This is a genomic window from Rhodococcus quanlei (assembly GCF_055231015.1).
The window spans coordinates 1-112661 of record NZ_JBUYWD010000006.1; the positions used below are offsets into that span (position 1 = coordinate 1).

A 112661-nucleotide genomic window follows, 5' to 3' on the forward strand; every position below is an offset into this window, starting at 1 on the left:
CACACCCATTTCTACCCCCTCCCCGGCTAAGTCCACACCGGTTCAGCTCACGCGAACCTGTGTGACATTCGCCGGGGGTCGTGGGAGGTTGTCCACAGGCAGTCGGCTATCCACGGGCCGGTTCTACGGCGAATTTTCGGGTCGGATGTGGCACCGGCAAGGTGGATCCTTGCCCCATGTTGAGGGGAACATGGATACATAATCATCACGAACTGATCGCTGCCAGCCGTGACGGGGTGGTCCGTTCGGCGGCGCTCGAGCAATTCGGGGTAGGTCGAGCGACCGTATCGTCGCGCTGCCGACCGGGTGGTCCGTGGCAGCGGATGCTTCCAGGGGTGATTCTGTTGCACAACGGCCCACCGTCCTGGAATCAGCGCGTGCTGGCGGCGCTGGAATACGGGGGACCGAACGCCCTACTGACCGGCCATGCCGCGCTTGCCGCACTCGGTCATCCGCAGTCGGCGTCCATGAACGACGTGCTGTTGTTGGTGCCGTCGGCGCAGCATCGCCGTGACGTCGCGTACGTGCGGGTCGAGCGGACGTGGCGCCTACCGGAACCGGTGCGCCAGGGTCCGCTGCGGATGGCGCCACCGGTGCGGTGCCTGCTCGACGCGGCTCGTCGGACGTCGAATCCGGATACGTGCCGTGCGCTACTCACCCAGGGCATTCAGCGAGGCGACGTCACGGTCGGAGAATTGGTCCGGGAGCTTGCCGCCGGTAGCGATCGTGGCAGCCGCGTCCCCCGGTCCGTCCTGCGGGAGTTGACGGACGATGCTCACTCCGTCGCGGAGGTGCAGGCGCAGAAGTTGTATGCGACGAGCGGACTGCCTGCGATGGTTCACAATCGCGACATTGCGGTAGACGGCACCTGGATCGCGAGGCCCGACGGATGGCTCGACGAGGTGGCGCTGGCGTGGGAAATCGATTCACTGCGGTATCACCTGTCGGCGCAACAGCACGAGGCGACGTTGGTGCGCCGGGCGCGCATGCAGCGAGCGGGGATCGTGGTGGTGACGCATCTGCCGAAGCAGCTTCGATCGGACCAGGCGACGGTGCTGGCGGATCTGCGTGCGGGCTGCGAGTTGGCGATGTCCCGGCCCCGGCCGCCCGCCGTCCGTCTGCTTCCCACCCGCTGACCCCACCGACCGATGTCACACCCGTTCGCGTGAGCTGAACGCGTGTGACATCGGTCGGGGAAGGGAGAGGTCAGTAGACGCGGAGAGTTCCGGGTTTCCACCAGCCCCAACGGGTTTGCTCTCCGGTCTCGAGCTCCACCGGTGTGGCGCCGGGGTAGTGGCGGTCGTATCGCTCCAGCGATCCCCAGTCACGGCCCCAGTCGTCACGCAGGTAGGTCGGGACGGTGGTGGCGCCGGCGAGCGATTCGGTGAAGCCCAAGGGGCCGCCGTTCTCGCGGGCCTGCCACGTGTCGGTGGAACTGACGGCGAGCGGGCGGTCGGGGAGGATGCGGTAGTTGGGCATCTCGGCGACCCCGTACTCGTGCGAGAACGGTCGCTGGCACGGGAACTGCAGTCCGACAGCCCAGTCCAGCAGCACCGGCTGCTCCCTGCCGATGACCGAGTCGAGGGTCCGCAAATGCGGAACGCGCGGCGGTGTGAACGCGAGCCACTGATCGCCCGTGAGGTTCGGGTCGTTGGCAACGATCCGAACGGTGTCGGTGTCGGGTGCCAGCTCGTCGATCGGGATGCGCAGGTTGCGCCACGACGGGGCGGGACCGATGTCCTTGGGCAGATAGGTTCCCTGCGAGACGACGGTGCCGTCGGGTTGGCGCTTGCCGTACTCGAGCAGCAGCGACTGCCCGTAGGTGGTGGCGCCGGTCATGTCGACGGACCAGATGCGTCCTGCCGCGGACAGCACCACCAGTGGCCGGTCCTCGCTGCGCTCGGGCAACGCGTACCAACTCGACGTCAATTGCGCGGGTTCCTGGACGCCTTCCTGGTAGCTGCCCATGACCGGGGTGGTCGCGGGGTCGAGGCCGAAGGGCAGCTTCGCCCGGCTGCCGTTGATGCCGATGGCTCCGGTGCCGCCGCTGGTTCCCGCGTTGGAGCCGGTTCGGAAGGTGGGGCCGACAGTCTGGGTGTCGGTGTTACCCATGCCCTGGTCGACCGAAATGTAGTCGGCGGTGAGGTCGGTGGGCACTCCGTTGGGCGAGAACCCTCGTGGAGCCGCGCCGCCCAGCGGACCGTTGGCCAGTTCCTGGCCGGGTTCGGTGAACGGGGTGAGATTGCCGCCATTGGTGTCGTACTCGACCAGGACGTCCTTTGCGAGACCGCAGGTTTCGCCCGTCAGGGACTCGATGTTGGAGCGGGCCAACGAGTATGCGGGGTACTGAGACACTGCACCCTTCGCCATGGAGAGCACTTCGAACAGCACCATCGCACCGGCAACAACGGTCAGTGGGGCTGCTGCGAACTTGCGGATGCGCCTGCCCTTTTTGGTATTGGACGTCGGCGGGGACGGCGCATAGCCCTCACGCATGTACTGCCACGCTCCCACGGCTGCGGCGACGGCGAACAGGATCAGGAACAGTGTGTTCGATTCGAATCCGCTCAGTGACACCGACTTGTCGAACCACGGAACCCCATAGCTCGAGACGTACCAGTAGCCGTTGATGCCGGCGAAGGTGAGCGCCAGCATGAGCAGGAGCCCGGCCAAGAACGTTGTGCGGTTGCGCCGCGATCGGAGCGCGGAAGCGGATACCGCGACGGCGGTCAGCGCAGCCAACGAACCCGCGATGCCCGCGTAGGCACCGAAGTGATGGGTCCACTTGGTGGGGTTGAACATCATGAAGAAGATGGTTCCGACGATGACACCGAGCAATCGCCACGACGGGCCGATGCCGGTGCCGGGAATCTTTCTGCGGCGCAACAGCACGAACAGTGCGGTGAAGAGGCACAGGATCATCGTCAGGAACGCGAACCTGCGTGCCACCGATCCGTCCACGGTCTGCACGAACAGGTAGTAGTAGCGCAGGAAATCCTTGTACCACTCGAGGTTCGGTCCGATGAGGGTGCGTACGCGGGTGGCTTCCATGACGGAGGCGAACGTCTGATCCGCGAACACGGCGACGAGAACGATGGTTCCGGCGGCGAGGATCGGTGCGATGAGCGGCCAGGTGCCGACTACGCGGTGCCGTTTGATGATGATGCGCATGAGTGGCCGCGCACCCGCGAGTAGCGCTGCGACACACATCAGACCGGTGGGGGCGGCGGCGAGTGTGAATGCGCCGATGAACACGGCCACGGCTGCCGGAAGCAGTCGACCGGTGGCGATGGCGCGTTCGATGGAGCACCAGGTGAGCAGTGCGCCGAGGGCGACGATCGGTTCCGGGCGCAGTCCGTTGTTGTAAGGCAGCCAGAAGGCGAGGAACACGAGTCCGCCGGTCCACAGGGCGACCTTGTTGTTCCGGACGGCCCGGCCCAGTCGGGGTGCCACCTCGCGGCTGATCACCATCCAGCAGAGGATTCCGGCGAGCAAGGCGGGCAGGCGCATGAACACGCTGGCCGTGGAGATGTTGGTCATCGCGGCCAGTACTTCGTAGTACCAGCCGAACGGGGCTTCGGGGACACCGAACCAGCGGAAGTAGTTGGCCATGTATCCGGCGCCTTCGGAGACGCGGGCCATGGTGAGCAGGTAGCCGTCGTCGGCGGTGTTCGCGCCGATGAAGTGCCAGACGACGAGCGTGCCCACGATGACGGCATCGAGGCCGGTCGGTTTCGCCCAGTGGGCGGGCAGGAACCGGCGGTGCCGGCGGCCGTCGGTGCCGTCGAGTCGGCCGAGGGCGACCACCGAGACGATGGTGGCGAGAACGGCGACGATCATGGCGACCGTCTTGACGAGCGTCGGGCTGGACGAGAATCGTGAGTCGACGTCGATGGTGAGCGAGAGGCCGTCGGTGGACGTGCCCTCGGGGAGATCGGTGAAGACACCCACCACCTGTGGGCGAAGATCACCGGTGAGTTCGCCGGCGACGGGGTTGCCTTCGTCGTCGGTGAGCCCGATGAACTCGGCGGTCGTGCTGTCGATATCGGAGTCGATGACGATGTTCGAGCATTGCCCGGACTCGACGTCCTCGCGGGGCGCGGTGGCGATCGTGACGTTGCGGTCGAGGACGTCGACGGTGTCGGCGGAGACGCGCACGAACATCGCGTTCAGGGCCGCACCTTCGCCTTGCGGCGGTGCCGTGGACAGCAGGATTCCGCCGCGTTCGTCGATATCGGACACCACGGTGCACGGGATGGACGCGTGGAGGTCGACGGGCGCCTGCGACATCAGCGGCGCTTCGATGTCGCCGACCGAACCGTTCTGCGGCCACTGCACTGTTGCGGTGGTCTGTGTGACGGGCAGGAACGGGGTCGCGAGTGCGAGCAGGAACCCGATCAGTCCCGTGACGACTGCAATCAGTCGTACGGTCCGATACTCCGAGCGGAGGTTGGAAGCGGCAGGCGGAGCATGTGAGACGTCGGGCACGGTTGTCGATCGTATGTCAACGCGTTTTCGGGCCGTCACGCGACGAGAATCTGCCGCCTATGGGAGCCGTATCGGTCCCGGCGTCCACGTGCCTGATCTCGTCACTTCCTCCGTGTCGATCCGGGCCGGGGTTGCCGCGGGGTCGAGCGGGGTGTACTGCTCGAGCGATCCCCAGTCACGGTCCCAGTCGTCGGACAGATAGGTCGCCAGGGTGCGGGCCTGGAGAAGTTGACCGGTCCAGCCGAGCGGTCCACCACCGAATCGGTCCTGCCAGGCGTTGGTTGCCTCGGCGCCGCCACGGTCGGGGAGCACCCGGTATTCGGGTACCTCGGCCACCCCGTAGCGGTGGTCGAACGGGCGCTGGCAGGGGAATGCCAGTCCGACGGCCCAGTCGAGCAGCACCGGAGTCCGGGATCCGACGACGCTCTGCAGGGTTGCGGTTTTCGGCACCCGCGGCGGCGTGACCGCGAGCCACCGGGAGGGGTCGAGGTTGTTGTCCGCGGCGATCAGGCGTACGGAATCGGCGTCGTCTGCCAGTTGGTCGAGTGGCACCCGGAGGTTGCGCCACGACGGTGCAGGTCCGATGTCGATCGGCGCAGCCACTCCGAGGACGGTGACGTCGCCGCCCGGTTCGGCCCGTCCGTATTCGACCTGGAGTCGGGCGCCGGGGGTGACCACGCCGTCCGAGTCCACCGAATGGATACGGCCGGCCGCAGCGATGGTGAGCAGTGGTGCGTCGGCGGTGCGTTCGGGGAGCGCGTACCAACCGGTGGTCAGGGCGGCGGCCTCCTGGCGGCCTTGCTGGTAGCTGCCGAGAACGGGAACACGGGCAGGGTCGAGGCCGAAGGGCAGGGCGACGTCGCTGCCGTTGACGCCGGTGATGTCGGCGGAGCCGCCGCCGGTACCGGACCGGGTCTGGCTCGTCGTCTCGTCGGAGTCGTTGTCTCTGTCGTCGGTTTGCACGGTGTTGGCGCCACCGGTGGTCGACGTTTTTTCGGTGTCGGCGGTGAGGTCGGCCGCCACCCCGTTGGGGTCGAATCCGGTCGACTCGGTGGCTCCGAACGCGTTCGCACCCGAGTTGTCGGCGGGCGGTGTGCGCAACGGCAACACGGCGGCGGTGGGGTCGGTTTCGACGAGGACTTCGTCGGCGAGTGCGCAGGTCCCGTCTACCGACTCGAGATTGGCCTTCGCGATCGAGTACGCCGGGTACTGGTCCACGGCTCCCTTGACGAACGAGAGAACCTCGAACGCGACGATGCCCGCGGCCGCCAAGGTGAGCGGTGACGGTGCGAGGAAGCGGGCTCGCTTACCGTTGGGCGGCTTGGCCTTCTCGTACGGTTCGCGGAGGTGGAACCAGGCGGCCAGGAGCAGCGTCAGCACGGTGAGCCCGAGCAACACGGTCGAGAAGCCCTTGCCCGCGATGCTGGGCGGTTTGTCCCACCAGGGGATGCCGTAGCTCGAGACGTACCACCAGCCGTTGGAGCCGGTGAACGCCACGGCGAGGATGAACAGAATGCCTGCGGCGAACAGGGTTCGGTTGCGTTTGGACCGGATGCTCGCGGCGCCCACGCCTACGGCGGCGAGCACGGCCACCGATCCGGCGAGGCCTGCGTACACACCGAAGTGGTGCGTCCACTTGGTGGGGGTGAACATCATGAGCAGCAGGGATGCGAAGACGATTCCCAGGATTCGGCGCGACGGTCCGATCGCCGTGCCGGGCACTTTGCCCTTCTTCAGGATCAGCATCACACACACGACGACGCACAGCAGCATGACGAATACGGCGAACCGTCGTCCCAGCGACCCGTCGGGAGTGATCGAGAGGAGCGCGTCCCAGCGGATCCGTTCCTCGAACCAGGTCTGGTTGGGGCCCAGCGCGGTTCGAACCCGCGTCGATTCGAGCACGCTCGCCAGGGTCTGGTCCGCGAATACGGCTACCAGCACCACGGTGCCTGCGGCGAGGATCGGAGCGATCTGCGAAACGAAACCGACGCGCCGTCCGCGCGCGACGAGGATCTGGAATGCTGGGCGGGCGCCGGCGATCAGGGCGGCGATACAGATGAGCCCGGACGGTCCCGCAGCAAGGGAGAAGGCGGCGATCAATACCGCCATCGCGGCAGGCAGAAGTCGGCCAGTGGCGATGGCGCGCTCGATGGAGCACCAGGTGAGCAGCGCGCCGAGGGCAATGATCGGTTCGGGGCGCAAGCCGTTGTCGTAGGGAAGCCAGAAGGCAAGGAACACGAATCCGCCGGTCCACAGGGCCACCCTGTTGCGGCGCACCGCGACACCGAGCCGGGGGATCACCTCACGGCTGATCACCATCCAGCACAGGATTCCGGCGATCAGCGCCGGCAGCCGCATCCACATGCTCATCGTGCTGACCTTCGCGAAGGCCGCGAGTACTTCGTAATACCAGCCGAACGGGGCTTCGGGGACGCCGAACCACCGGAAGTAGTTGGCCATGTAGCCCGCGTGCTCGGATACGCGGGCCATGCCGAGCAGGTATCCGTCGTCGGACGTGTTGGCGCCGATCACGTGCCACAGCAGCAGCACTCCGACGACGATCCCGTCGACCCCGGTGATCTTCCACCAGCGGGCGGGCAGGAAGCGGCGCGCACGGCGTCCGTCGACGCCGTCGATGCGGTGCAGGGCGTACAGCGAGGTCAGTGTGGCGAGAACGCACACGATCATCGCGAAGAATTTGAGGAGTGTCGGTGTCGACGAGAATCGGGAGTCGAGATCGGCGTGGACGTTCAGTCCTTCGGGTGGCGGCCCCTGCAGGTCGGTGAAGATTCCCACCATCTGCGGACGGAAGTCGCCGGTCAGGGAATCGGTGCCGACGGCTTCGGGTTCGCTGGGTGTACCGACGATCTCGGCGGCGGTTCGCTCGGCTGTGGAGGTGACGTGTACCGAGTCGCAGCCCTGCAGTTCAGCGAGTGTGCCCGAGGCCAGCACGTGGTTGCGGACCCGGACTTCGAAGGTGTCGTCGGTGACGGCGGCCGTAAGCCCCGCTGTGGGGCGGTCTGCACCCTCGGGCAGGGTGGCAACGACCGTGCCGGCGTCCGGGGTCAGCGCGGTGCACGGGATCGTGACGTCGAGTTCGGTCGGCGAGTAGGAGACGAGGGGGGCGGTCACACTTTCGGTCGACTGGTCTTGCGGCCAGCTGACCGATGCCGCCATCTGGTTGACCGGAAGGAAGGGGGTCGCGAGGGCCAGGGCGAACCCGAGCAAGCCCGTGACGATGGCGATCGTCCGGGACAGGCGGACACGGCGGGCTTCCGATTTTCGCTCGGTCGCGGTCACAGGGGCATCAGACGGCACAGACAAAGATGGTAGGCCACGTCCATATGTGGTCGATTCGGCCACAGCCTCGACCTTGCAGGTCTAGCCTGAGGGCGTCACGAACGCTCGGCGTTTTCATCGACACACTCGAAACTGGGGAGACATGGTGGTTGGTGTATCAGGACGGCTCGGCTCGAGAGTTTTCATACGCACCGTCGCTGTGGCTGCTGTTGCGGCACTGTCGATGGTGATGGGGAACGGCACGGCGTCTGCGGGTGTGGACAATGCCAGCGCGATCACCGATGTTCGCGGTAATCGGATCGAGGTTCTGCAAGCGGACACCCACATCCGGACGGTGCCTCCGCTGGACAGTTCACCTCTGACCGTCGAGTTCTTCCATGACGGGGTCGCATCGGTGAACATCACCGGGCCCGACGCCGCCGAGTTCGAGAATACGAGGCTCACGGTCGGCTATCAGATCGGGTATCCGATTGCGCTTGCCGGGGCGCTGGTCGTTCTCAACACGCCCAACCTCGATTGGGAGGTGGGGACGGAGAACGCGATTCTCCTCGGCCTGGTACCGGATTTCGAACTCGGTCTCGAGGCCGGCAATTTCGGGACTCTCGGCGGTTCGATCATTCCCTCGCAGTCACTCGAAACGGAACTCGAGCCGGGAGGTATCACCACGGTGCCGATCCTCGAGAATCAGGAGTTCGACGGCCCCATCGCCAGTGTGCGATTGGCGGGCTTGCATGGACACGTGAGTGGTGCGATCGGTCCGGTGACCATTCGGCCGTACGCGATGGCGACCACCGAGAATGGCGACACCGTGGTGACTTACGGTGTGCCGCAGAGGCTTTAGTTCCGCTCGGCGGTGAAGTAGCGGAAGATCAGACAGCTTGTCCGACGCTGTGATCCGGCGTCGCCGCGAACTCCGGCGGCGCCGACAGCTTCTGCTTGTGTGCTTGCATCCACCGAGTGATGGGCAGGCCGGCAAGCCACAGCACACCCGCCACCGCGGGCAGTGCGAGGGCGAGCCAGTGGCCACCGTAGATGGCGATCACGCCCGCTACTGTCCAGGCGAGACCGATATGGACGAGATTGACCCCGACGGTCGTTCCGACCAGGAACTCGTCGTCGGAAGGTTGTGCATCGTGCATTACCGCTCCTGACGCCGACCAGTCGGTATAGTTTAGCGTCGATAACGAGCGTGTGCTGGGTAATGTCAGAAGATTTCGGTCGCAGCGCGTGCACGAGAACCCGTAGCCGAGAACGCAGGAGCACAGCATGAAGAGCATCATCGTGTGCAAGTCGGTATCCCACGGCAACACCAGGAAGGTTGCCGAGGTCATCGGCGAGGTGTTGGGGGCGCGTGTGGTCGATCCAGCGGAGATCGAAGCGGCAGAGCTCTCCTCCTACGATTGCGTGGGATTCGGCTCGGGAGTGCGCAACATGGACTTCTACCGAGAGCTGCGTGAATTCGCCGGCTCGCTGCCCGAGGGGCAGCGAAGCAAGGCGTTCGTGTTCAACACCAGCGGTTTCCCGGAGCCGCCGTTCCGCCGCTACCAGCGCAATTTCGTGTCGCTGCTCGAGAAGAAGGGTTTCGAGGTGGTCGACACCTTTTCCTGCTACGGGTACGACACCTTCCTGCCGCTCAAAATCGTCGGTGGTGTCCGCAAGGGGCGACCGAACACCACCGATCTGGAGGCGGCACGCATGTTCGCCGAAGGGCTACGAACCCGGATCGTCTCCACCCGTTGACCTAACGGGAGCGATTACTGGTTGCGCGTCACCACTACGTACGGGCCGGTCTCTGCCACCGTGAACCTGGGGTCGTCGAACAGTTCCTTCGGGAAGGTGACCGTGTAGCGGCGAACGTTCGGATCGTTGGGGTAGACGTCCTCGGTGAGTCGGAGGGTGTAGCCGTCCGGTCCCTCTCGGAAGAGGAACACGTCCGGTGCCCGCCACGGCGCTTCGTCCATCGCGGCGATCAACTGGTCCGTCGTCTCGAGTTCGCTCCACTCGGCGATGGCCGCATTCCTGCCCGCGTAGTCGGCCAGGGGGTTGGCGTAATGCGAGGTATGCCCTTGGAAACCGTAGTACGGGTAGAAGCTGAGGAATCCGGTATCGGTGGTGAGGACCACGGTGTCGTGACGTTCGCTCGGGCGCCGCTCCTGGATCAGCTCGTCGACGTTCGCGTAGTGCGAGGCGGCTCCCGGCGGGCGCATATCGGCGCGTTCACCGTTTCCGTCGGTATCCGAGTACGCGACAGCGATGTCCGACGCCAGGACCTGCGGAATGTTCTGAACGAACGAGAGACCGCCGAGCACGCCGATCGCGAGGAGAGAGCCCTTCACCTTGGGGCTGTCGCTGGTGGCGCGGACGATCCACCCCGAGAACTCGATGAAGCCGAAGGTGCCTGCGGCAGCCAGCAGAGTCAACAGCACGGGCTCGAGGCGGAAGGCCAGCAACGTGGTGCCCGCGACGGCTGCGGTCATGGACAGCAGGAACCACAAGTAGATGGTTGCCACGCCGATACCGAGGGCTTGCGCGCGTCTGGAACTGGTCGCCCGGCTGATCAACCACACCGTCCCGAGCAGACACAGTGCACCGACGAGGGAGAAGTCGATCATCGGGAAGGGGAGCCTGGCACTGCTTTCGGGGAGGTAGTGCAAGGCGGTCCCGGACGAGGCGGGCGTTCCGCTCAGGAATTCGAGGAGAAAGGGCAGCCAGACGGTCAGCGCGAGAGCACCGGAGATGACGGCGATGACGACGAGACGCACGAGCGGCGCCGCCGCCGCGCGCCACGTCTTGTGTTCACGCACCGCCAAACCTGCCGTGATCAGGGCCATGACGGTGACGGTGAATGCCGCGAAGCCGAGGTACAGCGTGTAGAACGTGGCAGCGAGTCCGAGGAACAGTCCGGTGCCCACCACAGCTCCCCAGCCGCCCCCACCCTTTACGGCGGTCCACCCGCCCCCGCCCTTCCCGTTGCGATGCAGTGCGCCCCAGGCCATCACGAGGGCGGGCGCCATCAGCAAGACGATCACCGCTCCGTACACCTCTGCGGAGGCGTAGGCGAGGACGGTGGCGGTTGTCGCGAGGGCAACCACGATCGCCCAGTCCTGCCGGATCAGATTGCTCCACAACGCCAGCGCAACCACGGCGGCGACGGCGAGTGATCCGATCGCATACGGCTTGAAGGCTTCCCAGCCGTCCATCCCGAGGATGTTGGCGACGCGTCCGCCGATCCAGAACCAGCCGGCCGGGTAGTAGGGCGGCAGGTCCGCGTACGTCATGTCGTGCAGCGCCGCGGAATCGGTGAGACGCGTGAGGTACGCGGTGCGGAACTCCTGGTCGACGGAGACTCCGTGGAGGTACAGCTTCGTCCCACCGAGCGGCAACCCCAATGTGACCGTGACGAACCCGGACAGGCTTGCCCAGGACAACACCTTCGCGAAGGGGCGTGCAGTCGTCCGTCGGACCAGGATCACCGAGACGGCGATACCGACGATCGCCACCACCTGGCCGACCGTCGTCACCGCCTGGGTGACGTTGGACGAGTTGAACGCCGGCCACTGGACCCGGCCGATGGCGAACAGGCCCACGGCTGCGACCACGGCCGCGACGACCGCCGCCGACAGCATTTCGCCTGCCGCCGACAGCGTCCGCCTGACCGGGGCTACCTCTGCACTCGTCACGAAAGGGAAGCCTAGATGGGCAGTTTCCGGAAGATCGGACGCGGCACGTGCCGCAGGCCCATCATGACGAATCGCCACAGACCGGGAGTCCAGACGATCTCCTTGCCCTTGTCAGCGGCCGCGACGGCGAGCGCGGCCACCTCTTCCTTGTTGACCGTGAGCGGGGCTTCCTTCACGTGCGCGCTGAACTGGGTGCGCACCATGCCCGGACGAACCACCGTCACGCGCGGGCCGAACGGTGCGAGAGCCTCGCCGAGGCCGAGGTAGAAGCCGTCGAGGCCGGCCTTGGTGGAGCCGTAGACGAAGTTGGCGCGCTTGACGCGCTCTCCAGCAACCGACGACATGGCGATGATGCGTCCGGAGCCCTGTGCCTTCATCTTCTCGCCGACGAGCACACCGACGGACACTGCTGCGGTGTAGTTGACCTGTGCTGTGAGAACGGCCTTGCGCTGGTTCTGCCACAACTCCTCGGAGTCGCTGTCGAGAGCGAAGGCGACGATGGCGACGTCGACGTCACCTTGCGCTGCGGTCCACGCTTCGTCGATGACCTTCGGGTGGGAATCGGTGTCCAGGGCATCGAAGTCGACGATCTCGACCCCGGTGGCACCCTTGGCCTTCAGTTGCGCCACCGCGTTGTCACGGCCGGGATCGCCGGGAAGCGCCGCGAGGACGACGCGTGCAGGCGATCGCGACAGGTAGACCTCGGTGATCGCGAGACCGATCTCGCTGGTTCCGCCGAGTACGAGGATCGTCTTGGGGTTACCGACTGCGTCGATCGTCACAACAATTCCAACCTTCTGGCCATATCGGAGGCGAAGACGCCTGTGGGGTCTACGGAGCGGCGAACCTTGATCCATTCGTCGATCCGGGGGTACATCGCGTGGAAGTTCTCCGCGGTGGTGCGCGAATCCTTGGCTGTGTAGAGCCGGCCGCCGAACTCGAGGACGCGCTTGTCGAGTTCGGTGACCATCTCGTTCAGGCCATCCTTGATCGGGAAGTCCATCGCGACGTTCCACCCGGCCATCGGGAAGCTCAGGGGCGCCTCGTTGCCGGGACCGAACAGCTTGAACACGTTGAGAGCGGAGTAGTGCCCGGAGCCCTGGATGAACCGGATGATCTTCTTGAACTCTTCGAGCGCGTCCGTGGGAACCAGGAACTGGTACTGCAAAAAGCCCTTGGAGCCGTACGCGCGATTCCACTCGCCCAGTAGGTCGAGCGGGTGATAGAACTGCGTCAGGTTCTGGACCTTGCCCGTGTAGTCCTTGCCTCTGCGCCAGTACAGCTCGCCGATGGCGCTGGCCGAGAGCTTGTTCATCAGGCCGTTCGGGAAGACGTCCGGCATGGTCATGAGCTGCGGGGCGTCGAACTTGAGCGGGTCCTTCTGCAGCTTCTTCGGGAGCTGGTCGAACGTGGCGAGCGAGCCGCGGGTGATGGCCGCGCGGCCGAGCTTCGGGGGTGCGCTCACGATGTCGAACCAGGCGCTCGAGTACGTGTAGTTGTCCTCGGTACCGTCCTGGTGCGCCGCGACGGTTTCGTCGAGGCTGTCGGTCTGGATGCCGTCGTTGATGAAGTAGGCGGTCTCGGTGGGGATCATCTCGATGACGGCGCGCACGATGATGCCGGTCAGGCCGTTACCGCCGACCGTCGCCCAGAAGATGTCGGAGTTCTCGCCGCCCGGCGTCAGGTGGCGAACCTGGCCGTCCGCGGTGAGCAGGTCCATCGAGCGGACGTGGTTGCCGAAGCTGCCCTCGCTGTGATGGTTCTTGCCGTGAATGTCCGAGGCGATGGCGCCGCCGACGGTGACCTGGCGGGTGCCCGGCAGTACCGGAACCCACAGGCCGAACGGCAGGGCCGCCTTCATCAGCTGGTCGAGGCTGACTCCGCCGTCCACCTCGACGAGGTGGGTGTCGCGGTCGATTCGATGAATGCGATTGAGCGCAGTCATGTCGACGACCAGTCCGCCCGCGTTCTGCGCCGGGTCGCCGTAGGAGCGGCCGAGGCCGCGGGCGATCACCCCGCGCTGCAGGTAGGACGGCTTGGACTCGTTCTGTTCCGCTACCTGGGTGACGGCTTTCGCGATCACTTCCACGTCCGGGGTGGAGAGCACGTGCGCCGTGGTCGGCGCGGTGCGGCCCCATCCTGCGAGGGTGCGGGTCTGTGTGGGGAGCGCCTCGTTCGGCGTCTCGTCTGCTGTCTCGGACATCGTGGAAGAGGTTACCTGGCGGTAGAGACGGTTAGGCTCGTCCGCGTGCCCGCAACACCCGAAAGTCACGAAGACATCGCTCACGAACATGGAGCTCACCACGACGAGCCGCATGTTCCGCTGCCCGTCGAGATCCCGGTCACCGAGAGCATCGCGGACGACGCTCCTGACCTGAAAACGCAGATTGTCCGTTTCGTGCTGACGGGTGGGCTGTCGGCCGTCGCCGACTTCGGGCTGTACGCGATTCTGGTGTTCGGGTTCGGTCTGCCGATCGGAGTGTCGAAGTCCATCAGCTTCGTCGCCGGCACGACCACCGCGTATCTGATCAACCGTCGGTGGACGTTCAAGGCCGAACCCAGCCGTGCTCGCTTCGTGGCCGTCGTGGCGCTGTATGCGCTGACATTCGCGGTCCAGGTCGGTCTCAACGGGTGGCTCAATCACGTCATGCCCGACGACTGGTGGCGTTTCCCGCTGGCCTTCGTGATCGCGCAGGGCACGGCGACGGTGATCAATTTCGTGGTCCAGCGCGTCGTCATCTTCAAGATTCGGTAGCGCATCACTTGTCAATGAATTCGTAACGAATCGGACTACTTCGAGACAAGGTGAATGCCGGACGTCTAGCGTTTGTTAAATCTATGTTTCACAGCCATGGTGACGGGAGCGCTGACATGGCGAAAACTCCACATACGCAGGAGGGCGTCGTCCGGTACCGGACGGGCGCGAACCTTGCCGGACCGAGTATCGAGTCGCAGGTTCTCTACCAGGCGTTTCGGTGGTTCGTTCGGCCTGTTGTGAAGGCAGCGCCGATAAACCGAAACGCTCTGCGGAGGGCGGCGCTGCTCGACGTCGCCGCCGGCGTTCGACACACCAAAGGCGTCTCTCGCACCCCGGTTACGCTGCCGGGATTCGACGCCGAGATCGTCCGTGCACCGGGAGCGTCACCGGATCTCGGGCACGGGGTGATCATGTACATGCACGGCGGGGGGTTCATGTGCTGCGGGCTCAACACGCATCGTCCGGTGGTCGCGGCGCTCGCAAGGCTCACTCGGTTGCCGGTGATGCACGTCGGCTATCGGCAGCTCCCGGACACGAACATCGGTGGGTCGGTCGACGATTGCCTGACCGCATATCGGTGGCTCCTGGACAACGGAGCACGCCCCGATGGGACCGTGTTCGCCGGCGATTCGGCCGGGGGTTTCCTTGTTTTCGCAACCGCGCTGAAGGCGGTGGAGGAGAACCTGCCGGGTCCGGCAGGGCTGGTGGGCTTCTCGCCGTTTCTCGATTTGGACTGCGCTGGCAAGTCGGCGCATGTGAACGCGGAACGGGATGCGTTCGCGACGGTCGACCAGTTGGAGGCGGTTGCGCGGCTCGGAGCACAGAAGGACGGGGAGCTCGATACGGCGTTGTCGCCGGTCAACGGGGATCTGGCTGCGTTGCCGCCGACGCTGCTGTTCGCTGCGGAGTCCGAGGTCCTGCGGTGTGATTCCGAACTGATGGCACGTCGTCTCGATGCGGCCGGGGTGCCGTGTCGCCTGCAGATCTGGGACGGCCAGGTTCATGCGTTTCCGGCGGTGGTCCCCGCGATGCCGGAAAGCCGGGTGGTGTTGCGGACCGTGGCGAGGTTCGTCCTCACACACACCTCGCCGGACGATCGACTCGGGCGCAAGACGGCCTGAGGACAGTTCAGTTTGGTGGTCCCTCCTCCAACATGATTCGACCCTGGTGCATCGCACCTTCCTGGTCGATCCACCCGAGTTCGATCGTGTCCCCGGGGCCGCGGTGCATCATCATCGCTGTGATTTCCTGTGCGGACGAGATCCGTCGACCGTCCATGGTGGTGATCACGTCGCCCACCTCCATGCCCGCGTCCTCGGCGGGACTCCACAGCGACACCCACAGGACCTCGGCGCCGTGTTCGTGATCGGTCACCGTCACGCCGAGGACAGGCGTGGGGCCTACTCGAACGGTGTCCGAACTGGTGCCGGAGAGAACCTGGTCCACGACGCTCATCGCGACGTCGATGGGGACCGCATACGAGCGTGGCGGTCCGATCGTGTCCGCAGGATCTTCTTCGGCGTTGCCTGCCGTGTTGATGCCGATGACGGCACCTGTCTCGTCGACCAGGGGGCCACCCGAATCGCCTGGTCGTACGGCGGCGTTCACCTCGATCATTCCGTCGAGTCGATTGCGGGACCCGTCTGCTGTACTTCGCGCGGTGAGTGTCTGCTCGAGTCCGGTCACGATGCCAGGTGCGGAGACTGCTGCGCCGTCGCCTTCCGCGTTCCCGATTGCGAGGATCGGATCGCCGATACGTATGTCCGTATGGTCGTCGAGCAGTGCGGGGGTCAGGTTCGAGGCGCCGGCGAGGCGCAGGACAGCGATGTCCGTACCTGCGTCGTACCCGAGAATCTCCGCCGCGTAGGAGGTGCCGGTGTCGAACGATCGTGCCGAAACGTCGGCGGCGCCGACGATCACATGATGATTGGTCACGATCAGACCGTCCGTGCTCAAGACGATTCCCGTGCCGGCTGTCGATGTCGTCGCCGATTCCGAGGTGATCGCAACGATTGTGGGGACAACGGTGCGTTCGAGTTGTTCGGGGGTCAGGGCTGGACGCGTCCGTGCCTCGGCGGGTGGTGCGTTCGAACGCTGCGTGTCGACGGTTGCCGGCATCGGGGCGGACGGCTGTTGGGTGGACGGCTGCGGGGCGGAAGGCGGGGGCAGCGATCCGGGTTCGAGGGTGGGCGCGCCGACGAGTAGTGTCGCGGCAGCCATGGCCGCGACTGCCGTCGATCGCAGGGCCCTCGATCCCGTCACCGTTCAGAAGTTACTCGGTTCCTACCCGGCATCGTGTGGGTTCAGCTGCCTGTGATGGTTCACAGTCTTGGGGCAGTCGTTCCGGGAAGTTTCCAGGGTTGGCCGCAGGTTGTGGAAGTCGCAAGACGGTCGACGTACGATCCTCGCGTCGCGTGGATCATTGCAGTCCGCACCGTCCGGCGCATCCCGTGTGTGTGCCGCGGCGAACTGCAGAACGTCGTGCCGACACGACTTCTGTGCCGTGTGGTGGCACAAGGAGGAATTCCTGAAGATGTCGTCCAAGAGCACGGCCGAATTGTCGGCGGATCCGAACGAGTGGCCGGACGCTGCTCCGCCCCATGGTCGGGGTCGACGATTCCGGTGGTGCCCGACGTCGTCGCATCGGTGACGGGCGAAGAGATCACCACGGATGACCTCCCATTTGCCCATTCGATCTCGAGGTAAGGACGCACAACGGTGACTGCTATCGGCGAATCGACTCCGCGGGTCATGATGGCCGGCGCCCCCGCGTCCTCGGCCCTCGAGAATCTCCACTCCATCGCCGCGGATCTGGTCGGGCATTTCCAGGCTGTGGTTCCGTGCGACAGTCTGCCGCGCGAGCAACCCTGCGGTCGCGAGCAATCCTGTGGTGACGTCACGGATGTCACGATGAAATGTCTGCGACTGGCCGCGGAGATGCTCGACACGCGTCGCGTGCCGACGGAGGACGATCTGGCCGCCGTCGCAGAGGCGACGACGCAGTGGGCACGTGACGGTATCGGGTTGCAGGTGATTCTCGAAGTGCTGCACGAGGGGTTTCGTTTGGGCTGGTTGCGTCTGGTCGACGGCGCGGGGGCGGGAGATCTTCCCGGCTTGGCGCAGGGCGGAGAACTGTGGATCGCGATGCTCTCCCGCGCCACCGTCGCAGCCACGCAGTCGTACATCTGCGAGTTGAAATTCATCGCAAGTGAACATCACAACGCTTCGCATACCTTGGTCACCGCCCTGCTTGCCGGACGGGTGACGCCGGCGTCGGTGCGCCAGTCCGGGATCGAGATCGCGTCCGAGTACACGGTGATTGCTCTGCACCTTCCTGCGCATACGGACGAGCACGGTTCGCCGAGCGATACCGCGGTTGTTGCGCGGCGCAAGCTACGACGAGTACAGGCAGAACTCGCGAAGGTATGTGGGCGTACGGCATTGTCGCTGCTCAGTGCGGAGGGGGGCACGGTGCTCGTTCCGGACTCGCTCGGTGACGTGTGGGTGAACTCCCTGATCGAGAAGTTGGCCACGGCGGGGCAGGTCCTGCCGACTGCGGCGGTCGTGCAGGCTCGGACCGAGGACGTTCCATCGGCCGCCGAGCGTGCGCACGAATTGCTGGATCTGGCACGACGGATTCGGCGTGAGCCGGGCGTGTACCGCATGGCGGACCTGGTCTTCGAGTATCAGATGATGCGGCCCGGACCGGGCCGCGAGCATCTGACGGGGTTGCTCGATCCGCTGGAGAAGTCACCGGATCTGATCACGACACTCGATGTTCATGTGCACAACGACTTGAATCGGCAGCGGACCGCGCGGCAGCTTCATGTCCACGCCAATACTGTGGATTACCGGCTCAAACGTATCGCCGAGTTGACGGGACTGGACCCGGCCCGACCAAGCGGGCTGCGTCCGCTTCAAGCCGCGTTGGTTGCCGGGAAGCTCGAGAAGTCGAGGAAGAAGGCCTGAGTCGGCGCAACCGGCCCAGCGGCGCAGCCCGCGAGCAGCTGGTCGCACTGTGACTGTTGAGAGACTTGGCGGCTTGCGCACTGTGAAGCTGCCCAGACATCGAGAACGGTACGGGCTGGGCAGGGCAGCCTGTTCGGTGCGTAATCGGGTGTCGGCCGACCGGTGTGTCGGGGCCTGGCGCGGTATCGCGAATCGGACCCCCGCATCATTTGCGCGGTGCCGTTTTCGTCGAAATATGCAGCGTTGCAAGGGATTTCGTAGGTGACGGCCCATCCGACGGGGCCGGTTCGATCTCCAGGAGTGGTACTTGTCGAACCGTCCCGACGGTGACGCGAACGGCTCCCGGTGGTGTGTGACCGGGGTGTGAAACTTCCCGGAGGGCGTTCATATCGTGGGAAAACGAGGTGACGAACTCGAGGTAGGTTCACCGGCTATGACTTGGACCATATCGTTGCGGAAGAGTTCCGCTGTCTCGGTGGCGACTTCGGCGGTATTGATAGCGGCATCGGCCGCTCTCGCGTCGCCGGCTGCGGCTGCCCCGGCGGCTCCGGCGCCCAACCCGCGCGATACTACGGTCGGGGTCGGTCTGCCGAGCACCAACTATCCCGACGCGATGCTTAAGGCGATGGTCGCCCCGCGCATGGCGCCGGTCGGAGCGAACGACTGGGACTGCACCCCTGGTGACGCGCACCCGCAGCCGGTGGTGCTCGTGCATGGAACCTGGAACAGCGCGTACAACAACTGGTCGGGTGTGTCTCCGATCTTGAAGGAAGAGGGATACTGCGTCTTCGCACTGAACTACGGTGAGGCGGGCATCCTGGACCAGGGAGGCGTCGGCACGCTTCTGCCGGACCTCTACGGAGTCGGTCCGATCGAGGAGTCGGCCAAGGAACTCGCGGTCTTCGTCGACGAAGTGCTCGCCGCAACCGGGGCCGACAAGGTCGATGTGGTCGCCTACTCGCAGGGCGGACTGGTCACCCGTCAATATCTGAAGTTCGAGGGTGGGGCCAACCCGGACGATCCCGCCGAGAACAAGGTGGACGACATAGCCATGCTCGGCGCCACCAATCACGGCACGGGGCTGAGTGGAATCGCCACCCTCGATCGGGGGATCCGCGACCTCACCGGTATCGACCTCGACCCGCTGCTCGACCACGTCGCGGGCAAGGCGCCTATCCAACAGGTGTTCGGTTCACCGCTGCTGGTCAAGCTCAACGAGGGTGGTGACACGGTCCCCGGAATCGACTACACGGTGATCGCCACCCGCTACGACGAGGTCTCCAACCCGTACTGGTGGAGTTTCCTCGAGGCAGGCCCAGGCGCCACGGTGCACAACATCACGTTGCAGGACGGATGCGAGGTCGATGTATCCGATCATCTGAGCTTGAGCTATTCGCCACGAGCGATCGACTGGGTCGAGCACGCACTCGATCCGGAGAACTTCACCGAGGAAGACGTTCGTTGCGTGGGTAATGCGCCGATCGGTGGCAGTTCCGACGGTGGCCCCCTCGGGCCGAGAACGTTCGACACCGGACCCGCGAACGGTGCGTCCGGTTCTTCGGGTTCGTCCGAGGGTTGAGCGTCGAGGATCGGCTCGGCAAGCCCATCGCATGGCAACCCACCGAAAACGGACCGAGCAGGCCCCCGATCGTGAGAGAATCGCCGGACGCGCGCCCACAGCCACACGGGTGGTAGGTGTGCGTCCAGGGTAGGGGGAGGATCGGTATGACGAGTGACGATGCGGGCCAGCGGATCATGGTGGCCGGAATGCCGGCGTCCTTGCATCTCAGCAATATGGAGGCCGTCGCAGGGAATCTGGTCGGTCACTTCGCTGCGAATGTGATTCCGTGCGGCAACTTGCCACGCGAAGAACTCAGTGGCGATGTCACGAATGTGACGATGAGTTGTCTGCAGTTGGCGATGAAGATGCTCGACTGGCGCCGAATGCCCACCGACGAGGACCTGACCGGGTTTCGCGAGGCAACGGCACAGTGGGCACGTGAAGGGATCCCCCTCGAAACCATCCTCGAGGTACTGCACGAGGGCTTTCGTCTGGGATGGTTGCATGTCGTCGACGATGCCGGGAGCGGTGACGTCGGGGACGTCGCACAGGGTGGCGAGCTGTTGATCGCGATGCTGGCGCGAGTCACGGTAGCTGCCACCGAGTCGTATATCTCGGAACTGAAGACGGTGGCGAGCGAGCACCACACGGCAGCGCACACTCTGGTGACCGCGCTGCTGGCGGGAAGAGCCGCCACGGCCATGCAACGCCAGTCCGGTATCGACATCGTCGCGGAGTACGTGGTGCTCGCCCTGTATCTGCCGCCGCACGAAGACGAGAACAATCCCGGCATCAACCCCGCGGTTTCTGCTCGACGGAAGCTGCGAAGGCTGCAAGCCGAACTCGCCACTTCGTGTGGGCGCTCGGCTCTGTCGCTGCTCAGTCCCGAGGGAGGAACGATCCTTCTGCCCGGCCGCCCGTCGAACGAGTGGGTGGATTCACTGGTGGCGCAGTTGAGTGTCGCGGCCGAGGTCGAGATCACTGCCGCCGCCGTGCAGGCGGAGACCGCGGAGGTTCCGCACGCCTCGGAGCGGTCCCATGAACTACTCGATCTGGCGCAGATGCTGCACCGTGCCCCGAGCGTCTACCGGATGGCGGATCTGGTGTTCGAATACCAGATGATGCGTCCCGGCGCGGGCCGCGAGTACCTCGTCGGCTTGCTCGAGCCGCTCGAGCGCACCCCCGACCTCATCAGCACCCTCGAAGTGCACCTGGGCAACGACTTGAATCGTCAACGTACGGCGCGGCAGTTGCACGTGCACGCCAACACGGTCGACTATCGGCTCAAACGGATCGCCGACCTCACCGGCCTCGATCCGGGTCGCCTGTCGGGATTGCGTCCTTTGCAGGCCGCCCTCGTTGCGCGCAGGCTGGCCAAGGCCGATCGCTGAACGGTTCGGGCCCGTCCGGCGTGTGGCCCGCATGCCCTGGTTCAGGACATGCGGTGGCGAAGAAAGAAGTACACCCCGCGACGCAAGAACGACGTGGCCAGGGCTTTCGTGTTGCCGATCCGGACATCGCTCGTGGACGCGAGAGTCGGGTCGGTGTCGTGCAAGGAGCGATGGAACGCCGCGGCCTGACCGGCCTGCTGTTTCGCCAATCGCACACTCCACTGGCCGGCATTGACGCGGAACGTGGCGAGGGGATGCGCAATGGCGACCATGTCTCCCTGCAATACCACACCGACGTACGTGGCCTCGTCGATGAGATACGGGTGGCGATCGTCCCACCAGCCGTTCTCCTTCAGGGCGGAACGCTTCATCATCACGGCGCCCGGCTCGCCGAAGATGTTGGTGCCGGCCCGCACGGTACGCCGAGCGGCCACCCTCCCGGAAACCAGACCGGACAGGCCTGCCAGACCGCGCGCCGCGACGATCGGCTTGCCCTTGGCATCGACGAGTGTGCGCTGCGAGGCGACGAGCACGGCGGACGGGTGCTCGTCGAACGCTCCAACCTGCTCGGCGAGGCAGGTCGGAAAGATCGTGTCGTCGCCGCAGACGAGTTTGAGGAGTTCTCCGTTGGCAGCCTCGCTCACCCGATTCCAGTTCGCCTTGGCGCCGCCGCCTGCAGGTGTGGTCAAGATCTGCACTCGGGGATCTGCGTCGTACCCGCGTAGCACGTCCATGGTCGAGTCGGTCGACGAATGGTCGGCGATGACGAGCTCGAAGTCCTGGAAGGTTTGATTCAGGATCGAATCGACGGTTTCAGCGATGTATTCGGCGTTGTTGTATGCGGGTACGACCACTGATACGCGAGGGGTCATGACGCTCCTGTCCCTGTCATTTATCGAATCGTTCCACGGCGAAACGAGAAGTCGCGGTATCCGAAGAAGCTGGCCGTCGCGGTGGCGGCGGTGATCACGATCTGCGACAGGATCGGGGGGAAACTCAACACGGAAACAGCAAGAGTCATGAGTGCCAGGTTGAGTACGAAAGCTCCGAAGTTGACGACTACGAACCTCCACAGGTCGCGCAAGAAGTGTCCCCGAACCTCGAACACCAGGTAGCGGTACAGGGAGAACGCGCACGCGACATTGCAGACGTAGCCGGCCACGATCGCAAAGTGATACCCCAGCTCGTCGCCGAGTGCGAGTTGCCAGACGATGAACCAGAGCGTGCCGAGCACGGTGTTGAAGCCACCGACGAGTACGAACGCGAGGCCCTGGTTGCCCACGATCCGCAGGAGCGGACCGGGACGCCCGCTCATTCCCGCGGGCGGGGTGACCGAGGGATCCTGCGGTTCGTTCACCGTGGCCATCAGCTCCGGGTCCGACCCGGGTACGCGGGGAGCACACCCGAATGGCGGGCCTGCACCAACGACGGTGCAGCGGCGTCCTTTTCGGAGAGCTGGAAATCGAGGGGCCGGCCGTCGCGGCCGAGTACCGGCCACTCGATGCCGATACGCGAATCGAGGGGGTGAATCCCGTGTTCGCGAGTGGGGTCGTAGCCGGAGGAACACAGATAGACCACGGTCGAGAAGTCCTCGAGGCTCAGGAATCCGTGCCCGAGGCCCTCGGACAGGAACACCGTGCGACGATCCACGTCGTCGAGCAGCACCGAATCCCACTGCCCGAAGGTGGGGGAGCCTTCTCGCAGGTCGACGACCACGTCGAGAATGGCACCGCGCACACACGTCACGTACTTGGCCTGTCCGGGCGGGACGTCGGCGAAGTGAATTCCGCGCAGGACTCCGGCTGCGGATACGGAGCAGTTGGCTTGCGCGAGATCCAAGGTGCGGCCGGTGGTCGCCGAGAAGCCGGTGGTGTCCGATTCACGGAACCATTCGAGAAAGACCCCACGGTCGTCTCCGAACTGCTTCGGTGTGAACTCCCAGGCGCCTTCGACCTTCAGCTCTCGATACTCCATCGACTCCCTCACCATTCCTTGCCGCGTTCGAGCAAACCGAGAAGGTAGCTGCCGTAACCGGATTTGACCAGTCGTTCCGCGCGCTCGCATAGTTCGTCGTCCGAAATGTATCCACATCGCCACGCCACTTCCTCGGGGGCGCCGATCTTCAGGCCCTGACGTTCTTCGATGGTGCGCACGAAGTTCGAGGCGTCGAGTAGCGAGTCGAAGGTTCCGGTGTCGAGCCAGGCGGTACCGCGAGGGAGGACCTCCACCTGCAGTTTCCCGGCTTCGAGGTAGGCGCGGTTGACGTCGGTGATCTCGTACTCACCCCGATCGGACGGTTCGAGGTCTTCGGCGATCGAGACCACGTCGCTGTCGTAGAAGTACAGGCCGGGCACCGCGTAATTGGACCGGGGATTCGCGGGCTTCTCCTCGAGGGAGACGGCCCGTCCGGTGTTGTCGAACTCGATGACCCCGTAGGCGCTCGGGTCCGATACCCAATACGCGAACACTGCGCCACCGTCGATCCCGTCGAACCTGCTCAGTTTCGTGCCGAGACCGGGACCGTAGAAGATGTTGTCGCCGAGCACGAGGGCTGCCGAGTCGTTGCCGATGTGGTCCCGACCGAGAACGAACGCCTGCGCGAGCCCGTTCGGCTCGTGCTGAACCCGGTAGGAAAGAGTGACGCCGTACTGCGACCCGTCGCCCAGTAGCCGCTGAAACTGGGGCGCGTCCGCTGCGGTCGTGATGATCAGAATGTCGCGGATACCGGCCAGCATCAGGGTCGACAGCGGGTAGTAGATCATCGGCTTGTCGAACACCGGCACCAACTGTTTGCTGACCCCGAGCGTGATGGGGTGCAGACGCGACCCGGTCCCGCCCGCCAGAATGATTCCGCGCATGATCTGGAGTGTTCCAGTGTTCGAGGCCAAATCAAATCACCACGGGCCTGTATCGTGCGGTTTCGTAGTCGACAACCGCTGTCTTGGAGGCATCGTGCGAGTTCTGGTCACAGGTGGGGCGGGGTTCATCGGTGCCAACTTCGTGCGTCAAACCGTAAATGATCGGCCAGATGTGCAGGTCACGGTGCTGGATGCGCTCACCTATGCCGGAAATCGGGCGTCGTTGGACCAGGTGGCAGAGCAGATCGAGTTCGTTCACGGCGACATCACCGATGCGGATGTGGTGGACCGGTTGGTGGCGGCGTCCGATGTGGTGGTGCATTTCGCTGCCGAGTCGCACAACGACAACTCGCTCGGCGACCCCTGGCCGTTCGTCCGCACCAATATCGTCGGCACCTACACGCTGCTCGAGTCGGTGCGGCGCCACGACGTGCGGTATCACCACATTTCCACGGACGAGGTGTACGGCGACCTCGAACTCGACGACCCGGGCCGCTTCTCCGAGTCGACGGCGTACAACCCGTCGAGCCCGTATTCGTCGACGAAGGCCTCGAGCGACATGCTGGTGCGGGCGTGGACGCGTTCGTTCGGTGTGCGCGCCACGCTGTCGAACTGCTCCAACAACTACGGCCCCTACCAGCACATCGAGAAGTTCATCCCGCGCCAGATCACCAACGTTCTGTGTGGGATCAGGCCCAAGCTGTACGGCGACGGACTGAACGTGCGCGACTGGATTCACGTGGACGACCACAACAGTGCGGTGTGGGCTGTCATCGACAAGGGGGAGATCGGTCAGACGTACCTGATCGGCGCGGACGGTGAGGTGAACAACCGCACCGTCGTCGAATCGGTACTCGAAGTTCTCGGCAAGAGTCCGCACGACTTCGACTTCGTGACCGATCGTCCGGGTCATGATCGCCGCTACGCCATCGATGCCACACGCTTGCGCACCGAACTCGGCTGGCGTCCCCGCTATCGGGACTTCCGAAGCGGTCTCGAGGCGACGGTTGCCTGGTACCGGGACAACGAATCGTGGTGGCGTGGGCAGAAAGACGCGACGGAGCAAAAGTACGCAGAGGCAGGGGAGAACAAGACCGGCCTCGTGTGACGGTCGCACGGGTGCGTTCTGTCGTTCACCGACCGTGAAATCGGTCACGGTGATGGTCGTGAATCGTTCGTCTCGACACGGACGGTCGGGTCGCCGACGGCGGATTCGAACAGTGGATTCGGTGTGGGGTCTGCGCTGCTGGACGAGGTAGGTGGCGACGATGTTTCCGCAGGACCACCCGGCCGAACAGCACTTTTCGAACACGAAGCCCGACCGGCGGCACGAGAGTGCCACCGTCATCCGGGTATCCGGGTGCGGGCCACCGAGGGGGCAGTCGCCGCCGCGAGTGCACCTGCCCATCGGGCCTGCGAAAATTTGGAGGCCGCTGCCGCGGAAAAGAACCCAGTAAGCTCCCGCGCGTAGTCAGATGTCGTGCCAATTGGGGGAGATATGACCGATCATTCATCGAACGACACTTGGTCGCTCACCGCGTACCAGCGAGATCTGATGGGTGTCGCATCTCGCCACCCCGATCTGCCGCTCGTCCAGCAGTCGGCCTACAGCCACCTCGACACCGCGGTGGACGCCGAGCGGATGGCCGAGTGTGTGCGGATGGTGTTCGTCCGCAACGATGCACCTCGCTTGCGCATCGGTCTGATCGATGGGGAGTTTCGACAGTGGCTCATCGGCGAGTCCGCCGAGCTCGAGGTGCAGGACTTCTCGGCGGATGCCGATCCGACAGCCGCGGCCATGGCCTTCATGGAGGCAGCCAACCGAGATGCCCTGAGCACCGATACGGCGATGTTCCGCTTCGCCGTCCTGATCGACTCTGCCGACTCCTTCTACCTCTACGCACGCGTTCACCACACCGTGGCTGATGCCTGGGCGATCAATCTGATCGTCGGACAGGTCATCACCGATTACGAGAGTCCGGGGCCGGCCGACCGACTGGCCGAATACCAGATGCCGTCATATCTGGAGTTCGTCGAGCGGGACATCGAATATCGTGAGTCGTCACGTTGGGAGTCCGACCGGGACTGGTTGGCGGACTACCTCAGCGATGTGACGCCCGCGTTGTTCACGCGAAAGGCCACCTTGGACAAGGTGGAGCGCCGCGAATACACGCTGCAGGTCGATCCGCAGCTGGTGGACCGTATCCGCGAAACCGGGCTGTCGATCTTCTCGTTCACATCTGCCGCATTGTCGTCCTATCTCTCGTTCGTGCATGCAGCGGACGAGATCGTGCTCGGCGTCCCGATGCTCAACCGCAACACACCCGAAGAGTTGATCACGTGCGGTGACTTCACCAACTTGATTCCACTGCGCGTTCGCATGGACGAGGGTTCGACCACACTCGACGTTGCGACGGGCATCGCCGCGGATATCCGCCAGTTGAAGCGCAGACAAGGCTTCGCCTACGGCGACATCGTCCGGACTCTGCAGGATGGGGGGCGCGCATCGACCGCATTGTTCGATGTCACCTATTCCTACAATCGACTGCCTGACGCCGACCATCTCGAACGACTGCTCGAGAAGTCACACATCTTCTCGGCGGGTTCGTCGATGGATGCCGTCAACATTGTTGCGATCGAACACGAGCGTGACGGTTCGCTCGATGTGCACATCTTCTATTCCGCAGACGTCTTCGACGCGAGCTTTACGATGGAATCGGCGGTACGCGGGTTCGTCGGACTGCTACGCCGCGCTCTGGACGAGCCGGACCGCCGGATACGTGAGATCGGCGGGATTTCCGGGCGGGAGCGGCTGGCCCTCGAATCCTGGGAGCGCGGACCCGATTCCGAATTTCCCGAATCCGGACTGGACCGGATGTTCGAGCGGCAGGTCGCCGACACACCCGAGGCCGTCGCGGTGGTGTTCGGCGAAGAGTCGTTGACGTATCGGCAACTCCACCGTCGTGCATGCCGACTCGCCGCCGAATTGACCCGCCGGGGTGTACGGCCGGACGAACGTGTCCCGGTCGTGTTGCCCCGCTCGGTCGACATGATGATCGCCATCTACGGTGTTCTCCGCGCGGGCGCCGCCTATGTCCCGATCGACCCCGGATACCCGGACGAACGGGTCGCGGCAGTGGTGGGTGAGAGCGGTGCCCGGTTCGCGATCGTCGCTCCGGAAGTGTCCGAGTCGGCTATCGGCGCGCATGTCGAGCGGGTTCCGGTGAACCCGGATGCGGCAGATCCCATCACGCCCGTCCCCTCTGCGGCAGGGCCGAGCGATCTAGCCTACGTCATCTTCACATCGGGTTCGACGGGAAAGCCGAAGGGAGTGATGGTCGAGCACCGCTCGGTCGTCAACCGTCTGACCTGGATGCAACATCGCTATCCGCTCGACGAGACCGACGTGATCCTGCAGAAGACTCCGGTGACGTTCGATGTCTCCGTGTGGGAGCTGCTGTGGTGGTCGGGGGTGGGGGCCCGAGTCAGCCTTCTCACGCCCGGGGCCGAACGGGATCCGCGCCGGATCATCGACACGATCGGCACCGACGCCGTCACCGTGATGCACTTCGTACCGTCCATGCTCGGCCCGTTCCTCGACGAGATCGAACGCGATGACGCTGTGTTGCCGACGATCTCATCGCTGCGGCGCGTGTTCTGCAGTGGCGAAGCGCTCCCGGCAGCGGTGGTTCGACGGTTCCACAACGTGTTCTCGAAAGTTCCGAATCCGCCGCAATTGGTCAATCTCTACGGACCGACCGAAGCCACGGTCGATGTCTCCTACTTCGATTGTCCGGCAGGCGATACCGAACTCGATGTGGTTCCGATCGGTAAACCCATCGACAACATCTCGCTGTTGATTCTCGACCGGGACGGTCGGAGGGTTCCGCGAGGCGTGGCCGGGGAACTCAATATCGCCGGGGTCGGCGTCGCCCGCGGTTATCTCGATCGCCCCGAGCAGACTGCCGAATCGTTCGTGCAGGATGCGAACGTGCCCGGCGGACGTCGTTACCGCACCGGCGATATCGCACGGTGGCTCTCCGACAGCAACATCGAGTACCTCGGCAGGCGTGACGACCAGGTCAAGGTGCGGGGCAACCGCGTCACGCTGGGCGAGATCCAGAACGAGATGCTCACGTGCCCCGGAGTGCGGGGCGCGGCAGTCATCGACTTGCCGTCCGAGACCCACGGAACCTACCTGGTCGGCTACTTCGTCGGCACCGGTGTAGGGGACGACACCATGTCGAGCCATCTCGGTAATCGACTACCGGCTTACATGGTGCCCAGCAGGTTCGTCCCGGTCGACGAGATTCCGTTGACGGCGAACGGCAAGCTGGACCGCCGCGCGCTCGCGCGCATCCAGGTCACCGAGTCGGCGGGGGGCGGAGCACGGAACGCGACGGAGTCCGCGCTGGTGGAAGTGTGCGCGCAGGTGCTCGGTATCGATACGATCGGCGTGCACGACAACTTCTTCACACACGGTGGCGACTCCATCCTGGCGTTGGCGTTACGTACCGCAGCCGAGGCGCGTGGGCTCTATATCGACATCGACGAGCTGTTCATGCGCCCGACCATCGCCGAACTCGCCCAACATGTTTCCGATCATCCCAACGCTGATCCCAATCGGGTGTCGGCACCGTTCGAGTTGCTCCCGCTGGTCGACAAGGCTGCGTTGCACGCCGCGCAGGATGCGTTCCCCATCACCTCGCTGCAACTGGGCATGCTGTTCCACAGCAGCGAACGGTCGGATTCGACTCTGTACAAGGATGTGTTCCGCTATCGAATCGCGATGCCGTGGAACGAGAGCGCGTTTCGTGATGCATTCGCCGATCTGGTTGCCCGACAGCCGGCCCTGCGCACCTCGTTCGACCTCACCAAATATTCGGCGCCACTGCAGATCGTGCACGAGCGCATCGACGAGGCACTGTCGATCGTCGACCTCACCGATAGCGATGTTCCGTCAGCAGAATCGGCTATCGGCCAGTTCATCGAGCAACGCCGTCACCACCCGTATGCGATAACCGACGCGCCCCTGTTCCACCTGCGCGCGTACCTCGTGGGGTCGCGAGTGGATCTGGTGCTGAGCTTCCATCATGCGATCCTCGACGGCTGGAGCGTCGCGAACGTGATGCGGGAGTTGATCCAGAGCTATCTGGTGCGCCTGGGCTTCGCACTTCCCGCGGTCGACGAGCAGCCACGCTCGTCCACCGTGCTGGCCGAGTACGCAAACGCCGAACGAAACGCCGATGCGGATCAGGCTCATTCGCGCTACTGGCAACAGATGCTGGCAGGCGCGAATCCGACCGTACTCGCCTCGCTCGCACCGCACCTACCGCCGGAAGAACCTGAGCGGACGCAGAGCACTCGCCTGTTGCCGCGTGCCTTGCAGGCGCGGGTAACGCAGTTCAGCGCCACATACGATGTCCCGCTCAAAGCGGTGTTCCTCGCAGCGCACTGCCTTGCGTTGCGCACGGTCACCGGTCTGGACGACGTCACCACCGGCGTGATCGGACACGGCCGGCCAGGACGCGGTGACGCGGAGTCGACGGCGGGCCTCTTCCTGAACACTGTGCCGATGCGACTCGACTCCTCGGCGCTGACCTGGGTCGACGCCGTCCGGCAGGTCGCGCTACGGGAGCGGGAGAGCTACCCGCACCGGCGGTACCCGCTCCGGTCGATGCTCAACGACCTCTCAGCTGACGACCGGACATCGGCGCGAGGCGCGACGGCGTTCGGTACCGCGTTCAACTTCGTGAACTATCACGTGTTCGGTCAGCTCATCGACTTGGAGGGGATCGAGTTCCTGGGCCTCGACGTGCGCGAGGAGACGAACTTCTCGGCGTTGGTCACCGCACTGACCGATCCACGTAGCGGGCGAATGTCGATTCGAGTCGACGGTGACGAGACGATCAGCCCTCAGCAGTGTGAATCGCTTGCAGCAGCATGTGTTCGGATGCTGAACTGCATCGTCGACCAGCCGACTGCGGTTGTCGACACGGGGTCGAACAGAGCCAACGCATGTGATGTCGCGCAATTGATCGATGATCAGGCCACCCGCACGCCGGACGCGGTTGCCGTCGTGTCCGACGACGCCAGCTGGACCTACGACGACTTGACCCGCCGGATCGATGTGATCGCCGCCCGGCTCGCCGCGCTGCAGCTTCGGCCGCAAGCACGGGTGGCGGTACTGATGGACCGCCGCGCGGAACTGATTGCCACGGTCGTGGCCATCGCGAAGGTCGGTGCCGTGTGCGTCCCACTCGACACCACCTACCCGGCCCGTCGGATCGCCTTGATGATCGAGCGATCGCGACCCGGCGCGGTGATCGCCGACGTCGAGTACGCGGAAGTGGTTTCCGACCGTTCTCTGCTACTGGATGCGCGCGAGTTCACCGGCGATCTCGACGGGCCCGCGCACGCGGACGATCACGGTGTGATGCATCCCGTGATCTCTCCGTCCGCGCCGGCATACGTCCTGTTCACCTCGGGTTCGACGGGCGAGCCCAAGGGGGTCGCGATGCCACACTCGGCGTTGACGAATCTCGTGCAATGGCAGAACCGCACCGCCTCGGGATCGAACGTGGGAAGCACGATGCAGTTCGCACCGCTGAGCTTCGATGTGTCGTTCCAGGAAATATTCGCAACGCTCGCCTCGGGTGCGACGCTCCGGCTTGCCGGATCCCATCATCGTTCCGACGTTGTGGCGCTGCTACGCACGGTGGTCGACGAAGGGATCGAGCGCCTGTTCCTTCCGTTTGTCGCCCTGCAGTCGTTCGCCGAGGCTGCCGTGTCGACGGGTGTGTATCCCACCTCGATGAAGGTGTTGATCTCCTCGGGTGAGCAGCTACGGATCACTCCGGAGATTCGAGAGCTGTGTGACGCCGTCCCGAATCTGTTGCTCGAAAACCAGTACGGACCGACGGAAACTCATGTGGCACTGAGCTATGCGATGACCGGCGGTGCGCAACATTATCCGGCGCTACCGCCGATCGGACGGCCGATCACCGGCGCTTCGGCACACGTTCTCGACGAGAGGTTGCGCCCGGTTCCGGCAGGTGTGGAGGGCGAGATCTACCTCGGTGGGCAGGCGCTGGCGCTCGGCTACGAGGGACGCGGCTCGCTCACCGCGCAGCGCTTCGTCCCAGCCGGGCCGAAGGGTGGCCTGCTGTATCGCACAGGTGATCTGGGTATCCAGTTGGAGTCCGGTGACATCGTGTGCCGTGGTCGCGCCGACGCTCAGGTGAAGATCCGCGGGTTCCGGGTCGAACCGGCCGAGGTCGAGCTGACGTTGGCAGCGGCGGCTGCACAGTTCCCGGGTGTTCGCGAGTCGGCCGTACTCGCCAGGACGTTCGGCGGCACGGACGGCGTTCTCACGGCCTTCGTGGTCGGCGAAGAGTCGAGCACCGATGTTCGTCGGCTGGTTGACCTGCTCAGGGCGGATCTGCCGGCGCACATGGTGCCGGCGCATTTCGTGTGGCTGGACTCGATGCCGCGTACTCCGAGCGGAAAACGCGATGACAAAGCATTGCGCGAGATACCACTCGGCAACGTGGCCAGCTCGGTGGAGAAGACGCCCCCACGCGATGAGTACGAGAGTGTCATCGCCGCGATCATGGCCGAGTTCGCGGGGGTCGCCGAGATCGGTGTGGACGAGCACTTCTTCGACGTCGGTGGTACGTCGGTCGGCGCGATGCGTGTCGTGTTGAGCCTCAATCGCCGCTGGGATGTGGACGTCCCCCTCGACGCCTTCCTCGGCGCACCTACTGCCGCGGAGCTCGCGGCCCTTGTCCGCGCGGGCGGTGAGCGTCGGGTCTTCGATCCCGTCGTGACCTTGCAGGCGGAGGGGGACGGTGTTCCGTTGTTCCTCGTACACCCGATCGGCGGAAACGTATTGTGCTATCTGCCGTTGGTGCGTTACCTGCCCAAAGACCGGCCGGTGTATGCGTTGCAGGCGGCAGGCGCGGATGCCGGCAGTGAGCCGGAACAGTCCGTTTCGGCGATGGCGAAGTCGTACGTGGAGGCCATCCGGCGGGTTCGGCCGAATGGTCCGTATCACATCGGTGGGTGGTCCTTCGGTGGATACGTAGCGTTCGAAATGGCAAGTCAGCTACCGGAGTCCGATGTCGCGAGTATCACGCTGCTGGACACCATCGCGCTGCGCCCGGGCCCACGCGCATCGATCCCGGAAAAGGACCTGATGCGATGGTTCTTCATGGAATTGCTGTGGTACGCACGCGGTGAAAGTGCTGCGACCTTCGAGTTCGACGACGAAGTGCGTGGCAGCGACGAGTTGTTCGCCAGGATGCTCGGTGAAGCTGTCGAAGCGGGCATCTTACCGGCCGACAGCTCGAGGCAGTCGATCCGCAGACTCTACGACATCTTTCACGCGAATTACGTGGCGACGCTCGAGTATCAACCGTCGCCATTGGCGATGGACGTAACGCTGCTGCGCGCGGAGGAGGGGTTGCCTCCGGGGGTGGATTTCGCGCACGAGGTGATCGGCACGATGTTCGACAGCGAGACCAACGGCTGGGATTCCTACGTTCAGGGTGCACTCGACGTGCAAGCGGTGCCGGGCGATCATCTCCGGATGATGACGGAACCGTTCGTCGAACTTCTCACAGCGAAGCTGGCGGCTGCGTTGTCGCGTTCCGAACTCACTTCCAAGACGACAGGACGGTAGACGAAATGGGAATCAGGAAAGCGATAGTCGTCGGTGCAGGAATAGGTGGGTTGACCACGGCCGCAGCGCTGCGCAAGGTCGGCGTCGAGGTCGAGATCTACGAGGCGGCCGATCAGCGCCGCAACAGTGGGACGGGGCTCGGTATCGCATCCAACGCCACCGCGGTGCTCGATGCGCTCGGTATCGACATACGACCGCGCGGGCAGGAGGTGCACAAGTTCGAACTGCTCACCACCGCAGGAAAGCTGATGCGTGAGTTGCCGATCCCCGAGATCGCCGCCGAACTCGGTGCGCCGGTCGTCAGTATTCACCGCAGTGAACTGGCCGACGCGCTGCACGAGGCCGTGGGCGATACGCCGATCCATTACGGTGCGCAGGCAACGGCTTACACGATCGACGGTGATCGTGTCACCGTGCAGTTCAGTGATGATCGCACGGCCGAGGCCGACCTGCTGATCGGCGCGGACGGTATCCGGTCCGCGGTGCGCGCCCAACTGCAAGGTGCTGCGCCGGTGACCGAGTACGGATACATCTGCTGGCTTGCCACCATCCCGTTCACACATCCGCAGTTGACGACCGGATACGCCAGGCACTATTGGGGTTCCGGGCGACGCTTTGGACTCATCGATATCGGCGGTGGCAACGCCTATTGGTGGGGAACTGCGAACATGCCGCCGCATCAGGCACGTGATTGGCAGGGCGGCAAGGACGACATCCTCGCCGCGTACGCAGGCTGGGCACCCGAGGTCGTGCAGGCGATCGAACAGACCGATGAATCGGATATCGTCGCGGTACCCGCACAGGACCGCCCTTTCTCGGAAACGTGGGGTGAGGGGCCGGTGACTCTGGTCGGCGACGCCGCACACCCGATGCTGACCAGCCTGAGTCAGGGTGCCGGTTCCTCCATCGAGGACGGGTATGTGTTGGCGCATCACCTGGCCACGACCGACGATCACATTGCCGCGCTTCGCAACTACGAGCAGGCGCGGATTCCGCGTACCCGTAAGCTCGTCGAAGGCTCCCGCCGGTTGAGCAAGAGCGAACAGCTCGAGAGTCCGATCGCTCGCGGTATCCGCGACGTGTTCCTGCGGTACGCGCCCGCAGGCGTTGTGAAGAAGGTCAATGCCGAACCGATGCACTTCACGGTGCCGGCGCTCGCGACCACGGAGCCACGAGGGTAGCGGGGCGCGGGCGGCGGTTGTTCGAGGGCGAAGCACCAGCTGACGTGCCTCAGTCGAGTCTGTATCCGATCGTCGTGGCGGCCACGGGCGAGGCGATGTTGTCGGGTGGTGGGAAACACGCACTAATGCGCGACGGTCACACGGTGTCGTATCGACTCCAGAGTGGCGGCGATGCCGGCGGGAAGCGGGCGGTGAGTGCGCTCGTCGATCTGCGGCCACACCACGGAGCGCAGCCGCAGATCCCGCGCCTGGACGGCTGCCAGCGGCGACGACGCCAGCACCACGTTCGGCTTGCGTTTGAACACCGCACTGCAGGCGCTGAGGATCGCGCCGATGGTCACGCTGTGACCGGAGCCGTAGATCTTGGTGGTGACACCGGCGGGCGCGAACCGTGCGTGGTCGAGGCTGTCCGCGACCATTTCTGCGGCGTCCGTGACGTAGAGGTAGTCGCGCAGGGTGTCCATCGACACGTAGATCGACACCGGGGACGACAGGAGATACCCGCGGCACAGATGTGAGATCAGGCCTTGCGGTTTGGCGAGATTCTGGCCCGGACCGTACAGATTCGCGAGCCGTCCCACGATCGCGGTGGATCCGGTGCGCTCGGCGAAGTCGGCAACAAGCCGTTCGGCGGTGAGCTTGGCCGTCCCGTAGTCACCGAGCGGGGCGACCGGGCTCGATTCGGTGAACGGCGGCGCAGACGACCCCGCGTACACGCCACCGGCAGAAGACGCATAGAAGACGGTGCCCGGGCCCGCAGCGGCGGACAGTTCGTCCAGTACCGCACCGAACAGCGCATTCTCCGCGGCGAACATGTCCATGCTGGTGCCGTTGACACCGACACCCGCACACCAGGCGATGCGCCAGGGACCGCCGATCGAGTCGGCAGCGAGTCGGCGTGCATCGGCCAGTAGCACTTCACGCGCCGCATTGTGGTCGTGCCAGTGCACGTTCGACGTCCGAACATCGTCGCCGCGGCGTCGCAGTTCCGCCGTGAGTGTCTTGCCGAGGAGACCTCCGCTACCGACGACCCACGTGGGAACCGACATGGGCTATGCCTCGCGCCTGGTTTCACCACGGCCGAGTGGACCGTCCGCCGGATCGCTCACGATGAGGTACGGCGGTTTGCCCATCGCAGTCTTCACGTTGACACCCACGTATTCGGCGATCACTCCCAGTGAGAACAAGGTCGATCCGAAACCGAGGAGCATCACCACCATGGTCGATGCCCAGCCGCGCACTTCTATTCCGGCGTCGAACCAGACGTACGACACCAACACGTAGATCAGAACTGCGACGCCGCCGACCGCGAACAGGAATCCGATGAAGCTGACGAGGCGAAGCCCTTTCGTGCCGCTCGAGAGCACCATCCGCCAGAAATGCGACAGCAGCGACCTCAGGCGGTACCCGGATCTGCGGTCGCTTTCTTCCCGAAGCCGAACCGGGCTGGTGGTGGACGATCCGGCAACCCAGCCCAGTGCGACGTCGAGGTAGGCCTCGGACCCTGCGTAGGCGGCGACCGACCGACCGACCTCACCGAGGACCAGTCGGAAACTTTGGTAGTTGGACGAATTCTCGCCCGAGAGGAGGTGCATCAGCAACCATTTCGAAGACCGCGACGCCGTATTGCGGAATCCGCCGTGCGGTGCGGCATTGGTCGGCCGGGCGTACACGAGGGTTGCCTGCTCGTCGATTGCCGTGTCGAGGAGTCCGCCGATAGCGGCGGGATCGTGTTGGCCGTCCTCGTCGATCGTCACAACCCACTCGCCGCCGCTGGACGCCATACCGGCGAGGGTTGCGGGATGCTGGCCGAAATTGCGGCTCAGCCAGATGGGGCGGACGAAGTCATAGGTCGCGGCGAGCTTGCGGATGACGGCGGCCGAGTTGTCGGGGCCGTGATCGAAGACGAGGAGAACTTCTTCGACGATCATCGGCCGTCCGGACGGTGTGGAACCCTCGGTGGTCCACGGCAGAATCTCCGTCACCAAAGCCTCGAGGGTCTTCTCGCCCTGGTAAACCGGCACGACGACGGACAGCCGGTGGGGGGCCACCGGCGGTGCAGCAGCTGACGATTCGGTGTCGGTCGTCACAGGGCCGGAGTGTATACCCGTTGCGACCGGTGTCGGCGGAATTTGCTCCGATAGTGCAGTGCCATCAGCACCAGGAGTACGAGCAAGCCGAAGCCCATTCCGGCCTGGCCGAGCCGCCACCCGGGAGGGTCGAAGTGGATTTCGAGATCGGCGCCCAGGGTGCCGGGCGGAATGTCCACGTACAGGAACATGTCGCCGAGTCCCTTGGTCTGCAGCGGATCGCCGTCGAGGGTGGCGGTATAGCCGGGCCAGGCCAGGCGGGCGAACACGACGGAACCGCCGTTCGGTGAGGTCACCTCGAGGCGTTCGTGGTCGGCGCTCGCCTCGATCGGGCGGACCTCGACGCCGACCGTCGCGGACACCCGGCCCGGTGCGGTGGACACGAGACCACCGTCGCGTTCGAGAACGGCGATCTCACCTTTGGTGACGGGCGGTGGTTCGACCCAGTGCCAGCCGGGAGGCGGCGGTGTTTCGTCGATGTGCGGGTACTGCTCGCGTTGCAGAACGACACGGTCGAGTCGCATCAGATCCGCGAACGTGGCCTGCGTGTACGGGTCGACGGTGAACAGGTTGGCGTAGGCCTCGTCGCAGGTGGAGCCTTCGAAGCTCATGCACAGCAGCTTGCTGAAGGCGCGATGACCGACCGGTGTGTACGCATTGACGTAGTCGAGGTCGAGCATTTTCGCGTAGTTCCCGGAAACCAGGGAGTGCCAGGGCAGGCGGGGCGCGTTCTGATCGATCTCCATGAGGCCACGGGTACCCAACTGCAGCGTGGTGCCCTCCCAGTCGGGGAACTCGGCCTTCGCCTCGGACTGGCTGGTCGGCAGGTACAGCTTGTCGAGCGCTTTCGGATACGTCGACACCTGGTACAGCACCACCGGGACGATCGTCACCAGCAACAGCGCCACCAGTGTGTTCGTGCCGTACCTCCGCCCGAGATAGATGGTCAGCGCGCCGAAAGCGGCGATCGCCGCGCCCCACACCACGTGCCGCCCGAAGTACTGGGGCCCCGACGAACTGGCTCGCAGCACCAGCACCACGATCAGCAGCCCTGCCGCGATCAATCGTGGGCGCAGTGGTCTGGTCGTTCCGAATCGGCTGACCAGGACCACCACGAGAATCAGCACGATCACTGCGACGAAAGGCAAGAGGCGGGCCGGCCAGCGGATCTGTCCGATGTCACTGGGGCCGGCGGTGAAGAGCAGTGCCAATACGAGCAGCAGCACCGGCGTCGTCAGTTCGCGCAGAGAGCGCCTGGCGGCGCTCCAGCCGATGAACGCCAGTGCCGGAATCACGAACCACGAGATGTAGGTGATGGGGGCGGTCGTGGTCTCACCGGTCCACGATTCGATGCTCGACACCGACGACGGGATGCTCGCCGTCAGCGTCTCCGACCAGGGTGCGGTCAGGAAATTGTCGTTGAGTGTGCCCGCCTCGCCGGTGCGCCAGGTGACGTCCGACGACAGGATCGCCGGCAGGAAGGTGATGGCGCCCGCGGATGCGGCGGCGATGCCCACGGCTGCCAAGCGGGCGACGTCGCGCCACTTTTTGTGGAACACGTACTCGCCGATCATCAGCGATCCGATGGTCACCCCGGCGAGCAGGGCGGCGTGCGCGTACCCGACGCTGATCGCGAGATACAGGAACACGAAGGTGGGCAGTGGCCCCGACCGCCCCCGCGCATACCGGATACCCGAAGCCCATGCCTGCACCACCCAGGCCATGCCGATCAACGACGTCACCCAGGATGTCTGCTCGAAGTACAGGGTGAAACCGGTGAACGGTGCGCTGGCCGCGGCTACCGCAGCCCACCCGGGCCGCGCCCCGTACTCGAGGGCCACGCGGTACACACCCCAGGCGAGGACGATCGAGAATCCCAGTTTGACGAACATCGCCAGCATCGCCATGTCGTCGATCGAGGGGGCGATGAAATTGATGCCCATCTGGACGGGGTTGAACAGCCCGCCTTGGCCCTCCACCGGATAGTTGCCGGCCATCCACTGATCCAGCACCAGCGTGGGGAACCATTGCCCTTCCCGCATGAGGTGACCGAGCTGTATCCAGTTTCCGACGGCACCGGACTCCGTGTCGTCGACGTAGAAATAGCGCGGGTCGACCGTCCTGATCACCGCGAATCCACAGCTGACGATCAATGCGACGAGCGCACCCCACACCAGACGTTCCGTGTGTCCGGAGCGCGCGGGGCCGATCGTCACGAAACCTCCCGGGTGGCTGAGGATGTGCTCAGACCATAACCGAACGGCAAGCAGATATTCGGCCACCTTCGAGGGTTCGCGCTACGCTTCGGGAGAATGATGTGGGAATCGAACGAGTTGTGGATGGGGTGCGCGTGCCCGAGAAGACGGACGCAGAACTGATGGTGTCGGATCAATCGGAGACCGGTCGCCTTCTGGCTCAGCGTGGGCTGTTCGCCGGTACGTCACCGATCGTCAACGACCGGCTGTACGCGGTCGTGAAGGGCGGCCACGAGCACACCCGTTTCGAGTTGCACCTCGACCGCGATGCCCGCGCCCACACGAACACCTATTTCGGCCGATTCGCTGCCAGCTACTGGCAGCGGTGGACCACGGTCACGGAGGTCGTCGTCGGTGCCCGCGTGAATGCGCAGTCGAAGTGCAAGGTGCGGTTGGTGGCATCCGATATCGCGGGGCACCGCCGAATCGTCTCGTCCGCCGTGGCGCGCGGAGCCGACACCGTGTCCCTGACCGCTGCGCTCGACAAGTTCGTCGACGGTGGCGCGCTGTGGCTCGAGTTCGATGCCGTCGGCGGTGCCGCCGACATCTCCGAGGTCGAGTGGACCGTTGCGGGGCCCTCGACCCCACGCCCCGTCGCCATCGCGATCTGCACGTTCAACCGCGCGGACGACTGCGCGAACACGGTCGCAGCCCTTGCCTCCGACGACCGGGTCCTCGACGCACTCGAGGGTGTCTACGTGGTCGATCAGGGCACGGACCTCGTCGAGGGGCGCGAGGTGTACCGGGAAGTTGCTCCGCGCTTCGGCGACAAGCTGCACTACCTGCGCCAACCGAACCTCGGTGGTGCGGGCGGATTCACCCGCGGACTGTACGAGGTGTCGTCGACGAGCGAGCACACCGATGTCATCTTGATGGACGACGACATTCTGTGCGAACCCGAAACGGTGCTGCGGCTGAGCGCATTCGCGAATGTGACGGTGCAGCCGACGCTCGTCGGCGCTCAGATGATGTATCTGCTCAACCCCGACTACCTCAATGTCGGCGCAGAAGAGGTGCACCTCGATCGTCTGGCGCACGGTCAGAAGGTCGAGAAAGCCCTGTCCAACACCAGCATGCTGAAGAAGAACCAGGAGCGGCGCGTCGACGCCGGATACAACGCCTGGTGGACGTGCCTGATCCCCGCCGAGGTGGTGAAGGAGATCGGCCTGCCCATTCCGATCTTCTTCCAGTGGGACGACGTCGAGTACGGGGTCCGTGCCCGCAAAGCAGGATTCGTCACCGTCACCCTGCCGAACGCGGCGGTGTGGCATGCGGACTTCTACTGGAAGGACTTCGACGATTGGGCGCGCTACTTCAGCACGCGCAACTCGTTGATCGTCGGAGCTCTCCACGGTGATGTCACCACCAAGGCCATTCGGCGTCAGTTCCTGCGGCAGATCAGCGAATACCTGGTGGCGATGCAGTACGGGCTCGCCGCCACCACCCTGACCGGTATCGAAGACTTCCTGTCGGGCCCGGATGTGCTGCGTGACGGCGGGATCGAGGCGATGGCGGCCATCCGCCGTGAGCGTGGAGAGTACCCGGAAACGGTGGCGCATCCCGCTGCCACTGCCCCTGTTCGCGATGCGGACGTGACTTCCCGGCGCGCCACCGGCGGCGAGCCGAGCCGGCCGCTGTTGGTGCTGTTCAAGCGTGCGGTGAACCAGTGGTTCAGCCGCACCCAGGGCGGTCCGGTGGCTGTTCCGCGCGAGGACGCACACTGGTGGCACGTATCCCTGTTCGACCACGTGATCGTCACGGATGCGTCGCAGTCGGGTGTCCGGATTCGTCGCCGCGACAAGAAGACCGCCGAGAAGTTGCTAAGGCGCACGTTCGAACTGCTGAAGCGGCTCGAAGAAGAAGGCGACTCGGTTACGCAGCGGTACCGGGATGCGGTGCCGGAGCTGACGAGCCGGGCGAACTGGGAGCGGCTCTACTCGAAGTAACCTCCGGACGGGTGGGACATCAGTCCGTCCTGACTGGACGGATGTTCCATTCGTACAGTGTTTACCGGTGCGCTCCGGCGAGCACCCGTGCGACCACCTGCTCATGATTCGCCGTGTAGCCGAGGTATTCGAAGCGGATTCCGGTGCGGTCCACGCACTCGCGCCATGCGCGGGCTTCGTGACGTTGCCAGCCGGGGTAGTTGAAGAATTCGTCGAACACGATCACGGTCCCAGGGACGAGCCGGTGCCAGATCAGGTCGAGCACGGTGGCGGTCGACGAATACAGGTCGGCGTCGAGGTGCAGGAACGACACCGGCTCGGGGTGTTCGGCGAGAAATCCGGGAAGCGTGTCCTCGAAGAGTCCCGGAATCAACTCGGTGCCGGGCACTTCCGGTAGCGCTGCTTGTGCGAATTCCCCTGCCGGAAAGCCGGTTCTCCAGGTCTGCGGCAGCCCGGTGAAGACGTCGAAGCCGTAGACCTCGTGCCGGCCGCGCAGTTCCTCGGCGATGATCCGCAGAGTGGACCCCGTCGCCACGCCGAACTCGAGCGCCAGGCCGGGCGCGGTGACCTTGGACAGTCCGTGACGCAGCGTGTCGTGCGGGCTCCAGAAGTGCGGCACCTTCGGCATGTGCTCGAGCACGAATTCACCGCTCGTGCGCGCCGCATCGACGTCCATGACGTGGGTGAGGTCGCGCCGCACCTGCTGTTCGAGGTGGTCGATCCGGGCGCGGGTGTCGCTCAGCTGGGTGCTGAGACCGTCCAACTCCTCGAGAAGACGACGATGCTGCGCCTCGGCAAGATCGCGAATACGCACGTCGGAGGCTCCGACCTCCTCTCGGACCACTTCGGAGAGTGCGCGTTGAAGCTTGCGCCGGGCACCGTCTCGCACACGATCCAACATGTCCCCATGGTGCCGCGTGCGACTCGGGATGACCAGGCTCTCAGGAGCTGTGGCGGGAGACGGGCATCGACCAGGTTCGTGCCCGAACCAGTTCAGCACCGCTTCGGGCAATACGACAGGATGAGTGCATGACCTCGAAGCGAGTGGCCGCGTGCGCGGCGGCACTGTTGGCAGTAGTGACGTTGGGCGCCGCCGGGTGCAGCGGTGATGGCACCTCAGAATCTCTGAGTACCACGACCATCCCGCAGCCGTGGGACCCGTGCACGTTATCCGACGAAATACTTCGCAGCGCGGGCGTGGATCCGACAACCGGAGGGCAAGCGCTGGCTGCCGAGGCTGCCGGCGAAGAGAATTGCGGATGGAAGACCTACGACAATATCGGGGTGAGCATGAGCGCCCTGTCCACGACGACGGTCGATCAGTTCCGTGACCGCTCAACCAACACCGATTTTCGGACCGTGACAGTCGGAGACCGTTCAGCGTTGACATTCCGTGCTGTATGGGACGACAACGGAGAAGCTTGCTTTTTGGTGGTGCCGTTTCGGGGTGAGGGGCTGGTGCTGATGCAGGCCGCTAGGTCGACGTTCACCAAGGAAACCACCCCGATGTGCGAGGTGGCCGTGCGGATCGGCGAGGCACTTGTTGCCGAAATACCGTGACGCCGGTTAAGGTTTCGTGGCGATTCAGGCAAATCCGGCGATTCACGAGGGGGAAACGACGATGAGCAACGAAGCATCTCTCATGGATGTGTTGATGGCGAACGCGGCGCGGGCGAAGGTGGGGGAACTCGTTCTCGATCCCAGCGTGGCACAGGATTGCGCGAACGCGTGCACAGAAGCGATTGCCTCCCTCGAGGAACTCCGCAAGAACATGTCGCAACGCGCCATCACTCCGCCGTTGGGGAACTTCACGTGTGGCGATGACCTGTCGAAGATCCTCACCGAGGTGACCCAGCAGTTCATCGACCGCATCGACGACCACATCCTGTGCTTGAGGGCGATTCACGACACGGTGGGCGCCCAGATCGCCGACGCACTGACCACCGACGAGCAGACCAGTCAGGCGCTGGCGCGGGTGACCGGCGAGATCGCGAGCTGACCCCGAGGCACCGAAGTACCGGTTCGGGGCAGTGCGATGCACGCTCGTTCCCTTCTGTTTCTGGACGCACCGAGATATCAGCGGGTGTGCCGCAACAGGGCGTCCGCGACGGTCGGCCAGGTCACGCGCGGCACACCCTGGCCGATTCCGGTCAGCGTGAGCAACACGGCATTCGGGATTTCCGCAGCCAGAGCCTCCCCGTTTCCGTGCGGAAAGAACGGGTCCTCGTCGCCATGGACCACCAGAGTCGGCACGGTGATGGCGCCGAGCCGCTCGCGCCATCGCGGCCGGCAATCGATTGCGGCGAACATCGTCCCGAGGTGGCTCGCTTTCTGTGCCTTCGCCGTCGGTGCGGATCTGTCGAACACTGCTCCCGCAGCCAGCCTGACATCCAGCTCGCTGCCTGGGGTCGACAAGATGATGGGTTCGGAGGTGTTGGTCATTTTCCGTGGGCGATGCGCCGGGTATCCCGAATGTCGGGTTGGCGTTTGCCGCGGTGGGGACGGTGAGGCAGTTGGTGTGTGGCCAGGCTTCGGCGCACTGGGAAATATCCGCCCCGGTGGATGCCCGCCCGCGACGTATACCCCCATAGACCGACCACCGTGTGGCACTCTGGGCGCCATGTTCCTGGAGATCCGCGGACACCACTTCCCCGGCCGATCTTGGCATCTAGATGGGCAGCTTTGCACCAACGTGCATGTCGGGATTCAGCTCGGCCGTGATCCACACGATTTGGTACCCGGCGACTCCGAATCGGCGACCTGGACTACCGAGATCGTGGTGACCGAGCGGGACGGAAGGTTCGACTTCCGGGGCCCTGCAGTGCAAGGCCGCCCCGGAAGCCGGTTTGTCTATCTGACCTGGGGTGATGTGGCCGATGATGGCACTTTTGCAATGTTTCGTCGCGCCAAGCTAATGCTTGCCGACCTGGCACCCTTGGTCACTCCAGCCAAGGCGAGTCGACGAATCATCGCGGACGTCGACCTCACCGACGAGTGCGGCGGGCCACGCTGTGCCCGCCTTCGGCCTCCATTCTTGCTGCTAACTGCCGACTAGACGTTCGTGAGCGCACTACAGGACTGCCCGATGGCGGATCGCCATGTGCGACGTCTGCGACTACGGCGCGCCCAGATCGCTGAATCACTGACCACCGACGAGCAGACCAGTCAGGCGCTGGCGCGGGTGACCGGCGAGATCGCGAGCTGACCCCGAGGCACCGAAGTACCGGTTCGGGGCAGTGCGATGCACGCTCGTTCCCTTCTGTTTCTGGACGCACCGAGATATCAGCGGGTGTGGCGCAACACGGCATTCGGGATTTCCGCAGCCAGAGCCTCCCCGTTTCCGTGCGGAAAGAACGGGTCCTCGTCGCCATGGACCACCAGAGTCGGCACGGTGATGGCGCCGAGCCGCTCGCGCCATCGCGGCCGGCAATCGATTGCGGCGAACATCGTCCCGAGGTGGCTCGCTTTCTGTGCCTTCGCCGTCGGTGCGGATCTGTCGAATACCGCTCCCGCTGCCAGTCGCACATCCTGCTCGTCGAATCCCCGCGACCCGGCCAGCAACTTCGCGGAATCGGCCATGTAATCGACTACGCCGGCACGATCGGACCAGTCCGGCTCAGGTCGCCCGAACATCTGTTTCATCACCGCCGGATCGTGGTCGGGTAGATCGGAATCGACGGGGCCGGGTGCGACCGGGCGAGTGGAGATCAACGTCAGCGACGCAACCTGCTCGGGGTGGTCGAGTGTCAGCAGTTGCGCGATGAAACCGCCGACGCCCATCCCCACCACGTGCGTGCGGCCCAAACCCAGTGACACGATCAACTCGGAGGCGTCGCTCACCAGATCGCGCAGCCCGTAGCCAGGAGCGTCCGGGTCGGCGAACGTCGACTTCCCGGCGTCACGCAGGTCGTAGCGCACCACATGCCGGCCGGTCAATGCCGCGCACAGATCGTCCTGCCAGGCCGTCGTTGTGACACCGATCAGCAGCACTGGCGGATCGACCGGGTTTCCCGACGTTTCCACCCACAGCTCCACCCCGTTCACTTCGATCCGCATTTCACGCTCCTTCGGTGTCGCGCGCCGGGACGCCCCGCCGACCGGTGACGATCAGCAAGATGTCCTTCGCGGGCAACTGCACGACCTTTCCCTCCCCGAGAGCGATGTCGCAGTCGGTGGCCTGCAGGCGCACACCGGACAGATCGACGCCGAAGTAGTCGAGTTGGCGTGGTTTCGTGTGTGCGAGCACGGTGTGAACTCGATCGGTGGGTGGCCCGGGTAATGCGAGCGGTTCGGTGATGTCCAGACCGTGAATCACGTCGTGACTCAAAGCCCCCACCTGACCGCCGCCGGGCGGGCGCCACGGATGCTCGATGGCTCGAACGAGGCTGTCCAGCAACTGCGCATCGGTGAGGTGCCGAGTGTCGCGACGCGCGATCCGATCGGAGAAGACGTTGAAGCGGCCGCCGGCTGCGACGATGCCGCCGAGCACTCGAAGTGCTGAGTGGCGATACGGCAGGGTGATGTGGGCAACGACCTCCCGGACACGCCAGCCGCTGCACAGTGAGGGGTGCGACCACTGCTGCGTGGTGAGTGTTTCGAGGATTTCGGCGAGGTACCGGCGTTGGGCGAAGGTTGCGGTCGCGAGTGGGTCGGGTGCTGTCGGAAGAGTCATGATTGTTGTACGTATCGGCGGCCGCGAATTCATCGCGCGGTCGGTGCGCAACCTTCCGGGAGTTGGGCGGGCAGTCCGAACTCGGCGAATCGGTCGGCCGTCCCCAGGAAAGTCACGAGCCCCGAGATCGTGCCGTCGGTGATGTCGACCTGAACCAGGGCGAACGGGCTGTGGCCGCCGTCGTCGTCCGGTCGGTACTGGCCGAACCCGGGCGAGCTGTTGATGACAGTCGGGATCAATCGCGCCCCGGCACAGCTGTCGCTGAACGCCATCAACTCGGCGATCGTGCGACCACCGCGCAGCCACCACACGAATGGCGGCATCGTCGTCGTCGCATCGTCACGGAGTACGCCGATCAGCCCGTCGACGTCGTGCGACTCGAAAGCGCGAACATAGCGGTCGAGGAGATCGCGCTGATCGGAATCGGCCGGGTCGTACAGGTCCGTCGGGGTCGGATTCACGGTCGCCAATTGACGCCGGGCCCGCTGCACGGCACTGTTCACCGCGACGACCGAGCACTCCAGCATCGCGGCGGTTTCGGCGGCACTGAAATGCAACACGTCCCGCAGAATCAGCGCCGACCGCTGGTACGGGGTCAGGTGTTGTAGTGCCGCCACGAACGCCAACCGGACCGTCTGGCGTTCGGCGATGATGTCGCCGGGGTCGGTGGCCGTGAGGAGGCGCCCGTCGGGCATCGGCTCGACGAAACGGTCGCCGGACACGGGAGCGCCCAGCGGGTCGCCGACCTGGGAAGCGGGAGCCATATCCATCGACAGGGCTCGACGCTGGGCGCCGCGCAGCATGTCCACGCAGACGTTGTGGGCGATCCGGTGCGTCCAGGTCGAGAGTCGGCCTCGATGTGGCTCGAACCCATCCAGGTTGCGCCACGCGCGGACCAACGTCTCCTGAACGGCGTCATCCGTCTCACCCGATCCGCCGAGCATTCGGTAGCAGTAGGCGGTGAGCGGACCACGAAGCAGTTCGAGTTCCGCGTATTCGGTGGGCGAAGACACAATCGTCGAGTGTAGGCCCGGTATCGCGTTCCGGGGCCCGTGTACTAATGGGTCATGGAGTACGGCCGAAGTTCACTCGTTCGCACGCGAACCGTTCCCATGCATCGGGCGCTCCTCGGTGCGGTGGTGGTCGGGGCGCTGTTCGCTCTCGTCGTGACGTTGGTCGTGCTCGAGTGGTCACCGCTGCTGCGCTTCGATCAAGCGGTCGTCGACGCAGCGAATTCCGTGGTCGCGGATACGTCATGGCTGTCGACGGTGCTGACCGCGATCACCAATCTGGGCGGGACCGTCGCAGTGTGGGTCGTCATGTCGGCGGCGGTGGTGTGGCTCCTCGTCCGCCGTGAGTACCTGCTCGCTGCGTACGCGGCAGTGACGGGTCTAGGTGCGGCGGCACTGATTTCCGGGGTGAAGGCGCTGGTCGGGCGTGCCCGCCCGGTGGTGGAGTCCCCGGTGTCCGCGGAGACGAGTCTGAGCTTTCCCAGCGGGCACACCATGGGTTCGACAGTCATGTGCGGCGTGCTGCTGGTCGTCTTCCTCCCCGCCATTGCTGCACGTTTGCGCAAACTCGCGGTAGCGGCCGCGGTGGTGTTCGTCGTGACGATCGCGGCCACCCGTGTGGGGCTCGGAGTGCACTTCCCCTCCGACGTGCTCGCCGGATTCCTGCTCGGGACCTTGTGGCTGATGATCACCACCACCGTGTTCAGCCGGTGGGCCGCTCGAACCTCTCCTGACGTCCCAGCTTGCGCAGCCGCATCCACTCACGCAGGCCGGCGGGGTCGCGTCGGGTGATCAGGAAGTACCAGCCGAAGCGCACCCACTCCTGTGGGAGCAGCTTGCGCATTCCCGGCTGCGACAGCAGATAGCCGCGATTGCGGTAGGTGAAGAAGCGCTTCGTCTCGTTGTCCGGGTACTGCGTGTGCATCCGGCCACCGAGGATCGGTTTGAACTCCTCGGCCCCGTTGGGGTGCACGTACGCAGTCTGCAGGCACGTCCCGAACCTCAGGCCCGAGCGCACCAGACGGCGATGCACCTCCACCTCGTCACCGCGCACGAACAGCCGCAGATCCGGCACACCGACAGCGTCGATGGTCGCCGCCGAGAACAGTGCGCCGTTGAACAGTGAGGCGATGCCGGGCAGCAGGTCCCCGCCGTCCTCGTCACTGCCACCGAGTTCGGACCGCAGCCGCCGCCATTCGACACCGCGACGCAGCGGGAACGCCAAGCGATCGGGATCGTCGATGTCGCACACCACCGGCGACACCTCGGACAAACCGTGGCGCTGGGCGCAGGCGAGCAGAGTTTCGAGCACGTCCGGACCCTCGGGGCGGCCGTCGTCGTCGGCGAGCCATACCCAGTCCGCGCCCAGCGACAGCGCGTACAACATGCCCAGTGCGAATCCGCCCGCGCCGCCCAGATTGTGCTCTGACCCCAGGTACGAGGTGGGCACTGCCGCAGATTCGACGAGGTCACGCACGGCCGGCTCGTTGGCGTTGTCGACGACCACGAGGTGGTCGAGGGGCCGTGACTGCGATTCCAGCACCTTCAGCGACTCGGCCAGAAGCTCGCGTCGCTTGTGGGTGACCACGACGCCGACGATGCGACCGTCCGTCGTTGCCCCCTCGGTCACTGTGCGGCCTTCTCGTCGCGTTCCATCTCCTCGATGGTGCGGCGAACGTGATCCGCGGCGTCGTCACCTTCGTAGGCACGGACGACGTCTTCGATCTCACCGTGCTGACGGATCTGGCCGTGATCGATCCACATCGCGGTGTCACACAGTTGTGCGAGGAACTCGTTGGAGTGGCTGGCGAACACCAGGATGCCGGAGCGCTCCACGAGCGCCTGCAACCGGACCCGGGCCTTCTTCATGAACTCGGCGTCGACAGCCCCGATGCCCTCGTCCAGCAGCAGTATTTCCGGGTCGATGCTGGTGACGACGCCCATCGCCACGCGCACGCGCATACCGGTCGAGTAGGTGCGCAGCGGCATGTCGAGGTAATCGCCCAGCTCGGTGAACTCTGCGATCTCGTCCATCTTGGCCAGCATCTGCTTGCGGGTCTGGCCGAGGAACAGACCCCGGATGATGATGTTCTCGTAGCCGGAGATCTCCGGGTCCATGCCCACACCGAGGTCGAACACCGGTGCCACGCGGCCGCGGATGCGGGCGCTGCCGCGGGAGGGTTCGTAGATGCCGGACAGCAGGCGCAGGAGCGTCGACTTGCCGGCACCGTTGTGCCCGACGAGCCCGATGCGGTCGCCTTCTTTCAGGGACAGGGTGATGTCTTTGAGCGCCTCGACGACCACGACGTCCGAGTCGTTGCGGCCGATCGAGCCGCCGGCCTTGCCGAGGAATGCCTTCTTCAGTGAGCGCGATTTCGCGTCGAAGATGGGGAAGTCGACGCACGCGTTGTGCGTCTCGATGCCGACATGTTTCGTCATGTGCTGCTACCTCTAAACCCAGTAGGGCACGCGGGCCCGATATTTGCGGAGCGCCAGCAGTGCCACGGCCCAGCCGACAACGGTGAAGGCGATCACGATGTACCAGTGGTAGGCCTCTTGGTCCTGACCGATCATGGGCGCCCGGACGATGTCGAGGAAGTGGAACAGCGGGTTGATCTCGGCGAGCTTCACGCGTTCGGCTGCCGCGCCGCCCTGGGCCTCGAGGCTCTGCGTCGTCCACATGATCGGCGTCAGCACGAACAGCAGCAGGGTGAGGCTGCTCAGGATGGGGCCGATGTCGCGGTACCGCGTCGCGAAGACGCCGAACACGATCGACACCCACAGGGCGTTGAGAACCATCAGCCCCAGCGCCGGGATGGCGGCGAGAGACGCCCAGGTCAGCTCCCGCCACACCCCGAATGCCACCATCATGATCACGTAGATCACCAGGTTGTGGGCAAAGAACAACATCTGTCGCCACACCAGCCGATACACGTGCACGCTCAGTGGCGACGGCAGCTGTTTGATCAGCCCCTCGTTGGCGATGAACACCTCGGAGCCCTCGGTGATGCTCGCGTTGATGAGGTTCCAGACGATGAGGCCGACCGTCACGTACGGCAGGAACTCGGTGAGCGGAATGTCCAGCAGAGCCGAATACAGCACACCGATCGCGGAGGCCTGCACGCCTGTGGCGATGGTGATCCAGAACGGGCCGATGACCGAGCGGCGGTAGCGCTGCTTGATGTCCTGCCAGCCCAGACTCAACCACAGTTCCCGGTGAGCAAGGCCGTCCTTGAGGTCCTTGAACGCGCGGCGGAACGTCTGCGAGTCGGACACCGGAGCGGCGTCGCCCGTTGCCTCGGATGCGATTGCGGATGCTGACACGGAGACCGAGCCTACCGCCACCGCCCGCAACGTCTGTCCGGCCTGTCGCTAGAGGTACTGGCCGGTACCGGGGGTGTGCTTCTGGTCTGCCTGCTCGGCCGGTGTGCCGAAGGTCGCTCCTGGCGGGAGTGCGCCCTGGCGCATGTGCTCGAGCTGGTTGCGGGCCGCCATCTGCTGGGCGAACAGGGCGGTCTGAATTCCGTGGAACACGCCCTCGAGCCATCCGACGAGCTGAGCTTGCGCCACTCGCAGTTCGGCATCGGACGGCGTGTGCTCCTCGGTGAACGGGAGGGTGAGGCGCTCGAGTTCTTCCTGGAGCTCGGGAGCCAATCCTTGTTCCAGCTCACGAATGGAGGAGCGGTGAATCTCCTTCATCCGGTTGCGACCGGCATCGTCGAGCGGCGCCGCGCGCACCTCTTCGAGAAGCTGTTTGATCATCGTGCCTATCCGCATCACCTTTGCAGGTTGTTCGACCAGATCGGCCACGTCCGATGCGTCGTCGTTCACCTTCTCCACGACTTCGTCGTCGCTGTCCCGGTTCGCCATGACTCCATCTTGTCTGTTCTGTCGCAGTTGTGCTGACCTCGGTGCCGCAATCGGCATCTGGCTTAGACCGTATCGGCTCAGCGTCCTAGAGTGTCCGTCATGGCTTACGACGTTGCCCGTGTACGGGGACTGATCCCGTCGCTCGGCGACGGTTGGATCCATTTGGACCCGCAAGCCGGAATGCAGATCCCGGATGCTGTGTCACGCACCGTGTCCACCGCGTTCCGTGCGTCTGCATCGTCGTCGACCGGCCGACATGTTTCGAACCGGCGCAGTGCTGCGGTGCTCGACGCCGCGCGCGTCGCCGTCGCCGATCTGGTGGGCGGAGACCCTGCCGGAGTGGTGCTCGGTTCCGACCGTGCGGTCCTGCTCGCCTGGTTGGCCGAGTCGCTCAGCACGCGGCTGGGACTGGGGACCGGACTGGTGCTGTCCCGGTTGGACGAAGAGGCGAACGTGGCCCCCTGGCTGCGGGTGGCGGGCCGCTACGGCGCACAGGTCAAGTGGGCGGAAGTCGAGATCGAGACGTGCGAACTGCCTGCGTGGCAGTTCAACGAGCTGATCACCGGTACCACACGACTCGTCGCGCTGACGGCGGCATCCTCGATCGCGGGATCGGCCCCGGATGTTCGGGTGGCGGCTGATCGGGTGCACGAGGTCGGCGGTCTCATCGTTGTCGACGCCAACGGTGCAGCCCCGTACGCGCACGTGAACTTGGAGGAGTTGGGTGCGGACGTCATCGCCCTCGACGCGACCTCGTGGGGCGGCCCGCAGGTGGGTGCCCTGGTCTTCCGCGACCCGACGTTGCTGGACCGGATTCCGGCGGTGTCGTTGAACCCGTACGCCCGCGGCGCGGAGCGGCTCGAGGTGGGTGCGCACCAGTTCGCCCTGCTGGCCGGTCTCACCACCTCCATCGACTTCCTCGCAGGCCTCGACGAATCCGCGAACGGCACGCGCCGCGAGAAGCTCGAGGCATCGATCAGCTCGTTGCAGAATTACCAGGACGCGCTGTTCGACCGGCTCATGGCACACCTGCAGCGACTGCCGCAGGTGATGGTGATCGGTCGTTCACCGAGCCGTGTCCCCACGGTCAGTTTCACTGTCGAAGGCGCGTCGGCCGACAAGGTGTCGTCGCATCTGGCCGACAAGCGCATCGCCACCGTCAGCGGGACGCACGGTGGATCGCGGTTGCTCGACGCATTGGGTGTGAACGACGAGGGTGGTGCCGTGACGGTCGGCTTGGCGCCCTACACGACGCGGTACGAGATCGACCAGTTGGCGGCCGAGCTCGCGTCGCTGGGCTGACCTGCCCTCGGTCACCGGGGAATCGTCAGGACCACTTTGCCGACCGTGTCGGCAGAATCGAGCAGGGCGTGACCGCGTGCAGCTTCGGTGATCGGCAATTCAGCGTGCACGACCGGCGCGACGGCACCTTCCGCGATCAGCGGCCACAACCGGGCCCGGACGTCCTCGACGATGGCGGCTTTGCCGGAGTTGCCGGTGGTCGGCCTGCTGCGCAGACCGGCGGCGCTCACGCGGGCACGTTTGCCGACCATCTTGCCGAGATTCAGTTCGCCGACGAGTCCGCCCTGCATACCGATCACGACGAGCTGCCCGTCGTCGGCCAGAGCATCGATATTGCGATCGAGGTAGGTGGCGCCCATGTTGTCCAGGATGATGTCGGCGCCGTGGCCGTCCGTGGCCTTCCGGAGTTCGTCGACGAAGTCGGAGTTCCGGTAGTCGATCGTGATGTCGGCGCCGAGTTCACGGCAGTGGGCCAGTTTGTTCTGGTGGCCGGCGGTGACGGCCACCCGCGCACCGAACGCCTTGCCCACCTGGATGGCGTGGGTGCCGATACCGCCGCCGCCGCCGTGGACGAGCAGAACCTGCCCCTGACGCAGCCCCGCACCCATCACGACGGTCGACCAGACCGTGCACGCGACCTCGGGAAGCGCCGCCGCTGCCAGCAGGTCCACACCATCGGGGAGGGGAAGCAGTTGGGTGGCGGGTACCAGCACCTTCTGCGCGTAACCGCCACCGGAGAGCAAAGCGCACACCTGATCGCCCACTGTCCAATCGGTGACATCCTCGGCAACCTCGGACACGACCCCGGAACATTCGAGACCGAGAACCTCGCTCGCGCCGGGAGGCGGCGGATACAGGCCGCGCCGTTGCAGCAGGTCGGCACGGTTGATCGCCGTCGCTGCGACATCGACGATGACGTGACCCGGTTCCAGTTGTGGATCGGGGTGTTCGGTCCAGGTCAGGTCGGCCGTGTCCGAAGACGCAATCGCGATGGCATACATGACGTCGACGTTATCGAACGTTCACGCGCAGCCGTCGACTCTGTGAGGTGGCTGTCTCGCAGACCGGGGGCCCTCGGCGTCCTAGGATGATATGTGTGACAACAGAACGAACGGACACGATCGCGGAGCCGAACTGGCTCACTCCCGCGGAACAGCGTGCGTGGCGGGGGTACATGGATGGCAACCAACGACTGATGGAGGTGCTGAACCGAGATCTGCAGTTGCACCACGACTTGTCGCTGGCGGACTATCGCATCCTCGTTCTCCTGTCGGAGTCTTCCGATGGTGCGCTGCGAATGAGTGATCTGGCGGACGGTGTGCTGTCGTCACGCAGTCGGCTGACGCATCAGATCCGGCGCATGGAGGACGAAGGCATGGTCGTCCGTGATACCTGCCTCGAGGACGGTCGAGGGGTCCTCGCTGTGATCACCGACGAAGGCCGCCGCCGTCTCGCGGTCGCCGCACCCACGCATGTCGACGGAGTGCGCCGAAACCTGGTGGATCTGCTCACCAAGAACCAGTTGAAGGTGCTGGCCGAGGTGTTCGAACGCGTGGACAAGGCCATAGGTAGCAGCTGACCGGTTGTGGTCGGCAGGTCGTCTACCGATAGGATCGCCCACGGAAGCGTGGCAGAGCGGCCGAATGCACTCGCCTTGAAAGCGAGCGTGGCGTAAAACCCACCGGGGGTTCAAATCCCTCCGCTTCCGCCACTAGCTCTCCACCTGTTTACGCAGGTGGGGAGCTTTTTCTGCTCGATCGAGCCTCCGCTGACACCGATGTTGGTTACGTTTTGGCAACAATGATTACCGATTCGGCGTGTCGCCATGTGTCTTCACTAGCGTTTTGCCTCGCACCTTCACGGAAGTGAGAAGCGCATGAGGAAACTCGCCGCACTACCGTTCGCAATTCTGGTCGGGTGTCTCGTGGCCTGTGGGTCCACCCTGCAGGCAGAGACGATCTCGACACCGCCGACGCAGGCCCCGGTGAACACCGCGCAGCTCGTCCTCGAACCGGCCTCGCAGTCGTTCGGGTCCGTCATGGCGTCGGACGGATTCACCGCAGATCAGATCAGTGTGGTGGACACATACCGTCAGGGAGCCTGCGCCAGGCTTACCGAGAATCCGGGCATGAGCGAGCGGTGGACTCTCGATACGGTGATATCCGAGGTCCAGGACAGCTACGACATCAGGCTGACCGGTCGTTCCGCGAATGCGATCGTGTCGAGCTGTCGCTAGGCGCCATCTCAGTGGTTACCGACGAGTCATAAAGTTGTGCGCGAAAGGTTGACCGCGCGGCGTCTGTGCTGTGCAATTGCGGTTCACATCGTTCGGGGAAGAGGATCTGTATGCGTCGTCGTGTAATCGCTGCTGCCGGGATGGTGTTGTCGCTTTCCCTCATGGGGGTGGCCACGGCGAACGCCGAGCCTGCACCTGCCGACAGTGAGAGCACCGCGACCGCGCAGATTCAGCGGATCGACGAGTTGACGCCCACCCGTAGCGCCGTCTTCATCGATTCCCCGTCCATGCAGAAGGTCGTTCAGGTTCAGGTGCTGCACCCCGAACACGACGGTTCACGGCCCTCGCTGTACCTGCTCGACGGTGTCGGCGCGGGGGAGGAGTCCAATTACCAGGAAAGCACGTGGACGCTCAAGACCGACATCGTCGACTTCTTCAAGGGTAAGAACGTCAACGTCGTGCTCCCCATTGGCGGTACCGGTTCGTACTACACCGATTGGCAGCGCCCTGACCCCGTCCTCGGGATCAACCAGTGGGAAACGTTCCTCACCGAAGAACTTCCGCCGATCGTCAACTCGGAGTTCGGTGGCAACGGCACCAACGCCGTGGGTGGGGTGTCCATGGGCGCCATGGGTGCCGGCAACCTGATCACCCGTCATCCCGAGATGTACGAGGGTCTTGCCGCGTTCAGTGGATGTCTCGACAACTCGTCGCCGAGCTCGCGTCACTCCGTCAGTGGGACGGTGGCGTTCAAGGGTGGCGACGTGGCAAACATGTGGGGCCCGGTGTCGGATCCCGCATGGAACGAGCACAACCCGGCGTTGCACGCCGAGCAGTTGCGGGGCAAGCACATCTACGTGTCTTCGGGCAACGGGCTGCCCGGTCCGTACGAGCGCGGCGCTGGCGGGGACCTGTTGTCCACCGTTGCGGTGGGAGGCCCGCTCGAGGCGGCCGCCTACGTGTGCACACAGTCCTTCGAGCAGCGGTTGAACGAACTCGATATCCCCGCCACGTTCTCGTACCACCCCTGGGGCACGCATTCCTGGCCGTACTGGGAAGACGAGTTGCACGCCGCGTGGCCGACGCTGAAGGACTCGCTGGGGCTCTAGGTCGCCCGGCTCACACCTGCCGCGGCGCGTGTCTCTTCGGCGGCGGCGAAGGCCAGGAACGTGTCGTTCTCGTGCGGGTCGCCGACGGTGACCCGCACTCCGTCCTCGCCGTACGGGCGCACCAGCACACCGGCCTCGGCGCTGGCCATGCCGAACTCTGCCGAACGATCCCCGAGCGGTAGATAGACGAAGTTGGCGGCGCTCTGCGGAACGTTGTATCCGGCGGCGATCAGGGCCTCGCGCATCCGTTCGCGTTCGGCGACCACGCCGTCGGTCCGGTGCAACAGTTCGTCGCGTGCCTCGAGGGAGGCGATGGCCGCGGTCTGGGCGAGTGCGCTGACGCTGAACGGAACGTGCACTTTGCCGAGTGCCGCGATGATCGCCGGGTCGGCGACGGCGTAACCCACCCGGATGCCGGCGAGACCGTACGCCTTCGAGAACGTGCGCAGAACGACCACATTGGGACGGCCCTCCAGCAGCGCGATGCCGTCCACATCGGAGCGGTTGTATTCGAAGTACGCCTCGTCGAGCGCCACCACCACCCGATCCGGTACGGCGTCGAGGAAACGTTCGAGTTCGTCGCGAACCAGCGAACGGCCGGTGGGGTTGTTCGGGTTGCACACGAACACCAGGCGGGTGCGGTCGGTGATCGCAGCCGCCATCGCGTCCAGATCGTGCCCGTGGTCGGCGGTCAACGGAACCTGCACGGGGACGGCCCCGGCGACGCGGGTGACCACCGGATACGCCTCGAACGAGCGCCAGGCGAACACGACCTCGTCGCCGTCGTGGCAGGTGGCCTGCACGAGTTCCTGGCACAAGCTCACCGATCCGCAGCCCGTCGCGATGTGCTCGCGGGGAACACCCAGGTGTTGCGCCAACGCGTCGATCAGCGCTGTCGATCCGTTGTCCGGGTAACGGTTTGCCGTGCTGACGGCGGCAGCGATCGCATCCTGCACTCCCGGCAGCGGGGACGGTGTGGTCTCGTTGCTGGCCAGCTTGATCGCGCCGGGAAAGCTCTTTCCGGGAACGTATGCCGGGATCGAATCGAGGTCTGCGCGGGTCCGAGTGGTCACCGTCCGATTATGCGCTCTATGGATGTGCTGCAGGCGGGGTGGGATGCGCACGGGAAGGGGATGCACCCGCGGCCCGTCCATGCAAAGGTGGTGATATGTCGGGAATCTTCGAAGACAGTGCGCCGTTGCGTGCGGTCGGCGAAGCGTCGGAGGACGCTCCGGACCGAGTGCCACTCACGGTGATCGAACCGGAAGGACCGGCGCGCGGCGGCATCGTGGTGTTGCACGAGAGCCGGGATTTCACCGAGCGCTTCCTGGAGTTGATGCAGTCGTTGGCGCTCGAAGGTTGGGTGGCGGTAGCGCCGCACCTGTTCCACCGCGAGCCCGCGCACAGCACGGCCGAGGTGTTCGGCGATCATTTGTTCTCCGATTTCGACGCCACCTACGACTGGTTGGTGGGGCGCGGTGTGTACGGGGACTGCATCGGGGTTCTCGGGTTCGACGACGCCGGAACCGCGGCCTTCCTCGTCGCCACGACCCGGCGACTGGGGGCGGCGGTGAGCGTCGCTGCGCCGGGAATCGTCGAACCCCTCGCGAACGACGCCACCGCGCTGTTGCTCGCCGCGCCGGCGCTGCAGGTGCCGTGGCTGGGGTTGTACGGCGACGACGATCCGTCGATCCCACCGTCGCACGTGGATCAGCTGCGGGAGGCTGCCGGCAAAGCGCAGGTTGCTGCGCTCGTCGTGAGTTACTCGGGTCTGGCGCACCGTGCGGACGAACCGCCGCAGGTGCCCGGCGACGACGGCGACGAGGCTCTTGCGGAGGCGATCCTCGATGCGCAGCGCCGAATCTTCGACTGGTTCGACAGCAACCTTCGTTAACGTCCTGACCACACGTTTTGCCATTGGGGTGAAAAGGTGTGTAATCTTTCGCCTCGGCGGTCCGAAGGGATCGGAACCACCCCAGGGAGGCGTGCCAGAGCGGCCGAATGGGACTCACTGCTAATGAGTTGTCCCTTTTGCGAGGGACCGGAGGTTCAAATCCTCTCGCCTCCGCCACACCGGTGATAGTTGCCGGTGACAATTGAAGACTCGCGCCCGTAGCTCAACGGATAGAGCACTTGACTACGGATCAAGAGGTTAGGGGTTCGAATCCCTTCGGGCGCACAGTAGAAACCCCAGGTAGAAGATCATCTACCTGGGGTTTCCCATTTCTTCGCGAAGGTAGTCTACAAGTTACCTTGCCGACCTGTTGTCGACAAGGTAACTTGTGGTTGCGCGTACAGAGCCCGTGGTCGCCGAAAGCGCATATAAGCACGGCGTCGAGCATGACGACACGATCCACGCCTTCGACAACGCGGTGACCGCCTACGATCTCGGCGACGGTCTCATCATGCTCGTTGGGCCGGCTCGCGACGCCACCATGCTGGAACTCGGCTACGTGACGAGCGTCGACGCGCACGTCATCGTTCATGCCATGAAGGCCCGACCCAAATTCCTGAGGTGATACCAAATGCCACGCAGCACCAAAGACATCCTTGCTCACGCCGACGAACTTGCGAAGCGATTCGAGGACTACGAACCACGCGAAGAAGATCGCCGGAACCCATCCGCACTCGCCGCACTACGCACCGCCGTCGCCGCTCGGGCGGAGGCCGAGCGAAAAGTGCTCGACGGTGTCGTACTCGCCCGTGAGCGGGGCGTGCCGTGGTCCACGATCGGCGGCGAGGTGGGCACTTCAGGCGAAGCGGCGCGCCAAAAGTACGGTCCGCTGCTCGCTTCGTAGATGAGCGGGTCACGCCGCAGCTCTTCGCTGATTCAGTGAGCAACACCTGGCGGGAGGAGATCGGCATGCCCGAAGTGGCAAGCAGCCTTCAGTACACGGGCTAGGCCGATCACCTTCGGTGCAGTAGGTGGGCCGGATACGATGACGGCATCCTTACGGGGCCTGCGAGTAGATGGGATCGGTATGAGCGCAGTCGTGAACTCCCTGTCCGAAGACGAATTCGTACTTGTCCGGGAAACGAAGAAGTCTCAGTTGGAGGGTTTGTCCGAGGACGATCTGATCGACCTGCATACTCGTGCTCGTCGTGCCCGCAACAAGTATGTCAAGCTCTATCGGCGGGCAGGCGCGGAGAAGGTCGGCGCGAAGAAGTCTCGGGCTACCGGGAAGTCGGCGAACAAACGTAATGCTGCGAAGGCCGAGGTCTTCGAGAAGGCGCTGGCCCGCGTCAGCAGTCGGCTTGCCGCGGAGGCGCGTAGGTCGGCCGCTGCTTTGAAGGACGAGCGGCTCGCTCGCGCCCGGAAGGGTTCTCCGTCATTCTCCGGCGACGGTCAGGGCGCGGGCAAAGTCAGTTCGAAGGGGAAGGCCCGGGTCGACGCGACCCGCGACTCGTCCGGGCGCAAGAAATACGAGGCGTCGACCATCGCGGCAGGAGCGCGTCGCCAGGCGAAGAAGGACAAGTCCGGAACTGCGTGAGCTGGCCGCCGCGGGTCACCAGAAGACGCTCATGGGTGACGGTCGATGGATGTTTCTCCACGTCACCGCGGTGGCATCGGCCACCAGCGGCCACAGTCGCGCGAACCGTCCGCGGATCTTCTCCTCTGGAACTCGATGGCCGCCCTTGTAGGAATGAGCCTGCACTGCCGGGCCGTCGGATCTTCGCGCTCTCATCTGCATTGACGATGACGCTGTTCGGCAAGAGCGGCGTGAGGCGCTGTTCGATCAATGTCGATTTACCGGCTCCGTTGGGCCCGACAACGAGATCGAGGCGCCTCGAAGCGCGATCTGGGTGCCGTCGGGCAGATGCTTGACGGCGCTACACCTCGATGAGGGCTTCCAGTGCGTCCAGTACACGGGCGAGGCCGAATTCCCAGGCCGCCTGCGGACTGTACGACGTGTTCATGGCTTCACCTGCGGCAGCGCCGACTCGCTGCGCGAGGGGGAAGTCCTCGCCCAGATAGGAGGCGAGGCGTGGTTGCCAGGCCGACCAGACCTCGGCCATGTCGGCCGCATGAGGGTCGGGCCGACGTGCCTGCGCCGACGAGCGGGTGAAGTCGGCGACAAATGTCAGTGCCGCGTCCCGGTCGATATCGGTCAGATCGGTGTGGTCGAACGCGTGCAGGTCGTGGTCGTATTTTGCGATCGTGCCGGGCCCCATTGCGGTGCGTTGGTCGGTGACGTCCAGCAGCCATGCGTGCGCGCCGTAGAGGGCGAGATCCGCCTCCGCGATCTGGCGCACGCGCTCGCGCCAATCCTCGCTGGCATACGGTCTGCGCTCGTGACCACTGCGTGCTGCGTCGACCATGAGCGCCAGCAGGTCGTCGCGCGAGCCCACGTGGGTGTACAGCGCCATGCCTGAAATGCCGAGTTCGGCGGCCAGTCTGCGCACCGTCAGTGCGTCGAGTCCCTCGTTGTCGGCCAGGGTGATTGCCGCTTCCACAGCCTGCATGGTGGTCACCTTCGCTCGGGGGCCGCGGGCGCGCGCCCGCGGGGCATCGGGGTGGTCGCGCCACAGCAAATCGATCAGCTCACGGGACATGTGGGTTCCTCTTTGTAGCGAGAAATGCGACTTCCACGTTATACTCTATACGTTGTACAAGGTTAGCTACTCTTGGAGGTCGCCATCAAGATCACCGGTACCGCCCTGTCTCTGAATGTTCCCGACACAGACGGCTCTGCCGAGTTCGCCAAAACGCACTTCGGCTTCACCGAGGTGATGTCCGACGACGGATTCGTCTCGCTCGCCCATCCCGACACAGGACTCAACGTCGTCTTCCTGCGCACCGGCCTCGCGACCTTCAAGCCGGCGTCCATCGCCGGGGCCGCCGGCCAAGGGATGCTGATCGCTTTCGTCGTCGAAGACCTCGACGCCGAATTCGCTCGCATCTCGGCAGCGGGAGCCACGGTGATCACCGAGCCCGAAACCGAGCCGTGGGGAGAGCGCTTCTGTCAGTTCGCCGACCCCAACGGACTCGTTTGGCAACTCGTGCAGTGGGTCTGAGTTCACGATTGGTAGAACGGCCCGGCTCCGAGAGTTCGGAGCCGGGCCGCATCTATACGCCGTTCTCTACGTCGTCGCTCTGCTCGGCCGCCGGATTGCGATCCAGCATCGAGTAGAGGACGTAGAAGATCACGCCACCGAGGATGGCGCCACCGATCGACGCCCACCAATTGCCGGTGCTCCCGGTGACGGCGAAGCCGACTCCGACCACGATCGCCGGCGGTAACCCGTACCTGACGGTGTCCTTCACATTTCCCCCTACATCGTCGTGACCGCTCTACCGTAGCGCCCCGGTTCCGGGCGGCGCACTACACGTTCACGTCGAACCACAGGTCCATGTCGCAGGCGGCCTGGCCGCCGCGGATTCCCCAGTTCTCGAGTTCGATCTCCCGAAGCACGATCGTGATGTGGTCCTTCGGGATGCCGAGCGCGGCAAGCCGATCCACAATTGCGGCGTACAGATTCCGCTTCGCGTCGACCGATCGTCCGGCCATGCAGTCGATCGACACCAGGGTGTAGTACTCGGGCTGCGCCAATCCAGGTGAGGTGGTGCACCGGTGCGGTTGGTGAGCGACGAGCCGAATGTGCTTGTCTTCCGGTGGAATACGGAAGGCACTCACCAGTGCATCGTGCACCGCATCGATGATCGCAACCTCTTCCGCCTCGGTGTAGCGACGACGGACCTCCACAAGTGAACTCGGCATGGTCAATTGTTGCATTGTCGGGCAACCGATTATCGGAAGTGTTATGCGGCCATCGTCGGTGCCAGTACCTCCATCTGCTCGATGATGAGTTTGACGGCGGCGGGCTGTTTGTCCGGTGGGTAGTCGTGTTTCCTGAGGAGCCGTTTGATCTGTGAGCGCAGGCGCGCTTTGACGTCTTCGCGGACGGTCCAGTCGGTGCGGACGTCGCGGCGCATCACCGCGACGAGGTCGCGGGCAATGTCGGCGAGCTTGCCGTCGCCCTGTTCCTCGACAGCGGATTCGTTTTGGGACACGGCGTCGTAGAAGGCGAGTTCGTCGTCGGACAGCGGGGGAGAGAAGTTCTTGCCGCGATCGGATTCGGCCACCACTTCCTGCGCCACCTCCACCAGTGCCGCGATGACCTCGGCGGAGGTGAGCTGGCTGTTGGTGTATCTCACCATCAGGTCCTGGAGCTTCTCGGAGAATGCACGCTGACGGATCACGTTGTGCTTGACGGCCTTGCGGGATTCTTCGTCGATGAGACGCCGCAGGGCCTCGATCGCGAGGTTGGGGTTCTTCGCCTTCTTGGTCTTGTCGATGAAGTCGACGTTGATGTCGCGAAGTTCCGGACGCGGCATCCCGGCGGCGTCGTAGATGTCGAGCACCTCACCGGATTCGACGGAGGCGGCCATCAGCTGGCGCAGGGCCCGCTTGATGTCTTCGGGAACTGCTTCGCCGCGGGCCTGTCGGTCCTCGGCATCCCACTTCGCCATGTACACACGAACTTCTTCGAAGAACCTGGCTGCCCGAGCATATTCACGCAGTTCCTCGCGGTTTCCGCAGATCGCCCAGGTACGGGAAAGCTGTGAGGCGAACTTGCGGAAGCGGTCGGCAAGGGTCTCTTCGCCCTCGCCGACCTGGTTCTCCGGGAGGCGTGGATCGCGCAGATAGTTGATCGTGGCCTGCGCCGCTCGGAAATATGCGTCCGGGCCTGAAGACTTCAGCTCGGCTCGCCAATCGAATCCGTGCAGCAGATTCTCGATCAGGGTGATCAGGTCTTTGGCGGTGTCGACGGCGGCGTCGATGTCGCGGCCGAGCGGTTTGGATGCCTGATCGGATTCGGTGTACTCGGCGAGTGCTTCGGCGAGATTGTCGACGATCGGTGCATAGGCGACCAGCAGGCCGTCCTGTTTGCTGCGGAACGTGCGGTTGACGCGGGCGAGTGCCTGCATCAGCAGCGCACCCTTGAGGGGGCGATCGAGGTACATGGTGTGCAGCGGCGGAGAGTCGTACCCGGTGAGCATCATGTCTTTGACGATGACGATCTCCAGCTCGTCGTCGATGTTCTTGAGCCGCTTCTTGATGGTGGCGTTGGCCGAATCGCGGCGCACGTGCGCGCTGACCGGGGGCGTATCCGATGCGGTGCCTGAGTAGACCACCTTGATGCGTCCGGCGGCGAGGTCGTCGGAGTGCCATTCGGGCCGCAGCTTCACGATCTCGGTGTAGAGGTTGGCGCAGATCTCACGGGTGGCGCCCACGATCATCGCCTTGCCGGACGCGGTGGGGTTGTTTTCGGAGGAGACGAAGGCGCTCATGGCTTTCCGGCGGTTCTCCCAGTGTTCGACGATGTCCTCGGCCAGTTTCCGCAGGCGGGCCGGTGCACCGTACACGGCGTTGACCACCGCGACGCTCTTCTCGATACGGTCGCGGTCGGTGTCGTCGAGACCTTCGGTGGCCGCGTCGGCTGCGGCATCGAGTTCTTCCTGGGTGACGTCGGGTGTGAACGACACCTCGACGAGCCGGCTCTCGAAGTGCACCGGCACGGTGGCGCCGTCCTCGACGGCGCGGGTGAGGTCGTAGATGTCGATGTAGTCGCCGAACACGGCGCGGGTGTCGCGCTCGTCTGTGGAGATCGGGGTTCCCGTGAACGCGATGAGTGTCGCGTTGGGGAGCGCGTCGCGGAGGTGGCGAGCGTATCCGTCGAGGTTGTCGTAATGGCTGCGGTGGGCCTCGTCGACGACCACGATGATGTTGCGACGCGCCGACAGCAACGGATGACTTTCGCCGGAGTCCTTCTCTTCCTTGGTTTTTCCGAACTTCTGCAGTGTGGTGAAGTAGATGCCGCCGGTGGTGCGTCCCGACAGCTCTTGCCGCAGCTCCTCGCGTTTGCGGATTTGCTGGGGTTGTTCGGGCAGGAGTTGCGATCGTGCGAAGGTCTCGTACAGCTGGCCGTCGAGTTCGGTGCGGTCGGTGACGACCACGATCGTCGGGTTCGCCAGGCGCGGGTGCCGGATCACCTGGTTGGCGTACAGCTCCATTTCCATGGACTTGCCCGACCCCTGGGTGTGCCAGACGACGCCCGCCTTGCCGTGACTTTCCACCGCATGCACCGTCGACCCCACTGCCTTGGCGACGGCGAAGTACTGGTGCGGCTTGGCGATTCGCTTCACCAGGCCACGTTCGTCCTTGTCGAATGCGGTGAAGCCGCGCAGCAACAACAGGAATCGACCCTGCGTGTAAAGACCGTGCAGGGCGTCGTCCAAGGCGGTGGTTCTGCTCTGGCGGTCGACGGGTTTGCCGTCGTCGTCCACGTTCCACGGTGCGAAGTGGTTGAACGCGGTGAACGGGGTGCCGTAGCGGGCGGTGATGCCGTCCGAGACGAGATCGAACACCGCGAATCGGAAGGCCAGCGGAAATTCCCGCACATACGTTTCGAGCTGGGCGTGGGCCTCCGTGAGGGTCGCGTGGGCGCTGCCGGCGCGTTTGAGTTCGATGATGCTGACGGGCATGCCGTTGAGATACAGCACGATGTCGAAGCGGCGACGGTGATCGCCTTGCACCAATGTCACCTGGTTGACGGCCAGCCAGTCGTTGTCGTCGGCCTCGCCGGAGATCAGGCGGATCGTCGGGGTGATCTCCACCCCCGAATCGTCGACGTAGCTGATCTTCCGCAGGCCGGTGGTGAGGTACTCGTGGATCACTTCGTTTTCGGTGATCGCGTTGGTGGACCCGGCGGTGACGACATGTGTGAGGGCCTCGTCCACCACATGCGGCGGCAGTTCGGGGTTGAGCTTGGCGATCGCCGTCCGCAAGCGGGGGAGGATCACGAGTTCGTCCCAGGAGTCACGCTGGCCGGTTCCGGGGGCGATGGCCGACCCGTTCAGCGGCTGCCAGGCCAGCTCGCCGAGGGTGTCGAGAGCCAGATGCTCCCAGTCGTCCTCGGACAATCCGTGCGAATCGCTCATTCCGTGCACCTTTCCACCATCACAACTTAGAAGCCGGGTGGTGGAGCGATGCGGCGGCTCGCCCAGTTTCTCGCCATTACTCATGAGGACGACGGTATGGCCCCATTCGGACATTTCCATCTGGCGCGCTGATAACCCCGGTTATCGAACGAATCGTTCCATCTGTGTTGGTTAGCGTCCAAGCTTCTTCCCATCGCACCAACCGAACCATTCGATCCAGCTCAGGAGCTTTCCATGATCAGGCACATCATCACCAGCACGGCGGTTCTCGTGGCAATAGGTAGCGGGCTCGGCGCGGGCGTTGCCACCGCGGCGCCGGCCACCTCGTTCGGCGACGGCCAGTACCGCGTCGGCATCGACATCCAACCCGGCATCTACCACACCGGTGATACCGAGAACTGCTACTGGGAGCGGCAGTCCGGCCTCAGCGGGGAGTTCGAGGACATCATCGCCAACGAGTTCTCCAGCGGCCCGCAGACGGTGCAGATCATGCCCGGCGATACGGCGTTCGAATCCAGCCGGTGCGGCACCTGGGTGATGCAGCCGCCGCCTCCCGCCCCGTCCATCTTCGGGTCCTGATTCGCGTCACCTCTCACCACATCACAGACGTAAGGAGTAGTCCCATGACACAGCCCAACGGCGGTTTTCCGCAGCAGCCGGTTCCGCCCATCCAGCAGACGCCGCCCAAGAAGTCGAAAAAGTGGCCATGGATCGTCGGCGGCATCGTCGGCGTGATCGCCATTGCCTCCGTTGCCTCCAACGGCTCGACCGGCGACGAATCCACCGCTGCGGAGGCTCCGGCACCTGCGGCCGAGCAGGGGCAGGCACCGGCTCCGCAGCCGGAAACCGAGCAGCCGGCGATTCCGCCGCTGGCTCCGGCCCCGAGTTCGGGTGAAGGCAAGTCGATTCTGTATGAGGTGATCTCGGATTCGGGATCGCTGAACTCGGTGACCTGGTTCGACGAGAACAGCGCCATTCAGCAGAAGCAGAACGTCTCCGCGCCGTGGTCTCTGACCGTGGAGAACCCGTCGACGTTCGTGATCGCCGGGGTCGGGGCGCAGACCGACGGCACCTCGGTGACCTGTCGCGTGATCGTCGACGGCGAGGTCAAGGACGAGCAGACCGCCACCGGCCAGTACGCCGTCGTCAACTGCAACGCCGGATTCTAGAAGGGAATCATCATGGTAGACCCGTATTCCCCTGACGGAGAGCAATGTCCGCCGACCGACCCCAATCAGTCGGGAAAGGGGTCGAAGACGTGGCCGTGGGTGGCCGCCGCCGTGGCTGTGGTGGTCATTGGTGCCGTCGGGGGAATTGCTGCGGCCGCGATCGCGACCGGCGCGGATACGAGCAGTGGTTCGTCACGTTCGGTAAGCGCGCCGACGACGACCCTGTCCGCGGCGGAGTTCAAAGAGCAGAGCGAGGCGCGCGCGGCAGCGGAAGAGCGGCGGCGGTTGGCTCAGGAGGAAGCGCGTGCGCAGGCCGCCGCAGAGGAAGCGGCACGGCTGGACCCCGCGACGTACGAGCAGATCGGGGATCGGGACTTTGCGCTGCTGATGAAAAATCCCGATGCGGCGGCCGGACGGAAGTTGGTGGTCTACGGGATTGTCACCCAGTTCGATTCCGGTACCGGACCCGATGCTTTCCGGGCGAACACCGCGGCCAATCCGCAGGGGGAGTCGTACAACTACGACCAGAACACCATGGTGACGGGCACACCTGACGTGCTGGCCAACGTGGTCGCGGAAGACTTCGTGAAAATGTACGTCGAGGTTGTCGGCTCGCTCACCTACAACACGACGCTGGGTGGTTCCACCACGGTGCCGAAGTTCCAGGCGAACATCATCGAGGTCACCGGCTGATCGGGTGAACAGAAGCGCGGTGCGTCCGACAAGACTCGGGCGCACCGCGCTTTACGTGCATAGGAATGTGGGATTCAGCTGTCTGTAGGGTGTCGGCCGAGCTGGCGCGGTCGGGTTGCTGTCTGCGGATTCCGGGTCAGGTGTCGGCCGAGCTGGCGCGGTCGGGTTGCTGTCTGCGGATTCCGGGTCAGGTGTCGGAGGGTGTCGCGTCCGCGCTGCGCCATCTCCTCGGGTATCTGTAGCCAAGATCGGTGATTCGCGTCTCTCAGTGCCTCGGCCAGGAGGAGGATTCGTCCTCGATCATGTCCTCTGAGCCGCAGGGCATCTTCGTGTGGATCAGTCAGCGCGCAGGCGAGAATCGACGCGTCGTCGAGGTGTCGACCGCGGTCGCGTGAATCCTCTCTGTAGGCGGCTCCTTTGAGTACAATTGCACCGAGAGCATCCGGGATGCTGAGCAATAGGGCTCCCTCCGGTTCGTCCCATTCGAGCGAGCAGTTCACCGTCTTCCTCAAGGCTGATGTGCCAGCTGGCACGGCGAAGACTGGTCGCCCCGAAACTGTTGGGCGATAGGCAGGTGCAAGGTTGTCCGCGACCATGACGTCAATCTGTTCGCCCTGTCTGGTGAAGCGGTGAACTGGTGCATCCTTCTCAAGCGGTACTTGCAACTGGTAGCCGATGTCCTCGAGTGCATGACGAACAGTCTTGAAAGTGGTTGCGCCCATCTCGATGTGAAGAATCGTGTCGACGTCGATGGTTGGGCGGATTGCGGGTAGGTGAGAGTGCAGTGCGTGTAGCTGCACCATCAGTCCGCCGACCAGGGTCCAGTGGTCAGGCGGAACCGCTCGAGTGAGTTCGGCTACTTACGGCCATGGTGGACCCCACCATCCATAGGGGCGGAGATCCACCATGTCGGACGCCTATTGGGCATCCAACAATTCCTGGAGGACTCGTCGGCCCGCGCTGCGCTCCCGGGTGGATAAGGAATCCATCACGTCCGTGGCTATCGCAGCGAGCGGTGTGTGCCCGTTCCCGAACGCTTCGGTGTGCTGCACGACCCGGACTGTTGCGTTGCCGCCGGGGTCCGTAATCAATCCGAAGGTGTCGACCAGCCACTTCAACTCTGCATCTGTCGCATAGCCGTCGACTCGGTCGCGGGCCGCAGTCAAACGGAAACGCGACGCTAACGTCGGATTGCTGAGCGCGGAACCGCCGGTCGGCAGCACTTGCTCTTCGAGCATGACAATTGCTGATGTGTGGACGCGGAACCGATGGACCCGTGCGCGATGTCGTCCCAAAGTCGCCACGCCGTCGGCGGTCGAGTTCCGTAGTTTGTGGCGCAGTCGCGTGCGCTGCGACGCCGCCAGCCAGCCAGCGCTTCCCCCTGAAAGTAGGGCGAATGCAGCCCAGGCCACTGGTGCGGACCACACGCGGCCCGGTGCCCGAGAAATTTGGGCTGCTCTTTGAACCGACTCCGAATCGAGCAGCAGCGCGCCCCCAACTCGACGCCTCACTGCTATTTCCCCCGACGCGACGATCCGGGCTGTCTGCCGTGCACTCACGCCGAGCAGTGCGCTCGCCTCCGCAGTGGTCATCTCACCCATGCATATATGGTCTCCCTCGAGACTGTATGTGTAAATAAGTACAGTTGAATAAGTTCACGTGGTGGCGAGTGATCGCTGCGTCGACAGGCTTGTCAGTGTGGTGTCGGGGTGAAGTCGGGGCCTTTGTACTCGGAGAGGATGTCGACAAGTTCGTTTGCGGTGGCTTTCATCTGGTCATCGGTGGCGGCCGGTTCGCCCGTAGCGCGGTCGGCGCCCGGGGTCAGGGTGATGGTTGCCTCCCAGCCGCCTATTACGGCTTCGAAGGTCAGACGGATGCTCCGGATTGCCCAAGTCTTGACGATGTGTTCACCCGCGGGGATCGACTGTGCATCGTTGGGTGGGTCTCCGAAACCGGGCGTATCACGGATCAACGATAGTGAGGCGACACTCGCTCCGTTGGCGTCGAAGGTGCAGTGGCCTCCGGCTCCAATTCTGTCGATGTGGTCTGAGTTGGTGACCTTGGCTGTGCCGACAACGGGTTCGGGGAAGTTCCATACGTCCGCCAACAAATGTTCCGGCTGTTTGCACAGTTCGGTGAGGGAGTGATCTGACAGCGGCGCAGGGTCCGCCCCACATCCAGCTAGAACCGTAACGGCCAGAGTGGTGACAACTGCGACGCCAGGCAATCGCGACATCAGCCTGGCCACTAGTACTGGGTGGGGGCATGGTCCGGGCCTTTGAATTCGGCCAGGATCTCCACAAGTTCGGTGGCGGTGGCTTGCATCTGCTCGTCTGTGGTGACGGGTTCTCGGGTGGCGAGATCGTTGCGCACAGTCAGGCTGAGCCATCCGCGCCAGCCACCATTCACGGTTTCGAACTGCAAGGAGACAGGGCCCGAGGCCCAAGCCTCCACAGTGTGCTGGCCGATTCGGATCTTGTCTGCGCTAGGAGGGGCCTCGAGGAACCCTGGGACATCCCTCGATACGGACACCGTGGCGATGCGAGCACCGTCCACTTCGAATCGGCACCCGCCAGAAGAGCCGATCGTGCCGTCATAGTTCTCATCTGTCGTTGGCTGCGGTTTGCCAACGACAGATTCATCGAAGTGCCACACCTCCACTAGAAACTGTTCTGGGCGTTCACACATCTCGGTGAGTGAACGATCGGAGACAGGCGCGGGCTCAGCGCTGCACGCGGCTAAGCCAGGTACTGCCAACAGTGCGATAGCGGCCGCGCGGAGTGATATTCGTGTCATCCGGCGGGCACCTCCCACGACTCTTTGTCGTCGTACTCGTCCGACGTTGCTTTCGGCCATTTATTGCTCGGCATACCATCCTGTGCGAGTACGTTGGTCGAGAGCGTGTTCGCGTTGATCAATTGCTCCCGGATGAATGTCATCGCTATGTCGGCCAAGTCGACGAAGGTGTCGACAATCGCTGCGACCAGGTCGATCGCGTCCGAGATCCCCCACGGTGCTTCGATAACAGTGGCGATTTTTGCGATCGCCGCTGCCATGGACGTGACATAACCACTGACCACCTTGACAACCCCCGTGTAGAAGTCCAGGCCGGCCCGGGCCATCTCCTCGAGGTTCGTGATGACGTCCTCGCACAGGATTGCGGCCGATGTGGCTGCCGCCATCTGCGCGGACGCCGCGCTGTCGTAGCGGTCGAAGGCGAAGCCTTCCCAGTAGCCGTTGAGAGTTTGCTTGCCCGCGTCGTTGTTGGCCTCGATGACGGAGGCTTTGATCTTGCCCCATTCCGCAGCGTCGTCAATGAACTTGAAGGGGATTACCGAGTCTTCGAGAGCTTCAGTCAAATGCGTGCTCAGCGTGTCGATTCCGGCGAGGATCTCGGCACGCTTGGTCTCGGCGTATTCGGCGGTCAGTACTACGCCAATGCTGAGTGGGCCTGCTATCCAACTGGTGGCTTTCAGAGCGGTGATCAGGATGTCGAAGGCATCGGTGACCTCGGCAGAACTCTTGTCGACGTCCCCGCTCAGGTTGGAGAGCTGGTTGACCTGTTCTTCCAACTGCATCCTGGAATCGTTGGTCATTGTCAGTCCTCGGTTTGTAGCTGGTTGAGGGTGGCCGCGAAGTTCGCATCGGTGGTGTCGTAGGCGTCGGCACACGTGTGGAGTGCTCGTGCCACGTTGTCGAACTCGGTACTGCCTTCGCGCAGCCGGTCTCGTATGTACTGGACGGCACCTTCGTACTCGGACCAGGTGACCTGGAAGAGCCCCATCTCCAAGCGTGTCTTGTCCATGGCCTCCGTCGCAGTTGCTGCGCCATCGAGGCGGTCGGCGCCACTGCTCCAGTTGCCGGCAGCGATGCGCATGTGTTCGACGGAGGCTTTCAGTCCGCCGGGAGGTCCACCCATCAGCTTGCCGCCCTTCTCGTCAGTTCGCCGAGATGATCGGCGTAGCGCTCCTCGACTTCTCTGTCGGAGAGCCCGTCGTATGTGCTTGTGTTCCGAAGGCCGGGACGCGCTTCCCGCAATTGATCTGCGCAGTAAAGGATCTGGTCCGCAATGGCATAACCCGATGCGGTGGCGATCCATTCGGTTGACGCGGTGGCGGACAGGATCGTTCCCCTGTCTGCGGTGAGGGTGACGACGGGGTCGTCCCACCGGTCGAGCACCTCGCTGCGACCGACGTAGGTGCCGCCACTGAAGAACGAATCGACGATCGCCCTGTGCTCGTCCAGCGTCCTGGTGTCGAGCAGCGTGAGAAGTCGGATACGACGGGACGGAAACGAGCTGAGGAGCTCGAATCTGCCGGACTCGAGTGCGTGGCGGTCGTGTTCCCAGAGGGCTGCGACGTAGCCCTGGAAGATGGCGTCGTCCATCTCGTGCGGCGCGACTCTCCGGTCCCACTGGCTGTCCAGGCGGGCGGTGATCGGCAACCGCCCGGCGTCGAGCGTCATCTTTACGACGGAAGGTCCAGCGGTGGGCGCCACCTGGGGGTGCGCGGTCCTCGCCGGTGGATCGTCGTCTTGGAAATTCCCGAACGTCATCTCGGTCATCGAGCGCGTCATCCCCCCGGAAGATCAACTAATGCATACACAGCCGATTCGCCTCGGCCTGCCGCAAAACGGTAGCACGTCACCTGGCCATGCTCACTCGTCGAAGTGCGTAGCCCCACCCATAAAGGAGGTTGCACATATAAGTGAAAAGAATCTACTGTCGGTGTCGACAGCGGAAAGGTGCGAAGCTATGAATGCTGTGATCGACAGCGGTGTCGGGAAGACGACCCTGACGGTGACGTCCGACCAAATGTCTCAGGCCGGGGCATTCGACCCGGCTGACCTTCGTAATGTGCCAGCGGGCCTGGCGGAGATTCTCACCGAAGTGGTGCGGATTGTCGCAGCGGGTGGCACGGTGACGGTCGGGTCGATGCCGGAGGAGTTGACCACAACGTCGGCGGCGGATCTGCTTGGTGTCTCCCGGCCGACGTTGATGAAACTGGTGCGGGAAGATCAGATTGCCGTACACAAGGTCGGTACCCACACTCGGCTGAATACCACCGATGTCTTCGCGTACCGGGATCGGCAGCGGGAGCAGAAGCGGGCAGCGTTGCAGGAGCTGCGTGAATTCGAAGATGCAGAGGGCCTGGACTACTGAGCGTCTGGAAACTCGCCGGGTGACAGGTCGTGGTTAGTTCGTGCAGCTCAGCTGTCTTCGAGTAGCGGTTCGATGAGGCGAGCGGTGTCTTCGAGTCCGGCACACCACTCGTCACGAGGTGCCGGGCCGATGTGGTTCGAGAACAGGTCACGGAGAACGATCAGAATCCCGTAGGACGTATCGAGCGTGATGGCGCACGCATCGACCAGATCTGGGTCGAGTTTCAGAAGCGCGTCACGACCGTTCACAGTGATGGGCTCCGCAAATTCTGCTGTCTTTTCCTGCTCTTCTGCAAAAGTGACGTTTCCCGACAGAACGCTCAACCCATACCGACGTACGGGTGTGTCGAACTCGCATCCCAAGAAGGTGTAGTCATCCAATGCATAGTCCGTCTTGTTCTTGGATGCGGGGTCATAGCCTGCTTCTGAGATGACCTCGTCGGGTATGTCGAGGCACGGATCGAAGGCGACAGGCGGGCGTCCGGATTCGTCGGTAATGCGGGGAACCCGCGTAGTTGACTCCCCACCGGATGTGTCTGACGACGCCTGTGATCCCGACTCTCCACATCCTGTGAGGACCACCGCGCACAGAGCGAGGGCGGAGGCAATCGTTGAGTGCTTCACAGTTGTTCGGTCGATCCGATCGCACGGATAGCCTGGTATAGATCGCTGTCGGCATCTTCGAAGCCTCTGCCGTTCGCTTCGAATGTGGTGCGCAACAGCATTACGGCGTCTCGAAATTGCACTAGCCGGTTCCTTACTGACCCTGGTGAATTGACCAGTTTGTCCTCGAAACCGCGCTGCAACTGTTGAGCGGAGTCGAATCCACCGAAACCTGATACCTGATCGAACCTGCTTGATATTTGTATCGCGTCGTCGAACTTCGCGATCAGATCGTCGCAGAGGGCGACGCATTCGGCTGCTGTGCCATCATCCAAGTAGAGCGTTTCGGTCATGAAGTCCCCCGGTTCGGTGCGGTAGGCGCCAGTCGAGGCGCGATGTTACCGCATCGCTGGCGGGGAACTTCCTGCGAGCGAACCACTCAGAATCGCTGACGGATGGCGGGAAGAGGAACTGATGTAGCACTTGGAAGCGTTCGACAGGTCGTCGAATCTCCTCGCTCGTGACTACCGGCTGCCCGGTCTGACAACCGATATCCTCCGGGGGCTTCTCGATGTTGGCGCCACCTACGAGATCGACGGAGTTGCCTACCCTCCGGAAGCTGGCGCATACGATGTTCCGGTGCCGGCACTGGCCGACCTCGCCAAGTACCTTGACGATGCATTCGTGGTGGACGATTCCTGCGACTACCAAGTCGAGTTCTACAGCGAAGAGAACTGATGGCGACTCGGCAGACATAGCTGCGGTCAGTGACATCTCGCATTGTGCTCCGGCGGCGCCTGCGACACCATTGCGCGGTGCCGACACCCTCCGACTTCCTCGTGCGTTTCGCTACCCAACCATCCGGTGCGGCCGGGTCACGGAATCACGCGCTGGTTGGTCCGCTCCCCGATGTTTGTGTGATTCACGGGCGGGAAGCTTCCCGCCGCATCAAGATCAATGTGCAGTCCAGGCCGACGGTTCCATACGACTACCAGGCGGATCTCGAGCGACTGACCACGTTGGGTGACGGCCCGTTTGCTCGTTGGATGCAGCGGACGGCCAAGACTCACTTCGTGGCTACTTCCTGGCCGGTCTGCAGTGATTGCGATAGCGCCTTGCGGAGACCGAAACGCGTTGCCGCGCTCACTGCGGTGGCGGGTGTGGGCGCACTTGTGTTCGTCGTCATCGCACTGCTGGTCGGCGGTCAACAGACGTGGCTCGGAATCCCGATGTTCGGCGGTATCGCCGCATTGCTGTACGCGCCCCTGAACATCGTGGACCCGTTCGAGGTCACCCATGCCGTCACGTCTCTCGACGGCACCGAGATCTCGGTACTCGAGCCGCATTCGAACTTCGCGATGGCGTTGGAGGACGGCGCGTAGCGCTCTCGGTGAATCCCCCGGCGGCTGGTGATTGCGAGTGTGCCGGCACCGGATAGGGTGCTGTGGCGTCCGATTTGCCGAGTTCGATGTTGGCCCAGTCGTCCAGGGGGAGTGTTCGTGAGCGAACCGATTTATGTCAGTGATCCGGAGTACTTTCAGGCTGCCGACTGGAGTCCAGAGCGGCTTCGCGAGGTTGCCCAGTCGATGACCCCGGCGAATGTCGATTCGGTTGTCGGAGTGTGGAAAGGGTTCGGTGCGTCCGGCGCGACGCAGATCACCGACTTCGTAGCGGCAGTGCGACGTGAGATCGAGTTGGGCTGGTCGGGTACGGCAGCGAGTGCCGCGGACGCCAAGGCCGATGCGTATGGCAGGAGCGCCGAGCCGCTGAAGGGGGATTTGCTCAGCACGGCCGGTGCGCTGGATCCGATCTATCAGGCTGCCACACGTCTCAAGGGCGGGGCCGTGCCGGAAGTTCAGGATCTGAGCTTCTGGGATCACCTGACTCCGTGGAAGACCGACACCGACGACGAGTACTACCGGCGTCATCAGGAAGCCCTGGACGCGATGAACACCATTTATGTTCCCGGCGTCGTAGGCAGCGACGGCACGGCCCAAACATTCACCAAGCTGCCCGAGATCGTCACCCCGCCCGACCCAGGGGCTGCCGGTCCGAACTCGGGCTATCTCGGCGGTCCTGGAAGCTCCGGAAGTCCCGGCACCGGAAACCCGGCAGGACCTACCGGTTCCCCGACGGCCTCGCAGGCGTCTCCGGTGGGCGGCCCGCAGTCGGGCGTGCCAGGGTCTCCGATGGGTGAGGGTGTCGCCGACCAGTCCGGTATGGCATCCGGGCTGGGCGCTGGCGAACCGGCGAGCACCGGTGCCGCCTCGGCAGCGGGCATGCCCACGATGGGTGGTGCCGGACTCGGTGATGCGTCGCGTATGGGTGGTGTCCCGAGTGCTGCGGGTGTCGGTGGCGGCTTGGCAGGTGGTGGTGCGACTGGCGGGGGTGCAGGCGGAGGCATCGGTGGTGGTGTTGCGGGTGGTATTCCGCCTGCGGCCGCGGCGGCCCCGAAAGCGCCGGGTTCTACGGGGGTAACCGGTGGCGGTGGCAGAATCGGTGGCACGGCCGGTGTCGGTGGTGTCCGTCCGATGGGGATGGGCGGCATGATGGGCGGCGGAGGTGCCCGCGGGGCCGGCGGCAATGACGACACCGAACATCAGACGCCCGGATACTTGATCACCCTCGAGAACGGCAACGAACTGATCGGCAAGATGCCGACCGTGGCGCCTCCGGTGATTGGCGCATGAGGATCGCCAATTGGCAGTTGCGTGGCGACCAGTTCGGTGCGCTGTGGGACGCGGCCGGGCAGGACCGCCCGCCGTTTCCCTTTTCGCCGACCAGTGCGGCTCGCACATGGGGTGCCTTCGAGTACGAGCAACGCCGGATACAGGAGGCGTTCGCCGGGAAGGATCGCGACAATGTTCGCCTGGCGATGCGGATTTTGGCGGAGCCCGAGGTGTTCGTCGAAATCTCCGGTGAGACGGTCGAGAAGACGCCGATCCGGATCATCGGTGCCCAGCTGCAACGCTGGTGCGCCGCTGCGGTTCAGGAACCCGGTGCCACCCCTGCTGCGGGTGGGGATGTGGTGCTCGGAGCGGGTATCACCACCGATCTTGCTTCCCTGCTGGTCGGTCAGATCCCGCAGAATGCGGCGGGCAAGCGGACGTTCGCGCGCAACGATGTCACCGAGGACGATTACTTCTCCCAGGGCATTCTGAGAAGCGCTGGTGCGGCGGGGGCCGCACCGAGGCTCGAGGACGCCATGCGGGCCGGGTACGCCGGCAGGGGAACGATCCGCGTCTGTCAGGGGCCGCGTCATGTTCGTGGTGAGGTGGGCATGATTCGTTGGCTCGACGTGGCTGGCGACGGCCGGTACATGATCGGCTCTCGCGATCCGAATGCTGCCGTGCCCGCAGGTCCGCAACTGGTGGTGTCGACGTTGGAGTCATTGATCGCCCGTGGTCTACGCGCTCAGCGTGAGCTGGCCGAACAGTACTGGTAGAAGGAGGAACGGATGAGCGACAACGAGCAGACCACACCGTCAGGTGCCCCGCAGGGCGGTTCCTGGAAAGCTGTCACCGACCTCGCCCTCGGCTCAGGGCACCTCGACCTCGACCCTGAGGCGATCAAGCGTTGCATCACACTCTGCGATGACCACGCAATTGCTATGGGCGAATTCGCTGAACGCGCCAGCCGTGAACTTCACGTCGATGCACTCGGGATCGGCGAAGAGTATTTGGAATCGGCGCGACAGTTGACGCAGAAATTCAAGGACAAAGCCATCGGCGGCGGGCAAATCGAGGGCTGGAACTCAGCGGTGGGGCTGTTCCGTTCGCACCAAAGCCACGCTCTGGATATGAAGTCAACCTTCGAAGCTGTTCTCAAAGCCTACGAAGAGCAAGAAGGCATCACCACCGACTCCCTCAACGCACAAGGAGACACCCTCTCATGAGGGCCACGTATCGGCTCGCCACCGGCGCGGTTGCTGCGGCACTGATGGTGTCGCTGACGGCCTGCTCATCTGATGAGCAGGAGGCTGCTCCGCCGGAGTTGCCGGCGTTGACGTTTCACCCGTGCAATGGTTTCGGGCCCGATGCCCGTGCCGTCGCGGGCATCGACGGGAAAGTCCCCAAACGCTACCCAGATCGTGAGCAGCCCTTCCAAGCTCGGGAGTGCTCCTATCATTCCGATGATCCGTACACGTCGGTGCTGATTTCCTCCAACCGCATACCCTGGTCCAAAGCCGAGGATGACGAGCGGCTCACCCTCGTGGAGGACACTACGGTCGCCGGTCACCGTACCCGGGTTCATGATTTTCCGGGTGGGCTGCAATGCATCGCATCAGTGGATTTCGACCCCAATGTGCTGGAAGTGATGGTCGGGTACCCGTCGCCTGGTTATCCGCCTGTCGGTCCCGGTGCTATCGAGAGCCCCGAGCAGGCGTGCACGTTCGCTCTTCAAGTCGTCGAGGATCTAGCGCCGTATTTCCCTGACCACCTGTGAGGCCTGGTGTTTCGGGGTGTGCGGCACCTTTGAGCGGCGGCGGACCCGCTACCGGCACGAGTCGATAGTGTGGGCCTGGTGGTGCGCGGAGGTCGCCTGGCGGACCGCGGCGCCGGCGCGAAACCCGCCTCCGCCACCCGAGACCTGTACGGCCGGTTCCCCACGTTCGCTGACGGCCGCTGCGATTGGGCGACCGCGATGCACCGTGTCGCCGCCGTCGACGCACGCCGCACGAGCCGCTGACACCACCCGATGTCAGCGGCATCCGACACAATGAAATTCCCGCCGCGCCTGGAATCGAGGCCAGCCATGACGGCCGGCAGCGCACAGCCGTCGGCCCTGTATCTGCAGTTGCAGGAGGCGCGCGAGGCGCACCGGAACACCCGACGGGCACTCATCGAACTGGCCCGCGAATACGCGCTCCTCGCGCCGGCGGAACTCGACGTCGACACCCTCGGTGAACCCACCATCGCCGCCCACGAACTCGAACTCGCAAGGACCGGGCTACGTGATCTCCTCGCCGGATCGCACGACATCGACGACACCTTCGACCGTGTCTTCAGAGCGGCCAGCAGACTCCTGCGGCCCCGCACATAGAACAGGGAACAGAACCCTCACCAGGGCCGGCGCCAGCGAAGAACCGTCCGTCGGATACGTTGCCGGGGCCTCAACGCGCCAGCAGTTTCGCCTTCTGCGCCTCGAACTCGGCGTCCGTGAGGATGCCCTGATCCCTCAACCCCGCGAGCTTCATCAGCTCGTCCGCGAGCAGCGACGGCCCGGACTGTCCACCCGGTTGAGGGCTGGTGTGGATCGGGGCCGCAGCCGACGAACCCCGATTGCCACCGAAGTCCTTGTGTGCCCGGAACCATCCCTCGATCTGCTCGGCAACACCGTGCGCGACATCGGCCGTAGCGAGGGTGGTGCCGTTGCCGAGGATCAGCAGACGACGCTGTAGCATCTTCTTGCCACGCTCGACCGAGAACCCGGTGACGTCAGCGATCCTCACCCTGAACGCGTGAGAGAACTCCGTCGGCCGCTTGTACGCTGCCATCCCATCGTCGTATTCGATGATCCTGCCGAACGCTCCACTGTTCATTCCACGCCCCAGAGGGTGGGTTGTTGAGGTCATGCGTCTACTCGATTCCCACGATTAAGTGTGCCCGGAATGGGCGATCGATTATCGCACGTAGACGATGGTGCCCCATGGGCGGTCTGCCACCGCCACACAAGGCGACGACCTCGCATGATATTTCCGAGATCGGTCGGGTCATGTGTCGTCGCTGTCGCTGTCGGCCTGTGCATCCGGTGAGTAGGAGGCTGGCCCGCCCGAGTTGCCGCCGTTGACGTTTCACCCTTGCGATGGTTTCGGACCCGACGCCCGCGCCGTCGCCGGCATCGACGGCTGGGGAACCTCAAACGATGGTCCACCCACGAACAACTACGCTTGACGAACGAGACCTGGATCGCACTGCAAGCGTCGCGAATGGCGCCTCTGCAAGCTCAGTCCGGTCCAGTTTGCGGCATCAACGAGTCCGCACCTGGGCCAGACCCACTCGATTCGACGAGCCACTGAACTCTGAGCAGTCCCATTCAGCTGGTATGGATATGGCGTGACGAGTGATGACACCGACAGCGACTTCCACGCGCCATACCTCAAAGGCTTCGTGATGATCCTCCCCGAGGGGATTCCCGTCCCTGATCAGCAAGTCTGGAGCTTCGAGACCGACGAACCGGAACCACTGCTCGACGGCATTCAACTTGCGCATACTGCGAGTTCCACTTGTCCTTTCCCATCTGATGGAGTGGGTCGAAACTTTGTTTCCCTCCGCTTCTGGCAAGTGGAGGACAAGTCGCAGTCGCCGTTCGAGGTCGACTTACGACACCTGGTTGACGCGTTTGAGCGCGTTCATCCGAGGGAGTCGAAGCAGTCGATTGACGGTGACCTGGGTAGGACCCCACCTGCTTTTATGCGTCATCGCACGGCGGTTGAGGCAGTCACCTTCGTGGCATCGAACGAGGACCTATTCGCGACGGAGACGAAACCGGACCCGCTTACCAGGTGTCTTGACAAGCTCTTCGAATGGCACCGCGCGTACCGGGTGATCGCGAAGAAATCAAGTGAAGAGCTGACGTACCAGAGGCTCTCCCCGATTGTCTTGACGTTCCGACGAACGCTCGCAGATGAGACCGTCACTCCCGACGGAATCATGATGCTGGACTCAAGAAACATCGCACTTGGTTCGATGGCGGACGACATCGGCAACATCGATCAGGATTTGCTTGCAGTATGTATGACGCGACTCACGCATGGCGATCCTGTGACTTCCTTCGTTGAACGCCGCAGTAATGCGAACCACGAGTTGCTGGTCAACGGCGACAATGGTGCATCCATTGTTCAGCTTGCTATCGCGTGTGAGGTCGCGCTGGATGGGCTACTGAAGATGCTTTTATGGGAGCAGGGAACGAGTGAGTCTGATGCAGCGAAGCTCTTTTCAGGTGCTCTCGCTGCGAGGGTTAAGACCCAGTACGGAAGTCTGCTCGGTGGCAATTGGGATATTACGTCGGGGGTCGTTGGTCGTTGGTACAACGAGGTTGCCAACATGCGGAATCGCGTCGTACATGCTGGCTACAGGCCCACCGTTGCCGAGGTTCGCGCAGCGATGGAGGCGGCGGACGCGCTTGCGAACTTCATCAGCGATCGTTTGTGCGATAAGTTCCGAACCTTCGAGAAGACCGCCTGGCTGTTCCTCGGGCCAGACGGATTCAAGTCCCGGAACCGTTTCTCCCGGCCGGTTCGAAACTGGCTTAATGCCCTGCCTCCAAACGCAGTGATCGATTGGGTACGCGAGTACGCTGCGTGGCGCGACGAGGCGAATGCACAGATTCAGATCCGACGTGCAAACACATAGGAGTACCGCCACACAAGCAGCGCAAGTCCTCGTAGGGGCAACGTGACTGGCGTAATTGAGTAACCCGCTGCCCTTCGTCAGTCGGGATACTGACATGGCCAACTCACTAATTGGGTGACCGCCAACCGAACGCGACGCTCAACAGCACAGTCTGCTGGCTTCGGACGTGTAGTGCAGTAGACGCCAGCAGCTAACTACACCCCCTTCATCGCGTGATCGACCTCGCGTACCTGCAGACAGCCTGACATCAGACGTGGCAAAAGTGAGTCACGGACATCTGCCAACTTCTCCGATTCCATGTCAGCTTGCCATGCGCGCTTGTCTGCTGATTCAAGCAACTCCACTACTTGCGCGCTTTCGGATGTGGGTTCCGGAATGCGATACGCAAGGAAGTCTTCGCGCTTGAGTCCGAGATTGGTGGTGCCCGTTGCGCGCTCGCGACAATAACTGCGGTAGGCGGGCGATCTGAGATGCCAGTACACATACCGTGGATCGATTTCAGCTTTGTCGAACCGTAGTTTTACTGTGTCCTGCGTCAGTCGTCCAAGCTCGATATCTGGCGGCATTCGTGCGACTGCGCCCAGTAGGTCCGCCGTATGTGTCACGTCCTTCAGTGACACGTACACATCGCCAGATCGCACGAGGGTTCGCTCCGGGCATTCGCCACCGTAGGATTTGAGATTCGTGCGCTTGAACCCACCGCCCCGTTCGATCGAGCCGAGGCCAAGCAATACCGGACCATCCTGACCGAGGAGAAGGCTTTGGTAAGTGTTCCCACGCACAATCTGGGCGTAGTGCCCCACAGTTCGATCATCCGCTCGATTCGGACGTCCGAGTCCACCGGCTCGGAGATGAGTCATTGCCAGTTCGTCTGTGAGTTTCCGGATCTCGCGGTTCGCGGCGATCTTGTCGTCGAGGGCGCCGAGGACCTCGGCGATGGCGTGTTGCGTAGATAGGGGGGGGACCTTGACCATCATGTGCTTCAGGTGGGTGGGGCCAAAGTGCCGCATAACGCTTCCCACACCCATTGCTTCGACCTGCGCTTTGAAGTCAGGGGCCTCCAGTAGATGGCGGATGAATTGTGGAGTGATCTGACGCCGGTCCCTCGGCCGGAACCGGATGATCCCGGTGTAGGGGATTGCTCCGGCGGCATCTTCGGTGACAATGGCCACCTCGCCCAGTGACGCCGAGGTGCTCAGCAAGACGTCTCCTTCTAGAACGCGAAAGTGTGACCACTTAGTGCTTGCAAGCTCGGGCGCCAAATGATTGCAACCGTCGAGGAGGCTGGCCCCATACTTGAGTCCGGATAGTCGTATGAGAGGAACACCCGTGGGGTGAAAGTCCTTTGCAAGGATCCCGGGACCCTCACGAAAATCCAGAACCGCGGGCAAGCGATAGGATTCCCAGACTTCGTTGGAGTCGCTCATTTCACCCTCCCCAACTGTTCGCGCACGACGGCCTGCAAGCGATCTGACTCCTCGAACCGAGCGAACAACTCGCTCGTCAACCGTTCGAGCTTCTCTTCGATCGGCTCGCCATCGTCCTCGAGCGGTGCGGCACCGACGTACCGGCCCGGCGTCAGTGCGTAATCGGCTTCCTTGATTTCCGCCAATGATGCGGAGTAGCAGAAGCCTGGTTCGTTGACGTACTCGATACCGGACGCTGATTCCGTTCCCCGCCAGGCGTGGAAGGTCTGGCCGATCTTGCTGATGTCGTCATCGCTGAGTGCCCGCTCGGCGCGGTCCACCATGTACCCCAAGTTCCGGGCGTCGATGAACAGCACCTGCCCCTGACGGTCGATCGAACCCTTCGGGCCCACCGACTTGTCCTTCGCGAAAAACCACACGCACACCGGAATTCCCGTGCTGCGGAACAACTGCGTCGGCAACGCCACCATGCACGACACCAGATCGGCCTCCACCAGCTGGGCGCGGATATCGCCCTCGCCGCCCGAGTTCGACGACATCGAACCGTTCGCCATCACCACACCGGCACTGCCGCGTTCCGCCAGCTTCGAGATGATGTGCTGAATCCACGCATAGTTCGCGTTGCCGGCCGGCGGCACACCGTACTTCCAGCGTTTGTCGTCCTCGCGGCGCGACCAATCCTTGATATTGAACGGAGGATTGGCCATCACATAGTCGGCCAACAGATCCGGGTGCTTGTCCTGGGCGAACGTGTCCTCCCAGCGATCCGCCAAATCACCCGTCACACCGTGAATCGCAAGGTTCATCCGAGCCATCTGCCAGGTGCGCTGATTCAGCTCCTGGCCGTACACCGCCACCTGCGTCGGGTTGCCGCCGTGATGTTCGATGAACTTCTCCGTCTGCACGAACATGCCACCCGAACCACAGCACGGGTCGTACACCCGTCCGTTATACGGCTCCAACACCTCCACCAGCACACGTACCACGCCTGCAGGCGTGTAGAACTCGCCGCCCCGCTTGCCCTCGGCGCGGGCGAACTTCTCCAAGAAGTACTCGTACACCTCACCCAGAACGTCGCGGGCCTTCTTCGCGCCGTGACCGGTGAACCGGGTATCACCCAGCAGGTCGATCAGCTCCCCGAGCCGGCGCTGATCCACACTCACGTTGTTGTAGAGAATCGGCAAGGTGCCATTCAGTACCGAAGCGTTCGCCGACATCAGCGAGCGCATCGCATCGTCGACGATCTGCCCGATCGTCTTACCGGCCACCCCGCCGATTTCCTGGGTGCCCTTGGCATTCTGCGACAGATACGACCAGCGCGCGGTCTCGGGAACATAGAACACCCCGCTGCCGACGTATTCGTCCTGGTCGTCGATCAGGTCCGCGATCTGCTCCTCGTCCATGCCGTCCGCCACCAGCTCCTCCCGGATCTGTTCGCGCCGCTCGTCGAACGCATCCGAGACATACTTGAGGAACACCAGACCCAAGATCACGTCCTTGTACTGCGACGCGTCCATCGACCCGCGCAGCTTGTCCGCGGCCTTCCACAGCGTGTCCTTGAGTTCCTTCATGGTCGACGGCGCAGACACCGCCGCCTTCTTCTTCGGTGGCATGGATCAGCCTTTCTCGGGGGAGGTCGGGGGCTTGCCGGACACGGTCAGCACACCGTGTGCCAGACCGTCGACAAGGGTGGACGTGAAATCGTCGAGGTTGTTCAGGAGTTCTTCTGCAGTTCTGCGTCGTTCACGGATATCGGACAGCGCGTCACGCACTGCGCCAGTCTGATCGGCTGCGAGCCGCGGGACGTGCCAATACTTCCAGTCGTTGCCGGAGCGGATGGCCTGCTGTGGTCTGATGCGCGGCGCAGACGCGGCGATATGGCGCGCCACGAGTTCGGGGACGAGCCCGGACCGCTCGGGATCCTTCACCCGCAGCACCCGTGCCGGTGCGAGCACCACCGCGGCACCGTCGTGGTCGACGATGGCGGATACCGCAGGGTTGGCGCAGAACACGATGTCGCCGGGCTCGGTGTACCGCGCGTTCGGATGCTTGGTGGCGAACGTGTACCGGTCGATGCCGCGAACCCCGATCCGGGTGCGGCCGAGCACCTCGTCGACACCCAGCACCCGAATATCGCCGCCGTCCACCACATCCGACGCATCGATCCGGTGGCCGGGAAGGAGCTTGACCCGCTTCTGCGCAGCCAGTTCGCCGAGCGTCGGCAGGGCGGTGCCACCCGGTTCGCGGTACTCGAGCGACACCTCCAGCGGCTCCTCGGCCCGGGTCGCTCGGTGGTTGAGTGCATCCAGGGTTTCGAGTGCCTGCGCCGCCAACTCGGCACCCGAGGGCGTCCGCCTTCGGGTCGTGGTGCGCGGCGCCAACCCGTGCTGGTCGTTGGCGAGAAGTTTCGCGGTCATCCGGATCGCGCCGTGCCGGAAGGCGTGTGCCCTGACGGCACCAGTGGTGCCCATCGCGGCGGTCACATCGGAGACGATCGCCTCGATGAGCGGCTCGTCCAGATCGGTGGCGCTCACATCGGCGGTGACGGTCCACCGGTCGGCAGGTTTGATGGACGGGTCGGCGGAGCCGAGCACCCATATCGCCATCGGCAAACCCGGTCGGGTGGTCAGCAGGCCTTCGGGCAGCCGCATCGCGGCACGCAGCCTGTCCGAACGCAGCAGCCCTGCCCGGATCAGACGTGCCTCGCGGTCGGCGATCGGATCGACCAGGGCGCTCGCGGGGCCGAGCACCACGCCCCGGTGATGTGGGCCCATCTGCAACACGATGTTGTCGATGTGCTCGAGAACCTGCGCGTCCGACAGGCCCACCGTGGACGGAGACGGGAACTGGGTGAGGAACATGGCGGGACCGTCGATGGTGAAACCGTCCGCGAAGCCGCCCGCCGGCGCCTTGGTGCGTCGCCAACCGTGAACGGCCAGACGTCGACGCGCCAACCGTGAACCAGCAGTGTCCGATGTACCTGTCATCGCGAGGGGTTCGTCGAACTCGGGGAGCGCCTGGCGGAGCGCGATCAGCAGGTCGCTGCCGTCCACCGACGGATCGACGAACACCTCGTGCTCATCGGTAGCCAACGCGGCGCACACCCTGGCGCCCAGTTCCAGCGCGCGGGGAGCCAATGCACTGTCGGCCAAGTCGGCGCGTTGCATCCGGAAACGCTGCGCCATCAACGATTCGAACGCCTGCGCCGGTGTGTAGGCGGCATCGGCCATCTGATCGACGTACCGTGCGAAGGTCTCGCGTTGGTCGCCGAGCGCGTCGACTTCGGCGAACAGGAACTCGTCGTCCGGGTCGAGTTCGTCGGCCTCGTCGAGAAGGTCTTCACCATCCATCTCGGAGAGCTGATCGGCGAGCATCGCCTTCACGCACAACAGCGCGGTGATGCCGTGGAATGCGGCGTCCGCGGTGAGCTCGGACCGGTGGTCCAGCGCGGCGAACATCGCGAGGTCTTCCGACAGACTCTCGCTGTTCCCGAGGCCACGCGCACGAATCCACTCGACCACCTCGGGGCCGGCGAACAACTCCTCACGGCCGCGGGTGGAAACAGCCGTCGGAAACGGTGCGTCAGTGGCGCGGTACCGCGCCACCCACACCGACACGACGGGACGTTGCACCCGCGCCAGGGCCGCGATATCCGGCTTGCTGAGTAACAGGGTGGACGCGGTGTCAGGCATCGAACTCGTCATGGATGTCGCACCCCCTTCGTAGACTCGGCGAAACCAGCCCTCACAACGTAGCTCATCGGTCCGACGTGAATTGCGACTCGTTCGATAACCCCCCTTATCGACAGATTCGATGCTTTTGTCTGGCGCTCGATCCACAGTGGTCCTCGTCGCTACGAACGAGGGAGAATCACATGCTCGCCGCCATTCACATTCGCCGCACCGATACGCCCGAGGGGGAGCGCACCTACGCAGCCATCGCCTGGGAACTCGGCGGCGAATCCCAGGTCCTCGTGTTCGGCCGTGAGGGTAAGACCTCCGAATCGCGCTACGCCGCCGGCCTGGACGCCTTCGCGGCTGCGGTCGATATGAGTATGCAGAACGGAACGCCCGCCCTTGTTCACATCACCGACGCGGGGTTGCGGCGCGAGATCGCTGCCGTCGCGGAGTCGTTTCCCTCCGTGCAACTGGTCGACGTTGCGCGAGGACGGTTTCTGCCGATGATCGACCGGGCGGCGCGCCGCATCGGGGACGAGGTCGAGCGGCTGCGGTGCGAACACCAGCAGCGCCGCCTGGACGAGCGCGCCGCGTTGCCCGAACTCGTCGTCGCCACCGACGCATCGAAATCGTTTCGCCGTAGGGGCGTCGGAGTGGCGTGCGTGAGCAGCGAGGGTCAGCACCGTCAGAAAGTCCACCCGCGCACCGGGTCGGTCCTGGCCGGTGAACTGCTGGCAATTGCGTTGGCAATCAAGACGTTCCGCAACCGCAAGCTCCACATCCTGACCGACAGCAAGCATGCGATCGCGTGCCTGAAAGCCTCGCACGCCGAACTGGTCACGAAAGGTGGCGGGGAAGTTCTCACCAACGTCGACGACATTCACCGCCTGCTCCACGGCCGCGAGGTGCGGATCTCTTGGGTGCGAGGCCATTCCGGTCACCCGCTCAACGAGGTCGCCGACCGTCTCGCCGTCTCGGCACGCAGAACCTTCGAAGCCGCAGTGCCGGCCGACTCGCGCCGCCTGATCGGTCGCAACATCGTCAGCTCGCTCGAGCTTGCCCGTCCCGCCGCCTGAGTAGGAGAAGACATGCACGAATGGATGGACGTCTACCGGGAACTCGGCTTCGAGGGCCCCGACTCCTACGACACGATGAGCGCGAGGATCGACGGCGTCGACTTCACCGCGTGTCAGATGCCCGGCCGGCTCGTCAGTGTCGTCGTCACCTGGCGCAGCGCCGATGAGGGCGGCTTCCGAGAGATCGTGTGCGGCGCAACCTGGGATGCCCGGCAGGTCCTCGAAGCGCTGTCCGGTTTGTCGCAAGCCGGAGAGTGTACCCCCAGCTCACCGGGTTCATGACATACGTATGGTCGAATGATCGGCGATCTCGCTGAGGCTCTAACATCAATCCGAATGTGAAACAAGTCACTGCTGTTGTCGGCGTCGGCGCAGACATCCTGGCGAAGTAGAAAGAGCATCTGACGATGACGACACCCGTGCACTACCGCGATGCGGTGTTTGCGTACATCGAGACGGCGAAGTCTCCTCAGGCCATTGTTTCCGCGTGCGTGTTCGCCGCGAGCGACCGCTCCACCGACGACCTCGTGCAGTGGATGGCCGAGCGTGCCGCCAAGCTTGCACCACTCCGACGGAAGATGGTCCGTCCACTGGGCGATATCGGCACACCGGTATGGGCCGACGACCCGCACTTCGATCCGGGTCGTCACATTCACGTCCACGACGCCGACGATTGGGAAGCGCTGTGTGCGCTGCTCCCGGCCATTCATGCGGCACCGTTCGACTGGTCGCGGCCATTGTGGGAACGCCACCTGATCCGCGGCGTGCGCGGCATCGACGGCCGAGACGAGCCGTGTGACGTGGTGGTCGGAAAGGTGCACCATGCCGTGGTCGACGGCAAGGGCGGCGCCGAACTCATCCGAACGCTGTTCAGTGCCGAACCACTACCCGATTACGTTCCCGAGAAGCCGACCACGCGGGCGGCGGTGACAGCACGCGCCGTTGCAGCGTTTCCGGTTACCTGCGGTCGGCTCGTCGGTGATCTGGTCCGGTATCGGCGCGCCCGGAAGCAGGTGCGTGCCGAGGCTGCGGCAGGCCATTGGACGAAGCCGGTGACGCAGTGGCCACGGACCGCCATCAACCGGAAACTCGGCCCCGACAGAGTCGTCGATGCGGCCTTCTTCGAGATTGCCGCGCTGAGTGCGGCCGCCGAGAAGATCGGTGATGCCACCGTCAACGATCTGGTGCTGGCGATCATCGGTGGGGCACTGGCGGACTACCTCGGTGAGGTCGACGGATCATTGGCAGCCACGGTCCCCATCTCGACTCGGGACCTGATCGACGGGGAAACGCGGAACCGGTTCACGACCGCAACCGTGAACCTGCACACCGAGATCCCCGATCCGGTGACGCGTGTTCGTGCAGTGCACGACGAGGTGCGGGCAGAGTGGGCACGAAAGCTCAGCCCTGCGCACATCCGCGCCGAGGCCGCGGCGCCGCGCCTGCCCGGCTTCGCGATCCGCGCCGCGGTCCGGGTGTTCGGCGCGCTACCGAAGAAGTCGCCGACCATACCCTTCGCCAATTTTCTCGCGACCAGCGTGCCGATGGGTTCGGCCGAGGGGTGGGAGTTGGCCGGGTCTCCAGTCCTCGGGCACTTCGGCATGACCACACTGGTGTATCCGGGAGGGGTCGGTTACCTGATCACCTCGATCGGTGATTGCCTCACGGTCAGCGTGACCGCGGACCCACGTCAGGTTCGTGATCTCCCCGAACTCACGGCACTGATCCGTCGCGGCTACGAACAGCTCATGAAACGCACTGCCCCCGCATCCGAGGCCGTCGACGAGGAGGGCGGACTGCTCGGTGCGTGAATGCACCGCTGCGCAGTGGTGACGTACGTATGGTCGGCCTTGTGGCGATAATGGTGACAGGGGCAACGGGAAATATCGGACGCATGGTCGTCGACCACCTGCGCGCACGGGATGCAACCGATGTGCGGGCGCTGACCAACAAACCGGACAGGGCGAAACTCCCGGACGGAGTGGACGTCGTCAAGGGGTATCTGCGCGACCTCGACAGCCTCACCGGTGTGTTCGACGGGGTGGAGGCGATGTATCTGGCCCCGACCCCCGAAACCACGGCCGACGTGCTGAAGCTCGCGAAGGAAGCCGGCGTCCGGTACGTCGTCGACCTGTCCGGCGAGCACGAAAGCCACTGGGGTGATGTGACACGGGCAGTGGAAGACTCCGGGATCGAGTGGACGCACCTGTGGCCGGACGAGTTCATGGAGAACACCACCATGCTGGCCGAGCAGATCAAGAATCACGGCGTGGTGCGCGAGCCGTTCCCGGATTCGGCGAGCCCGCTGATCACCATGAACGACATCGCGGAAGTAGCAGCGGCACTTCTCCTGAGCAGGGATCGCATCGGGGAATCACTGTCCATCACCGGCCCCGAAACTCTCAGTCGCCGCGAGGTGGTGCGTCACATCGGCGACGCGTTGGGGCGCGAGATCGAGTTCCGGCAGGTTTCGGTCGAGGAAGGCATCGAAGCCCTCACCCCGGCGATGGGCGAGTACGCGCGGTGGTATGTGCAACTCAAGGAAGGTGACGGCGCCGGATACGTCGTGCCCGCGAACGATCTGGTGGAGCAGATCACCGGACGACCCGCCACCGGCATCGACGAATGGTTGCAGACGCACGCCGATGCCTTCCTCTGACCTCAGGCCGAGATGCGGGGATCAGGCACCTTCTCGGCGCCCAGCGCCAACGCTTCTCGCACGTAATCGGGATGGGCGTCGCTGATCACCAGGTGCTCTCCGTCAGTGCTTACGGACGCCTTCGCGAACTCGTGGAACCAGTTCCACGACTTCATGGCAACAATCAGCACGAACAGCCCGGCATACAGCGATAGGGAGGCGAGGAGGTCGTGTGACGTCGCGGCCAGCGCCTTTGGCACGGGGATGAACAGGCACAGCGCCGCGGTGAAGAGGGCCGCGGTTCGCAGTCGACGACGGCGCCGCCAACTGCGGCACGCTCCGCACCCGTGAGCGGTGACTTCAGTCGAAGGAGCGTTGCGTAGGCGGTTGGCGCCGCGTGACAACGGGCCGGCCCCTGGCGCAAAGAGGTCGTGCGCGATTTTGGCCGGGCCGGATTTCCGTTCGAACTCGGTATCCGGATTCGCCCACACCCGCCCCCGCGTGGACCAGGCGGAGGGTGCACCGTGCGTCACGCACAGTCGAGGCTCCGGGTGCACGGGGAACCTGACCAACTTCCGTACCCGAGTGTCTGCCTTCCAACGGCCCAACTCTTCGTCGCTACCGTTGCGTAAGGGGAGGGCGACTCGCTCGGCGGTTGCTTCGGGCACGGCTGTAATGGGTGACTCCTTCTGATTAGTGGCGGATAGCGACTCAGTTGCAGCGGTCGAAGGCAAGTCCGAATAGCCATAACCGACCGCTTGTTACGTCGGTTCCGTCTGTTACCAGGGCCGATAGAACGTGTCAGGCATCGCATTTTTGCTGTGTCCCTCGTCACATAACGAGTAGGTAACAGTTTGGCTTCAATTTCGCGTCTGGATAGATGACCAGCAAAAACGCTCTGACAAGCGAAAATAACATGGACGGTCGTCCACGAAATCGCGCCGTGACCTTTCCGTGATGTTTCTTTACCGTCGTTCTCAGCCAGAAACGCTTCGGGTCCGACAAACCCGAACAACGGACCGAAACACCCCGGACCTGCCATCTGCCAGATCCTGCCCCGCAGGCACCGGAATCCATACCCCCAAGGGGCAGGAACGAGAACAACAAGACCCAGGGTGCAACTGTGCACGGGCTTCTCGTCGGCGGGTGTGGAGAGGATTTACCCCGCATGACCAGTATCAACATCAAGCATGCCCTGGGCGCAGCCGCAACCGCAGGAGCGGTCGTTGCGCTTCCCGTCGCTTTCGGCGGCGGAGTGGCACAGGCCCAGCCCACCCACGACTGGTCGGGGGTCGCAGAATGCGAATCGTCCGGCAACTGGGCTGCCAACACCGGCAACGGCTTCTACGGCGGCCTGCAGTTCAAGCAGAGCACCTGGAACGCTTTCGGTGGATCGGGCAACGCGGCCAACGCCAGCAAGGCAGAGCAGATCCGCGTCGCAGAGAACGTCCTCGCAGGCCAGGGTGTCGGTGCATGGCCCGTCTGCGGGCAGTACCTGACCAGCGGCACCACCCCGGGCGCCGCCGCACCGGCAGAGCAGGCCGCAGCACCTGCCCCCGCGCCGGGACCGGCCCCTGCAGCTCCGCCGGCACCGGCAGACGTGCAGAGCTACATCGTCAAGCTCGGTGACACCCTGTCCGGCATCGCGCTCACCGAGCAGGTGTCCCTGCAGGATCTGGTTGCACAGGTCGTCAACCCCGACCTGATCTACCCGGGTGACGCACTGACTCTCGGCCCCACCGAGGCGCCGGCCCCGGCCGCACCCGAGGCTCCCGCCGCACCCGAGGTTCCTGCCACACCGGCACCGGCACCGGCCGACCCGGTCGCCGCTGCCACGCAAGCCGTGCAGGACATCGTTTCGCCCGTCGTCGGCACCCTCACCTCGAACTTCGGCAGCCGCTGGGGCACCCAGCACGGCGGCATCGACGTCGCCGCCCCGATCGGAACCCCGGTCGTCGCGACCGAGGGCGGCGAGGTGATCAGTGCAGGACCGGCAGACGGCTTCGGCCAGTGGGTGCGCATCCTGCACGCCAGCGGCGCCACCTCGGTCTACGGCCACATTCACGAGTTCCTCGTCAACGTCGGCGAGCACGTGTCCGCCGGCCAGCAGATCGCGACCGTCGGCAACCGCGGCCAGTCCACCGGCCCGCACCTGCACTTCGAGGTGCACGACGCCGCCGGCATCAAGCTCGATCCGGCAGCGTGGCTCGCCGATCACGGCGTGATCCCCAGCTGGCTCCGCTGATTCACGCCACACGAACCGAGGACGACCGAGTCCTCCGTCTGGTGCAAGACCCGGAAAACCCCCGCTGTTCGCGGGGGTTTTCTGGGCTCGGACCGGTCGGCAGAATCAGGGGCTTTCGAAGGTGAAGATCCGGCAGCCGCGCATGTTCGCGGCCGCGACGACCTCCGTGGCGCGGGTGGTCTGGTTCTGCGCCGCGAGGTTGTTCGCGACCGTGGCCTGATCGTCGCAGAAGCCCTGCAACGACGAGTCGGTGACGGGATTGCTGATGTACGCGTCAGCGGAATCGGCGAAGGCGGCGGAAGCGACGATGGTCGCGGCCATCGCGACCGAAACCATTGCCGCCGCCGCAGCATGGCGAATCATGACAATCTCCCGTGAAACAGCGTGAGCAGAGGATCGGTCACCCCATCATCCACCGATCGGGGGCCCTGCACCAGCATCGATTACTGCAAAACCACGCGCACACGCTGCGCCGCGACGGTCGCGTCCTCGTGCTCCCACACCCGGACCACGGTCCACCCGGCGGCGGCCAGTCGCTCGTCGGTGTCGCGATCACGCCGCACATTCGCGGCCAGCTTCTCGGCCCACCAATCGGCATTGTTCTTCGGCGCCGTCGCGTGTTGGGGACAGCTGTGCCAGAAGCAACCGTCGACGTACACGGCAACCTTCCGCTTGGGAAACACCAGGTCGGCGCGCCGTCGCAATCCTCGGACCGGTGCCCGATCCACGAAGTACCGGTAGCCGCGGCGGTGCAGTTCCCTCCGCAACGCCATCTCCGGCGCGGTGTCGCGTCGGCGCTGCGCAGACAGTCGCGCGCTGGTGGCGGGGTCGGTGGCCGGCATGGTCTACGCGGCCGCCTCCGGGAAACCGCCCATCCGGGCGAGATGACTCTCGACGTCGTCGATGAATCCGGGGGCGAAGCGCAGATTCCCCGCCCGCGCGCGTTTGAGGAAACCCGCCGTTGCCCTTGCCGACAACAGCCTCGAATCTTCGAGGAAACCGCTCAGATCCTCGTACGGCTGCTGCACCGGCCAGGTGGACGTGTGGACGCGAACCGTGTGCCCGTCGCGCCCCCACGCAGCCGTCGGCCAGGCGTCGCCGCGCACGAGGGTGCTTTCGGTTTCGTCGCCGTAGGGGATCGGGCGGGAGAGCCGCTCGGCCACCCATGACGCCATCCGCACGCTCACCGCGTTGCCGACGAGTTTCCACCGGTGACTGTTACGCATGCCCGGTGCCTCCGCGGCCGGGGCCGTCCACTCCGGATCGAAGCCTTGGAGGCGTTCGGCGTCGAGCAACCCCGGTGTGACGATCTCACCGGACGGCAGGTGGACGGCCGGGGGACTGGCGATGCCCACCGACGAGCCACCCTTGAGAGTCGGCACCGCGTTGACCGCCCAGCCCAGGCCGCGGGTTCCCTCCGTCCAATAGAAGCCGCACGGAACGTCCCGGAAGTCCTCGCCGGGACGTTCACCGGCATCCTCACCGAACAGAATCGTGCGCGGATCCTCGGTGCGGGACGCAAGCATCAACACCCGCTGCCGGCGCTGGGGGAGTCCGAAGGCGCGCGCATCCACCACCCGGTACGCCCACATGTAGCCGAGGTCCTCGAGCGCATCGGTGATGTGCCGCATCGCGGCGCCCCGGCCGAGCTGCAACATGAACGGCACGTTCTCGATCAACAGCCAGCGGGGGCCTTTGCGCCGTTTGACCAGACGAAACACCTCGTCCACCAGACCCGAACGCGAACCGGTGATACCGGCGGTGCGTCCCGCCTGCGACAGGTCCTGACAGGGGAATCCAGCGGCGACGAGTTCGATGTCGGCGGGCAGCGAACGCAGCGTCGTCACGTCCGGATGCAGGGGGACCTCGGCGAAACGCTTCTGGAGAACGGCGCCCGCTCCGGGGTCGATCTCGCAGAGCAGTTCGGTGTTCCAGCCGTGTTCGCGCAGGCCGAGTTCGAGCCCGCCGATACCGGCGAACAAACCCACCATGTTCCCGGTTGTCGTCACGGCACCCTCTCTCACGAACAGTCAGCACAAGACGTTACTCGAGATTCGAGCGCTCCATGACCAGCGACCTACCGAAATGCTGGGGCGGCTGCATGTATGGGAAAATTTCCGCCGCGTCCGAACTGGGCGCACGTGCACACCGGGGGAGGAAACGCTCTGTGGACCAATTGATCGTTGTCGTCGGGCTCATGCTCGGTACCGTTCTGATCGTCGGCTTGGGTGACCGGTTTCATGCACCCTGGCCGGTGCTGCTGACCCTGATTGCTGCCGGTGCAGCCTTCATTCCCGGTATTCCGCACGTCGCGTTGGAGCCGGAACTGATTCTGCCGTTGTTCCTGCCGCCGCTGTTGTGGGCGCTGGCCCGGCGAACCTCGTGGGCAATGTTCCGCGACCGCTGGAAATCCATCGTTCTGCATTCCGTCGGCCTGGTGTTCGTGACGACCGCCGCGGTGGCGTGGTCCGCGTGGGCACTGGTCCCCGGCATCACCGTGGCCGCCGCCATCGCCATCGGCGCCATGTGCGCACCACCGGACCCGGTAGCAGTCGAAGCGGTTGCCGAGCCCGTGGGCATCCCACGTCGCATCGTAGGTGTCCTACAGACCGAAGGCCTGTTCAACGACGCCGCCGCCCTCGTCGCCTTCCAGGCAGCGCTGGGCGCCACCATCGCCCGAGAGAATCTCGACTTCGGGTTCGAGGTGCTGCACTTCCTCTACACGGCCGGTGCTGCCGTGGTGGTCGGACTGATCGTCGGCTGGCTGGGATCGGCGCTGGTGGTGCGGATCGTCGACATCCCGGGACGTAGCGGTCTCACCCTGGTCATCCCGTTCGTCGTATACCTGCTCGCCGAAGAAATCCACGCGTCCGGCGTGATCGCTGTCGTCGTGGCCGCGGTGCAGATGAGTTCCGCCAACTCCGAGATCGAGGCCGAAGACCGGTTGGCCGGCGCCTCGTTCTGGCACGTGGCCGAACTGCTGATCACCGGCCTCGCCTTCGGTCTCGTCGGCCTCGAGTTCCGGTACATCGTCGACAACGCCGGTGACGACCTGTGGACCATGGTGGGCCATGGTGTGATCATCGGCGTCGTCCTCGTCGTGGTCCGGGGTCTGTGGATGGGGGCGACCTGGCTCGGGGTGCGCCGCTGGGGTGCCAGTGCGGCCTCGGCGCCGCGCACAGCCTCAGAGGCGCTGGTGATGACGTGGTGCGGCATGCGCGGTCTGGTGACACTGGCCCTGGCGTTGAGTCTTCCCGTCGCGGACTTTCCGTGGCGTGCCGAGGCCATCGTCATCGCCGCTGTGGTGCTGGTGATGAGCATGATCGTGCCGGGCTTCACACTGCCGTGGTTGGTGAAGTGGCTCGGAATCGCGCAGGTGGCGGACGCCGAGAACGCCGAAGAGCATGCGCTCGTCGAACGTGCCCGCACGGCAGCACTCGCCGTCGTCACGGATGCCCCGCCCGAACTCCCGGCCGAATCGGTCGCCCACATCAAGGCGCTGTATCACCGGTTCGAGGATGAATCTGCGCCCGGCATCCACACCAACGAGTACGCAGAGCACGTCGAAAAGCTCAAGGAGCGGCGGAAGGGGTTGCGGAGGCTGCAGCGCAATGCGCTGGCCGCGGCGCAGGCCGAGATGCTGTCGGCGCGGTCGGAGAAGGGACAGGACCCGCAGGTGGTCGACCGGGTGCTCGAGCGTCTCGACAGATTGTCGACAGCAAGCGACACCCAGTCCTTCCGTCACTGAAATTGTGCCCGACCTGCCGGTACGCGGCCCGTTGCCCCGTGGCGCGCCCGCGTCGCTTACCGTAGATGGGTGAACACGCCAGCGTCCGAAGCCCCGACCTGGCCCGCCGTGCTGACCTGGCGGGCACACAATGCACCTCGAATGGAGTCGGCGCGTGTGCAACTCAACGGTGATCGGATCAGAGCGTTCGGTCGCATCATCGGCGGTGACTGTCCGGAACATCCGGCTTTCAGCGCCTCGTACGACCTGGTGACGGACGAGAACGGTGTCACCAATCGGCTGTCGCTGCGGACGTCGATGGCCGCCGGCGAGCGTCAGATGTCGATCAGCCGCGACGACGAGGGTGTGTGGATGGTCGACAGCGGGTCACGCCATCAGCGGTCCACCTTCGACGGCGCACTCGACGTGGACGTGGTTCTCAGCCCACTGTTCAACACCCTGCCGATCCGGCGGTTCGGTATGAACTCGATGTCCGAGGACATCGAGGTGCCGGTGGTGTACGTGAAGCTCCTCGACCTCGAGGTGAACCCGGCAAGCATCACCTACAGCAGCGGTCCCGACGGCATCCACGTCCTGTCGCCGGTTTCCTCGTCGTCCGTGCACATCGACGGCGACGGTTTCGTCCTCGACTACCCAGGTCTGGCCCAGCGCGTCTGACTCCCCTCTGTGAGTGGTTGACGAGTCTCTGGACTCGCAGGCCGCTCACGGAAGTCAGTCGGGCCGACCTTGCAGCGCCGGTGCTGCGGCGGACAGCAGCGCCTCGCGGTCTCGGTTCAGCGGCGGATAGATGCGCCGGGTGTTGATGGTGACCTTGGTGGCTTTGGCTTGCCCTCCCTGCGACACGACTTCGCGATCCCATCCCTCGGTGTACACCGCTCCCGCGGGACCCAGATCGAGAACCGTGACGTACCAAGGGATCCGAAGTGCGAGCATCCGCTCGCCGAGTAGATCACCGACCACGTTGTAACCCGCGTACCGGCCCATCGGGCGCCCGTGCTGGCACGACATCACCGACAGGTGGTGCTCGTCCATGCGTGCGGCGGCGACGTCACCGGCGGCGAACACGTCGGGCGCCCCCGTCACCCTCAGAAAGTCGTCGACCGGCAGGCGTCCGAACCGGTCGCGCTCGACGCCGAGTTGTGCGGTCAACGGATTCGCTCGCATACCCGCACACCACACGACGGTGGCCGTGGACAGCATCTCCCCGGAGGAGAGCGTCACACCGTGCTCGTCGACAGCGGTGACGCCGACACCGGTCACCGTCTCGACACCGTTCTCCGCCAGTGCCGCTTCGATCACCGGCCGTGCGGATTCGCCCATGTCGGAACCGACGTGCTGGTTGTGGTCGATCAGGATCACACGCGGTGCCGGGTCGGTTCCCGGGAACATTTTCGCCAGTCTTCCCGGCAGCTCGGATGCCGTTTCGATACCCGTCAGCCCGGCACCGACCACCACGACGGTCGCCGCACCCGCCCGTGCCGGCCCGTCCACCAATGCGGCCAGATGCCGCTGGAGCCTCACCGCGCCGTCGTAGGTGTCCACATCGAAGCTGTATTTGCGCAGTCCGGGGATATCAGGTTTCACGACCTGGCTCCCCAACGCCATGATCAGGCGGTCGTACCGGTGCGTGCCCTGTTGCCCAACGGCCGAGACGGTGACGGTGCGCGCAGCGGCGTCGATCGCACTCACGTCGGCGACGACGTGCCCGACACCAACCGGGTCGAGCAGGTCACCCAGCGGGATGCGGCAACCGCTCAGGTCTGCCTCATAGTTGCGGACACGGATGTCATGGAACGGCTGCCGACTGATCATCGTGACATCGACGGAGTCCGTCGCATCGAGTTCACCTCGCCTGCGCGCAGCCCCCAGCGCCGCCCACAATCCGGCGAACCCGGAACCGAGGACGAGGACACGCTTCGAAACGGTCACCCCTCGATCGTCGCAAGTCTTGGCTGACGGCGTCCACAGTGACAGGACGCACCAATTTGGTGAGGAATCCCATTTCCTCTACGGTGCGGTGGGCGAAGTGCGTTTGGCGACCAGGAATTCAACCTGCGGATCCACGTGTTTGTCGGGCGCACGAGTAGCCACTGAGTCGGTAGCAGTCGACTGGGGCGAGCCATTGGGTGGATTCGGAACGATCATGCCGAGGCCTTCGAGCCTCTAGATCCGATCAGCAATGGGCAGCAGGGGTTCGACCGGTGTCATGCGCGTGACCGTCGCGCAAGAAGCGCGACGGTCCCCGTGGCGGCGGCTCCTACCAAGGCCCCGATCAACCCGTGATGGTGCGACGCCCACAACTGCGCGCTCGAGTCGTTGGCTTGGTCGTCGAAGACGCCGTGCGCGCCGAAGTCGCGACCACTCGGCCCGTCTGCGGGTTCCCACAGATTTTCCGGCTTGTTGGGGGCGCGGCGCTGAGCGGTCTGCTGTGACTCGAACCCGGTCCGAGCAAGGTAGCGGTCGAGAATGCCCGGTGCGATCGCGTTCGCTGTGAGAGTGCCTACGGTACTGGCTCCCACCCAGTACTCGCGTCGGCGAGGGTGGTCTGCGGCGTGCACGACGGCCCTGGCCGCGACCTCGGGCTGAAAGATCGGCGGTACCGGCTGAGCGTGGCGCGGCAGGCGCGACCGCACCCACGAGAATTGTGGCGTATTGACCGCAGGCATCTGCAACATCGTCACATGCACGCTGCTGGTGTCGTGCAGTAGTTCGCAACGCAATGCCTCGTTGAACCCCTGAATCGCGTGTTTCGACCCGCAGTAGGCGCTCTGCAAAGGGATGCCCCGGTAGGCGAGAGCGGAGCCCACCTGCACGATGGTGCCCGAATCCCGTGGCGACATTCGGTGCAGCGCCGCCATGGTGCCGTACACGAAGCCCAGATAATTGACCTCGGTCACCCGTTTGAACTCTGTTGGCGAGATGTCGCGGAACCGGGCGAACACCGACGTGAATGCCACGTTCACCCACACGTCAATGGGGCCGAGCGTGCCTTCTATCTCTGTTGCTGCTGCGTCGACAGCGCCCGGATCCGCCATATCCGTGGGCCAGGCGTGCCCGACACCGCCGGCGGTTTCGATGTCGCGGACGGCTCCGGCAAGTCCCTCTTCGCCGCGGGCGAGCACGGCCACGGCATCACCGCGGGCCCCGAAAGCGCGTGCCGCTGCGCGGCCGATACCGCCGCTTGCGCCGGTCACCACGACGACACGTCGTCGTGAAGCTGTGGTCATGATCCGTTCCTCCCGGTCGAGCTATGTGTTTTGTCCGTATGAGCGTCGAATGCGAATCAGGTGTCGGCAAGTGTGTGGGCGGATTCGAGGAGCAACGCATGCACGAACGCCTGCGGCACGTTGCCTCGCAACTGGCGTTGCGTCACGTCGAATTCCTCGGTGAACAGACCGGGCGGCCCGCAGGCGGCGCGGTTGCGTTCGAACCAGCGGGCTGCATCGCGCTCATTGCCCTGCTGATGCTCTGCGAGCGCCATGAGGAACCCGCACAACAAGAACGCACCCTCCGCTTCGCCCAAGGGGCGTCCGTCCTGGTCGAACCGGAACACGTAGCCATCCCATGCGAGTTCGCTGCGTACCGCATCGAGAGTCAGCAGGCTACGAGGATCTTGCGCGGAAACAGCACCACGGATGCTCGGCAACAGCAGTGCCGCGTCCACGCGCGCGTCGTCCGGGGTCCGCTGCCAACGACCGGTCGGGTGCAAACACCGTTTGGCAGTGTCGGTGACAAGTGCGTCAGCGAGGCTGTTCCACCGCGACGACTGCGCGGTGGGCGCGACTGAGCCGATCGCACGCAACCCGGCCGCACAAGTCAGTGTCGAGTGCGCCCATCGACGATCGTCAAGTTCCCAGATTCCGGCGTCCGGCTCCTGCCAACGCTGCTCTATCGCGGCTACGGCTGCTTCCGCTGCCCGCCAATGCTCCCGGTCCAAGCGGTCGTGGCGGTCTGCGGCGGCGAACAACAGAAGGGCCTCGCCGAACGCATCGAGCTGATGCTGATCGTTGACCCAGTTTCCGATGGTGACCTTGCCGCCCGGGTAGCCGGGGAGGTCGAGCGGCGTCTCACCTGGAACGCGACTGCCGTCGACGGTATAGGCGGGCTTCAGGTCCGGGCCGTCCTCGAGAAGGCGAGCACCGACGAATCCAACCGCATCGTCAAGCAGGGCGTAGGGGCCAGCAGTGGCCACGGCCTGCCCTGCGTAACACTGGTCTCGAATCCAACAGAAACGGTAGTCGTAATTGCGCCCCTGCTCGGCACGTTCTGGCAGAGATGCGGTTGCGGCTGCCACCATCCCGCCACCGCTGGCGGTCAGGCCGCGCAACACCGCATAGGCATGCCCGGCATCGCGATCTGCGAGGGTCCCCGCTATCGGAGGTACCTCATCGCGCCACGCCCGTTCGGTGCGTTCCCACAGGTGCCCAGCATCGGGTGCGGTGCGGTCGAGTTCGGTATCGGAGATTTCCAGAATCAGATCGCGATGCCCGCCCGCCGGTATATCGAGGGTCGTTTCGATGCGGGCACCCTTGTGTTGGGATTCAGGTGCCCCGGACCATCGCACATTCAGCGGGCCGACTCGCATCGTCCACCCTTCGGAAAAATGATGAACTCGCGACATCTTGTCGGTACCGAAGTCAACGGTCAGGGCCATTACCACGCGCACCCGTACATCCGTGTCGAGCGCGACAATTCGTCGCAGCACGATCGCGGTCTGCGGGTCCCCCGGAAAGGCCATCGCCTCTCGGCATTCGACTATCCCGTGAGTGGTGACCCAGCGGCTACGCCAGATCAGCGTGCCGTCCTCGTAATAGCCACCCCAGGTGTAGCGGTATTCGTCGGGTGCCACCACGTATATGCCGGCACCGCCCACCAGTGACGAGAACACGGCGCCGGAATGCCATGTAGGAGCGCACAGCCACGCGATATCACCTCGCGGGCCGATCAGGGCTCCTCGCTCACCGTCGGCGATCAGCGAGTACTCGCGCAGCACATGGGGTGCGACAACCTCGTCGAGGTGGCTTGTCGGTGGCGTCATCGGCTTCGTGTACCCACGCGCGCGCAAGCGCAACCAGCACGCGATACGGCGATCTGTTTCAGAACCCGGGAGATGTGTTTCAGAACGAAGAGGCGGGGCAATCGGCCAACGATGCCGGACCCGATCGGTCCACACAACTCGATCAGCTGGGAGGACAAATTCATGGCCAGCCAGAAAGTTTCCGACTACTTACTTGATCGACTCCGCACCTGGGGTGTGGACAATGTGTTCGCATACGCCGGGGACGGCATCAACGGCATGCTCGCGGCCTGGGGACGCGCCGACAACCAACCCAAGTTCATCCAGGCCCGGCATGAGGAGATGTGCGCCTTCGAGGCGGTCGGTTACGCCAAATTCACCGGCCGACTGGGCGTGTGTATGGCCACTTCGGGGCCCGGGGCGGTACACCTGCTCAACGGATTGTACGACGCGAAGCTCGATCATGTTCCGGTGGTTGCCATCGTCGGCCAGACGAACCGCAGCGCAATGGGTGGGTCGTATCAGCAGGAAATCGACCTGATGAGCCTGTACAAGGATGTGGCCAGCGATTACCTCCACATGGTGACCGTTCCCGAACAGTTGCCGAACGTGCTCGACCGTGCCATACGTATCGCGATATCGCAGCGCGCCCCCACGGCGATCATCATCCCGGCTGACGTGCAGGAACTGGAGTATTCGCCGCCCACCCACGAATTCAAGATGGTGCGTTCGAGCGTGGGGATCGACTGGCCGAGCATCCAACCTGACGACGACGGCATTCGATCGGCTGCCGAAATCCTGAATGCGGGCGAGAAGGTGGCGATTCTCGTCGGCAACGGCGCCCGCGGTGCCCACGAAGAAATCGCCCAGGTCGCCGACCTGCTCGGTGCCGGCGTCGCGAAGGCGCTGCTCGGCAAGGATGTGCTCTCGGACGAGTTGCCCTGGGTCACCGGGTCCATCGGTTTGCTGGGCACCCGCCCGAGTTACGAGATGATGCGTGACTGTGACACCTTGCTCACCGTCGGCTCGAGTTTCCCTTACGCCCAGTTCTTACCCGAATACGATCAAGCGCGTGGCGTCCAGATCGACATCGACGGTCGCTATATCGGCATGCGATACCCCAACGAGATCAACCTCGTTGCGGACGCCCGCACCGCTCTACGCGCACTGATCCCACACTTGCGCCGCAAAGAGAACCGGGGTTGGCGTGAAAAAATCGAATCCGATGTGGCCCGTTGGTGGGAGACAATGGCGATGGAAGCCGACGTGTCCGGTAAACCGATCAACCCGCTGCGCCTGTTCTCCGAACTGTCACCCCTGCTTCCTGGCAACGCGATCGTCACCGCCGACTCCGGTTCCTCCGCCAATTGGTACGCGCGGCAGCTGCGCTTCCGGGGCAACATGCGAGGATCGTTGTCGGGCACCCTGGCGACCATGGGGCCTGGAGTGCCATACGGCATCGGCGCGAAATTCGGCGCACCGGACCGGCCCGTGATCGTATTCGCCGGTGACGGCGCAATGCAGATGAACGGAATGGCCGAACTCATCACCATCAAGCACTACTGGCAGGAGTGGTCCGATCCACGCCTTGTGATCGCGGTGTTACACAACAACGACCTCAACCAGGTCACCTGGGAAATGCGTGCCATGTCCGGGGCGCCGAAATTCGAAGAGTCTCAGGAACTTCCGGACGTCGACTATGGTGCCTTCGCCGCCTCACTCGGCCTACAAGCGATCACGGTCCAGAAGCCGGACGAGTTGGCGGGGGCGTGGAAAAGGGCACTGTCGGCCGATCGTCCAACGGTGCTCGACGTCCACGTCGACCCGAACATGCCGCCCATCCCGCCACACGCGACATGGGATCAGTTCAAATCCACCACCGCGGCAGTTCTGGGCGGCGACCCGGATGCGTTCGGTTTGGTCAAGGAGGGCATCAAGACCAAGGCTCAGGAATTCTTGCCCCACAAGAAGGGTTGACATCGTGGTCGAGTGTCCAGTCAGCGATGTGACCACCTCGGTGTACACGGTGCCCACCGACGCGCCCGAGGCAGACGGCACGCTTGCCTGGGACAGCACCACTCTCGTTCTGGTGCAGGTGCAGGCCGAGGGAACCGTTGGCACCGGCTGGACGTACGGCCCTGCGGCGTGCGCACGAGTCGTGGACGACATGTTGGCCGACGTGGTACGTGGGCGCAGTGCCCTGGATGTGGCCGGTGCGGCCGAGGCGATGACCCGTGCGGTGCGCAACGCAGGTAGACCGGGGATTGCCGGTTACGCGCTGTCGGCTGTCGATGTTGCCCTGTGGGATCTCGCCGCCCGAATACTCGAGGTTCCTTTGCACCACCTGTTGGGTGGCGTCGGGGGCAGTGTTGCGGTGTACGGCAGCGGCGGCTTCACCACCTATGACGCAACCGGATTGGAGAAGCAATTGTCGGGCTGGGTGTCCCGGCAACAGATTCCACGCGTAAAAATCAAAATCGGTGAATTGTGGGGCACGGAAGTGAACCGAGATCTCGACCGAATCGGTCAGGCTCGCACAGCGATAGGGGACGAGACCGAACTGTATGTCGATGCCAATGGTGCCTATGGACGCAAGCAGGCCATCCGGGTGGCTGCTGCGGCGCACGACTACGACGTCCGATGGTTCGAAGAGCCCGTCTCCTCCGATGATCTGGATGGCCTGCGTGAGGTTCGTAATGCGGTGCGTCCGGACGTGACGGCCGGTGAGTACGGTTTTCATCTGCCTTACTTCCTGCGCATGTGTGCTGCCGGCGCCGTCGATTGCCTACAAGTGGACGTGTCCCGTTGCGGAGGAATCACGGAGTGGCGAAGGGCTGCGGCAGTGGCCGCCGCACATGGTCTCGACGTCTCCGGGCACTGCGCTCCCCACCTGCACGCACATGTTGCTGCGGTGACCCCGAAGGTGCGCCATCTCGAATGGTTTCACGACCACGTTCGGATCGAATACATGTTCTTCGACGGCACTCTCGACCCTACGGGTGGCAGGATCATTCCGGACGACGCTGCACCCGGAAACGGACTCACGTTGCGTACCGCCGATGCCAACCGTTATCGGGTTGCGTGACCTTCCGGATGGGATGCCAGGTCCACACGATCGAAAGGGGCAATCCATGTACAAGTTTCATTCGTCACTTCGCCGTCGTCGGTTGAGATGTATTGCGGTCGCCGGAGCCGCGGTTTTGTCCCTTGTTGCGGCTGGATGTGGCGCAGGCCAGAACACACAGACAGCCTCGCAGGATTCGGCTGTCAACGGGGTCAACGTCGAAACCGGCAACATCGCTTTGCGGAACGTGTATGTCGCGGTGGAGCCGAACCAGCCTCGGACGAACCGGGCAGAACTGCACTTCTATGCCGTCAACACGGGCAGAGAAACGGATCGGCTTGTTGCGATCGAATCCGATGCGGCGACCATCACGCTCGATGCAGACCCTGCAAAGCTCGTCATGGAGCCGGAAACGGCGCTCGCTGCAGGTGTGCCCATCGAACAGCTCCAGAAACCGCAGGCGCCGGACCAGCCGATTACGGTGCCCATCGAGCTCGACGACGGCACCGTGGAATCCGGACTGACCATGCCGCTCACCTTCGTCTTCGAACGCACAGGTGAGATTCAGTTCCAAGTTCCCTTCGATGTGTGGACACCTTCCGAGGACATCGAAAATGGACGTCCGTTGCCGGGGACGGCTGGGTCATGACCACCATCGGAAGCCAGAAGTCGAGGCCACCGCTCCTGTTCGAAGCACTCGAAGCACAATTGCGCGAACGGGTAGACGGTGAGGTTCGGTTCGATGCGGGTAGCCGGGCTGCGTACTCGACAGACGGGTCGAACTATCGACAAGTGCCGATTGGGGTGGTGGTACCCCGCACGCCGGAGGCCGCGGTGCATGCGGTGGACGTGTGTCGCCGTCACGACGTGCCGGTCCTGTCCCGCGGCGGGGGAACCAGCCTGGCCGGACAGTGCTGCAATGTGGCGGTCGTGCTCGATTGGAGCAAGTACTGCACACGGGTGCAGTCGGTGGACACCGACGAAGGCGTCGCCGTGGTCGAACCCGGAATCAAACTCGACGATCTGAACGACCGCTTGGACTCGACCGGCTGGATGGTGGGGCCCAAGCCTTCCACCCACGTCAGTTGTGCCATAGGTGGCATGATCGGGAACAACTCGTGCGGTTCCACCGCCCAGGCGTACGGAAAAATGGTGGATTCGGTGCGGCGTCTCGAGGTGCTCACCTACGACGGTTTGCGTATGTGGGTGGGGGAGACGTCCGACGAGGAGTTCGACCAGATCATCGCCGAAGGCGGCCGCCGCGCAGAGATCTATCGGGAACTGCGCACGCTGATCGACGGCTATGCGGACGATGTACACGAACGCTATCCGGATATTCCGCGTCGCGTTTCGGGCTACAACCTCGACTCACTGCTCCCCGAGAACAACTTCTCGGTCGCCGGTCTGCTGGTGGGCAGCGAGAGCACCTTGGTTACAGTGCTGCGCACCGAGCTGCAACTTGTCCCCACCCCGGCCGCCAACGCGCTTGCGATGCTCGGATTCCGTGACGTCTTCACCGCCGCGGATGCAGTGCCCACGGTGTTGCAACACCAACCGGCTGCTCTCGAGGGCATCGACCATCGTCTGGTGGAACTCGAACACAGTCAGCGACTGGCGGAGAAGGCGCTCCGGCAATTGCCCGACGGCACTGCGTGGCTCATGGTGCAGTTCAACGGTGACGACCAGGACGACGCCGATCGTAAGGCGAAAGCCATGATCGAGGACATCGAGCGCGAATACACGCCGCATACAGCAGTACTCGACGATCCGACCCGTAGACAGGAGGTGTGGGCGGCCCGCGAGGCAGGTCTCGGCGCCACTGCCTACCCGCCGAACGCACCCGAAACCCATGAGGGATGGGAGGATGCGGCGGTACCGCCGCATCGACTGGGCGATTACCTGCGCGACTTCCGAGATCTGCTCGACCGCTACGACTATGGCACTTCGTCGCTGTACGGTCACTTCGGGCAGGGCTGCGTCCACACCCGAATTCCGTTCGATCTGCGTACCGCCGCAGGTATTGCCCATTACCGCAGCTTCGCCGAGGACAGTGCCCGCCTCGTCGTCGAGTACGGGGGCTCGCTGTCGGGTGAGCACGGGGACGGGCAGTCTCGGGGTGAACTGCTGCCGTTGATGTTCGGCGATCGCGTTGTCGGGGCGTTCGAGCAGGTGAAGTCGCTGTTCGACCCTCGGAATCGGATGAACCCGGGCAAGATCGTTCACCCGAACAGGCTCGACGAAGACCTGCGGCAAGGGGTGGACTACCTTCCGATCGAACCGAAGACGCACTTTGCGTATCCAGGCGACGACCACCGATTCAGTAGGGCTGCTGCCCGCTGCGTCGGTGTCGGAAAGTGCCGCGGAGAAGAATCCGGCGTGATGTGCCCGAGCTATCGCGCCACCGGGGAAGAAGAGCATTCCACACGCGGCCGTGCGAGGTTGCTTTTCGAGATGGTGAAAGGTGATGTCATCACCGACGGCTGGCGCTCCACCGAGGTGCGCGATGCACTCGATCTGTGCTTGGCCTGCAAGGGATGTAAAAGCGACTGTCCGGTCGATGTCGACATGGCCACGTACAAGGCGGAGTTCCTCTCCCACCACTACGAGCATCGGCTACGGCCGGTAACTCACTACTCCATGGGCTGGATTCCTTTGTGGGCCCGCGTGGCGGCGATAGCGCCCCGGGCGGTCAACGTCCTGACGCATACGCCCGGTGTCTCGGCGGCAATCAAGACTGCGGGCGGAGTGGATCGGCGTAGGCCGTTTCCGCGATTCGCCGATGAACGATTCACCGAGTGGTTCCATGATCGGGGACCCGGCGAGGGGGGCTCACGAGGACGGGTGGTGTTGTGGCCGGACACGTTCACCAACAACCTGGACCCACACATTGCACGGGACACGGTGGCAGTTCTCGAGGCAGCCGGCTTCGAGGTGGACGTGCCGCAACGCACCGTGTGTTGCGGACTCACCTGGATCTCCACCGGGCAGTTGCGCACCGCCCAGCGGGTGTTGCGCCGCACCCTGAAATTGCTGCGTCCGGCGTTGCGGTCGGGTACACCGGTGGTGGTACTCGAACCGAGCTGCGCGGCAGTGTTCCGATCCGACCTGCCCGAGCTGTTGCACGGCGACGAGGACGCACACCGGTTGGCGGGCCAGACGTATACGCTCGGCGAACTTCTCCACGACAAGGCGCCGGATTGGCATCCCCCCGGTGCGGAAAGCACCGCTTCGGCCACGGCCCTATTGCAGCCGCATTGCCACCAACACGCCGTCCTGAACCCCAAGAAGGACAAGGCGACGCTCGAAGACGCTGGTGTCGACGTGGACGTCCTCGATGCCGGATGCTGCGGCTTGGCGGGCAATTTCGGATTCGAACGCGGCCACTATGACGTTTCGGTCGCATGTGCGGAAGACAAGCTGCTACCCGCGATCCGCGGCGCCGACCCGTGCACATTGGTGATTGCCGACGGTTTCAGTTGCCGCACTCAGATCCGTGATTTGCAGCCGGGATCGGAACCATTGCACACCGCTCAGATACTCGCGAAACGATTACAGTCGTGAAGGAACCGGCGGGGGTGGACGCGGATCTGAAGGTACTCGTCGACCAGTTGCAGGCGTTGAACGATGTGGCGAACTGTGGCGACGGCCCTGGCGAGGGCGCTGTGTACGACTTCAACATTCGTTGGGGCGCTGCGTTGTCCGGGCGCTTGCCGAGGCTGCAGTACTATTTCGATGGTGGACAGCTCACCGCCGAGTCCGCTGCACGATACGCGGCCCTCGGTCGCGAACTGCAAGAGGCTGTGCCATTGCTGACTCGCCTACAGTCTACGCACCCGGCGATACCGATCCACCCGGTGCCGGACTACATTCGACAGCGGCGCTCACGGTGAAAATTTCGCGCGAAAGCGACTCTCGTGCACGGTGATGCCGGTATGTGGCTCCGGGCAATCCGGGTTGGCGCACGTCAACGCGACCATGTATGTGCCAGGCTTCTCGTCGAGAAACAGAAAGCCCAAGGGCAGCGCGTCACCGACGCTGAAGTCGTGACCCCCACACCAATGGCAGGCGGAACCCGTCTCGGCTACCCGCACCGAGACACACGCCTGCTCCTGCTCGGTCAGCATGACATTCTCCGGCCGGAGCGGACCAGTCATACTTCCACGTCCTTGTCGAAGTAGATGTTGTCTTCACGCCAGCCGCCCATGCCGTACCCGATGCCGGAATAGTCGGCCACGAACTCGATCCGGTCGATCCATTTGGCCATCTTGAAACCCACCTGTGTTTCGACGCGTAGTCGCAGCGGTGCCCCATGCTTGATCGGCAGCGGCTGACCGTTCATCTCGTATGCGAGCAGTGTTTGCGGGTCCTCGGCAAGGCTCAGATCGATGATTTCGTAGAACTGTCCTGTGCCGTCGGCGCTCGGTTCGTCGCGACCACTGTCTTGCATGGTGAAAAAGCACAGGTAGCGGGCCTCAGGGAAGGGTCGAACCATGGAGACGAGGTCGCGCAGCGGCAGCCCGCCCCATTCGCCGATGCTCGACCAGCCCTGGACACAGTTGTGTAGAACACGTTGGCTTTGCGTGTCGCGCAGTGCGATCAGTGTGGGCAGGTCGAGGGCGGCCGGCCGCTCGACCAGGCCGCCGACGTCGAGTCGCCAGTCCACAAAATTGTGGGCCGCCATGACCTTGTAGGAGGTACTGGTAGGCGGCTTTCCGTTCACGCGGTGCTCTCGGGACAGCTCACGAGAGGAGTAGTCCTGGCGCGACGTCAATGGTCTGAGTGCTCGCAGGCGCGCTTGTCGGACGACAGCGCCGAGTATCCGCTGCACCGACCGTGGGTTTCGGTAGCTCCACATTGTCGCCGCGCCGTGGGCCAGGATGATGACCGCGATGATCACCACGGACAGCAGCGTGGCCCAGTACGGGTTTCGGGATTCGCCGAAGATGATTTTTGCGTTCAGGTGCCCCCAGCCCCAGAAGAACACCATCGTCAGGTGAACAATGATGAACAATGCGAACAGGATCAGTCCGAGGAAGTGCAGGCTGCGCGCCGACTGGCGACCACCCCACAGTCGCACGAACCAGGGAAATCGGGCCTCCACGGCCGGTGACTGCGCGGCGCCGGTGAGTATCTGGAATGGAGCCAGAATGAACAGGACCGCCGCGTAGGTGAGCTTCTGGATCGCATCATGTGATTCTCCCGGAATCAGCGGCGGCAGGGTGAAGCTGAGATACGTGAGGATGTCCTCCCACGCTTGTTGAAACACCCACCAGGAGGTCGGGATGTAGCGACGCCACTGACCTGTTGCGAACAGCAGCACGTAATACACCGCGCCGATCAGGATCCATCCGAGGATGCTTGCGAAATGCCAATGCCGACCCAGGCCCAGCATTCTGCGGCCGGGCAATGCGATGAGTGGCGAGTAGCTCTCCTCCTCGTCGAGCGTGTCGTACAGCGTGTCGGTGGGCATTGTCTTGTTGGTGAACCGCGCCCACTCGGTGCCAGGAGTGCTGTCGTCGTGCCAGTACAGCTTGGGATGACTTGCCAAAATCTCGATCCCGCTGCGCATCACCAAGGTCAGGAACAGCACGTTCAGCCAGTGTTCGATACGCAGCCAGGCAGGGTAGCTCATCAATTCAGTCATGCCAGTCCTGACGCCCCGGATGAGCGACGTTGATTCCCAGCAGAATCGACGCGTGCAAGGCAAGGAAGAGTACGGCACACCCGAGCGCGGCAGTACCGGGTGCGTAGTCCCACCCTCTCAGCGCGGGAGGCGCTCTCGTGTGGCTGGTGATTCGGCTTACAAGGTACGTAACGAGAAAGAGTGCGCATATCGAGCTGCCGAGAAACCAACCGAACTGGGATCCGCCCAGCGTCATGACCGCCGCAGCCGTCACCAGCATTATCGCGAGAACAATCGCATAGACAAAAAGAAGGACGGTGCGTTCGGACACGGTCGCAAGGGTGCCCATCAGGACCATAGCTATGCCCAGCAGCAGGACCATCCCCGACGCCGTTACGATTCTGGGCAGATTGAACGCGACCATCATGCCGCGAATACCCACGACGCGGACGGTCAACCCGTCCGTCGAGGGTGATTTTCGCCGTTTCGACGAGCGAGGGGTGACGCCTTCGTCCTCGCCTACTCGGGTTGGCGCAGCGAGAAGGTCGAGGCGATCAAGGCTCTCGAGTACCGGTATTGGCGCGCCCTGCGACAACAAGGGATCCCGCCGGCGTCGCGAGGTGTTCACCGATAAAGGGCTGTCGTCGATTTCGGTCCGCTCGGTTCGTTTCCAGACGCGGACGGAATCGCTGAGGTCTACCGGAAGATCGCCTTGGAGCGCAACGGTGGCAAGCACATGGTGCTATCGAACAACCGGGATCGCCACATCGTCGAAGACTGAGCCTGGAAGATCTCGTACTGCAAATCCATCCCACTATGGCCGGTCACCCGTCCACTTGCAGAGGGAAAAAAGTCGAGGACAACCTGCCGATTCCGGACACGGCAGGCCATGAGACGAAATAGACCGTAACGCGCAACCAGACCAGAGTATGTGACCGCGGCAGCAGTGTCCGGAAGCTTGCGAGGACGCAGAAATGAGTCTGATCCAAGGACCGGGTGGTCGTCGACAATGGCGCACGACATGGCGCACGATCTGCGCCCCTACGGTGTCGCGCAGCGTCACGGTGGATGGGGATGGTCAAGACCGAACGTACTGCCGCACTGTTCGACGACGAACCCAAGTCCGATCCGTACCAGGCGTTCATGCCTGCGGCCGAATCCGCGGGATTTCCGGGCAGAGTAATCGACGCTCTTGCGAATGACCCGAAGTTGATGGAACGTTCGGGGAAGGTACTCATCGGCGCCGAGGTAGCCGAGGAATTCGGTGTCACCGACCTCGAAGGCAACCAGCCGCCCTCGCACCGCCACTTCTTGGGCCATCCGACCGTATTCAGTGACGCCGTCGTCGAATAGCAGGAGTGCAGACCTCCATGTTCCGTTCGAATGACTGCAGTCGTGAACGATCCGAACGATTGCCCCTCAGATCAGGTTGCTGCCACTAGTCGCGGGTGATCTTCGCCGTTTCGACGAGCGACGCCCAGCATTCGCGGAAGCGGCTGCCGGGCGCGCACTGCGCGGCAACTGGAGCGATGTCGTCGACATGGTCGACGTCGCGGAGTAGCGGTAGCAGGTGCACCGAGACCCCGATCGATTCGAGGACTGCGCGGGTCGTTCTGCCGGTGTCCGGGCTCGACGTGGGTACGTCTCCTATCGGTGCGGCTATCTGGGCGTGGGTGACGCCGAGGGCCCACCATCCGCCGTCCTCGGCGGGGCCGAGCACACATTCGGTACCGGCGGTGAGTGGCTGTGCGCACCGCTCGAGCAAGGCGGACGTCACCTGCGGGGTGTCCATACCGATCTGAAAGACCGGCGCATTCGTGGCCTGGTAGGCGTCGGCGTGCGCGTTGGCGAGTCGCTGCGCGAATGTGTCGCCGCGCTGCACAACGATGGTGAAATCGTTCAACGCTTGCTCGAGTTCTTCGCGGCGAACCGCGTGCGCCACATCTCCGGTGAGCGCAACCATCCGGTGTGTGACGTCGGCATTGGTGACCTCGGCGAGTGTGTCCAGTAGTGCGGCGGCGGCGAGCTCGGCTGCCGGACCGTCGCCGATCGAAGCGGCGAGTCGCGTCTTGGCGAACCCTGGCACGGGGGCCTTCGCCGCCACCAGGACGGTCATGTCCATCGCAGCGCCTTCCAGAAGTCGCGGACGGCAGTGACGGTGCCGCGAACCGAGCCCGATACCTTCGACACGCCACCCGCTCGCGGCCGATAGGTGATATCGCCTTCGACGACCCGCCATCCCGCCTGCGCAGCCAGGATCAGTAGTTGCAGCGGATAGCCCGACCGGCGATCCGGAACCTGCAGATCGAGGAGCGCCTGTCGTCGTACCGCACGCATCGCACCGATGTCGTGGATGGGCAATCCGTAACGGCTGCGCAGTAGCGCCGCGATCAGCGCGTTGCCCAGGCGGGCGTGCCACGACCAAGCGCCGCGACGGTCGGGCCTGCGCCGGCCCACAGCCAGGTCGGAGCCGTCGTCCAGCATTGCGATCAGTCCGCGCAGGTCAGAGGGATCCATCGAACCGTCGCCGTCGAGGACGCCCACCACTGCGGTTCGCGCGGCCTCGACACCGGCGTGGACGGCGGCTCCGTACCCAGGTTGCCGTTCGAACACTACGGTTGCCCCAGCGGCCCTCGCCACCGCGACGGTGGCATCGGTGGAGTTGTTGTCGACCACCAGAGCGCGGTACCCCGTAGGCATCGCCGCCAGGACGCCCTGCAGCGCGCTCGCTTCGTTCAGGCACGGGATCACCACGGTGACGTCGGACGGTGCGATCGGTGCAGGCAACATCGGTTCAGGCAACGGGGCCTCCCGCCGGTCGGGCGTCGCGTAGGGGAGCAGACGCAAAGGCGGCGATCCCCTCGTCCGGACCGACCTGCGCACGAAATCCGAGGACGTCGGCTGCTCGGGCCGGATCGGCCACGATGTGGCGCACATCCCCCGGGCGGAACTCGCCGGTCACCACCGGTTCCGGGCCCCGACACTCCCGTGACAACGCCCAGGCCACACCGCCGATGCTGATCGGCCGTCCCGAACATACGTTGAGCGGGCAGAACCCGGGCACCGCGGACTCGATCGCAGCAACATTGACCGCCGCAACGTCGTGCACGTGCACGAAGTCACGCATCTGCCTGCCGTCCTCGAACACCCGGGGCGCAGTCCCTGCCTCGAGGGCAGACCGGAACAGTGCGGCCACCCCGGAATACGGGGTGTTGCGGGGCATGAAGTCGCCGTAGACGTTGTGATAGCGCAGCGCCGTCACGTCACCGCCGGTCGCCAGCGCCCAGGCATACGCATAGTTCTCCTGGGCCACCTTGCTGGCCGCGTAGGTGCTGCGCGGTCGTAGCGGTGCGGTCTCGTCGACCAGCGCCCAGTCCAGCGGTACACCGTTGTCAGGGTCGAGAACGTCGAACACGCCGGACTCGAGATCCTGCTGTCGTCTCGGTGCGGGGACGATGTCGTCGCAGGCCGCATTGCAATACCGCCCGTCGCCGTACACCACCATCGACGACGCGAGCACCAGTCGACGGCAACCGGCATCGTGCATCGCGGCGAGGAGGACAGCGGTCCCGAAGTCGTTGTGACTGGCGTAGGCGGGAGCATCGCCGGCGTCCACTCCGGCGCCCACGACCGCCGCCTGATGGCACACTACGTCGACGCCCCGCAGGAGTCCGGTCATGCTGTCGCCGTCACGCACATCGATCCGTTGCACCCCCTCGGGCGGTGCAGCCCCGTCGCCGTGAGCGGAGGCTAGTACGGCGTCGACCGCCACCACATCATGGCCCGCGTCGGTGAGGGCGCCGCGGATCTCGCCTCCGATGAACCCGGCGGCGCCCGTGACCAGAACTCGCAATCCGGTCACGGCAGTTCGATCGGCAGTGACAGACCCTCGTGCGGCCGGCATGCGTCACAAGGCTTCCTGGGCGCACTGGCTATCGCCGCGCGCACCAGCTCCTTCCACGGTTCGAGATTGCGGTGGAGTTCCGCGAACGCGTCGACCGAGCGCACTCCGGACCCCACTTCGATACCCGCATCCAGGTCGGTGACCAGAGCGACGGCGGCGTAACACATCTCGAGTTCTCTGGCGAGCACGGCTTCGGGGTGGCCGGTCATGTTCACCAGGGTCCACCCCTGCCGGGCGAACCATTGACTTTCTGCTCGCGTGGAGAAACGCGGCCCTTCGATCACCACCAGTGTGCCGCCGGCGTGCGCGCCCACCGTGAGCGCCGCCTCACGCAGTTCGTGACAGTACGGGTCGGCGAAACTCACGTGCACCCCGCCACCGTCGAAGTAGGTCTGAGTGCGTCCACTGGTGCGGTCGACGAGCTGATCCGGCACCGTCATAGCGCCTGGACCGAGTTCGGACGTGAGGCTGCCTGCAGCGCAGGGCGCAAGCACCTGCCGTACTCCGAGCATCCGCAATGCCCACAGATTGGCACGGTACGGGATTGTGTGCGGTGCATACTCGTGCCCTTGCCCGTGCCGGGGTAGGAACGCGACCCGCCGCCCGGCAACGTCGCCGACCACGATGGGACCGCTCGGCCGTCCATAAGGCGTCTCGAAGGCGATCTCCTCCGTGCCGGCGTGGGAAGGGTCGTCGAAGAACGAGTAGAAGCCGCTGCCACCGATGACAGCGAGATCGGCGGCGGGCAGAGCGGGTGCACTCGTTGTGCTCATCTGGCCATCCTCCATCGTTATGCTGTTCACGAGTGGAAAACTCGTGAAAAGGGGTGGTGTGAAGTCTCCGGAGTCGCATACGAGAAGGCGGCGCTTCGCTGGGTGGGACCTCGCGGCCGCCACCCTTGCCGTGATGCTCGTTGTTGCGGCTTTCGTGGTGCCGTACCTGGACAACGACACCATCACCCCGCTCGTGAACAGAAGTGCGAAAGACTGGCAGATCTTCGCCGAGGGGGCGCCGCTGTTCGGGTGGTATCGGGTTCACGTCGGCTGGGCTACGCCGGTGACGATCCTGATCGCAGTCGTCGTGGTCGCGTGGGGACCCATTGTGGCGCAGCGCTTGTCGTGGCGTCCGCTCACTGCGCTGACCTGGCTGATCGGCGTGGCGTGGGCGATGGCGCTGGCAATGGTGGACGGGTGGCAGGATGGGTTCGTCGGGAGGCTGACGGACGGGCACGAGTACTTGCACGAGGTGCCGGGCATACGGGACGTCCCGGCCGTGCTGTCCGGCTTCAGCGACCGCATTCTCGACGGCCAACCGGACTCGTGGACCACGCACGTCTCCGGGCATCCCCCCGGCGCGGTGCTCACGTTCGTCTGGCTCGATCGCCTCGGACTGTCGGGTGGGGCGTGGGCGTCGGCGTTGTGTGTTGTGGTCGGAACGAGCGCCGCGGCCGCGGTCATGATTACGCTGCGTGTGCTCGGGGACGAGTCGATGGCTCGCCGGGCAGCGCCGTTCCTTGCGCTCGCACCGGCCGCGATCTGGATCGCGGCCTCGGCGGATGCGCTGTTCGCTGGGGTGGCGGCGTGGGGAATCTCCCTGCTGGCGGTTGCCACCCGCCGCTCGGGTCTGTGGTCCGCGGTGCCTGCGGTGTGCGCCGGCGTGGTGCTCGGTTTCAGTATCTTCCTCAGCTACGGACTGGTGCTGATCGGGTTGCCGGCGATCGCGGTGCTGCTCATCGGCAGAACGGCCCGACCGCTGATCGGAGCGATCCTCGGTGCCCTTGCCGTGACGGCCGTCTTCGCCGCTTACGGGTTCTGGTGGTTCGACGGCTACTTTCTGGTGCAGGAACGCTACTACCAGGGGATCGCCACTGATCGACCCTTCGCGTATTGGTGGTGGGCCAACCTCGCCGCCTTGGTGTGCGCGGTGGGTCTGGCAACGGCCGCAGCCTTGCCGCGA

Annotated in this window: 107 protein-coding genes, 3 tRNA genes and 2 pseudogenes (1 of these 112 running past the window's edge); 56 read left to right on the forward strand and 56 right to left on the reverse strand. The window is 64.4% G+C overall.

What is annotated here, in order from left to right; translation table 11 throughout:
* Window positions 1-176 precede the first annotated feature (176 nt).
* The gene (locus tag ACZI8Q_RS04185; RefSeq protein WP_463372247.1) at window positions 177-1136 is read left to right on the forward strand and encodes a hypothetical protein; all 960 of its coding nucleotides are present in this window, start codon (window positions 177-179) and stop codon (window positions 1134-1136) included.
* 70 nt (window positions 1137-1206) lie between these two features.
* Here ACZI8Q_RS04185 and ACZI8Q_RS04190 read toward each other — a convergent pair whose 3' ends face one another.
* Window positions 1207-4488 carry an arabinosyltransferase domain-containing protein gene (locus ACZI8Q_RS04190; protein WP_463372248.1) on the reverse strand — a complete coding sequence of 1094 codons (3282 nt, stop codon included), beginning with the start codon at window positions 4486-4488 and terminating at the stop codon, window positions 1207-1209.
* 57 nt (window positions 4489-4545) lie between these two features.
* A complete protein-coding gene (locus ACZI8Q_RS04195) occupies window positions 4546-7791 on the reverse strand; it encodes an arabinosyltransferase domain-containing protein (RefSeq protein WP_463372249.1) in 3246 nt (1081 codons plus the stop codon).
* Between the two features lie 142 nt (window positions 7792-7933).
* On the opposite strand from ACZI8Q_RS04195, the gene ACZI8Q_RS04200 reads away from it, so the two are divergent.
* Window positions 7934-8632: an MspA family porin gene (locus ACZI8Q_RS04200; RefSeq protein ID WP_463372250.1), complete on the forward strand. Its 699-nt coding sequence runs from the start codon at window positions 7934-7936 to the stop codon at window positions 8630-8632.
* 28 nt (window positions 8633-8660) lie between these two features.
* Here ACZI8Q_RS04200 and ACZI8Q_RS04205 read toward each other — a convergent pair whose 3' ends face one another.
* Complete coding sequence (locus ACZI8Q_RS04205) at window positions 8661-8930, reverse strand: hypothetical protein (protein WP_463372251.1); 270 nt, start codon at window positions 8928-8930, stop codon at window positions 8661-8663.
* A gap of 127 nt (window positions 8931-9057) precedes the next feature.
* On the opposite strand from ACZI8Q_RS04205, the gene ACZI8Q_RS04210 reads away from it, so the two are divergent.
* The gene (locus ACZI8Q_RS04210) at window positions 9058-9531 is read left to right on the forward strand and encodes a flavodoxin family protein (RefSeq protein WP_463372252.1); all 474 of its coding nucleotides are present in this window, start codon (window positions 9058-9060) and stop codon (window positions 9529-9531) included.
* A gap of 14 nt (window positions 9532-9545) precedes the next feature.
* Here ACZI8Q_RS04210 and ACZI8Q_RS04215 read toward each other — a convergent pair whose 3' ends face one another.
* Genes ACZI8Q_RS04215 through ACZI8Q_RS04225 form a run of 3 tightly spaced genes read right to left on the reverse strand, consistent with a single transcriptional unit; the run spans window position 9546 to window position 13674 of the window.
* The gene (locus ACZI8Q_RS04215) at window positions 9546-11471 is read right to left on the reverse strand and encodes a galactan 5-O-arabinofuranosyltransferase (RefSeq protein ID WP_463372253.1); all 1926 of its coding nucleotides are present in this window, start codon (window positions 11469-11471) and stop codon (window positions 9546-9548) included.
* Window positions 11472-11482: 11 nt separating this feature from the next.
* Window positions 11483-12253, reverse strand: coding sequence for a decaprenylphospho-beta-D-erythro-pentofuranosid-2-ulose 2-reductase (locus tag ACZI8Q_RS04220; protein ID WP_463372254.1), 771 nt, complete (start codon window positions 12251-12253; stop codon window positions 11483-11485).
* The gene (locus ACZI8Q_RS04225; protein WP_463372255.1) at window positions 12250-13674 is read right to left on the reverse strand and encodes an FAD-binding oxidoreductase; all 1425 of its coding nucleotides are present in this window, start codon (window positions 13672-13674) and stop codon (window positions 12250-12252) included. Before ACZI8Q_RS04225 ends, ACZI8Q_RS04220 begins: the two co-directional genes overlap by 4 nt.
* Window positions 13675-13719: 45 nt before the next feature.
* Between ACZI8Q_RS04225 and ACZI8Q_RS04230 the strand changes: the two genes are divergently transcribed.
* Together ACZI8Q_RS04230 and ACZI8Q_RS04235 are read left to right on the forward strand one after the other, a co-directional pair.
* Window positions 13720-14226: a GtrA family protein gene (locus tag ACZI8Q_RS04230; RefSeq protein ID WP_463372256.1), complete on the forward strand. Its 507-nt coding sequence runs from the start codon at window positions 13720-13722 to the stop codon at window positions 14224-14226.
* 116 nt (window positions 14227-14342) lie between these two features.
* Window positions 14343-15350, forward strand: a complete 1008-nt coding sequence (locus tag ACZI8Q_RS04235) for an alpha/beta hydrolase (RefSeq protein ID WP_463372257.1) — start codon at window positions 14343-14345, stop codon at window positions 15348-15350.
* 7 nt (window positions 15351-15357) lie between these two features.
* On the opposite strand, the gene ACZI8Q_RS04240 is transcribed toward ACZI8Q_RS04235, so the two are convergent.
* On the reverse strand, window positions 15358-16491 hold the full coding sequence (locus ACZI8Q_RS04240; protein WP_463372258.1) for a S1C family serine protease: 1134 nt from the start codon (window positions 16489-16491) through the stop codon (window positions 15358-15360).
* Between the two features lie 456 nt (window positions 16492-16947).
* Between ACZI8Q_RS04240 and ACZI8Q_RS04245 the strand changes: the two genes are divergently transcribed.
* The 3 genes from ACZI8Q_RS04245 to ACZI8Q_RS04255 all read left to right on the forward strand — a co-directional run bounded on the left by ACZI8Q_RS04245 (window position 16948) and on the right by ACZI8Q_RS04255 (window position 21150).
* A complete protein-coding gene (locus ACZI8Q_RS04245) occupies window positions 16948-18198 on the forward strand; it encodes a PucR family transcriptional regulator (protein ID WP_463372259.1) in 1251 nt (416 codons plus the stop codon).
* Between the two features lie 433 nt (window positions 18199-18631).
* Entirely contained in the window at window positions 18632-19777 is a 1146-nt protein-coding gene (locus tag ACZI8Q_RS04250; RefSeq protein WP_463372260.1) for an esterase/lipase family protein, read from the forward strand.
* A 146-nt stretch (window positions 19778-19923) separates the two neighbouring features.
* Window positions 19924-21150, forward strand: coding sequence for a PucR family transcriptional regulator (locus ACZI8Q_RS04255; RefSeq protein WP_463372261.1), 1227 nt, complete (start codon window positions 19924-19926; stop codon window positions 21148-21150).
* A 41-nt stretch (window positions 21151-21191) separates the two neighbouring features.
* Here ACZI8Q_RS04255 and ACZI8Q_RS04260 read toward each other — a convergent pair whose 3' ends face one another.
* The 4 genes from ACZI8Q_RS04260 to rfbA are packed head-to-tail and all read right to left on the reverse strand — an operon-like array spanning window position 21192 to window position 24008.
* A complete protein-coding gene (locus tag ACZI8Q_RS04260) occupies window positions 21192-22022 on the reverse strand; it encodes a glycosyltransferase family 2 protein (RefSeq protein ID WP_463372262.1) in 831 nt (276 codons plus the stop codon).
* Between the two features lie 20 nt (window positions 22023-22042).
* The gene (locus ACZI8Q_RS04265) at window positions 22043-22516 is read right to left on the reverse strand and encodes a GtrA family protein (RefSeq protein WP_463372263.1); all 474 of its coding nucleotides are present in this window, start codon (window positions 22514-22516) and stop codon (window positions 22043-22045) included.
* Window positions 22516-23124: a dTDP-4-dehydrorhamnose 3,5-epimerase family protein gene (locus ACZI8Q_RS04270; protein ID WP_463372264.1), complete on the reverse strand. Its 609-nt coding sequence runs from the start codon at window positions 23122-23124 to the stop codon at window positions 22516-22518. Before ACZI8Q_RS04270 ends, ACZI8Q_RS04265 begins: the two co-directional genes overlap by 1 nt.
* A gap of 8 nt (window positions 23125-23132) precedes the next feature.
* Window positions 23133-24008 carry a glucose-1-phosphate thymidylyltransferase RfbA gene (rfbA, locus tag ACZI8Q_RS04275; RefSeq protein ID WP_463372265.1) on the reverse strand — a complete coding sequence of 292 codons (876 nt, stop codon included), beginning with the start codon at window positions 24006-24008 and terminating at the stop codon, window positions 23133-23135.
* Between the two features lie 94 nt (window positions 24009-24102).
* Here rfbA and rfbB point away from each other — a divergent pair, with 94 nt between their 5' ends.
* The 3 genes from rfbB to ACZI8Q_RS04290 all read left to right on the forward strand — a co-directional run bounded on the left by rfbB (window position 24103) and on the right by ACZI8Q_RS04290 (window position 33872).
* Window positions 24103-25116, forward strand: a complete 1014-nt coding sequence (gene rfbB / locus ACZI8Q_RS04280; protein WP_463372266.1) for a dTDP-glucose 4,6-dehydratase — start codon at window positions 24103-24105, stop codon at window positions 25114-25116.
* Window positions 25117-25506: 390 nt separating this feature from the next.
* On the forward strand, window positions 25507-32691 hold the full coding sequence (locus tag ACZI8Q_RS04285; protein WP_463372267.1) for an amino acid adenylation domain-containing protein: 7185 nt from the start codon (window positions 25507-25509) through the stop codon (window positions 32689-32691).
* 5 nt (window positions 32692-32696) lie between these two features.
* Complete coding sequence (locus tag ACZI8Q_RS04290; protein WP_463372268.1) at window positions 32697-33872, forward strand: FAD-dependent monooxygenase; 1176 nt, start codon at window positions 32697-32699, stop codon at window positions 33870-33872.
* 122 nt (window positions 33873-33994) lie between these two features.
* Here ACZI8Q_RS04290 and ACZI8Q_RS04295 read toward each other — a convergent pair whose 3' ends face one another.
* Genes ACZI8Q_RS04295 through ACZI8Q_RS04305 form a run of 3 tightly spaced genes read right to left on the reverse strand, consistent with a single transcriptional unit; the run spans window position 33995 to window position 38178 of the window.
* Entirely contained in the window at window positions 33995-34921 is a 927-nt protein-coding gene (locus ACZI8Q_RS04295; RefSeq protein WP_463372269.1) for an NAD-dependent epimerase/dehydratase family protein, read from the reverse strand.
* A 3-nt stretch (window positions 34922-34924) separates the two neighbouring features.
* Entirely contained in the window at window positions 34925-35962 is a 1038-nt protein-coding gene (locus ACZI8Q_RS04300) for a glycosyltransferase (RefSeq protein WP_463372270.1), read from the reverse strand.
* The gene (locus ACZI8Q_RS04305) at window positions 35959-38178 is read right to left on the reverse strand and encodes a hypothetical protein (protein WP_463372271.1); all 2220 of its coding nucleotides are present in this window, start codon (window positions 38176-38178) and stop codon (window positions 35959-35961) included. The genes ACZI8Q_RS04300 and ACZI8Q_RS04305 overlap by 4 nt, the downstream gene beginning before the upstream one ends.
* A 161-nt stretch (window positions 38179-38339) precedes the next feature.
* Between ACZI8Q_RS04305 and ACZI8Q_RS04310 the strand changes: the two genes are divergently transcribed.
* Window positions 38340-40163: a glycosyltransferase gene (locus ACZI8Q_RS04310; RefSeq protein ID WP_463372470.1), complete on the forward strand. Its 1824-nt coding sequence runs from the start codon at window positions 38340-38342 to the stop codon at window positions 40161-40163.
* Window positions 40164-40224: 61 nt separating this feature from the next.
* On the opposite strand, the gene ACZI8Q_RS04315 is transcribed toward ACZI8Q_RS04310, so the two are convergent.
* Complete coding sequence (locus tag ACZI8Q_RS04315; RefSeq protein WP_463372272.1) at window positions 40225-41064, reverse strand: class I SAM-dependent methyltransferase; 840 nt, start codon at window positions 41062-41064, stop codon at window positions 40225-40227.
* Window positions 41065-41192: 128 nt separating this feature from the next.
* Between ACZI8Q_RS04315 and ACZI8Q_RS04320 the strand changes: the two genes are divergently transcribed.
* The gene (locus ACZI8Q_RS04320) at window positions 41193-41723 is read left to right on the forward strand and encodes a DUF3558 family protein (RefSeq protein WP_463372273.1); all 531 of its coding nucleotides are present in this window, start codon (window positions 41193-41195) and stop codon (window positions 41721-41723) included.
* A 61-nt stretch (window positions 41724-41784) separates the two neighbouring features.
* Window positions 41785-42162, forward strand: coding sequence for a hypothetical protein (locus ACZI8Q_RS04325; protein WP_463372274.1), 378 nt, complete (start codon window positions 41785-41787; stop codon window positions 42160-42162).
* Between the two features lie 77 nt (window positions 42163-42239).
* On the opposite strand, the gene ACZI8Q_RS04330 is transcribed toward ACZI8Q_RS04325, so the two are convergent.
* A complete protein-coding gene (locus tag ACZI8Q_RS04330; RefSeq protein ID WP_463372275.1) occupies window positions 42240-42605 on the reverse strand; it encodes an alpha/beta fold hydrolase in 366 nt (121 codons plus the stop codon).
* Between the two features lie 178 nt (window positions 42606-42783).
* Between ACZI8Q_RS04330 and ACZI8Q_RS04335 the strand changes: the two genes are divergently transcribed.
* The gene (locus ACZI8Q_RS04335) at window positions 42784-43218 is read left to right on the forward strand and encodes a DUF5990 family protein (RefSeq protein WP_463372276.1); all 435 of its coding nucleotides are present in this window, start codon (window positions 42784-42786) and stop codon (window positions 43216-43218) included.
* A gap of 227 nt (window positions 43219-43445) precedes the next feature.
* Here the strand turns inward: ACZI8Q_RS04335 and ACZI8Q_RS04340 are convergent, their stop codons facing one another.
* Genes ACZI8Q_RS04340 through ACZI8Q_RS04350 form a run of 3 tightly spaced genes read right to left on the reverse strand, consistent with a single transcriptional unit; the run spans window position 43446 to window position 45848 of the window.
* Complete coding sequence (locus ACZI8Q_RS04340; protein WP_463372277.1) at window positions 43446-44219, reverse strand: alpha/beta fold hydrolase; 774 nt, start codon at window positions 44217-44219, stop codon at window positions 43446-43448.
* Between the two features lies 1 nt (window position 44220).
* Window positions 44221-44835: a maleylpyruvate isomerase family mycothiol-dependent enzyme gene (locus tag ACZI8Q_RS04345; protein WP_463372278.1), complete on the reverse strand. Its 615-nt coding sequence runs from the start codon at window positions 44833-44835 to the stop codon at window positions 44221-44223.
* Window positions 44836-44864: 29 nt separating this feature from the next.
* Window positions 44865-45848 carry an RNA polymerase subunit sigma-70 gene (locus ACZI8Q_RS04350; RefSeq protein ID WP_463372279.1) on the reverse strand — a complete coding sequence of 328 codons (984 nt, stop codon included), beginning with the start codon at window positions 45846-45848 and terminating at the stop codon, window positions 44865-44867.
* A 54-nt stretch (window positions 45849-45902) separates the two neighbouring features.
* Between ACZI8Q_RS04350 and ACZI8Q_RS04355 the strand changes: the two genes are divergently transcribed.
* Window positions 45903-46637 (forward strand): phosphatase PAP2 family protein, encoded by a 735-nt coding sequence (locus tag ACZI8Q_RS04355; protein ID WP_463372280.1) that lies wholly within the window; start codon window positions 45903-45905, stop codon window positions 46635-46637.
* Here the strand turns inward: ACZI8Q_RS04355 and glfT1 are convergent.
* Genes glfT1 through ACZI8Q_RS04375 form a run of 4 tightly spaced genes read right to left on the reverse strand, consistent with a single transcriptional unit; the run spans window position 46549 to window position 49715 of the window.
* Complete coding sequence (glfT1, locus tag ACZI8Q_RS04360) at window positions 46549-47475, reverse strand: galactofuranosyltransferase GlfT1 (protein WP_463372281.1); 927 nt, start codon at window positions 47473-47475, stop codon at window positions 46549-46551. The two genes, ACZI8Q_RS04355 and glfT1, sit on opposite strands and share 89 nt — an antisense overlap.
* A complete protein-coding gene (gene wzt, locus ACZI8Q_RS04365) occupies window positions 47472-48284 on the reverse strand; it encodes a galactan export ABC transporter ATP-binding subunit Wzt/RfbE (protein WP_463372282.1) in 813 nt (270 codons plus the stop codon). The genes glfT1 and wzt overlap by 4 nt, the downstream gene beginning before the upstream one ends.
* A gap of 12 nt (window positions 48285-48296) precedes the next feature.
* Complete coding sequence (wzm, locus tag ACZI8Q_RS04370) at window positions 48297-49169, reverse strand: galactan export ABC transporter permease subunit Wzm/RfbD (RefSeq protein WP_463372283.1); 873 nt, start codon at window positions 49167-49169, stop codon at window positions 48297-48299.
* Between the two features lie 48 nt (window positions 49170-49217).
* Window positions 49218-49715: a bacterial proteasome activator family protein gene (locus tag ACZI8Q_RS04375; RefSeq protein WP_463372284.1), complete on the reverse strand. Its 498-nt coding sequence runs from the start codon at window positions 49713-49715 to the stop codon at window positions 49218-49220.
* A 99-nt stretch (window positions 49716-49814) separates the two neighbouring features.
* Here ACZI8Q_RS04375 and ACZI8Q_RS04380 point away from each other — a divergent pair, with 99 nt between their 5' ends.
* Window positions 49815-51017 (forward strand): cysteine desulfurase-like protein, encoded by a 1203-nt coding sequence (locus ACZI8Q_RS04380; protein WP_463372285.1) that lies wholly within the window; start codon window positions 49815-49817, stop codon window positions 51015-51017.
* An 11-nt stretch (window positions 51018-51028) separates the two neighbouring features.
* Here ACZI8Q_RS04380 and ACZI8Q_RS04385 read toward each other — a convergent pair whose 3' ends face one another.
* Window positions 51029-52018 carry an NAD(P)H-quinone oxidoreductase gene (locus ACZI8Q_RS04385; protein ID WP_463372286.1) on the reverse strand — a complete coding sequence of 330 codons (990 nt, stop codon included), beginning with the start codon at window positions 52016-52018 and terminating at the stop codon, window positions 51029-51031.
* Between the two features lie 86 nt (window positions 52019-52104).
* On the opposite strand from ACZI8Q_RS04385, the gene ACZI8Q_RS04390 reads away from it, so the two are divergent.
* From ACZI8Q_RS04390 to ACZI8Q_RS04405, 4 genes are all read left to right on the forward strand, one after another.
* The gene (locus ACZI8Q_RS04390) at window positions 52105-52596 is read left to right on the forward strand and encodes a MarR family winged helix-turn-helix transcriptional regulator (RefSeq protein WP_463372287.1); all 492 of its coding nucleotides are present in this window, start codon (window positions 52105-52107) and stop codon (window positions 52594-52596) included.
* Between the two features lie 42 nt (window positions 52597-52638).
* Window positions 52639-52728: transfer RNA gene (locus ACZI8Q_RS04395), tRNA-Ser, on the forward strand.
* Window positions 52729-52893: 165 nt separating this feature from the next.
* Window positions 52894-53253: a hypothetical protein gene (locus ACZI8Q_RS04400; RefSeq protein ID WP_463372288.1), complete on the forward strand. Its 360-nt coding sequence runs from the start codon at window positions 52894-52896 to the stop codon at window positions 53251-53253.
* Window positions 53254-53363: 110 nt separating this feature from the next.
* Window positions 53364-54362, forward strand: coding sequence for an alpha/beta hydrolase (locus ACZI8Q_RS04405; RefSeq protein ID WP_463372289.1), 999 nt, complete (start codon window positions 53364-53366; stop codon window positions 54360-54362).
* Here ACZI8Q_RS04405 and hisC read toward each other — a convergent pair.
* Window positions 54359-55435 (reverse strand): histidinol-phosphate transaminase, encoded by a 1077-nt coding sequence (hisC, locus tag ACZI8Q_RS04410; RefSeq protein ID WP_463372290.1) that lies wholly within the window; start codon window positions 55433-55435, stop codon window positions 54359-54361. The genes ACZI8Q_RS04405 and hisC overlap by 4 nt on opposite strands.
* Window positions 55436-55530: 95 nt before the next feature.
* Here hisC and ACZI8Q_RS04415 point away from each other — a divergent pair, with 95 nt between their 5' ends.
* The 6 genes from ACZI8Q_RS04415 (at window position 55531) to ACZI8Q_RS04440 (ending at window position 57853) form a co-directional block, all read left to right on the forward strand.
* The gene (locus ACZI8Q_RS04415) at window positions 55531-56256 is read left to right on the forward strand and encodes a dienelactone hydrolase family protein (protein WP_463372291.1); all 726 of its coding nucleotides are present in this window, start codon (window positions 55531-55533) and stop codon (window positions 56254-56256) included.
* 85 nt (window positions 56257-56341) lie between these two features.
* Window positions 56342-56433 (forward strand) — tRNA-Ser (locus tag ACZI8Q_RS04420).
* Between the two features lie 35 nt (window positions 56434-56468).
* Window positions 56469-56541 (forward strand) — tRNA-Arg (locus ACZI8Q_RS04425).
* Window positions 56542-56644: 103 nt separating this feature from the next.
* Window positions 56645-56881, forward strand: coding sequence for a hypothetical protein (locus ACZI8Q_RS04430; RefSeq protein WP_463372292.1), 237 nt, complete (start codon window positions 56645-56647; stop codon window positions 56879-56881).
* Window positions 56882-56887: 6 nt separating this feature from the next.
* Window positions 56888-57160, forward strand: coding sequence for a hypothetical protein (locus tag ACZI8Q_RS04435; RefSeq protein ID WP_463372293.1), 273 nt, complete (start codon window positions 56888-56890; stop codon window positions 57158-57160).
* Between the two features lie 183 nt (window positions 57161-57343).
* Window positions 57344-57853 carry a hypothetical protein gene (locus ACZI8Q_RS04440; RefSeq protein WP_463372294.1) on the forward strand — a complete coding sequence of 170 codons (510 nt, stop codon included), beginning with the start codon at window positions 57344-57346 and terminating at the stop codon, window positions 57851-57853.
* A gap of 15 nt (window positions 57854-57868) precedes the next feature.
* Here the strand turns inward: ACZI8Q_RS04440 and ACZI8Q_RS04445 are convergent, their stop codons facing one another.
* Both ACZI8Q_RS04445 and ACZI8Q_RS04450 read right to left on the reverse strand, forming a co-directional pair.
* Window positions 57869-58048 carry a hypothetical protein gene (locus ACZI8Q_RS04445; protein ID WP_463372482.1) on the reverse strand — a complete coding sequence of 60 codons (180 nt, stop codon included), beginning with the start codon at window positions 58046-58048 and terminating at the stop codon, window positions 57869-57871.
* Between the two features lie 145 nt (window positions 58049-58193).
* Window positions 58194-58916: a TetR/AcrR family transcriptional regulator gene (locus tag ACZI8Q_RS04450; RefSeq protein WP_463372295.1), complete on the reverse strand. Its 723-nt coding sequence runs from the start codon at window positions 58914-58916 to the stop codon at window positions 58194-58196.
* Between the two features lie 84 nt (window positions 58917-59000).
* Between ACZI8Q_RS04450 and ACZI8Q_RS04455 the strand changes: the two genes are divergently transcribed.
* Entirely contained in the window at window positions 59001-59378 is a 378-nt protein-coding gene (locus ACZI8Q_RS04455) for a VOC family protein (RefSeq protein WP_463372471.1), read from the forward strand.
* A 52-nt stretch (window positions 59379-59430) separates the two neighbouring features.
* On the opposite strand, the gene ACZI8Q_RS04460 is transcribed toward ACZI8Q_RS04455, so the two are convergent.
* From ACZI8Q_RS04460 to ACZI8Q_RS04470, 3 genes are read right to left on the reverse strand one after another with little or no spacing between them, the layout of a single operon-like run.
* On the reverse strand, window positions 59431-59628 hold the full coding sequence (locus ACZI8Q_RS04460) for a hypothetical protein (RefSeq protein WP_463372296.1): 198 nt from the start codon (window positions 59626-59628) through the stop codon (window positions 59431-59433).
* 58 nt (window positions 59629-59686) lie between these two features.
* On the reverse strand, window positions 59687-60082 hold the full coding sequence (locus ACZI8Q_RS04465; RefSeq protein ID WP_463372297.1) for a tautomerase family protein: 396 nt from the start codon (window positions 60080-60082) through the stop codon (window positions 59687-59689).
* 41 nt (window positions 60083-60123) lie between these two features.
* Entirely contained in the window at window positions 60124-63306 is a 3183-nt protein-coding gene (locus ACZI8Q_RS04470) for a type I restriction endonuclease subunit R (protein ID WP_463372298.1), read from the reverse strand.
* A gap of 234 nt (window positions 63307-63540) precedes the next feature.
* Between ACZI8Q_RS04470 and ACZI8Q_RS04475 the strand changes: the two genes are divergently transcribed.
* Genes ACZI8Q_RS04475 through ACZI8Q_RS04485 form a run of 3 tightly spaced genes read left to right on the forward strand, consistent with a single transcriptional unit; the run spans window position 63541 to window position 65168 of the window.
* On the forward strand, window positions 63541-63885 hold the full coding sequence (locus tag ACZI8Q_RS04475; protein ID WP_463372299.1) for a hypothetical protein: 345 nt from the start codon (window positions 63541-63543) through the stop codon (window positions 63883-63885).
* Between the two features lie 44 nt (window positions 63886-63929).
* Window positions 63930-64475, forward strand: coding sequence for an MmpS family transport accessory protein (locus tag ACZI8Q_RS04480; RefSeq protein WP_463372300.1), 546 nt, complete (start codon window positions 63930-63932; stop codon window positions 64473-64475).
* Window positions 64476-64487: 12 nt separating this feature from the next.
* On the forward strand, window positions 64488-65168 hold the full coding sequence (locus ACZI8Q_RS04485) for a DUF2510 domain-containing protein (protein WP_463372301.1): 681 nt from the start codon (window positions 64488-64490) through the stop codon (window positions 65166-65168).
* Between the two features lie 917 nt (window positions 65169-66085).
* Here the strand turns inward: ACZI8Q_RS04485 and ACZI8Q_RS04490 are convergent.
* From ACZI8Q_RS04490 to ACZI8Q_RS04515, 6 genes are all read right to left on the reverse strand, one after another.
* Window positions 66086-66769: a MerR family transcriptional regulator gene (locus ACZI8Q_RS04490; protein WP_463372302.1), complete on the reverse strand. Its 684-nt coding sequence runs from the start codon at window positions 66767-66769 to the stop codon at window positions 66086-66088.
* A 92-nt stretch (window positions 66770-66861) separates the two neighbouring features.
* On the reverse strand, window positions 66862-67275 hold the full coding sequence (locus ACZI8Q_RS04495; protein ID WP_463372303.1) for a hypothetical protein: 414 nt from the start codon (window positions 67273-67275) through the stop codon (window positions 66862-66864).
* 140 nt (window positions 67276-67415) lie between these two features.
* Window positions 67416-67700, reverse strand: a complete 285-nt coding sequence (locus tag ACZI8Q_RS04500; protein WP_463372304.1) for a hypothetical protein — start codon at window positions 67698-67700, stop codon at window positions 67416-67418.
* Between the two features lie 260 nt (window positions 67701-67960).
* Entirely contained in the window at window positions 67961-68764 is an 804-nt protein-coding gene (locus ACZI8Q_RS04505) for a hypothetical protein (protein WP_463372305.1), read from the reverse strand.
* 2 nt (window positions 68765-68766) lie between these two features.
* The gene (locus ACZI8Q_RS04510) at window positions 68767-69087 is read right to left on the reverse strand and encodes a hypothetical protein (RefSeq protein WP_463372306.1); all 321 of its coding nucleotides are present in this window, start codon (window positions 69085-69087) and stop codon (window positions 68767-68769) included.
* Window positions 69087-69731: a hypothetical protein gene (locus ACZI8Q_RS04515; protein WP_463372307.1), complete on the reverse strand. Its 645-nt coding sequence runs from the start codon at window positions 69729-69731 to the stop codon at window positions 69087-69089. The genes ACZI8Q_RS04510 and ACZI8Q_RS04515 overlap by 1 nt, the downstream gene beginning before the upstream one ends.
* Before the next feature lie 190 nt (window positions 69732-69921).
* On the opposite strand from ACZI8Q_RS04515, the gene ACZI8Q_RS04520 reads away from it, so the two are divergent.
* Window positions 69922-70329, forward strand: coding sequence for a helix-turn-helix domain-containing protein (locus ACZI8Q_RS04520; protein WP_463372308.1), 408 nt, complete (start codon window positions 69922-69924; stop codon window positions 70327-70329).
* Between the two features lie 47 nt (window positions 70330-70376).
* On the opposite strand, the gene ACZI8Q_RS04525 is transcribed toward ACZI8Q_RS04520, so the two are convergent.
* Window positions 70377-70952 carry a DUF3558 domain-containing protein gene (locus tag ACZI8Q_RS04525; protein WP_463372309.1) on the reverse strand — a complete coding sequence of 192 codons (576 nt, stop codon included), beginning with the start codon at window positions 70950-70952 and terminating at the stop codon, window positions 70377-70379.
* Complete coding sequence (locus ACZI8Q_RS04530) at window positions 70949-71284, reverse strand: hypothetical protein (RefSeq protein WP_463372310.1); 336 nt, start codon at window positions 71282-71284, stop codon at window positions 70949-70951. Before ACZI8Q_RS04530 ends, ACZI8Q_RS04525 begins: the two co-directional genes overlap by 4 nt.
* 130 nt (window positions 71285-71414) lie before the next feature.
* Here ACZI8Q_RS04530 and ACZI8Q_RS04535 point away from each other — a divergent pair, with 130 nt between their 5' ends.
* From ACZI8Q_RS04535 to ACZI8Q_RS04570, 8 genes are all read left to right on the forward strand, one after another.
* A complete protein-coding gene (locus tag ACZI8Q_RS04535; protein WP_463372311.1) occupies window positions 71415-71669 on the forward strand; it encodes a hypothetical protein in 255 nt (84 codons plus the stop codon).
* A 77-nt stretch (window positions 71670-71746) separates the two neighbouring features.
* The gene (locus ACZI8Q_RS04540; RefSeq protein WP_463372312.1) at window positions 71747-72313 is read left to right on the forward strand and encodes a hypothetical protein; all 567 of its coding nucleotides are present in this window, start codon (window positions 71747-71749) and stop codon (window positions 72311-72313) included.
* A gap of 117 nt (window positions 72314-72430) precedes the next feature.
* Window positions 72431-73621 (forward strand): hypothetical protein, encoded by a 1191-nt coding sequence (locus ACZI8Q_RS04545; protein ID WP_463372313.1) that lies wholly within the window; start codon window positions 72431-72433, stop codon window positions 73619-73621.
* Complete coding sequence (locus tag ACZI8Q_RS04550) at window positions 73618-74376, forward strand: ESX secretion-associated protein EspG (RefSeq protein ID WP_463372314.1); 759 nt, start codon at window positions 73618-73620, stop codon at window positions 74374-74376. The genes ACZI8Q_RS04545 and ACZI8Q_RS04550 overlap by 4 nt, the downstream gene beginning before the upstream one ends.
* Window positions 74377-74388: 12 nt before the next feature.
* Window positions 74389-74826: a hypothetical protein gene (locus ACZI8Q_RS04555; protein ID WP_463372315.1), complete on the forward strand. Its 438-nt coding sequence runs from the start codon at window positions 74389-74391 to the stop codon at window positions 74824-74826.
* Window positions 74823-75377, forward strand: coding sequence for a DUF3558 family protein (locus ACZI8Q_RS04560; protein WP_463372316.1), 555 nt, complete (start codon window positions 74823-74825; stop codon window positions 75375-75377). The genes ACZI8Q_RS04555 and ACZI8Q_RS04560 overlap by 4 nt, the downstream gene beginning before the upstream one ends.
* Window positions 75378-75455: 78 nt before the next feature.
* Window positions 75456-75620 carry a hypothetical protein gene (locus tag ACZI8Q_RS04565; RefSeq protein ID WP_463372317.1) on the forward strand — a complete coding sequence of 55 codons (165 nt, stop codon included), beginning with the start codon at window positions 75456-75458 and terminating at the stop codon, window positions 75618-75620.
* A gap of 66 nt (window positions 75621-75686) precedes the next feature.
* Complete coding sequence (locus ACZI8Q_RS04570; RefSeq protein ID WP_463372318.1) at window positions 75687-75974, forward strand: hypothetical protein; 288 nt, start codon at window positions 75687-75689, stop codon at window positions 75972-75974.
* A 70-nt stretch (window positions 75975-76044) separates the two neighbouring features.
* Here the strand turns inward: ACZI8Q_RS04570 and ACZI8Q_RS04575 are convergent, their stop codons facing one another.
* Window positions 76045-76506: an SHOCT domain-containing protein gene (locus ACZI8Q_RS04575; RefSeq protein ID WP_463372319.1), complete on the reverse strand. Its 462-nt coding sequence runs from the start codon at window positions 76504-76506 to the stop codon at window positions 76045-76047.
* A gap of 481 nt (window positions 76507-76987) precedes the next feature.
* On the opposite strand from ACZI8Q_RS04575, the gene ACZI8Q_RS04580 reads away from it, so the two are divergent.
* A complete protein-coding gene (locus ACZI8Q_RS04580; protein WP_463372320.1) occupies window positions 76988-78286 on the forward strand; it encodes a hypothetical protein in 1299 nt (432 codons plus the stop codon).
* Between the two features lie 194 nt (window positions 78287-78480).
* On the opposite strand, the gene ACZI8Q_RS04585 is transcribed toward ACZI8Q_RS04580, so the two are convergent.
* From ACZI8Q_RS04585 to ACZI8Q_RS04595, 3 genes are read right to left on the reverse strand one after another with little or no spacing between them, the layout of a single operon-like run.
* A complete protein-coding gene (locus ACZI8Q_RS04585; protein ID WP_463372321.1) occupies window positions 78481-79713 on the reverse strand; it encodes a restriction endonuclease subunit S in 1233 nt (410 codons plus the stop codon).
* Window positions 79710-81326, reverse strand: coding sequence for a class I SAM-dependent DNA methyltransferase (locus ACZI8Q_RS04590; RefSeq protein ID WP_463372322.1), 1617 nt, complete (start codon window positions 81324-81326; stop codon window positions 79710-79712). Before ACZI8Q_RS04590 ends, ACZI8Q_RS04585 begins: the two co-directional genes overlap by 4 nt.
* Window positions 81327-81329: 3 nt before the next feature.
* Window positions 81330-83417 (reverse strand): hypothetical protein, encoded by a 2088-nt coding sequence (locus tag ACZI8Q_RS04595; protein WP_463372323.1) that lies wholly within the window; start codon window positions 83415-83417, stop codon window positions 81330-81332.
* A gap of 170 nt (window positions 83418-83587) precedes the next feature.
* On the opposite strand from ACZI8Q_RS04595, the gene ACZI8Q_RS04600 reads away from it, so the two are divergent.
* The 4 genes from ACZI8Q_RS04600 to ACZI8Q_RS04615 all read left to right on the forward strand — a co-directional run bounded on the left by ACZI8Q_RS04600 (window position 83588) and on the right by ACZI8Q_RS04615 (window position 87125).
* Window positions 83588-84466 (forward strand): RNase H family protein, encoded by an 879-nt coding sequence (locus tag ACZI8Q_RS04600; protein WP_463372324.1) that lies wholly within the window; start codon window positions 83588-83590, stop codon window positions 84464-84466.
* A gap of 12 nt (window positions 84467-84478) precedes the next feature.
* Window positions 84479-84748, forward strand: a complete 270-nt coding sequence (locus tag ACZI8Q_RS04605; RefSeq protein WP_463372325.1) for a hypothetical protein — start codon at window positions 84479-84481, stop codon at window positions 84746-84748.
* A gap of 125 nt (window positions 84749-84873) precedes the next feature.
* Window positions 84874-86277: a wax ester/triacylglycerol synthase domain-containing protein gene (locus ACZI8Q_RS04610; RefSeq protein ID WP_463372326.1), complete on the forward strand. Its 1404-nt coding sequence runs from the start codon at window positions 84874-84876 to the stop codon at window positions 86275-86277.
* A gap of 41 nt (window positions 86278-86318) precedes the next feature.
* Entirely contained in the window at window positions 86319-87125 is an 807-nt protein-coding gene (locus ACZI8Q_RS04615) for an NmrA family NAD(P)-binding protein (RefSeq protein WP_463372472.1), read from the forward strand.
* A 2-nt stretch (window positions 87126-87127) separates the two neighbouring features.
* On the opposite strand, the gene ACZI8Q_RS04620 is transcribed toward ACZI8Q_RS04615, so the two are convergent.
* Window positions 87128-87772, reverse strand: coding sequence for a hypothetical protein (locus tag ACZI8Q_RS04620; RefSeq protein WP_463372327.1), 645 nt, complete (start codon window positions 87770-87772; stop codon window positions 87128-87130).
* Window positions 87773-88272: 500 nt separating this feature from the next.
* Here ACZI8Q_RS04620 and ACZI8Q_RS04625 point away from each other — a divergent pair.
* Both ACZI8Q_RS04625 and ACZI8Q_RS04630 read left to right on the forward strand, forming a co-directional pair.
* A pseudogene (locus ACZI8Q_RS04625) lies at window positions 88273-88836 on the forward strand (LysM peptidoglycan-binding domain-containing protein); the annotation flags it as partial.
* A gap of 189 nt (window positions 88837-89025) precedes the next feature.
* A pseudogene (locus ACZI8Q_RS04630) lies at window positions 89026-89349 on the forward strand (M23 family metallopeptidase); the annotation flags it as partial.
* A 105-nt stretch (window positions 89350-89454) separates the two neighbouring features.
* Here ACZI8Q_RS04630 and ACZI8Q_RS04635 read toward each other — a convergent pair.
* From ACZI8Q_RS04635 to ACZI8Q_RS04645, 3 genes are all read right to left on the reverse strand, one after another.
* Window positions 89455-89712 carry a hypothetical protein gene (locus ACZI8Q_RS04635; protein WP_463372328.1) on the reverse strand — a complete coding sequence of 86 codons (258 nt, stop codon included), beginning with the start codon at window positions 89710-89712 and terminating at the stop codon, window positions 89455-89457.
* A gap of 80 nt (window positions 89713-89792) precedes the next feature.
* Complete coding sequence (locus ACZI8Q_RS04640) at window positions 89793-90191, reverse strand: very short patch repair endonuclease (RefSeq protein WP_463372329.1); 399 nt, start codon at window positions 90189-90191, stop codon at window positions 89793-89795.
* Window positions 90192-90194: 3 nt separating this feature from the next.
* On the reverse strand, window positions 90195-91340 hold the full coding sequence (locus tag ACZI8Q_RS04645) for a DNA cytosine methyltransferase (protein ID WP_463372473.1): 1146 nt from the start codon (window positions 91338-91340) through the stop codon (window positions 90195-90197).
* 176 nt (window positions 91341-91516) lie between these two features.
* Between ACZI8Q_RS04645 and ACZI8Q_RS04650 the strand changes: the two genes are divergently transcribed.
* Window positions 91517-93097, forward strand: a complete 1581-nt coding sequence (locus ACZI8Q_RS04650; protein ID WP_463372330.1) for a cation:proton antiporter — start codon at window positions 91517-91519, stop codon at window positions 93095-93097.
* 69 nt (window positions 93098-93166) lie between these two features.
* Window positions 93167-93754: a putative glycolipid-binding domain-containing protein gene (locus ACZI8Q_RS04655; RefSeq protein WP_463372331.1), complete on the forward strand. Its 588-nt coding sequence runs from the start codon at window positions 93167-93169 to the stop codon at window positions 93752-93754.
* 54 nt (window positions 93755-93808) lie between these two features.
* On the opposite strand, the gene ACZI8Q_RS04660 is transcribed toward ACZI8Q_RS04655, so the two are convergent.
* The 3 genes from ACZI8Q_RS04660 to ACZI8Q_RS04670 form a co-directional block, all read right to left on the reverse strand.
* Complete coding sequence (locus ACZI8Q_RS04660; protein WP_463372332.1) at window positions 93809-95026, reverse strand: NAD(P)/FAD-dependent oxidoreductase; 1218 nt, start codon at window positions 95024-95026, stop codon at window positions 93809-93811.
* 275 nt (window positions 95027-95301) lie between these two features.
* Window positions 95302-96324 (reverse strand): SDR family oxidoreductase, encoded by a 1023-nt coding sequence (locus ACZI8Q_RS04665; RefSeq protein ID WP_463372333.1) that lies wholly within the window; start codon window positions 96322-96324, stop codon window positions 95302-95304.
* A 56-nt stretch (window positions 96325-96380) separates the two neighbouring features.
* Entirely contained in the window at window positions 96381-98135 is a 1755-nt protein-coding gene (locus tag ACZI8Q_RS04670) for a glycoside hydrolase family 15 protein (protein ID WP_463372334.1), read from the reverse strand.
* Window positions 98136-98297: 162 nt separating this feature from the next.
* Here ACZI8Q_RS04670 and ACZI8Q_RS04675 point away from each other — a divergent pair, with 162 nt between their 5' ends.
* Genes ACZI8Q_RS04675 through ACZI8Q_RS04695 form a run of 5 tightly spaced genes read left to right on the forward strand, consistent with a single transcriptional unit; the run spans window position 98298 to window position 105068 of the window.
* Complete coding sequence (locus ACZI8Q_RS04675; protein ID WP_463372335.1) at window positions 98298-100091, forward strand: thiamine pyrophosphate-requiring protein; 1794 nt, start codon at window positions 98298-98300, stop codon at window positions 100089-100091.
* Window positions 100092-100095: 4 nt separating this feature from the next.
* A complete protein-coding gene (locus ACZI8Q_RS04680) occupies window positions 100096-101199 on the forward strand; it encodes an enolase C-terminal domain-like protein (RefSeq protein WP_463372336.1) in 1104 nt (367 codons plus the stop codon).
* A 46-nt stretch (window positions 101200-101245) separates the two neighbouring features.
* A complete protein-coding gene (locus ACZI8Q_RS04685) occupies window positions 101246-101827 on the forward strand; it encodes a copper chaperone PCu(A)C (RefSeq protein ID WP_463372337.1) in 582 nt (193 codons plus the stop codon).
* A complete protein-coding gene (locus ACZI8Q_RS04690; protein ID WP_463372338.1) occupies window positions 101824-104739 on the forward strand; it encodes an FAD-binding and (Fe-S)-binding domain-containing protein in 2916 nt (971 codons plus the stop codon). The genes ACZI8Q_RS04685 and ACZI8Q_RS04690 overlap by 4 nt, the downstream gene beginning before the upstream one ends.
* The gene (locus ACZI8Q_RS04695) at window positions 104736-105068 is read left to right on the forward strand and encodes a hypothetical protein (RefSeq protein ID WP_463372339.1); all 333 of its coding nucleotides are present in this window, start codon (window positions 104736-104738) and stop codon (window positions 105066-105068) included. The genes ACZI8Q_RS04690 and ACZI8Q_RS04695 overlap by 4 nt, the downstream gene beginning before the upstream one ends.
* Here the strand turns inward: ACZI8Q_RS04695 and ACZI8Q_RS04700 are convergent.
* From ACZI8Q_RS04700 to ACZI8Q_RS04710, 3 genes are read right to left on the reverse strand one after another with little or no spacing between them, the layout of a single operon-like run.
* Window positions 105060-105332, reverse strand: a complete 273-nt coding sequence (locus ACZI8Q_RS04700; RefSeq protein ID WP_463372340.1) for a hypothetical protein — start codon at window positions 105330-105332, stop codon at window positions 105060-105062. The genes ACZI8Q_RS04695 and ACZI8Q_RS04700 overlap by 9 nt on opposite strands.
* Window positions 105329-106822, reverse strand: coding sequence for a molybdopterin-dependent oxidoreductase (locus ACZI8Q_RS04705; RefSeq protein WP_463372341.1), 1494 nt, complete (start codon window positions 106820-106822; stop codon window positions 105329-105331). Before ACZI8Q_RS04705 ends, ACZI8Q_RS04700 begins: the two co-directional genes overlap by 4 nt.
* Complete coding sequence (locus ACZI8Q_RS04710) at window positions 106815-107537, reverse strand: hypothetical protein (protein ID WP_463372342.1); 723 nt, start codon at window positions 107535-107537, stop codon at window positions 106815-106817. The genes ACZI8Q_RS04705 and ACZI8Q_RS04710 overlap by 8 nt, the downstream gene beginning before the upstream one ends.
* Before the next feature lie 338 nt (window positions 107538-107875).
* Between ACZI8Q_RS04710 and ACZI8Q_RS04715 the strand changes: the two genes are divergently transcribed.
* Entirely contained in the window at window positions 107876-108154 is a 279-nt protein-coding gene (locus ACZI8Q_RS04715) for a hypothetical protein (RefSeq protein ID WP_463372343.1), read from the forward strand.
* Window positions 108155-108239: 85 nt separating this feature from the next.
* Here ACZI8Q_RS04715 and ACZI8Q_RS04720 read toward each other — a convergent pair whose 3' ends face one another.
* The 4 genes from ACZI8Q_RS04720 to ACZI8Q_RS04735 are packed head-to-tail and all read right to left on the reverse strand — an operon-like array spanning window position 108240 to window position 111478.
* The gene (locus ACZI8Q_RS04720; RefSeq protein WP_463372344.1) at window positions 108240-108923 is read right to left on the reverse strand and encodes a TIGR04282 family arsenosugar biosynthesis glycosyltransferase; all 684 of its coding nucleotides are present in this window, start codon (window positions 108921-108923) and stop codon (window positions 108240-108242) included.
* Window positions 108914-109591: a glycosyltransferase family 2 protein gene (locus tag ACZI8Q_RS04725; RefSeq protein WP_463372475.1), complete on the reverse strand. Its 678-nt coding sequence runs from the start codon at window positions 109589-109591 to the stop codon at window positions 108914-108916. Before ACZI8Q_RS04725 ends, ACZI8Q_RS04720 begins: the two co-directional genes overlap by 10 nt.
* 4 nt (window positions 109592-109595) lie before the next feature.
* Entirely contained in the window at window positions 109596-110663 is a 1068-nt protein-coding gene (locus ACZI8Q_RS04730; RefSeq protein ID WP_463372345.1) for an NAD-dependent epimerase/dehydratase family protein, read from the reverse strand.
* The gene (locus ACZI8Q_RS04735) at window positions 110660-111478 is read right to left on the reverse strand and encodes an S-methyl-5'-thioadenosine phosphorylase (RefSeq protein ID WP_463372346.1); all 819 of its coding nucleotides are present in this window, start codon (window positions 111476-111478) and stop codon (window positions 110660-110662) included. The genes ACZI8Q_RS04730 and ACZI8Q_RS04735 overlap by 4 nt, the downstream gene beginning before the upstream one ends.
* A 133-nt stretch (window positions 111479-111611) precedes the next feature.
* Here ACZI8Q_RS04735 and ACZI8Q_RS04740 point away from each other — a divergent pair, with 133 nt between their 5' ends.
* Window positions 111612-112661: the 5' portion of a hypothetical protein gene (locus ACZI8Q_RS04740; protein WP_463372476.1), read on the forward strand. The gene runs 249 nt beyond the window's last position; only the first 1050 of its 1299 coding nucleotides appear in the window; it begins with the start codon at window positions 111612-111614; its stop codon lies beyond the right edge, outside the window.

Bases quoted from the DNA above. Each gene is read 5' to 3' on its own strand.
- ACZI8Q_RS04185 (WP_463372247.1), top strand. From the start codon at position 177: ATGTTGAGGGGAACATGGATACATAATCATCACGAACTGATCGCTGCC.
- ACZI8Q_RS04200 (WP_463372250.1), top strand. From the start codon at position 7,934: ATGGTGGTTGGTGTATCAGGACGGCTCGGCTCGAGAGTTTTCATACGC.
- ACZI8Q_RS04205 (WP_463372251.1), bottom strand. From the start codon at position 8,930: ATGCACGATGCACAACCTTCCGACGACGAGTTCCTGGTCGGAACGACC.
- ACZI8Q_RS04210 (WP_463372252.1), top strand. From the start codon at position 9,058: ATGAAGAGCATCATCGTGTGCAAGTCGGTATCCCACGGCAACACCAGG.
- ACZI8Q_RS04225 (WP_463372255.1), bottom strand. From the start codon at position 13,674: ATGTCCGAGACAGCAGACGAGACGCCGAACGAGGCGCTCCCCACACAG.
- ACZI8Q_RS04235 (WP_463372257.1), top strand. From the start codon at position 14,343: ATGGCGAAAACTCCACATACGCAGGAGGGCGTCGTCCGGTACCGGACG.
- ACZI8Q_RS04250 (WP_463372260.1), top strand. From the start codon at position 18,632: ATGACTTGGACCATATCGTTGCGGAAGAGTTCCGCTGTCTCGGTGGCG.
- ACZI8Q_RS04255 (WP_463372261.1), top strand. From the start codon at position 19,924: ATGACGAGTGACGATGCGGGCCAGCGGATCATGGTGGCCGGAATGCCG.
- ACZI8Q_RS04260 (WP_463372262.1), bottom strand. From the start codon at position 22,022: ATGACCCCTCGCGTATCAGTGGTCGTACCCGCATACAACAACGCCGAA.
- ACZI8Q_RS04265 (WP_463372263.1), bottom strand. From the start codon at position 22,516: ATGGCCACGGTGAACGAACCGCAGGATCCCTCGGTCACCCCGCCCGCG.
- ACZI8Q_RS04270 (WP_463372264.1), bottom strand. From the start codon at position 23,124: ATGGAGTATCGAGAGCTGAAGGTCGAAGGCGCCTGGGAGTTCACACCG.
- rfbA (WP_463372265.1), bottom strand. From the start codon at position 24,008: ATGCGCGGAATCATTCTGGCGGGCGGGACCGGGTCGCGTCTGCACCCC.
- ACZI8Q_RS04285 (WP_463372267.1), top strand. From the start codon at position 25,507: ATGACCGATCATTCATCGAACGACACTTGGTCGCTCACCGCGTACCAG.
- ACZI8Q_RS04290 (WP_463372268.1), top strand. From the start codon at position 32,697: ATGGGAATCAGGAAAGCGATAGTCGTCGGTGCAGGAATAGGTGGGTTG.
- ACZI8Q_RS04295 (WP_463372269.1), bottom strand. From the start codon at position 34,921: ATGTCGGTTCCCACGTGGGTCGTCGGTAGCGGAGGTCTCCTCGGCAAG.
- ACZI8Q_RS04310 (WP_463372470.1), top strand. From the start codon at position 38,340: ATGGTGTCGGATCAATCGGAGACCGGTCGCCTTCTGGCTCAGCGTGGG.
- ACZI8Q_RS04315 (WP_463372272.1), bottom strand. From the start codon at position 41,064: ATGTTGGATCGTGTGCGAGACGGTGCCCGGCGCAAGCTTCAACGCGCA.
- ACZI8Q_RS04320 (WP_463372273.1), top strand. From the start codon at position 41,193: ATGACCTCGAAGCGAGTGGCCGCGTGCGCGGCGGCACTGTTGGCAGTA.
- ACZI8Q_RS04325 (WP_463372274.1), top strand. From the start codon at position 41,785: ATGAGCAACGAAGCATCTCTCATGGATGTGTTGATGGCGAACGCGGCG.
- ACZI8Q_RS04330 (WP_463372275.1), bottom strand. From the start codon at position 42,605: ATGACCAACACCTCCGAACCCATCATCTTGTCGACCCCAGGCAGCGAG.
- ACZI8Q_RS04335 (WP_463372276.1), top strand. From the start codon at position 42,784: ATGTTCCTGGAGATCCGCGGACACCACTTCCCCGGCCGATCTTGGCAT.
- ACZI8Q_RS04340 (WP_463372277.1), bottom strand. From the start codon at position 44,219: ATGCGGATCGAAGTGAACGGGGTGGAGCTGTGGGTGGAAACGTCGGGA.
- ACZI8Q_RS04345 (WP_463372278.1), bottom strand. From the start codon at position 44,835: ATGACTCTTCCGACAGCACCCGACCCACTCGCGACCGCAACCTTCGCC.
- ACZI8Q_RS04355 (WP_463372280.1), top strand. From the start codon at position 45,903: ATGGAGTACGGCCGAAGTTCACTCGTTCGCACGCGAACCGTTCCCATG.
- wzt (WP_463372282.1), bottom strand. From the start codon at position 48,284: ATGACGAAACATGTCGGCATCGAGACGCACAACGCGTGCGTCGACTTC.
- ACZI8Q_RS04375 (WP_463372284.1), bottom strand. From the start codon at position 49,715: ATGGCGAACCGGGACAGCGACGACGAAGTCGTGGAGAAGGTGAACGAC.
- ACZI8Q_RS04380 (WP_463372285.1), top strand. From the start codon at position 49,815: ATGGCTTACGACGTTGCCCGTGTACGGGGACTGATCCCGTCGCTCGGC.
- ACZI8Q_RS04385 (WP_463372286.1), bottom strand. From the start codon at position 52,018: ATGTATGCCATCGCGATTGCGTCTTCGGACACGGCCGACCTGACCTGG.
- ACZI8Q_RS04390 (WP_463372287.1), top strand. From the start codon at position 52,105: ATGATATGTGTGACAACAGAACGAACGGACACGATCGCGGAGCCGAAC.
- ACZI8Q_RS04400 (WP_463372288.1), top strand. From the start codon at position 52,894: ATGAGGAAACTCGCCGCACTACCGTTCGCAATTCTGGTCGGGTGTCTC.
- ACZI8Q_RS04405 (WP_463372289.1), top strand. From the start codon at position 53,364: ATGCGTCGTCGTGTAATCGCTGCTGCCGGGATGGTGTTGTCGCTTTCC.
- ACZI8Q_RS04415 (WP_463372291.1), top strand. From the start codon at position 55,531: ATGTCGGGAATCTTCGAAGACAGTGCGCCGTTGCGTGCGGTCGGCGAA.
- ACZI8Q_RS04435 (WP_463372293.1), top strand. From the start codon at position 56,888: ATGCCACGCAGCACCAAAGACATCCTTGCTCACGCCGACGAACTTGCG.
- ACZI8Q_RS04440 (WP_463372294.1), top strand. From the start codon at position 57,344: ATGAGCGCAGTCGTGAACTCCCTGTCCGAAGACGAATTCGTACTTGTC.
- ACZI8Q_RS04445 (WP_463372482.1), bottom strand. From the start codon at position 58,048: ATGAGAGCGCGAAGATCCGACGGCCCGGCAGTGCAGGCTCATTCCTAC.
- ACZI8Q_RS04450 (WP_463372295.1), bottom strand. From the start codon at position 58,916: ATGTCCCGTGAGCTGATCGATTTGCTGTGGCGCGACCACCCCGATGCC.
- ACZI8Q_RS04465 (WP_463372297.1), bottom strand. From the start codon at position 60,082: ATGCCGAGTTCACTTGTGGAGGTCCGTCGTCGCTACACCGAGGCGGAA.
- ACZI8Q_RS04470 (WP_463372298.1), bottom strand. From the start codon at position 63,306: ATGAGCGATTCGCACGGATTGTCCGAGGACGACTGGGAGCATCTGGCT.
- ACZI8Q_RS04475 (WP_463372299.1), top strand. From the start codon at position 63,541: ATGATCAGGCACATCATCACCAGCACGGCGGTTCTCGTGGCAATAGGT.
- ACZI8Q_RS04480 (WP_463372300.1), top strand. From the start codon at position 63,930: ATGACACAGCCCAACGGCGGTTTTCCGCAGCAGCCGGTTCCGCCCATC.
- ACZI8Q_RS04485 (WP_463372301.1), top strand. From the start codon at position 64,488: ATGGTAGACCCGTATTCCCCTGACGGAGAGCAATGTCCGCCGACCGAC.
- ACZI8Q_RS04490 (WP_463372302.1), bottom strand. From the start codon at position 66,769: ATGGGTGAGATGACCACTGCGGAGGCGAGCGCACTGCTCGGCGTGAGT.
- ACZI8Q_RS04505 (WP_463372305.1), bottom strand. From the start codon at position 68,764: ATGACCAACGATTCCAGGATGCAGTTGGAAGAACAGGTCAACCAGCTC.
- ACZI8Q_RS04510 (WP_463372306.1), bottom strand. From the start codon at position 69,087: ATGGGTGGACCTCCCGGCGGACTGAAAGCCTCCGTCGAACACATGCGC.
- ACZI8Q_RS04515 (WP_463372307.1), bottom strand. From the start codon at position 69,731: ATGACCGAGATGACGTTCGGGAATTTCCAAGACGACGATCCACCGGCG.
- ACZI8Q_RS04520 (WP_463372308.1), top strand. From the start codon at position 69,922: ATGAATGCTGTGATCGACAGCGGTGTCGGGAAGACGACCCTGACGGTG.
- ACZI8Q_RS04530 (WP_463372310.1), bottom strand. From the start codon at position 71,284: ATGACCGAAACGCTCTACTTGGATGATGGCACAGCAGCCGAATGCGTC.
- ACZI8Q_RS04550 (WP_463372314.1), top strand. From the start codon at position 73,618: ATGAGGATCGCCAATTGGCAGTTGCGTGGCGACCAGTTCGGTGCGCTG.
- ACZI8Q_RS04555 (WP_463372315.1), top strand. From the start codon at position 74,389: ATGAGCGACAACGAGCAGACCACACCGTCAGGTGCCCCGCAGGGCGGT.
- ACZI8Q_RS04560 (WP_463372316.1), top strand. From the start codon at position 74,823: ATGAGGGCCACGTATCGGCTCGCCACCGGCGCGGTTGCTGCGGCACTG.
- ACZI8Q_RS04570 (WP_463372318.1), top strand. From the start codon at position 75,687: ATGACGGCCGGCAGCGCACAGCCGTCGGCCCTGTATCTGCAGTTGCAG.
- ACZI8Q_RS04575 (WP_463372319.1), bottom strand. From the start codon at position 76,506: ATGACCTCAACAACCCACCCTCTGGGGCGTGGAATGAACAGTGGAGCG.
- ACZI8Q_RS04585 (WP_463372321.1), bottom strand. From the start codon at position 79,713: ATGAGCGACTCCAACGAAGTCTGGGAATCCTATCGCTTGCCCGCGGTT.
- ACZI8Q_RS04590 (WP_463372322.1), bottom strand. From the start codon at position 81,326: ATGCCACCGAAGAAGAAGGCGGCGGTGTCTGCGCCGTCGACCATGAAG.
- ACZI8Q_RS04595 (WP_463372323.1), bottom strand. From the start codon at position 83,417: ATGACGAGTTCGATGCCTGACACCGCGTCCACCCTGTTACTCAGCAAG.
- ACZI8Q_RS04600 (WP_463372324.1), top strand. From the start codon at position 83,588: ATGCTCGCCGCCATTCACATTCGCCGCACCGATACGCCCGAGGGGGAG.
- ACZI8Q_RS04605 (WP_463372325.1), top strand. From the start codon at position 84,479: ATGCACGAATGGATGGACGTCTACCGGGAACTCGGCTTCGAGGGCCCC.
- ACZI8Q_RS04610 (WP_463372326.1), top strand. From the start codon at position 84,874: ATGACGACACCCGTGCACTACCGCGATGCGGTGTTTGCGTACATCGAG.
- ACZI8Q_RS04635 (WP_463372328.1), bottom strand. From the start codon at position 89,712: ATGATTCGCCATGCTGCGGCGGCGGCAATGGTTTCGGTCGCGATGGCC.
- ACZI8Q_RS04640 (WP_463372329.1), bottom strand. From the start codon at position 90,191: ATGCCGGCCACCGACCCCGCCACCAGCGCGCGACTGTCTGCGCAGCGC.
- ACZI8Q_RS04645 (WP_463372473.1), bottom strand. From the start codon at position 91,340: ATGGTGGGTTTGTTCGCCGGTATCGGCGGGCTCGAACTCGGCCTGCGC.
- ACZI8Q_RS04665 (WP_463372333.1), bottom strand. From the start codon at position 96,324: ATGACCACAGCTTCACGACGACGTGTCGTCGTGGTGACCGGCGCAAGC.
- ACZI8Q_RS04670 (WP_463372334.1), bottom strand. From the start codon at position 98,135: ATGACGCCACCGACAAGCCACCTCGACGAGGTTGTCGCACCCCATGTG.
- ACZI8Q_RS04675 (WP_463372335.1), top strand. From the start codon at position 98,298: ATGGCCAGCCAGAAAGTTTCCGACTACTTACTTGATCGACTCCGCACC.
- ACZI8Q_RS04685 (WP_463372337.1), top strand. From the start codon at position 101,246: ATGTACAAGTTTCATTCGTCACTTCGCCGTCGTCGGTTGAGATGTATT.
- ACZI8Q_RS04690 (WP_463372338.1), top strand. From the start codon at position 101,824: ATGACCACCATCGGAAGCCAGAAGTCGAGGCCACCGCTCCTGTTCGAA.
- ACZI8Q_RS04700 (WP_463372340.1), bottom strand. From the start codon at position 105,332: ATGACTGGTCCGCTCCGGCCGGAGAATGTCATGCTGACCGAGCAGGAG.
- ACZI8Q_RS04705 (WP_463372341.1), bottom strand. From the start codon at position 106,822: ATGACTGAATTGATGAGCTACCCTGCCTGGCTGCGTATCGAACACTGG.
- ACZI8Q_RS04715 (WP_463372343.1), top strand. From the start codon at position 107,876: ATGGTCAAGACCGAACGTACTGCCGCACTGTTCGACGACGAACCCAAG.
- ACZI8Q_RS04720 (WP_463372344.1), bottom strand. From the start codon at position 108,923: ATGGACATGACCGTCCTGGTGGCGGCGAAGGCCCCCGTGCCAGGGTTC.
- ACZI8Q_RS04725 (WP_463372475.1), bottom strand. From the start codon at position 109,591: ATGTTGCCTGCACCGATCGCACCGTCCGACGTCACCGTGGTGATCCCG.
- ACZI8Q_RS04735 (WP_463372346.1), bottom strand. From the start codon at position 111,478: ATGAGCACAACGAGTGCACCCGCTCTGCCCGCCGCCGATCTCGCTGTC.